99 protein-coding genes and 2 tRNA genes (2 of these 101 only partly in view) are annotated in these 115,343 nt (G+C 64.6%); 44 read left to right on the top strand and 57 right to left on the bottom strand.

The features are described 5' to 3' along the window. The 7 genes from xdhC to EYF70_RS23500 form a co-directional block, all read left to right on the top strand. A protein-coding gene (gene xdhC, locus EYF70_RS23530) for a xanthine dehydrogenase accessory protein XdhC (protein WP_131147559.1) crosses the window boundary here: on the top strand, nt 1–254 show its final stretch. Its footprint begins 751 nt before the window's first position; only the last 254 of its 1,005 coding nucleotides appear in the window; the start codon falls outside the window, past its left edge; its stop codon occupies nt 252–254. Between the two features lies 1 nt (nt 255). Further along, a complete protein-coding gene (gene guaD / locus EYF70_RS23525; RefSeq protein ID WP_131147558.1) occupies nt 256–1,566 on the top strand; it encodes a guanine deaminase in 1,311 nt (436 codons plus the stop codon). A gap of 26 nt (nt 1,567–1,592) precedes the next feature. Further along, nucleotides 1,593–3,074 carry an adenosine deaminase family protein gene (locus EYF70_RS23520; protein WP_131147557.1) on the top strand — a complete coding sequence of 494 codons (1,482 nt, stop codon included), beginning with the start codon at nt 1,593–1,595 and terminating at the stop codon, nt 3,072–3,074. A 577-nt stretch (nt 3,075–3,651) separates the two neighbouring features. Further along, nucleotides 3,652–7,065: a TonB-dependent receptor gene (locus EYF70_RS23515; protein WP_131147556.1), complete on the top strand. Its 3,414-nt coding sequence runs from the start codon at nt 3,652–3,654 to the stop codon at nt 7,063–7,065. A gap of 144 nt (nt 7,066–7,209) precedes the next feature. Further along, nucleotides 7,210–8,895 carry a bifunctional metallophosphatase/5'-nucleotidase gene (locus EYF70_RS23510; protein ID WP_131147555.1) on the top strand — a complete coding sequence of 562 codons (1,686 nt, stop codon included), beginning with the start codon at nt 7,210–7,212 and terminating at the stop codon, nt 8,893–8,895. 10 nt (nt 8,896–8,905) lie between these two features. Next, on the top strand, nt 8,906–10,126 hold the full coding sequence (locus tag EYF70_RS23505) for a phospholipase D-like domain-containing protein (RefSeq protein WP_131149305.1): 1,221 nt from the start codon (nt 8,906–8,908) through the stop codon (nt 10,124–10,126). Beyond that, nucleotides 10,123–11,187, top strand: coding sequence for a S1/P1 nuclease (locus EYF70_RS23500; protein WP_131147554.1), 1,065 nt, complete (start codon nt 10,123–10,125; stop codon nt 11,185–11,187). Before EYF70_RS23505 ends, EYF70_RS23500 begins: the two co-directional genes overlap by 4 nt. Nucleotides 11,188–11,281: 94 nt before the next feature. On the opposite strand, the gene EYF70_RS23495 is transcribed toward EYF70_RS23500, so the two are convergent. After that, entirely contained in the window at nt 11,282–12,037 is a 756-nt protein-coding gene (locus EYF70_RS23495; RefSeq protein ID WP_131147553.1) for a DeoR/GlpR family DNA-binding transcription regulator, read from the bottom strand. A gap of 72 nt (nt 12,038–12,109) precedes the next feature. Here EYF70_RS23495 and EYF70_RS23490 point away from each other — a divergent pair, with 72 nt between their 5' ends. Continuing rightward, entirely contained in the window at nt 12,110–12,709 is a 600-nt protein-coding gene (locus EYF70_RS23490) for an NUDIX domain-containing protein (RefSeq protein ID WP_131147552.1), read from the top strand. A gap of 217 nt (nt 12,710–12,926) precedes the next feature. On the opposite strand, the gene EYF70_RS23485 is transcribed toward EYF70_RS23490, so the two are convergent. From EYF70_RS23485 to EYF70_RS23470, 4 genes are all read right to left on the bottom strand, one after another. Then, a complete protein-coding gene (locus EYF70_RS23485) occupies nt 12,927–13,898 on the bottom strand; it encodes an ABC transporter permease (RefSeq protein WP_131147551.1) in 972 nt (323 codons plus the stop codon). Next, complete coding sequence (locus tag EYF70_RS23480) at nt 13,895–14,974, bottom strand: ABC transporter permease (RefSeq protein ID WP_131147550.1); 1,080 nt, start codon at nt 14,972–14,974, stop codon at nt 13,895–13,897. Before EYF70_RS23480 ends, EYF70_RS23485 begins: the two co-directional genes overlap by 4 nt. Beyond that, complete coding sequence (locus EYF70_RS23475; RefSeq protein ID WP_131147549.1) at nt 14,971–16,497, bottom strand: ABC transporter ATP-binding protein; 1,527 nt, start codon at nt 16,495–16,497, stop codon at nt 14,971–14,973. The genes EYF70_RS23480 and EYF70_RS23475 overlap by 4 nt, the downstream gene beginning before the upstream one ends. A gap of 93 nt (nt 16,498–16,590) precedes the next feature. Continuing rightward, nucleotides 16,591–17,586 carry a BMP family lipoprotein gene (locus EYF70_RS23470; RefSeq protein WP_131147548.1) on the bottom strand — a complete coding sequence of 332 codons (996 nt, stop codon included), beginning with the start codon at nt 17,584–17,586 and terminating at the stop codon, nt 16,591–16,593. Between EYF70_RS23470 and EYF70_RS23465 the strand changes: the two genes are divergently transcribed. Next, complete coding sequence (locus EYF70_RS23465) at nt 17,585–17,908, top strand: hypothetical protein (protein WP_131147547.1); 324 nt, start codon at nt 17,585–17,587, stop codon at nt 17,906–17,908. The two genes, EYF70_RS23470 and EYF70_RS23465, sit on opposite strands and share 2 nt — an antisense overlap. Before the next feature lie 172 nt (nt 17,909–18,080). After that, a complete protein-coding gene (locus EYF70_RS23460; RefSeq protein ID WP_131147546.1) occupies nt 18,081–20,324 on the top strand; it encodes a TonB-dependent receptor in 2,244 nt (747 codons plus the stop codon). 419 nt (nt 20,325–20,743) lie between these two features. Here EYF70_RS23460 and EYF70_RS23455 read toward each other — a convergent pair whose 3' ends face one another. Genes EYF70_RS23455 through EYF70_RS23445 form a run of 3 tightly spaced genes read right to left on the bottom strand, consistent with a single transcriptional unit; the run spans nt 20,744 to nt 23,766 of the window. After that, nucleotides 20,744–21,646: a LysR family transcriptional regulator gene (locus tag EYF70_RS23455; protein WP_131147545.1), complete on the bottom strand. Its 903-nt coding sequence runs from the start codon at nt 21,644–21,646 to the stop codon at nt 20,744–20,746. Between the two features lie 21 nt (nt 21,647–21,667). Next, nucleotides 21,668–22,588 (bottom strand): pseudouridine-5'-phosphate glycosidase, encoded by a 921-nt coding sequence (locus EYF70_RS23450; protein ID WP_131149304.1) that lies wholly within the window; start codon nt 22,586–22,588, stop codon nt 21,668–21,670. 17 nt (nt 22,589–22,605) lie between these two features. Next, entirely contained in the window at nt 22,606–23,766 is a 1,161-nt protein-coding gene (locus EYF70_RS23445) for a carbohydrate kinase (protein WP_131147544.1), read from the bottom strand. A 277-nt stretch (nt 23,767–24,043) separates the two neighbouring features. Between EYF70_RS23445 and xapA the strand changes: the two genes are divergently transcribed. The 7 genes from xapA (at nt 24,044) to EYF70_RS23410 (ending at nt 32,717) form a co-directional block, all read left to right on the top strand. Continuing rightward, on the top strand, nt 24,044–24,874 hold the full coding sequence (xapA, locus tag EYF70_RS23440) for a xanthosine phosphorylase (RefSeq protein WP_131147543.1): 831 nt from the start codon (nt 24,044–24,046) through the stop codon (nt 24,872–24,874). Nucleotides 24,875–24,928: 54 nt separating this feature from the next. Beyond that, nucleotides 24,929–26,122 (top strand): phosphopentomutase, encoded by a 1,194-nt coding sequence (locus tag EYF70_RS23435; protein ID WP_131147542.1) that lies wholly within the window; start codon nt 24,929–24,931, stop codon nt 26,120–26,122. Then, nucleotides 26,119–27,087, top strand: coding sequence for a deoxyribose-phosphate aldolase (gene deoC / locus EYF70_RS23430; protein ID WP_131147541.1), 969 nt, complete (start codon nt 26,119–26,121; stop codon nt 27,085–27,087). The genes EYF70_RS23435 and deoC overlap by 4 nt, the downstream gene beginning before the upstream one ends. Before the next feature lie 17 nt (nt 27,088–27,104). Beyond that, complete coding sequence (locus EYF70_RS23425; RefSeq protein WP_371861664.1) at nt 27,105–29,510, top strand: aldehyde dehydrogenase family protein; 2,406 nt, start codon at nt 27,105–27,107, stop codon at nt 29,508–29,510. A gap of 87 nt (nt 29,511–29,597) precedes the next feature. After that, nucleotides 29,598–30,962, top strand: a complete 1,365-nt coding sequence (gene deoA / locus EYF70_RS23420) for a thymidine phosphorylase (RefSeq protein ID WP_131147540.1) — start codon at nt 29,598–29,600, stop codon at nt 30,960–30,962. A 128-nt stretch (nt 30,963–31,090) separates the two neighbouring features. Further along, entirely contained in the window at nt 31,091–31,498 is a 408-nt protein-coding gene (locus EYF70_RS23415; RefSeq protein ID WP_131147539.1) for a cytidine deaminase, read from the top strand. Nucleotides 31,499–31,502: 4 nt separating this feature from the next. Further along, nucleotides 31,503–32,717: a nucleoside deaminase gene (locus EYF70_RS23410; RefSeq protein ID WP_131147538.1), complete on the top strand. Its 1,215-nt coding sequence runs from the start codon at nt 31,503–31,505 to the stop codon at nt 32,715–32,717. Between the two features lie 6 nt (nt 32,718–32,723). Here the strand turns inward: EYF70_RS23410 and EYF70_RS23405 are convergent, their stop codons facing one another. From EYF70_RS23405 to EYF70_RS23390, 4 genes are all read right to left on the bottom strand, one after another. Beyond that, the gene (locus EYF70_RS23405) at nt 32,724–33,182 is read right to left on the bottom strand and encodes a VOC family protein (protein ID WP_131147537.1); all 459 of its coding nucleotides are present in this window, start codon (nt 33,180–33,182) and stop codon (nt 32,724–32,726) included. A 134-nt stretch (nt 33,183–33,316) separates the two neighbouring features. Then, on the bottom strand, nt 33,317–34,090 hold the full coding sequence (locus EYF70_RS23400) for a LytR/AlgR family response regulator transcription factor (RefSeq protein WP_131147536.1): 774 nt from the start codon (nt 34,088–34,090) through the stop codon (nt 33,317–33,319). A gap of 10 nt (nt 34,091–34,100) precedes the next feature. Beyond that, complete coding sequence (locus EYF70_RS23395; protein WP_131147535.1) at nt 34,101–35,012, bottom strand: sensor histidine kinase; 912 nt, start codon at nt 35,010–35,012, stop codon at nt 34,101–34,103. A gap of 19 nt (nt 35,013–35,031) precedes the next feature. Then, nucleotides 35,032–35,307, bottom strand: a complete 276-nt coding sequence (locus EYF70_RS23390; RefSeq protein ID WP_131147534.1) for a hypothetical protein — start codon at nt 35,305–35,307, stop codon at nt 35,032–35,034. 251 nt (nt 35,308–35,558) lie between these two features. On the opposite strand from EYF70_RS23390, the gene EYF70_RS23385 reads away from it, so the two are divergent. Continuing rightward, the gene (locus tag EYF70_RS23385) at nt 35,559–36,773 is read left to right on the top strand and encodes a choice-of-anchor A family protein (protein ID WP_131149302.1); all 1,215 of its coding nucleotides are present in this window, start codon (nt 35,559–35,561) and stop codon (nt 36,771–36,773) included. A 31-nt stretch (nt 36,774–36,804) separates the two neighbouring features. Here the strand turns inward: EYF70_RS23385 and EYF70_RS23380 are convergent, their stop codons facing one another. Continuing rightward, a complete protein-coding gene (locus tag EYF70_RS23380) occupies nt 36,805–37,422 on the bottom strand; it encodes a TetR/AcrR family transcriptional regulator (RefSeq protein ID WP_131147533.1) in 618 nt (205 codons plus the stop codon). A 149-nt stretch (nt 37,423–37,571) separates the two neighbouring features. Then, a complete protein-coding gene (locus EYF70_RS23375; RefSeq protein WP_131147532.1) occupies nt 37,572–39,056 on the bottom strand; it encodes an aminotransferase-like domain-containing protein in 1,485 nt (494 codons plus the stop codon). A 228-nt stretch (nt 39,057–39,284) separates the two neighbouring features. On the opposite strand from EYF70_RS23375, the gene aptA reads away from it, so the two are divergent. From aptA to EYF70_RS23335, 8 genes are all read left to right on the top strand, one after another. Continuing rightward, entirely contained in the window at nt 39,285–40,577 is a 1,293-nt protein-coding gene (aptA, locus tag EYF70_RS23370; protein WP_131149301.1) for an omega-aminotransferase AptA, read from the top strand. Between the two features lie 241 nt (nt 40,578–40,818). Next, nucleotides 40,819–41,934 (top strand): alanine dehydrogenase, encoded by a 1,116-nt coding sequence (ald, locus tag EYF70_RS23365; RefSeq protein ID WP_131147531.1) that lies wholly within the window; start codon nt 40,819–40,821, stop codon nt 41,932–41,934. A 57-nt stretch (nt 41,935–41,991) separates the two neighbouring features. Continuing rightward, the gene (locus EYF70_RS23360) at nt 41,992–43,494 is read left to right on the top strand and encodes a CoA-acylating methylmalonate-semialdehyde dehydrogenase (RefSeq protein WP_131147530.1); all 1,503 of its coding nucleotides are present in this window, start codon (nt 41,992–41,994) and stop codon (nt 43,492–43,494) included. Between the two features lie 188 nt (nt 43,495–43,682). Next, nucleotides 43,683–45,050 (top strand): NAD(P)-dependent oxidoreductase, encoded by a 1,368-nt coding sequence (locus tag EYF70_RS23355; protein WP_131147529.1) that lies wholly within the window; start codon nt 43,683–43,685, stop codon nt 45,048–45,050. Continuing rightward, nucleotides 45,050–46,348: an NAD-dependent dihydropyrimidine dehydrogenase subunit PreA gene (gene preA / locus EYF70_RS23350; protein ID WP_131147528.1), complete on the top strand. Its 1,299-nt coding sequence runs from the start codon at nt 45,050–45,052 to the stop codon at nt 46,346–46,348. The genes EYF70_RS23355 and preA overlap by 1 nt, the downstream gene beginning before the upstream one ends. A gap of 153 nt (nt 46,349–46,501) precedes the next feature. Next, nucleotides 46,502–47,995: an NCS1 family nucleobase:cation symporter-1 gene (locus EYF70_RS23345; protein WP_131147527.1), complete on the top strand. Its 1,494-nt coding sequence runs from the start codon at nt 46,502–46,504 to the stop codon at nt 47,993–47,995. After that, nucleotides 47,992–49,386 carry a dihydropyrimidinase gene (gene hydA / locus EYF70_RS23340; RefSeq protein ID WP_131147526.1) on the top strand — a complete coding sequence of 465 codons (1,395 nt, stop codon included), beginning with the start codon at nt 47,992–47,994 and terminating at the stop codon, nt 49,384–49,386. Before EYF70_RS23345 ends, hydA begins: the two co-directional genes overlap by 4 nt. An 11-nt stretch (nt 49,387–49,397) precedes the next feature. Further along, nucleotides 49,398–50,672: a Zn-dependent hydrolase gene (locus EYF70_RS23335; RefSeq protein WP_503826278.1), complete on the top strand. Its 1,275-nt coding sequence runs from the start codon at nt 49,398–49,400 to the stop codon at nt 50,670–50,672. Here EYF70_RS23335 and EYF70_RS23330 read toward each other — a convergent pair. Next, complete coding sequence (locus EYF70_RS23330; RefSeq protein WP_131147525.1) at nt 50,669–51,313, bottom strand: CatA-like O-acetyltransferase; 645 nt, start codon at nt 51,311–51,313, stop codon at nt 50,669–50,671. The genes EYF70_RS23335 and EYF70_RS23330 overlap by 4 nt on opposite strands. A gap of 11 nt (nt 51,314–51,324) precedes the next feature. Continuing rightward, nucleotides 51,325–52,254, bottom strand: coding sequence for a LysR substrate-binding domain-containing protein (locus EYF70_RS23325; protein ID WP_131147524.1), 930 nt, complete (start codon nt 52,252–52,254; stop codon nt 51,325–51,327). Between the two features lie 85 nt (nt 52,255–52,339). Here EYF70_RS23325 and EYF70_RS23320 point away from each other — a divergent pair, with 85 nt between their 5' ends. Beyond that, a complete protein-coding gene (locus EYF70_RS23320; RefSeq protein WP_131147523.1) occupies nt 52,340–53,065 on the top strand; it encodes a sulfite exporter TauE/SafE family protein in 726 nt (241 codons plus the stop codon). Between the two features lie 182 nt (nt 53,066–53,247). On the opposite strand, the gene EYF70_RS23315 is transcribed toward EYF70_RS23320, so the two are convergent. The 6 genes from EYF70_RS23315 to EYF70_RS23290 form a co-directional block, all read right to left on the bottom strand. Next, on the bottom strand, nt 53,248–54,219 hold the full coding sequence (locus EYF70_RS23315; RefSeq protein WP_131147522.1) for a L,D-transpeptidase: 972 nt from the start codon (nt 54,217–54,219) through the stop codon (nt 53,248–53,250). An 11-nt stretch (nt 54,220–54,230) separates the two neighbouring features. Further along, on the bottom strand, nt 54,231–54,698 hold the full coding sequence (locus EYF70_RS23310) for a hypothetical protein (protein WP_131147521.1): 468 nt from the start codon (nt 54,696–54,698) through the stop codon (nt 54,231–54,233). Then, a complete protein-coding gene (locus tag EYF70_RS23305) occupies nt 54,695–55,894 on the bottom strand; it encodes an acetate/propionate family kinase (RefSeq protein ID WP_131147520.1) in 1,200 nt (399 codons plus the stop codon). Before EYF70_RS23305 ends, EYF70_RS23310 begins: the two co-directional genes overlap by 4 nt. Before the next feature lies 1 nt (nt 55,895). Next, entirely contained in the window at nt 55,896–56,846 is a 951-nt protein-coding gene (locus EYF70_RS23300; protein WP_131147519.1) for a phosphate acetyltransferase, read from the bottom strand. A 171-nt stretch (nt 56,847–57,017) separates the two neighbouring features. Further along, nucleotides 57,018–57,494 (bottom strand): META domain-containing protein, encoded by a 477-nt coding sequence (locus tag EYF70_RS23295; protein ID WP_165497781.1) that lies wholly within the window; start codon nt 57,492–57,494, stop codon nt 57,018–57,020. A 67-nt stretch (nt 57,495–57,561) separates the two neighbouring features. Continuing rightward, the gene (locus EYF70_RS23290) at nt 57,562–58,503 is read right to left on the bottom strand and encodes a LysR substrate-binding domain-containing protein (protein ID WP_131147517.1); all 942 of its coding nucleotides are present in this window, start codon (nt 58,501–58,503) and stop codon (nt 57,562–57,564) included. A gap of 128 nt (nt 58,504–58,631) precedes the next feature. Between EYF70_RS23290 and EYF70_RS23285 the strand changes: the two genes are divergently transcribed. Next, on the top strand, nt 58,632–59,861 hold the full coding sequence (locus EYF70_RS23285) for a urate hydroxylase PuuD (protein WP_131147516.1): 1,230 nt from the start codon (nt 58,632–58,634) through the stop codon (nt 59,859–59,861). Nucleotides 59,862–59,952: 91 nt separating this feature from the next. Continuing rightward, nucleotides 59,953–61,296 carry a hypothetical protein gene (locus EYF70_RS23280; protein WP_131147515.1) on the top strand — a complete coding sequence of 448 codons (1,344 nt, stop codon included), beginning with the start codon at nt 59,953–59,955 and terminating at the stop codon, nt 61,294–61,296. Between the two features lie 87 nt (nt 61,297–61,383). On the opposite strand, the gene EYF70_RS23275 is transcribed toward EYF70_RS23280, so the two are convergent. The 7 genes from EYF70_RS23275 to EYF70_RS23245 all read right to left on the bottom strand — a co-directional run bounded on the left by EYF70_RS23275 (nt 61,384) and on the right by EYF70_RS23245 (nt 69,601). After that, complete coding sequence (locus tag EYF70_RS23275; RefSeq protein WP_131147514.1) at nt 61,384–62,916, bottom strand: response regulator; 1,533 nt, start codon at nt 62,914–62,916, stop codon at nt 61,384–61,386. Then, entirely contained in the window at nt 62,913–64,682 is a 1,770-nt protein-coding gene (locus tag EYF70_RS23270) for an ATP-binding protein (protein ID WP_131147513.1), read from the bottom strand. Before EYF70_RS23270 ends, EYF70_RS23275 begins: the two co-directional genes overlap by 4 nt. Before the next feature lie 40 nt (nt 64,683–64,722). Next, nucleotides 64,723–65,781: an ATP-binding SpoIIE family protein phosphatase gene (locus EYF70_RS23265; RefSeq protein WP_131147512.1), complete on the bottom strand. Its 1,059-nt coding sequence runs from the start codon at nt 65,779–65,781 to the stop codon at nt 64,723–64,725. Beyond that, nucleotides 65,766–66,182 (bottom strand): ATP-binding protein, encoded by a 417-nt coding sequence (locus EYF70_RS23260; RefSeq protein ID WP_229420526.1) that lies wholly within the window; start codon nt 66,180–66,182, stop codon nt 65,766–65,768. The genes EYF70_RS23265 and EYF70_RS23260 overlap by 16 nt, the downstream gene beginning before the upstream one ends. 15 nt (nt 66,183–66,197) lie before the next feature. Continuing rightward, nucleotides 66,198–66,554, bottom strand: coding sequence for an STAS domain-containing protein (locus EYF70_RS23255; protein ID WP_131147511.1), 357 nt, complete (start codon nt 66,552–66,554; stop codon nt 66,198–66,200). Between the two features lie 7 nt (nt 66,555–66,561). Then, on the bottom strand, nt 66,562–67,428 hold the full coding sequence (locus tag EYF70_RS23250; RefSeq protein WP_131147510.1) for an STAS domain-containing protein: 867 nt from the start codon (nt 67,426–67,428) through the stop codon (nt 66,562–66,564). A 397-nt stretch (nt 67,429–67,825) separates the two neighbouring features. Then, complete coding sequence (locus EYF70_RS23245) at nt 67,826–69,601, bottom strand: glycoside hydrolase family 2 protein (protein WP_131147509.1); 1,776 nt, start codon at nt 69,599–69,601, stop codon at nt 67,826–67,828. Nucleotides 69,602–69,943: 342 nt separating this feature from the next. Between EYF70_RS23245 and EYF70_RS23240 the strand changes: the two genes are divergently transcribed. Continuing rightward, on the top strand, nt 69,944–70,711 hold the full coding sequence (locus EYF70_RS23240; protein ID WP_131147508.1) for a helix-turn-helix transcriptional regulator: 768 nt from the start codon (nt 69,944–69,946) through the stop codon (nt 70,709–70,711). Here EYF70_RS23240 and EYF70_RS23235 read toward each other — a convergent pair. From EYF70_RS23235 to EYF70_RS23220, 4 genes are all read right to left on the bottom strand, one after another. Further along, nucleotides 70,671–71,024 carry a helix-turn-helix domain-containing protein gene (locus tag EYF70_RS23235; protein ID WP_131147507.1) on the bottom strand — a complete coding sequence of 118 codons (354 nt, stop codon included), beginning with the start codon at nt 71,022–71,024 and terminating at the stop codon, nt 70,671–70,673. The two genes, EYF70_RS23240 and EYF70_RS23235, sit on opposite strands and share 41 nt — an antisense overlap. Nucleotides 71,025–71,099: 75 nt before the next feature. After that, on the bottom strand, nt 71,100–71,681 hold the full coding sequence (locus tag EYF70_RS23230; RefSeq protein ID WP_131147506.1) for an acyl-homoserine-lactone synthase: 582 nt from the start codon (nt 71,679–71,681) through the stop codon (nt 71,100–71,102). A gap of 480 nt (nt 71,682–72,161) precedes the next feature. Continuing rightward, a complete protein-coding gene (locus tag EYF70_RS23225) occupies nt 72,162–72,977 on the bottom strand; it encodes a 4'-phosphopantetheinyl transferase family protein (RefSeq protein ID WP_165497780.1) in 816 nt (271 codons plus the stop codon). A 169-nt stretch (nt 72,978–73,146) separates the two neighbouring features. Then, nucleotides 73,147–73,533 (bottom strand): hypothetical protein, encoded by a 387-nt coding sequence (locus tag EYF70_RS23220; RefSeq protein WP_131147504.1) that lies wholly within the window; start codon nt 73,531–73,533, stop codon nt 73,147–73,149. 391 nt (nt 73,534–73,924) lie between these two features. Between EYF70_RS23220 and EYF70_RS23215 the strand changes: the two genes are divergently transcribed. After that, nucleotides 73,925–75,691, top strand: a complete 1,767-nt coding sequence (locus EYF70_RS23215; protein WP_229420525.1) for a glycoside hydrolase family 9 protein — start codon at nt 73,925–73,927, stop codon at nt 75,689–75,691. Nucleotides 75,692–75,922: 231 nt separating this feature from the next. Here EYF70_RS23215 and EYF70_RS23210 read toward each other — a convergent pair whose 3' ends face one another. Together EYF70_RS23210 and EYF70_RS23205 are read right to left on the bottom strand one after the other, a co-directional pair. Then, the gene (locus EYF70_RS23210; protein WP_218943717.1) at nt 75,923–78,151 is read right to left on the bottom strand and encodes a TonB-dependent siderophore receptor; all 2,229 of its coding nucleotides are present in this window, start codon (nt 78,149–78,151) and stop codon (nt 75,923–75,925) included. A 193-nt stretch (nt 78,152–78,344) separates the two neighbouring features. Further along, nucleotides 78,345–80,024: an AMP-binding protein gene (locus tag EYF70_RS23205; RefSeq protein ID WP_131147503.1), complete on the bottom strand. Its 1,680-nt coding sequence runs from the start codon at nt 80,022–80,024 to the stop codon at nt 78,345–78,347. A 124-nt stretch (nt 80,025–80,148) separates the two neighbouring features. Here EYF70_RS23205 and EYF70_RS23200 point away from each other — a divergent pair, with 124 nt between their 5' ends. The 4 genes from EYF70_RS23200 (at nt 80,149) to EYF70_RS23185 (ending at nt 84,925) form a co-directional block, all read left to right on the top strand. Beyond that, nucleotides 80,149–80,688, top strand: a complete 540-nt coding sequence (locus EYF70_RS23200) for a gamma carbonic anhydrase family protein (protein ID WP_131147502.1) — start codon at nt 80,149–80,151, stop codon at nt 80,686–80,688. 436 nt (nt 80,689–81,124) lie between these two features. Beyond that, a complete protein-coding gene (locus EYF70_RS23195) occupies nt 81,125–82,876 on the top strand; it encodes an ABC transporter ATP-binding protein/permease (protein ID WP_165497779.1) in 1,752 nt (583 codons plus the stop codon). A 173-nt stretch (nt 82,877–83,049) separates the two neighbouring features. Next, nucleotides 83,050–84,348: an MFS transporter gene (locus tag EYF70_RS23190; RefSeq protein ID WP_131147501.1), complete on the top strand. Its 1,299-nt coding sequence runs from the start codon at nt 83,050–83,052 to the stop codon at nt 84,346–84,348. 85 nt (nt 84,349–84,433) lie between these two features. Beyond that, on the top strand, nt 84,434–84,925 hold the full coding sequence (locus EYF70_RS23185) for a putative quinol monooxygenase (RefSeq protein ID WP_229420524.1): 492 nt from the start codon (nt 84,434–84,436) through the stop codon (nt 84,923–84,925). Nucleotides 84,926–84,946: 21 nt separating this feature from the next. On the opposite strand, the gene EYF70_RS23180 is transcribed toward EYF70_RS23185, so the two are convergent. The 7 genes from EYF70_RS23180 to EYF70_RS31180 all read right to left on the bottom strand — a co-directional run bounded on the left by EYF70_RS23180 (nt 84,947) and on the right by EYF70_RS31180 (nt 91,294). Beyond that, on the bottom strand, nt 84,947–85,534 hold the full coding sequence (locus EYF70_RS23180; protein WP_131147500.1) for a flavin reductase family protein: 588 nt from the start codon (nt 85,532–85,534) through the stop codon (nt 84,947–84,949). A 37-nt stretch (nt 85,535–85,571) separates the two neighbouring features. After that, the gene (locus tag EYF70_RS23175; RefSeq protein WP_218943716.1) at nt 85,572–86,840 is read right to left on the bottom strand and encodes an MFS transporter; all 1,269 of its coding nucleotides are present in this window, start codon (nt 86,838–86,840) and stop codon (nt 85,572–85,574) included. Between the two features lie 75 nt (nt 86,841–86,915). After that, nucleotides 86,916–88,388: an aldehyde dehydrogenase family protein gene (locus tag EYF70_RS23170; RefSeq protein ID WP_131147499.1), complete on the bottom strand. Its 1,473-nt coding sequence runs from the start codon at nt 88,386–88,388 to the stop codon at nt 86,916–86,918. A gap of 137 nt (nt 88,389–88,525) precedes the next feature. Continuing rightward, nucleotides 88,526–89,131, bottom strand: a complete 606-nt coding sequence (locus tag EYF70_RS23165) for a TetR/AcrR family transcriptional regulator (protein ID WP_131147498.1) — start codon at nt 89,129–89,131, stop codon at nt 88,526–88,528. A 63-nt stretch (nt 89,132–89,194) separates the two neighbouring features. Further along, the gene (locus EYF70_RS23160) at nt 89,195–89,953 is read right to left on the bottom strand and encodes an alpha/beta fold hydrolase (protein ID WP_131147497.1); all 759 of its coding nucleotides are present in this window, start codon (nt 89,951–89,953) and stop codon (nt 89,195–89,197) included. A gap of 121 nt (nt 89,954–90,074) precedes the next feature. Further along, nucleotides 90,075–90,755, bottom strand: a complete 681-nt coding sequence (locus tag EYF70_RS23155) for a type 1 glutamine amidotransferase domain-containing protein (protein WP_131147496.1) — start codon at nt 90,753–90,755, stop codon at nt 90,075–90,077. Between the two features lie 421 nt (nt 90,756–91,176). Beyond that, a tRNA-OTHER gene (locus EYF70_RS31180) sits at nt 91,177–91,294 on the bottom strand. Nucleotides 91,295–91,608: 314 nt separating this feature from the next. Between EYF70_RS31180 and EYF70_RS23150 the strand changes: the two genes are divergently transcribed. The 3 genes from EYF70_RS23150 to EYF70_RS31745 all read left to right on the top strand — a co-directional run bounded on the left by EYF70_RS23150 (nt 91,609) and on the right by EYF70_RS31745 (nt 94,488). Continuing rightward, on the top strand, nt 91,609–92,319 hold the full coding sequence (locus tag EYF70_RS23150) for a hypothetical protein (RefSeq protein WP_131147495.1): 711 nt from the start codon (nt 91,609–91,611) through the stop codon (nt 92,317–92,319). A gap of 94 nt (nt 92,320–92,413) precedes the next feature. Then, nucleotides 92,414–93,688, top strand: a complete 1,275-nt coding sequence (locus EYF70_RS23145) for a hypothetical protein (protein WP_131147494.1) — start codon at nt 92,414–92,416, stop codon at nt 93,686–93,688. A 278-nt stretch (nt 93,689–93,966) separates the two neighbouring features. Then, nucleotides 93,967–94,488, top strand: a complete 522-nt coding sequence (locus EYF70_RS31745; protein ID WP_229420523.1) for an SIR2 family protein — start codon at nt 93,967–93,969, stop codon at nt 94,486–94,488. A 296-nt stretch (nt 94,489–94,784) separates the two neighbouring features. Here EYF70_RS31745 and EYF70_RS23135 read toward each other — a convergent pair whose 3' ends face one another. The 3 genes from EYF70_RS23135 to EYF70_RS23125 form a co-directional block, all read right to left on the bottom strand. Next, nucleotides 94,785–95,918, bottom strand: coding sequence for a hypothetical protein (locus EYF70_RS23135; protein WP_131147493.1), 1,134 nt, complete (start codon nt 95,916–95,918; stop codon nt 94,785–94,787). 552 nt (nt 95,919–96,470) lie between these two features. Beyond that, the gene (locus tag EYF70_RS23130; protein ID WP_131147492.1) at nt 96,471–96,776 is read right to left on the bottom strand and encodes a hypothetical protein; all 306 of its coding nucleotides are present in this window, start codon (nt 96,774–96,776) and stop codon (nt 96,471–96,473) included. A 144-nt stretch (nt 96,777–96,920) separates the two neighbouring features. Continuing rightward, nucleotides 96,921–96,997: transfer RNA gene (locus EYF70_RS23125), tRNA-Pro, on the bottom strand. 221 nt (nt 96,998–97,218) lie between these two features. Between EYF70_RS23125 and arsC the strand changes: the two genes are divergently transcribed. Continuing rightward, complete coding sequence (arsC, locus tag EYF70_RS23120) at nt 97,219–97,566, top strand: arsenate reductase (glutaredoxin) (protein ID WP_131147491.1); 348 nt, start codon at nt 97,219–97,221, stop codon at nt 97,564–97,566. Nucleotides 97,567–97,617: 51 nt separating this feature from the next. Here arsC and EYF70_RS23115 read toward each other — a convergent pair whose 3' ends face one another. The 4 genes from EYF70_RS23115 to ispB form a co-directional block, all read right to left on the bottom strand. Beyond that, nucleotides 97,618–98,841 (bottom strand): BT3233 family polysaccharide utilization protein, encoded by a 1,224-nt coding sequence (locus tag EYF70_RS23115; RefSeq protein ID WP_131147490.1) that lies wholly within the window; start codon nt 98,839–98,841, stop codon nt 97,618–97,620. Between the two features lie 9 nt (nt 98,842–98,850). Continuing rightward, nucleotides 98,851–100,254 carry a glycoside hydrolase family 88/105 protein gene (locus EYF70_RS23110; protein ID WP_131147489.1) on the bottom strand — a complete coding sequence of 468 codons (1,404 nt, stop codon included), beginning with the start codon at nt 100,252–100,254 and terminating at the stop codon, nt 98,851–98,853. A 390-nt stretch (nt 100,255–100,644) separates the two neighbouring features. Further along, on the bottom strand, nt 100,645–101,340 hold the full coding sequence (locus EYF70_RS23105) for a FadR/GntR family transcriptional regulator (protein ID WP_131147488.1): 696 nt from the start codon (nt 101,338–101,340) through the stop codon (nt 100,645–100,647). Between the two features lie 152 nt (nt 101,341–101,492). Further along, nucleotides 101,493–102,422 carry an octaprenyl diphosphate synthase gene (gene ispB / locus EYF70_RS23100; protein ID WP_229420948.1) on the bottom strand — a complete coding sequence of 310 codons (930 nt, stop codon included), beginning with the start codon at nt 102,420–102,422 and terminating at the stop codon, nt 101,493–101,495. A 275-nt stretch (nt 102,423–102,697) separates the two neighbouring features. On the opposite strand from ispB, the gene rplU reads away from it, so the two are divergent. From rplU to proB, 4 genes are all read left to right on the top strand, one after another. Next, a complete protein-coding gene (gene rplU / locus EYF70_RS23095; RefSeq protein ID WP_107144413.1) occupies nt 102,698–103,009 on the top strand; it encodes a 50S ribosomal protein L21 in 312 nt (103 codons plus the stop codon). Between the two features lie 37 nt (nt 103,010–103,046). Then, nucleotides 103,047–103,310 (top strand): 50S ribosomal protein L27, encoded by a 264-nt coding sequence (rpmA, locus tag EYF70_RS23090; RefSeq protein WP_130185981.1) that lies wholly within the window; start codon nt 103,047–103,049, stop codon nt 103,308–103,310. A gap of 116 nt (nt 103,311–103,426) precedes the next feature. Further along, nucleotides 103,427–104,536, top strand: coding sequence for a GTPase ObgE (gene obgE, locus EYF70_RS23085; RefSeq protein WP_131147486.1), 1,110 nt, complete (start codon nt 103,427–103,429; stop codon nt 104,534–104,536). 200 nt (nt 104,537–104,736) lie between these two features. Continuing rightward, nucleotides 104,737–105,870, top strand: coding sequence for a glutamate 5-kinase (gene proB / locus EYF70_RS23080; protein WP_131147485.1), 1,134 nt, complete (start codon nt 104,737–104,739; stop codon nt 105,868–105,870). Nucleotides 105,871–106,191: 321 nt separating this feature from the next. Here proB and nth read toward each other — a convergent pair whose 3' ends face one another. After that, nucleotides 106,192–106,839 carry an endonuclease III gene (nth, locus tag EYF70_RS23075; RefSeq protein WP_131147484.1) on the bottom strand — a complete coding sequence of 216 codons (648 nt, stop codon included), beginning with the start codon at nt 106,837–106,839 and terminating at the stop codon, nt 106,192–106,194. Beyond that, on the bottom strand, nt 106,836–107,540 hold the full coding sequence (gene rsxB / locus EYF70_RS23070) for an electron transport complex subunit RsxB (protein ID WP_131147483.1): 705 nt from the start codon (nt 107,538–107,540) through the stop codon (nt 106,836–106,838). Before rsxB ends, nth begins: the two co-directional genes overlap by 4 nt. Nucleotides 107,541–107,711: 171 nt before the next feature. Here rsxB and EYF70_RS23065 point away from each other — a divergent pair, with 171 nt between their 5' ends. Next, nucleotides 107,712–108,566, top strand: coding sequence for a substrate-binding periplasmic protein (locus EYF70_RS23065; protein WP_229420522.1), 855 nt, complete (start codon nt 107,712–107,714; stop codon nt 108,564–108,566). Between the two features lie 97 nt (nt 108,567–108,663). On the opposite strand, the gene EYF70_RS23060 is transcribed toward EYF70_RS23065, so the two are convergent. From EYF70_RS23060 to EYF70_RS23035, 6 genes are all read right to left on the bottom strand, one after another. Beyond that, nucleotides 108,664–110,033 (bottom strand): IS3 family transposase gene (locus EYF70_RS23060; protein ID WP_131144256.1). Its coding sequence is split into 2 segments (ribosomal slippage): nt 108,664–109,562 and nt 109,562–110,033, totalling 1,371 coding nucleotides; the frame shifts between segments, so codons are not numbered across the junction. Between the two features lie 391 nt (nt 110,034–110,424). Then, nucleotides 110,425–111,648: a polyhydroxyalkanoate depolymerase gene (locus tag EYF70_RS23055; RefSeq protein ID WP_131147482.1), complete on the bottom strand. Its 1,224-nt coding sequence runs from the start codon at nt 111,646–111,648 to the stop codon at nt 110,425–110,427. A 255-nt stretch (nt 111,649–111,903) separates the two neighbouring features. Next, on the bottom strand, nt 111,904–112,971 hold the full coding sequence (locus EYF70_RS23050; protein WP_131147481.1) for an NAD(P)/FAD-dependent oxidoreductase: 1,068 nt from the start codon (nt 112,969–112,971) through the stop codon (nt 111,904–111,906). Between the two features lie 128 nt (nt 112,972–113,099). Then, nucleotides 113,100–113,423, bottom strand: coding sequence for a ferredoxin FdxA (gene fdxA / locus EYF70_RS23045; RefSeq protein ID WP_131147480.1), 324 nt, complete (start codon nt 113,421–113,423; stop codon nt 113,100–113,102). A 198-nt stretch (nt 113,424–113,621) separates the two neighbouring features. Further along, nucleotides 113,622–113,909: a protealysin inhibitor emfourin gene (locus tag EYF70_RS23040; RefSeq protein ID WP_131147479.1), complete on the bottom strand. Its 288-nt coding sequence runs from the start codon at nt 113,907–113,909 to the stop codon at nt 113,622–113,624. A gap of 222 nt (nt 113,910–114,131) precedes the next feature. After that, nucleotides 114,132–115,343, bottom strand: the 3' portion of a protein-coding gene (locus EYF70_RS23035; protein WP_229420521.1) for a gluzincin family metallopeptidase. 267 nt of this gene lie beyond the right edge of the window; only the last 1,212 of its 1,479 coding nucleotides appear in the window; the start codon falls outside the window, past its right edge; it ends in the stop codon at nt 114,132–114,134.

Genomic DNA, 115,343 nt, shown 5'->3' with positions numbered 1-115,343 from the left:
GCGACAGCGTGGGCTGGTTCGGCCTGATCGGCTCGAAAACCAAACGGGTGCTGTTCGAACGCCGGCTGCTGGCGCGCGGCTTGCCGGCGGAGCGCATCGATGCGATGGTCTGCCCGATCGGCGTGCCCGGCATTACCGACAAGGCACCCGCCGCCATCGCCGTCTCCGTGGCGGCGCAATTACTGATGACCTGGGAAGCGCAGGCGCACGCGGCCGCCGCGATGCCGCGCCAACCCGCCCTGCAAGAGAACTGACATGCAAACCTCCTCGAACGTGCAAGCCTACCGCGCCGGCCTGCTGACCTTCCATGCCGACCCCGCCTTCAGCGAGCGCGCCCATTCCTGGTACGAGGATGGCTTGCTGATCGTTGCCGATGGCAAGATCCAGGCCGCCGGCGACTGGGACAAGCTGCGCGACACGCTGCCGCCCGATACGCCGGTGACGGATTACCGTGGCAAGATCATTACGGCCGGCTTCATCGACGCCCACATCCACTACCCGCAGACGGACATGATCGCCTCGCCGGCGCCGGGCCTGCTGCCATGGCTGGAGCAGTACACGTTCCCGACCGAGCGCGCGTTCGCCGACCCGGCCCACGCGGCCGGCGTCGCGGAGTTTTTCCTGGATGAGCTGATGCGTGTGGGCACCACCACGGCGCTGGTGTATTGCACCGTGCACCCGCAATCGGTGGACGCGTTCTTCACCGCCAGCGAAGCGCGCGGCCTGCGCATGATCGCCGGCAAGGTGATGATGGACCGCCACTGCCCGGACTTCCTGTGCGACACGGCCGAGCGGGGCGCCCTCGAGTCGGAAGAGCTGATCGGGCGCTGGCATAATCGCGGCCGCTCGCAGTACGCGATCACGCCCCGTTTCGCGCCCACCTCCACCGAGGCGCAGATGGAACTGGCCGGCGCGCTGGCAAGGAAGTACCCGGACACCTACCTGCAGACGCACGTGTCGGAAAACGAGGATGAGTGCAGGTGGGTGCAGCAGCTGTATCCGAACGCGCGCAGCTACCTCGACGTATACGACCACTACGGCATGCTGCGCCCGCGCGCCGTGTTCGGCCACTGCATCTGGCTCGATGGCGAAGACCGTGCCCGCATGGCGGAAACGAAATCGGCCGCCGCCGTGTGTCCCACATCGAACCTGTTCCTGGGCAGCGGCCTGTTCGATTTCGAGGAAGCCGACAAGGCCGGCATGCTGATGGCGCTGGCCACGGACGTCGGCGCGGGCACGTCGTTCTCGATGTTGCAAACGATGAATGAAGCCTATAAAGTAGCGCGCTTGAAAGGCAGCTACCTGCCCGCGCTGCGCATGTTTTATTTGTCGACGCTGGGCGCCGCCCGCAGCCTGCACCTGGACGGCACGATCGGCAGCCTGGCCGCCGGCAACGAGGCCGATTTCATCGTGCTCGATCCGCAGGCCACGCCGTTGCTGGCGCGCCGCACGGCCCGCACGGAAAGCCTCGAGGAGATGCTGTTCGCGCTGGCCCTGCTGGGCGACGACCGCGTGATCGCGGCCACGTACTCGGCCGGCAAGCGGGTGCACCAGCGGGAGAGCTGACTTTCTCACCTTCACGAGAGAGTCCCATGCAAACAGCAGTCAACACCCGTCGCATCCTCGCCGCCGCCCTTGCCGCGGCCTTCGCCTTTGGCGCGCAGGCAAAAGGCGGCAACGAAGACATCGTCAAGCGCCATTTCGCCACGCTGGTCGCCAGCCCGGCGAAAACGGCGGAACTGACGATGTTCATGACGATGATGCCGAAGGGCGGCGACCTGCACCACCATTACTCCGGCGCGATCTATGCCGAGCAGTACCTGGAGTGGGTGGACCGGCAGGGTTACTGCGTCAACAAGACCAGTTTCAGGATCACCAGCGACAAGGCGGCCGTGGAAGCGGAACGCGCCAAGCCCAACGGCCTGCGCACCTGCGTCTCCGGCGCCGACCTGGTGGCCGACAACGACACCTACCGCAAGCTGCTGCAAAAGTGGTCGACCCTGGACTTCCACAACCATTCGGCCGACCAGGCGCCGCCGGACCAGACCTTCTTCGACACCTTCGGCTACTTCGGCCCGGTGGCATCGACCAATACCAATGAAGGCCTGCGCACGCTGAAGCAGCGCGCGATCGCCGAGAACCTGGCGTACATCGAGACCATCTTCGAGCTGGCGCCGATGACGCCGGACGAGGCGTTCGACAAACTGTTCACCACGCCGAACCTGCCACCGGCGCAGCTCGAAGCGTACATGACGCATTTTGCGACCGTGCTGGAAAACATTCCTTCCTTCCAGCGTGGCATCACCGACTACATCGCCAACGTGGAAAAGAGCGCCGCCGGCATCGACGACGAGCGCTTCACCATGCGCTACCAGCCCTACGTGCTGCGCTTCCTGTCGCCATCGGCGGTGTTTTCGCAGATGCTGGCCAGCTTCAAGCTGGCGCAGGCCAGTCCGCTGATCGTCGGCGTCAACATCGTCGGCCAGGAAAGCCTGCACGTGTCCATGCGCGACTACAGCCTGCACATGCAGATGTTCCGCTTCCTGAAGGCGAAGTACCCGGACGTGAAGACGGCACTGCATGCCGGCGAATTGCGCCTGGGGATCGTGCCGCCGGAAGGGCTGACGTTCCACATCGGCGAAGCGGTCAATGTCGCCGGCGCCAACCGGATCGGCCACGGCATCGACATCGCGCACGAACGCAATGCGCTGGCGCTGATGAAGACGATGCGCGAGCGCCGCATCCCCGTCGAGGTCAACCTCACCAGCAACGAGTTCATCCTGGGCGTGAAGAACGAGGAACATCCGGTCGAGCTGTACCGCCGCTATGGCGTGCCGTTCGTACTCTCCACGGACGATGCCGGCGTCACCCGCCACAGCCTGTCGAACGAATACGTGCTGTTCGCCACGCGCTACAAGACCGATTACGCGGAGGTGAAGAAACTGTCGTACGACAGCATCCGCTATGCCTTCCTGGCCGACAACGACCGCAAGCGGCTGCTGAAGCAGCTCGATGAACGGTTTGCCAGGTTCGAGGCGGAAGTTGCCGGCGCGCTGCCGGCTGGCAAGCAATAGGGTTGTTGACTGGACGGCGCCGTGATGGCGCCGACTTTCTTTTAACTCCCTGCAACTTCTTTTTTTTGTTGGCGATCCCGGCTGCAATGGCCGGGATTGGCCCCGAACCATCGGCGATCTTGATTGTTTTGCTTTCAATCCTGCCAACTCTGTGGCCTTTGCGCTACATTTTTGTAGTACCCAAGCACCGTTTTTATTATTTCTAAATGAAATAATTTCACGCAATCGTGCCGCACTTATAATCCCGGCGTCAGCCATCCCCGAGAGTAAACATCACGTTTAACGAGAGATACCCACCCGATTTATTTCGCGTGCGTATAAATCCACTTGTTAAATCGAATTTGTCACCGTTTTGACGCTCATGCATAGTTGATCGGAAGCTATGTCATTTTAGCTGCGAGCCGGTCACGCAGGTGTCATGAAACTGTCATGTCAATGTCACGGCCATGAAATCGTGACCAGCTAAGCTCTCGGGTCGGCTAAGCAGCTTGCAACACAAAGTAAAGCGTGGCGGTCGTTGTGATCCACCAGATCCGCAGCGAACCGCCAATAAATTCGTCCATTTTGGGGTTAAACAATGATGAATCACCAACGGCTCCGGCTTACGCAGATCGCGCTGAGCCTGTCTATCGCACTGGCCGCCATCCCGGCCGCCGCGCAGAACACGACCTCCGCCATCGGCGGTCGTATCTCGGGCGCGGACGGCAATCCGGCCTCCGGCGCACAGGTCACGATCCTTCACGTAGAGTCCGGTTCCGTCAGCAACGTGACCACCGATGCCGAGGGCCGCTATGTAGCCCGCGGCCTGCGCGTGGGCGGTCCCTACACCATCACGATCACCAAGAACGGCGTGACCGAGAAGCGTGAAGGCGTGTTCATCGCCCTGGCGGAAACGGCCAGCGTGGACGCGCAGCTGGGCCAGGCGATGCAGACCGTGACCGTTACCGGCAGCAATGTGCGCAACGATCGTTTCTCGAAGACGACGATGGGTACCGGCACCAATATCGGCCCGCAGGAACTGGCGATCCAGGCATCGATCCAGCGCAACCTGCAGGACTACGCGCGTGCCGACCCCCGCGTGTCCCAGACCGACAAGGAACGCGGCGAAATTTCCGTGGCCGGCCAGAACAGCCGCTACAACTCGCTGACCATCGACGGCGTGGCCGTGTCGGACACGTTCGGCCTGGAAGCTTCCGGCTCCCCGACCGCGAAGCAGCCGATCTCGATCGAGGCGATCCAGTCCGTGCAGGTCAACGTCGCCAACTACGACGTCACGCAGAAGGGCTACACGGGCGGCAACATCAACGCCGTGACCAAGTCCGGCACCAACACCGTCAAGGGCAGCGTCTACTACGTCTTCCGTAACGACAAGACCGCCGGCGAGCGCTTCAACGCCACCGACGGCACCTACTACGATCCGGCCAAGTTCAAGGAAACGACCAAGGGTGCGACGGTCGGCGGCCCGCTGATCAAGGACAAGCTGTTCATCTTCGCCAACTACGAGAAGCTGGAATCGACCCGCGCGGCGCCGAGCTACGGCGTGGCCGGCAGCCAGATGACCAACGTGGGCGTGACCCAGGAAGCCATCGACCAGGCGCAGCAGATCGCCCAGAGCCGCTACGGCATCGACATCGGCACGTCCCAGGTTCCCGGCGGCACGATGCTGTCCGTCACCGACAAGCTGCTGAAAGTGGACTGGAACATCAGCGACGACCACCGCGCCATGTTCCGCTGGTCCAAGACCGAGCAGAGCGAGCCGTTCTTCGCCGGCCTGACCTCCACCGGCATCTCGCTGAACTCGCAGTGGTACCAGCAGAACAAGGTCATCGAGACCAAGGTCGCGCAGCTGACCTCGGACTGGTCGCCGACGTTCTCCACCGAGATCAAACTGTCGACCCGCGACTATGACAGCGTGCCCACCGTGAACGCGATGCTGCCGACCGTGGCCCTGCGCTTCTCCGGCCCGCTGCCGGCCGGTGCACCGGCCAGCCTGGGTACCGGCAACCGCTTCATCAACTTCGGTACCGACAGCAGCCGCCAGCGCAACGTGCTGGGCACGAAGACGGATGACGTCTACGTGGGCGGCAACCTGCAGCTGGGCGACCATGAAGTGAAATTCGGCGCCGATTACCAGAAGAACGAGATCTACAACGCGTTCCTGCAGAACGTCTATGGCAACTACACGTTTGCCTGCCAGACGGGCCTGGCCTACGAGTTCCTGGGCGGCTCGACGCTGAACAACGAAAACGGCGCATGCGGTACCGTCAGCAATGTGCAGCAAGCCGTGCTGGAAAACTTCCGCCGCGGCCGTCCGCTGTCCTATACGTACCAGGTCGCCAATGCCGGCTACTCGCTGGAAGATGCCGTGGCCCGCTTCACGATGAAGAACACGGGCGTGTTCGTGCAGGACACCTGGACCGTGACCCCGAACCTGACGGTGATGGCCGGCGTGCGCCTGGACAAGATCGACGTGCCTGAGCGTCCGTTGTCGAATGCCGCCTTGGCAGCCGCGCCTGGCCCGGTTGTCGGCGGCCGCGTCACCGGCGGTTTCGGTATCAACAACACCAACACGCTGGATGGCCAGAAGCTGTGGCAGCCGCGCGTGGGCTTCAACTACAACTTCGACACCGCCCGTCGCACGCAGATCCGCGGTGGCGCCGGCCTGTTCCAGGGCGCCGCGATGAGCGTGTGGCTGGGTAACCCGTTCCAGAATGCCGGCGTGGCCACGTCGACGGTTGGCTGCGGAATCAGCGGTTTCGAGAACTGCGCGACGGGGGGGGGTACGTTCAGTGCCGACATCAACAGCCAACCGCGCTTCCCGGGTACGCCGTCGGCCGCCTCGGTGGACGTGCTGGCCGCCGGCCTGCGCCAGCCGGCCGTATGGAAGATGAACCTGGCCGTCGACCACGAACTGCCGTGGTACGGCATCACCGTGGGCGCGGAATTCCTCAAGACGAATGCGCGTGACGCAATCTTCTACCGTAACCTGAACACTGGTGCGGCGACCCGGACCGGTTCCGATGGCCGTGAGCTGTATTACACGGACCTTGGCTTCGATAAAAAGTGCTGGGATGCCAGCGGCAACAGCATCGTAACCGGTGATTGCAACGGCTCGCGTGCGCGCTCCCTGTCGAACCGCAGCTTCAACAACGTGCTGGTCGCCACCAACACGAAGAAGGGTGGCAGCAACGTCGCCACGCTGCAACTGAGCCGCCCGATGAGCGCCGGCTGGGCATGGAACGCCGCCTACACGTACACGGAGTCGAAGGAAGTCTCGCCGCTGACGTCGTCCACGTCGAACTCGAACTGGTCGGGCCGTGCCGTGTTCAACCCGAACGAGGAAGTGGAAGCCAATTCCAGCTACCTGGTGAAGGACCGCATCAGTGCCTCGCTCAGTTTCCAGAAGCGCTTCTTCGGCACCTACCGCACCACCTTCGGCACGTTCTACGAAGGCCGTTCGGGCAAGCCGTACAGCTGGACGTTCAACAACGACGCCAACGGCGACGGCCTGGCTGGCAACGACCTGATGTACATCCCGACCGCATTCGGTTCCGGCGAAGTCATCTTCCGCGGCGACTCGCCAACCAGCCACGCCAACGAGGAACGCTTCTGGGCAATCGTCGACCAGTACCGTGGCCTGCGCAACTCGACCGGCGACGTCGTGAAGCGCAACAACAGCTTCTCGAACTGGACCAACAACTTCGACGTGCGCGTGTCGCAGGAAATCCCGGGCCTGTGGCAGGGCCACAAGGGCGTGTTCACGCTGGACATCCTGAACTTCGGCAACCTGCTGAACAAGAAGTGGGGCCGCATCAACGAGGTGGCATTCCAGTCCAACGGCGCGCAAGCCCGTTCCTTCGTGGACGTGGTCGGCATCGAAGGCGGCAAGTACATCTACGCGATGCGCGACAAGGTGGAAGACCTGACCGTGCGCCAGGAAAAGGGCGAATCGCAGTGGGCCCTGCAAGCCACCGTCAAGTACGAATTCTAAGATTCGTGCCAGTCTAGCCTGACCCGAAGGCCGGCATCCGCCGGCCTTTTTTTCGTCTGTAACACAAGGTATCAACCTGCCGGCGGCGCTGTTTTCGCATGCCGGCCGCCGGTACAATACACGCTCACGTATCTCATCCTTTCCATGAAATCCTCACTGCATACTCTCGCCCTGGCGGCTGCGCTGACCGCGCTCGCCGGGTGCGCCACGCCGCCGGCCGACCGGGCGCCCGCGGAGATCAACCTGGTCGCCATCAACGACCTGCATGGCAACCTGGAAGCCACCAAATTCACGTACACCGGCGTGGCCGACAAGGCGCCGCGCACCGTGATGGCGGGCGGCATCGACACCATCGCCGGCGCCCTGCAGCAATGGCGCCGCGAAGACAGCGAGCTGCTGCTGGTCGGCGCGGGCGACATGGTGGGGGCCAGCCCGGCGCTGTCGGCCATGTGGGCGGATGAACCGACCATCGCGGCGCTGGACATGCTGGGCCTGGCCGTCACCTCGGCCGGCAACCATGAATTCGACGGCGGCCGCAAGGAACTGCTGCGCCAGCAGCACGGCGGCTGTGATTCGCCACGGCCGGACAAGGCCTGCCAGTTCGACGCAGCGTATGGCGGCGCGAAATTCGGCTACCTGGCCGCCAACGTCGTCGAGGCGGACAGCGGCAAGACCATCCTGCCGGCCTACCGCATCCTCGAAGCGAAGGGTGTCAAGATCGCCTTCATCGGCGCCGTGCTGAAGGGCACCGCCGACGTGGTGGTCGCTTCCGGCATCGCCGGCCTGCGCTTCCTCGACGAAGCCGAGGCCGTCAACCGCCTGCTGCCGGAACTGCGCGCGCAGGGCGTGGGCGCGTTCGTGTTGCTGGTCCACGAGGGTGGGCGCACCGTCACGCCGTTCGACCAGCAGTATTGCGACAACCTGGAGGGCGACCTGGTGCCGATCGTGAAGCGGCTCGATCCGGCCGTGAAGCTCGTGATCAGCGGGCACTCGCACAAGGGTTACCTGTGCCGGGTCGGCGATACCGTCGTTACGCAGGCGCAGATGGGCGGGCACATGCTGTCGCGCATCAAGCTGATGGTGGACCGCCAGAGCGGCAAGATCGTCGACGTCGATGCGCGCAACGTCGTCATCGAGCAGGGCGCCTATCCGGCCGAGCCGAAGGTGGCGGCCTACCTGGCCAGCGTGCGCGAGCGTAGCAACCGCGAACTGGCCAAGCCGGTCGCACGCATCGCGGTGCCCACCGTTTCTCGCTCCGGCGATGGCGCCGATGAATCGGCGCTCGGCAACCTGGTTGCCGATGCCACGCTGATGGCCGCGCTGCCGTATGGTGCGCAGGTGGCGTTCATGAACCGGGACGGCATTCGCCAGCACCTGGAAGCGGGCCCCGGCAACGTCGTGTCGAAAGGCCAGGCGCTGGCCACGCTGCCGTTCGGGAATACGCTGGTGGTGATGGACCTCACCGGGGCGCAGCTGCGCACGCTGCTCGAACAGCAATGGGTGGCGGACAAGGTGCAGGTGCGTGGCCTGCTGCAGGTATCCGAAGGGTTCACCTACCGCTATCGGCTGGATGCCAATGGCAAGGCGACCGTATCGGATGTCACGCTGAACGGCGCGCCGCTGGACGATGGCGCCACCTATCGCGTGGCCGTCAACAATTTCCTGGCAGGCGGCAACGACGCATTCCCGATGTTCGCCAAGGGTACCAACCGCGCCGAGACGGGCATCCGCGACATCGATTCGCTGACCGCCTTCCTGGTGCGCCGCGAACAGGAGGGCAAGCCGGCCGGCCTGCCGCCCGCGCAGCCGCGCATCCGCCGCATCCAATAAGGAGCCGATGATGAAACGACTGATGTTATCCGGTTTGCTGTTGCTGCCGTTCTGCAGCGCCCACGCCGACTTCCGCATTCCCGGCTTCGAACTGGTGCAGACCGCGCCGGTGGAAACCACGCTGGCGAACGCCGACCTGCGCGATCCGGTTACCGTCTGGTGCGAGCTGTTCGACAATGCCAGGAGCGACATCGCGATCGGCCAGTTCTACGCCGCTAGCAAGCCCGGGGCGCCGTTCGAGAAGGTGATCGACCGGCTGGCCGCGGCCGGCAAGCGTGGCGTGAAGATCCGCTTCCTGCTCGACAAGAAAGGCATCGGCCTGTCCGATGCCGCCACGCTGGAGCGGCTGCGCGCGATCCCGAACCTGGAAATGCGCATCCTCGATTTCAGCCGGCTCACCGGCAACGGCATCATCCACGCCAAGTACGTGATCGCCGACGGCAAGCGGGCCTTCGTCGGCAGCCAGAACTTCGACTGGCGCGCGTTCACGCACATCCACGAGACCGGGCTGCTGGTCGACGATGCCGCGATCGTCACGCAGGTCGGCGCGATCTTCGAACAGGACTGGAACGCGCAGGCGCAACTGGCGCAGGGCCGCGCGGTGGCGCCGCTGCAGCAAAAGTCGGCGACGGCCACCGTGCCGGACCGGCCTTCCTACCTGCTGGCCAGCCCGGCGGCCTACAACCCGCCCGGCGTGGCCGATTCCGAGACCGGGCTGCCGGCGCTGCTGGCCGGCGCGAAGGAAGAGGTGCGCGTGCAGCTGCTCGACTATGCGCCGCTGTCGTATGGCCCGAACGGCACCCGCCCGTACTACGCGGTGGTGGACAACGCCGTGCGCGCGGCCGCCAACCGCGGCGTGAAGGTGAAGCTGATGGTGTCGAACTGGAACCTGGAGCATGCCACGCTGCCGTACCTGAAAAGCCTGGCCGTGCTGCCGAACGTGGAAATCCGCGTCGTTACCCTGCCGAAGGCGTCCACCGGCTTCATCCCGTTTGCCCGCGTGATCCATTCGAAGACCATGGTCATCGACGGCAAGCTGGCATGGGTCGGCACCAGCAACTGGGCCGGCGGCTATTTCGACCTGTCGCGCAACCTGGAAATCGTGATGCGCAACGAGCAGATGGCGCGGCGGCTGGCGGCGCTGCAGGAACAGGTGTGGAGCTCGCCGTACGCCGAACCGCTCGACATCAACAAGAACTACCCGAAACCTCAGAAAGCTTCCGAACAATGAAACGACTCGCATGCATGCTGGCGCTGGCCGGCGTCTTCGCCACCACCGCGCCGTCGAGCGCCCTGGCATGGGGTAACGATGGCCACCGCGCGGTGGGCGCCATCGCCGCCAAGCTGCTCAAGGGCAGCGTCGCCGAACAGCGCATCGCCGCGCTGCTGCTGCCGGGCGAAACGCTGGAATCGATCGCCGTCTGGGCCGATTGCGTGAAGGGCACCTGGTGCGGCCCGCAAACGCCGGAAATGCAGGCCTACGTGGCCGCCAATCCGAAGCACTCCGAGTACCACTACACGGACGTGCCGTTCCAGCTGGGCGCCTACCACGACCACGCGCCCGGCACGTTCGACGACGATATCGTGCACACGCTGAAGTCGGCGATCCTCGTCTTGCAGGGCAAGGACACGCCGGCGACCAACCCGCACAAGTTCACCCCGCGCCAGGCGCTGCTGATCGTGGCCCACCTGGCCGGCGACATCCACCAGCCGCTGCACGTGGGCGCCGCCTTCGTCAGCAAGGATGGCCGCTTCGTGGTGCCGAAGACGCACGCCGAGATCGACGAACTGAACATCTTCGATTCGCGCGGCGGCAACAACCTGCTGCTGGACGATGCGTTTATCGCGTCGATCGGCAACAAGCACATTCCGCCCGGCGCTCCGGAGAAGTCGGGCGCCAGCGCGGCGAAGACCAAGCCGTTCCACTCGTACTGGGACACCACCGTGGTCGACTACGCGTTCCGCCGCTCCACCACGCGCACGCCGGAACAGTTCGCGCAATACGCCATCGACCGGAAGCCGGCGGTGCCCGTCAACAGCGGCGACGCAGCCACCTGGCCCTACCAGTGGGCCAACGATTCGCTGGCCGTCTCCAAGCTGGCGCACATGGACGTCACGCTGGGCGCCGCCACCACGCAAACGTCGAAAAGCAGCGGCACCAGCTACCAGGTGTGGGCCTTGAACGTGCCGGACGACTATCCGGTGCCATCCTCCGCGCTGGCGCGCCAGCAGCTGATCAAGGGCGGCTACAACCTGGCCGCGCTGCTGAAGGAAATCTGGCCGGAGGCATAGTCGCCGGCGCAGGCTCCGCAGGTGTCGGACATTTTTTCCGGGCGCACTATCCGGAAAAAGTGTGCGACGCCGGTTCTCGCTCGCTTTCGGCCTGTCACGCCAGCGTCACCTCGATCCCCATCTCCCGATAAGGCGCCAGCAGCGCCTCGTCCACCCCGCGGTTGACGACGATGTGGTCCACGGTCGCCAGCGGCGCGATCTGGAACGGCGCCGCGGTCCCCAGCTTTTCCGGCGATGCCAGCACCACCGTGCGCTGCGCATGCGCCGACAGCGCGCGCTTCATCGCCGCCTCGTCGAAATCCCCCGTCGTGATGCCGGCTTGCGGGTCCAGGCTGCACACGCCCATGAAGAACAGGTCGGCGCGGAACTGGCTGACGGCTTCCACCGCCGCGGCGCCCATCGCCACGATCGAGTGCTTGAACAGGCGCCCGCCGATGATGATCACGTCGATGTACTCGTGCCCGACCAGTTCCACCGCCACCGACGGACTGTGCGTGATCACCGTCGCGCGCAGGTCGCGGGGCAGGGCGCGCGCCAGCTGCACGGCGGTGGTGCCGCCATCGATGAACACAACCTGGCCCGGCGCGATCATCGCCGCGGCCGCGCGGGCGATGGCCGGCTTGGCATCCGTCGACAACTTCTCGCGCACAGCGAAATTGCCCTGGGCGGGCGAGGCGGGCAGGGCGCCGCCGTGCACGCGCTGCAGCAGGCCTTCCTTGGCCAGCTCGCGCAGGTCGCGGCGGATCGTGTCTTCCGACAGCCCCAGCGATTCGCTCAGGGTCTTGGCGACGATTTGTCCTTCTTCCTTCAGGAGGCGCAGCAGCAGCTCCTTGCGCTGGCGGGTCAGCATTGCACGATTTTCCTTGAAATTGCACGAGATCGCATGATAGCCTAAAAAAGACCTGTTACCAATGGAGCGATCATGCACGTACGTATCCGCGAAGTCCGGACCCTGGCCAACGACTGGTACTTGCTGAAGAAAACCACGTTCGACTATCGCCGGCGCGACGGCAGCTGGCAGACCATGTCGCGCGAAACCTACGACCGCGGGCATGGCGCCGTGATCCTGCTGTACAACCTGGCGCGCCGCACGGTGGTGCTGGTGCGGCAATTCCGCTTTCCCGCCTATGGCTATGGCGGCAGCCACGACGGCTACCTGATCGAAGCCCCCGCCGGCCTGCTCGACGCGGCATCACCCGAGGAACGCATCCGCGCCGAAGCGGCCGAGGAAACCGGCTTCCACGTCGAGCACGTGCAGCGCGTGTTCGACGCCTTCATGAGCCCCGGCTCCGTCACCGAGCGCCTGCATTTCTTCGTCGCCGAATACGACGCCACCCACCGCGCCGACAGTGGCGGCGGCGTGGCAGACGAAGGGGAGGACATCGAAGTGCTGGAACTGGACATCGACGCCGCCCTCGCCATGATCGCCGACGGCCGCATCGAAGACGGCAAGACCATCATGCTCCTCCAGCACGCCGCGCTGAACCTGTTTCCCAACACCGGGGGTGGAGCGAGGGTTTAGCGGAGCATGCTCCGCTCTCGCGCAACGGTACAGGCATGCATGCCTGTACTCCTTCCTGACCCCGATCCAATAAATGTTTCCAAAAACCGGGGTCTGACCCCGGTTCCAGGAAATGTTTCCCAAAAATGGGGACAGTCCCCCGGGTTTTTACAACAGTGCGGGAAGAAAAAAAGCCTGCGGAGTGCGCAGGCTTTCGGGGGCGGGAGAAGGCGGGTGGCTACCGCGACTTCACGAACGGCACGCCAATGGCCTTCGGTGCCACCGACTTGGCCATCAGCCCCGCCAGCACGATCACGGTGACGACATACGGCACCATCTGGATCAGCGCGCCCGGGATGCGGCCCACGACCGGCAGGTCGACGCCTTCGAGCTGGATCTGCACGGCGCCGAAGAAGCCGAACATCAGGCAGCCGAGGAAGGTATAGAACGGCCGCCAGTTGCCGAACACCATGGCGGTCAGCGCCAGGTAGCCGGCGCCGGCCGACATGTCGCGCAGGAAGAAGCCGCTCTGCACGATCGCCAGGTAGGCGCCGGAGAACGAGCACAGGATGCCGGCGATCAGCATCGCCGCGTAGCGGGTGCGTTCGACGGAAACGCCGGCCGCGTCGGCGGCGTGCGGATTCTCGCCGCAGGCGCGCAGGCGCAGGCCGAAGCGCGTGTGGTACAGCACCCAGTGCACCAGCGGCACCAGCGCGAACGCCAGGTAGACGAGCGCCGTGTGGCCGCCCAGCAGCTGCGTCCAGATCCAGCCCAGCACGGGAACGTCCGCCACGGCGGCGCTGCCCGGCAGCACGATCTCCGACAGGCGCGCCTCGCCCAGGTCCGGCGTGCGGCCGCCCTGCTGGAAGAAGTACTGCGCCACCACGAACGTCAGGCCGCTCATCGTGATGTTGATGGCGATGCCGGCCACCAGCTGGTTGCCCTTCTGCGTGATGGCGATGCAGCCTTGCAGCAGCGCCACCGCGACGGAAACGCCCATGCCGGCCAGGATGCCGTACCACGGATTCTGCGTGGCGAAGGCCACCGCGGCGGACACGAATGCCGACGCGAGGATCTTGCCTTCGAGTCCGATGTCGACGACGCCGGAGCGTTCGGCGAACAGGCCGGCCATCGCCGCGAATATCAGCACCGGCGCATTGCGCACGGTGGACACGACGATGCTGCCCAGGTGGAGATCTTCAAAGCTCATGCTTGTTTCCCTTTGATCAGTTTAATCAGCGCGGGGGCGTACAGGTATTCCATCGCACCGCAGAACAGGATGATCAGGCCCTGGATCAGGATCACCATCTCCGGCGGGATGTTCGGTTTTTCCAGCGAGAGGTCGAAGCCGCCCTGCGTGAGGGCGCCGAACAGCACGGCCGACAGGAAGATGCCCACCGGGTGCTGGCGGCCCATCAGCGCGATGGCGATGCCGATGAAGCCCGCGCCGCCGACGAAGTTCAGCGACAGGTAGTGGGTGGAACCCATGATCGAGTTGACGGCGCCCAGGCCGGCCAGCGCGCCCGAGATCAGCATCGTCGCGATGATCATTGCCGAGATCTTCACGCCGGCGTAGTGCGCGGCGTGCTGGTTCAGGCCCGTGGCGCGCAGCTTGTAGCCCCACGAGGAGCGCGACACCATCACGCCATACACGGCCAGCGCGATGATCGCCAGGAAGAAGCTGATGTTCAGCGGCGTATCGCCCAGCACCGGCAGCCAGTCCGACAGGCGCGGCAGCTCGGCGGCCGGGGCGAACACGCGGCTGGCCGTGTTCTGCTCGCCCGGCGGGATCAGGTACTTGACGATCACGAAGTTCATCAGCGACGCGGCAATGAAGTTGAACATGATCGTGGTGACCACCACGTGGCTGCCCCGTTTCGCCTGCAGGTAGCCGGGAATGAAGGCCCACAGCGCGCCGAACAGCGCGGCGCCCACCATGCCAGCTGGGATCAGCAGGAACCAGGGCAGGCTGGCGTCGAAGGCCAGCATGGCGATGGTCAGGCCCAGGCCGCCCAGGTACATCTGGCCTTCGGCGCCGATATTGAACAGGCCCGCCTGCATCGCCACCGACACCGCCAGGCCGGTGAACACGAAGGTCGACGCATAGAACAGCGTGTACGCCAGGCCTTCCGGATTGACGACGGCGCTGTTGATCAGGATCTGCATCGATTCGACGGGGTCTTCGCCGAGCAGGTGGATCACCAGCGCGGTGACGAGCAGCGCGGACAGCAGGTTCAGGAGAGGCAGGACGATGCCGGTTGCCCAGCGTGGCAGATCGTTGTTCATGACTTGTGCATCCCCCCCATCAGCAGGCCGATGCGGGTGGTATCGAATTCGTTGACCGGCATTTCGCCGGTGATGCGGCCGCCGCACATCACGAGGATGCGGTCGGCCAGCGCGCGTACTTCTTCCAGCTCCACGGAGACCAGCAGGATCGCCACGCCGGCATCGCGCAGCGCCAGCAGCTGCGTATGGATCGCCTCGATGGTGCCGATATCCACGCCGCGGGTGGGCTGGCCCACCAGCATCAGCTTCGGTTTCGCCAGCACTTCGCGGGCGATGACGACCTTCTGCTGGTTCCCGCCGCTCAATAAACCGATGCGCAGGTCCGGGTTGGGCGGACGCACGTCGAACTCCTTCAGCAGGCCGGCGCAGCGCTCGGCGATGTGCTTGAAGTCGAACAGCCCCCAGCGGCCCTTGATGTGGTCCTGGTAGCCGAAGAAGGTGTTGTGCATCACGCTGAAATTCTTCACCACGCCATCGCGCAGGCGGTCTTCCGGCACGTGTGCGATGCCCAGGTCGCGGAACTTGCGCGGCAGGCCGTCGGCATCGTGGCGCTTGTACGGCAGGGGCTTGCCCTCGAAGTCGGCGTGGCCGCCGGTGGGCAGCCGCATGCCGGACAGGATTTCCATCAGCTCGCTCTGGCCATTGCCGGACACGCCGGCGATCGCGACGATCTCGCCGGCGCGCAGCGTGAAATTGATGTCCTCCAGCAGCGAGACGCCGGCGCTGTCCTTCAGCTGCAGGCCCTTCACTTCCAGCACCGGCGCACCCGGCTGGTACGGCGCGCGCGGCAGGTTGTTCTCGATCGGCCGGCCGACCATCATGTTGGCCAGCGCTTCCTTCGACGTCCCGGCGGTCTGCACCGCGCCCACCACGCGCCCGGCACGCATCACGGTCACGGTATCCGTGATATCCATGATTTCCTGCAGCTTGTGGGTGATCAGGATGATCGTCTTGCCCTGTTCCTTGAACAGCCTGAGGATCTCGAACAGCGACTCGGTTTCCTGCGCGGTCAGCACGGCGGTCGGCTCGTCCAGGATCAGGATGTTGGCGCTGCGGTAGATCTGCTTGAGGATTTCCACGCGCTGCTGGGCGCCCACGGACAGGTCGTGGATCGTCGCCAGCGGGTCGACATCGAGCCGGTAGCGCGCACAGATCTCGCGCAGTTTCTTCTCGGCCTCGGCGCGGTGGGAGGCGAGGCGGAAGCCGCCTTCGGTGCCCAGCATCACGTTATCGAGCACGGTCATGTTATCGACCAGCATGAAGTGCTGGTGCACCATGCCGATGCCGAGGCGGATCGCTTCCTGGCTGGAGCGGATCTGGCATTCCCGGCCATCGAGCAGGATGGTGCCGCCGTCGGCATGGTAATAGCCGTACAGGATGCTCATCAGCGTGGACTTGCCGGCGCCGTTCTCGCCCACCAGGCCATGGATGGCACCCTTGGCGATCGCGAAGCTCACATCCGTGTTCGCCTTCACGGCGCCGAAATGCTTGGAGATGCCGCGGAATTCAACAGCTGGCTGCATAGGAGTTTTCAGGTCGTGTTTTACTGAAAAACGCGCCGCGGGGAGACCCCGGCGGCGCGTTTTCGCATGTCTGTTTTCTGTGGTGCTGGCGTATCAGGCCGGGCAGGCAGCGCCCGAGCGGATGTCGATGACCTTGGTCTTGCCGTCGATGATGTCCTTGCGAACACCCAGCACGCGCTTCTCGATCTCCGGCGTGACCAGCTTGCGGTTGTTGGCATCGAGTGCCCAGTCCACGCCGCCTTCCTTGATGCCCTTGGCGGTGACGCCCGCCTTCCAGGTGCCGTTCTTCATCTGCATGAAGCTGTCGTACACGGCATTGTCCACGCGCTTGACCATCGAGGTCAGCATCGTGCCCGGATACAGGTGGTTCTGGTTCGAGTCGACGCCGATCGCCAGCTTGCCTTTTTCCTTGGCCATCTGCAGCGTGCCCATGCCGGAACCGCCGGCCACGGCGAACACCACGTCCACGCCGCGTTCGAATTGCGAGCGGGCCAGTTCGCCACCCTTGGCCGGATCGTTCCAGGCGGCGGCGGTGGTGCCGACCATGTTCTGCACGACTTCGGATTTCTTGTCGACGGATTTCGCGCCTTGCGCGTAGCCGCAGGCAAAGGTGCGGATCAGCGGGATGTCGATGCCGCCGATGAAGCCCAGCTTCTTCGACTTCGACGCCATGGCCGCGGCCACGCCGACCAGGTAGGAACCTTCTTCTTCCTTGAACGTGATCGAATTCACGTTATTGCCCTGTGCCACGCCGTCGATCAGCACGAAACGCACGTTGGGGAATTCCTTGGCCACTTTCTGCACGGCCTGCGTCTGGGCGAAGCCGATCGACGCGATCATGTCGAGTTTCTTGCGCGCCAGGCCACGCAGCACCTGCTCGGCCTGGGTATCGGAAGACGCCTGCACTTCGATGAAATTGATACCGGTTTCTTTCTTGAAGCGCGAAGCACCTTCGAAAGCGGATTGATTGAACGACTTGTCGAACTTGCCGCCCGCGTCATAGACGACGCCAAGTTTTGGGTTGGCAGCAAATGCGCTCGCCGAAACCGCAACTGCGGCGATCATCATGGAAAGTTGTTTGATTTTCATGAAAATGCTCCTGGAAGTCCGCTATTGTATAGTTTTTGTGAGCAAAACACGTATCCCGCTGAGGCAGGGACAGGTGAAAGCCGCATGTTTAGAGGTTTTGCTCGGCAATTGCGAAACCGCCACATTTTCCATTCCTTGCATTTTCTTCCACGGTTTTTATCCCCTGTTGGAATCCAACAACATCCTGGGGCTGCTGGTGGCAATCCCCTCTGCAGCCCGACAAGCCCCGCCGCCGTTGTTTTCGCTCCACTTCTGGCGTCGCGAAAGTGCCCCCGAAATGATCGCTTCCTCTGGGGCCGCCAAGCGGCCGGAGCCGGGCTGACCGCACACTATTGCATGTCGATCATATGTATGACAAATACCTTTTTTCTACAAGATTTATATTGAAAACATCTCAATAAGCTTGTTGTGACCGCCAGTTTCGATCGTGTAGGATCGGCAAACATTGGTCATCCGCCATGGTCTAAAACTTAACAACAAGGAATTGGCTCCCCATGAAACTTACCCATCGGACCCTGATGGCGCTGGCAATCGCCGCCGCCTTCCCCTTCGCCTCCGCCCAGGACACCCAGGCAACGGGCGCAAGCGCCGAAACCACCCAGCCGGGCCAGCTGGAAACCGTGATCGTGACGGCCCAGCGCCGCGCCGAGAACATCAAGGACGTGCCGATGTCGATCGCCACCGTGAAGGGTGAGAAGCTCGACGTGCTCACCTCCGGCGGCCAGGATATCCGCTTCCTGTCCGGCCGCTCGCCGTCGGTCAGCATCGAATCCGACTACGGCCGCACCTTCCCGCGCTTCTACATCCGCGGCCTGGGCAATACCGACTTCGACCTGAACGCGTCGCAGCCGGTGGGCCTGGTGATGGACGACATCGTGCAGGAAAACCCGATGCTGAAAGGCTTCCCGGTGTTCGACGTGGACCAGGTGGAAGTGCTGCGCGGTCCGCAGGGCACGCTGTTCGGCCGTAATTCCCCGGCCGGCGTGATCAAGTTCGATTCGGCCAAGCCCGTGTTCAAGCAGGAAGGCTACCTGGCCGCCGGCTTCGGCAAGGACCGCGTGCGCAATGTGGATGGTGCGTACAACCTTCCCGTCAGCGACACGGTGGCGATCCGCTTCGCCGGTTCGTCGCAGCACCGCGGCGACCGCGTGCACAACGAGCGGGCCACCGGCACGCGCGACTTCGAAGGCTACAAGGACAATGCAGCGCGGCTGCAGGTACTGGTCAAGCCGTCGGCGAACTTCTCGGCCCTGTTCAATGTGCACGGTCGCGACATGGACGGCACCGCCACGCTGTTCCGCGCCAACATCCTGAAGGCGGGCACCAATGAACTGGTTGACGGCTTCGACTACGACCGCTATCCGACCGATGGCATCAACGAACAGCACCTGAAGAACAAGGGCGGCAATGTCAGGCTGCGCTGGGATCTGCCGGGGGTGACGCTGCATTCGATCACCGGCTATGAAAAGCTGGAGTTCTACAGCCGCGCCGACGTCGACGGCGGCTATGGCGCGGTGTACGCCCCGCCGTATGGCCCTGGCTTCATCCCGTTCATCGTTGAAACGGCGGACCTGATCCCCGACCACAAGCAGATTTCGCAGGAGTTCCGCGCCGAGTCGACCGGCAGCGGCCCGCTGCAGTGGATCGCCGGCCTGTTCTACTTCAAGGAAGACATCACGATCGACAGTATCGCCTTCGATACGCTCTCGCCGGGCAACCCGCAGGTGCCGAACTACGCGACGCAGACGCAGAACGCCAAGTCGTGGGCGGTGTTCGGCTCCGTCAACTACGCGGTGAGCGAGCGGCTGAAACTGCGCGGCGGGCTGCGCTACACGAGCGACAAGAAGGACTTCGTGGCGCAGCGCATCGAAACCACCGGCCGCTCGTACCTGCCGCTGTCCGACGATTCCAGCAATGTCAGCTGGGATGCCTCCGGCACCTATGTGCTGAACCGGGACACCAACGTGTTCGCCCGCGTGGCGACGGGCTACCGGGCGCCGTCGATGCAGGGCCGCCTGTTCGACCTGGGCAGCAAGCCGTCGATGGCCGGCGCCGAGAAGGTGCTGTCGGTCGAGGCGGGGGTGAAGCAGGACCTGTTCGACCGCCGCGCGCGCATGTCGGCCACCGTGTTCCATTACCGCGTGAAGGACAAGCAGCTGACCGCCGGCAGCGGTTCCGTCAACATGAACCAGCTGCTGAACGCCGACAAGGCGACCGGGCAGGGCGTGGAACTGGACCTGCAGGCCAACCTGTCGCAGAACTTCTCCGCCACGTTCGGCACCAGCTACAACGATACCGAGATCAAGGACAGCAGCCTGTTCGTGCTGCCTTGCGGCAGCGGCTGCACGGTGACGAACCCGGTCTCGTTCGTGGGCGGCACCCGCGTCGCGCTCATCGACGGCAACCCGCTGCCGCGCGCACCGAAGTGGCAGCACAACTTCACGCTGAAGTACGCCGCCCCGGTGGCGAACGGCGAAGTGTATGCCTTCACCGACTGGTCGTACCGCTCGTCGTATAACTTCTTCCTGTACGAAGCCGTCGAGTACAAGGCCAAGGACCTGCTGGAAGGCGGCCTGCGCGTCGGCTACAAGTGGGGCGACGGCAAGTACGACCTGGCGCTGTACGGCCGCAACATCACCGACGAAGTGCAGTCGGTGGGCGCGATCGACTTCAACAACCTGACCGGCATCCTGAACGAACCGCGCACGTATGGCGTGCAGTTCAAGGTGAATTTTTGAGGTAGCCGCCTTGCGCGCTCGATCTAGCGATTAGCGGTTGAGCAGCAGGGGTCTGTCCCCGGTAAGTGTAAGCAGTAGTGCTTGCCATTTGCTCCGTTAGGGGACTGACCCCGGTTTTGCCAGCGTATCAGCAACGTCGGCAAAAACCGGGGTCAGTCCCCTCGGTCATTGCCGGCAACCGGGTTTGGCACGACCGACTGGCGGGGACAGACCCCTGAGACGCTAGCGTTCTTCGCAACCTCACATCAATCGCCGGGATAAGCCCACCCCAAGTGCAAATACCGGGGTCAGACCCGTTGGGTCTGACCCCAGCCCTTCGCTGTTGGGGTAAAAGCATGCGCTACTGACATGCGGCATCAAGGCTTAACATCGGTTCCGGAAAATCAGTTTATTCCAGCCAAGCCACACACAAGGCAGTCTCACCGCTCCGCTGGCCGCAGAATATTCAGGAACGCCCTGACCACCGGCGCATCGTCGGTGGTGGTGTATGTGATGTACAGGTTGGCCGACGGCGGGTTGGTGCGGATCGGCAGGAACACCACGCCGGGCCAGCCGATCCGGCTGGTGGTCTCCGGCATCAGCGTGACGCCGAGCCCGGCGCCGACCATGGCCAGCAGGGTTTGCGGCTCGTTGGCTTCCTGGAAGATGGCCGGTTCGAAGCCGGCATCCACGCAGCACTGGATCAGGTAGCGCGGAAACGCGGATTTATCCAGCGCCAGGGTCAGCATCGGCTCGTCGGCGATGTCGACCAGTTCGATGGCATCCCTTTTCGCCAGCGGGTGGTGTTCGTTGACAGCCACGCACACGTTCTCGCGAAAGCACAGTTCCTGGCGCAGGCTGTCGTTGCGCAGGTCGCTTTCGTCGAGCTTCGGTTCGCGCCAGAAGCCCACGTCGATCTGCTTGGCGCGCAGCGCCTCGTACTGCACGGTGGGGCCGAGTTCGTGGATGGTCCACGTCACGCGCGGGTACTTGCCCTGGAACTCCTCCAGCAGGCTCGGGATCGGCCCCCACATCGCCGAGCCGACGATGCCCACGCGCAGCCGGCCCACTTCGCCGCGGTCGATCTGGCGCACGGTGTCGATCGTCATCCGCATCTTCGCCAGCAGTTCGGCCGCCTCGTTCATCAGCGCGCGGCCAGCCACCGTCAGCTCGAAGCTGCGCGTGGTGCGGGCAAACAGCTTCACCCCCAGCTCCGCTTCCAGCTTCATGATCTGCTGCGACAGCGGCGGCTGCGAGATGTGCAGCCGCTCGGCCGCACGGGAAAAGCTCTTTTCCTCGGCCACGGCCAGGAAGTACTTCAGTTGCTTCAGGTCGATCGACATGGCGGCTGTCCGGTCGGGCGGTCAGGTGACCGGGTGCTCGAGCAGGGCGCGGGCCAGTGCCGCGCCCACGCGGGCATTGTTCTTCACCAGCGCGATATTGGTGGCCAGGCTGCGGCCCGAGGTCAGCGTCTTGATGCGGGCCAGCAGGAAGGGCGTGACCTTCTTGCCGGTCACGCCGTTTTCTTCCGCTTCCTGCAAGGCCTGCAGGGTGATGCCGTCGATCTCCTCCTTCGGCATCGCAGCGCTTTCCGGCACCGGGGCGGCCACCACCACGCCGCCGTTCAGGCCCAGCGCCCACTTGGTGCGGATGAACGAGGCCTGTTCGGCCGGCGTGTCGAGGCGGAAGTCGGCGTGGTAGCCGCTTTCGCGCGTGAAGAATGCCGGGAACCCTTCCTGGCCCACGCTCACCACCGGCACGCCCTGCGTTTCCAGGTATTCCAGCGTGAGGCCGATATCGAGGATCGACTTCACGCCGGCGCACACCACGGCCACGTTGGTCTGCGCCAGTTCCTGCAGGTCGGCCGAGATGTCGAAGCTGGTTTCGGCGCCGCGGTGCACGCCGCCGATGCCGCCGGTGACGAACACGGAAATGCCGGCCAGCTGCGCGCAGATCATCGTTGCCGCCACCGTGGTGGCGCCCAGCTTGTTCTGCGACAGCACGTAGGCCAGGTCGCGGCGGCTGACCTTCAGCGCTTCCGGCGAGTTGCCCAGCAATTCCAGCTGTTCCGGCGTCAGGCCGATGCAGATCTTGCCGCCGATGATGGCGATGGTGGCCGGCACGGCGCCGCCGTCGCGGATGATCTGTTCCACTTCGCGGGCCGTCTGCACGTTCTGCGGGTACGGCATGCCATGCGAGATGATGGTCGATTCGAGGGCCACGACCGGCACGCCGCTGGCCCGTGCGTTGGCCACTTCGGGCGAGAAGGAGAGGTATTGGTGCATGGTCATTGCTGTTCCGTTCAGTCTTTGTCGTTCAGTAGGGGCGCGCTGAACAGTTCAGCTGTCAGCGCGGGGGAGACGGTATGGGGGCTCTGCACGGTCAGCGCGGCGGCGCGCAGGCCGCGGGCACACGCTTCGGCCAGGTCCGTGCCGCCCTGGGCCAGCGTCCAGCAGGCCGCCGCGGAAAAGGCGTCGCCCGCGCCCGTCACGTCGACCACGTCCACGTCGTGGGCCGGCAGCCAGTGGAGGTCGTCTACCGCCTTGGCGACCGCCTTGGCGACCGCCGTGTTGTCCGCGGTATCGCCTGCTGCCGTGTGCCCGGCCGTGTAGTACACGCCGGCCGCGCCGCAGGTGACGATGACATCTTGCGCGCCCTCGGCCCGCACCGCGCGGCATGCATCGCGCACCGCGGCCTCGGTAGGCAGCGGGCGGCCAGCGCGCGCTTCCAGTTCGCCGCGGTTCAGGATCAGCAGGCGCAGGCCGGCCAGGTCGCGCGGCAGCCGCGCCATCTTGGGCTGCGACACGGCCACGATCGCCAGCGGGATGCCGTCGCGGCGTGCCTCGTCGAGCAGCAGCGCGACGGTGTCGTGCGGCAGGTTCAGGTCCGCGATGACGAACGACGCCGCGCTGCGTTGCGCCTGGCGGCTGGCGAGGAAAGCTGGCGTCAGCTGTTCATACAGGCCCATGTCGGCCAGCGCCACGGCCATTTCGCCGCCGGCATCCAGCACGGCCGTATAGGTGCCCGTCGCAACGCCCGGCAGCACCGGCGTGCCGGTCATGTCGATGCCGCACTCCCGGGCGTGCGCCCGCAGGGCCTGGCCGGCGCTATCATCGCCCAGGGCCGTCAGCAGCGCGCAGGGCGTGCCCAGGCGGGCCAGGTTCTCGGCGATATTGCGGGCCACGCCGCCGAAGGTCTCGGCGGCGGTGGCCGGGTTCGAGGTGCCCATGCGCAGCGGCTCGGTGGTGCGCAGCTTGCGATCGAGGTTGGCCGCGCCCACGCACAGCACCGAGCGTTCGCGCGGCAGCACGTAGGCACGGCCCACCAGGCGGCGCTCGCGGATCAGGCTTGCCACGTGCCCGGCCACGGCAGAGCGCGACAGGCCCAGGGCCTGGGCCATCTCCTGCTGGGAAATGAACGGATTGGCACGGATCAGGCCGTAGAGTTGTTCTTTCTTGCTCATTTCATGGCGCGGGGCGCGTTGGCAGGCACTGTGGTTTACTTGGTTGATACGGACTAGGACATTTGTCGGTAATCGTAAACAACTGTTTGTTCGCTGTCAAACGGCTATAATAATGGGTAATTTATATGCGGCGAATATAAATGGCAAAGAAAATAGGTATTTGTCATACATATAGCCGGTGATGCATAGTGTCGCTGCCCCGGACCGCCACGAGCATCCCGGTGGCCGAGCCAGCCTCTTCATCCGCAAAACAGCGAGAACCAACAGCGAGAACTCCATGTCGAACAATTCCCCCTTCCAGGCCGCGGCCATCGTACGTTCCCGCGTGCCGGCCGGCTTTGCCCCGCGCGCCGCGCTGATCCTCGGTTCCGGCCTCGGTGTGCTGGCCGACCAGATGACGGATGTCGTCACGATCGGCTTCGACGAGCTGCCGGGCTTCCCGATCAGCACCGTGCACGGCCACGCGGGCCAGATGGTGCTGGGCAAGCTGGCCGGCGTGCCGGTGGTGTGCCTGAAGGGGCGCGGCCATTTCTACGAGGGCTATGGCCTGGGCGTGATGACGAGTGCCGTGCGCACGCTGAAGCTGCTGGGCTGCGAATTCGTGTTCGTCACCAATGCCGCCGGTTCGCTGCGTGCGGAGGTGGATGCCGGTTCGCTGGTGGCGCTGAACGACCACATCAACTTCCTGCCCGGTTCGCCGATGATCGGCCCGAACGACGAACGCTTCGGCCCGCGCTTCTTCAGCATGGCCAACGCCTACGACGCCGACCTGCGCAAGCAGCTGCAGGATACCGCCGCCGCGCAGAACATCACGCTGCACGAAGGCGTGTACATCGCCTACTCGGGCCCGAGTTTCGAGACGCCGGCCGAGATCCGCGCCTTCACGCGCCTCGGCGCGGACGTCGTCGGCATGTCGGTGGTGCCGGAAGTGGTGCCGGCCCGTCACTGCGGCCTGAAGGTGATCGGCGTGTCCGTCGTCACCAACCTGGCCGAAGGCCTGTCGCCGTTCCCGCTGTCCCATGAACAGACGCTGAAATACGCGGCCGTGGGCGCCGAAAGCCTGGTGAAACTGATCCAGGCGTTCTTTGCGAACCTCGCAAAGGCTTAAAGCAACAAGCAGGGCGGCTTCGGCCGCCCTTGAATTTTCTTGACCGGATAAACCATGTCACGCGCATTCATCCTCCTGCTCGATTCCTTCGGCCTCGGCGCCACGCCGGACGCCGACAAGTACGGCGATGCCGCCACCAACACCTTCGGCCACATCGCCAAATGGGCAGCCGAACAAGGCAAGCCGATGTCCCTTCCCGCACTGGAACAGCTGGGCCTCGCCGCCGCCGCGCATGCCGCCTGCGGCACCTGGGCTGCCGGCTTCAACCAGCGCGAAGGCTTCAGTGCCGCCTACGGCGCCGCCCGCGAGCAATCGACCGGCAAGGATACGCAAAGCGGCCATTGGGAAATCGCCGGCGTGCCGGTGCTGTTCGACTGGGGCTACTTCCCGAAGACGGTGCCGTCGTTCCCCAAGGAGCTGACGGACCGGCTGCAGGAACTGACCGGCGTGCCGGGCTTCCTGGGCAACTGCCATGCCTCGGGCACCACGATCATCGCCGACCTGGGCGACGAGCACGTGGCTACCGGCAAGCCGATCCTGTACACCTCCGCCGACTCCGTGCTGCAGATCGCCGCGCACGAGGAACACTTCGGGCTGGAGCGCCTGTACGACATGTGCGAGAAGGCCTATGAGCTGGTCAAGCCGTACAACATCGGCCGCGTGATCGCGCGCCCGTTCCTGGGCAGCGCCGGCAGCTACAAGCGCACCGCCAACCGCCACGACTACGCGGTGCCGCCGTCGGCGCCCACGCTGCTGGACCACGTGAAGGATGCCGGCGGCGAAGTGATCGCGCTCGGCAAGATCAGCGACATCTACGCGGGGCAGGGCGTCTCGCGGGTGGTGAAGGGGCCGGATAACATGGCCCTGTTCGACCGCCTGCTGGAAGTGGAAGAGCAGGCCGGCGACAAGTCGCTGACGTTCGTGAACTTCGTCGACTTCGACATGCATTTCGGCCACCGCCGCGACGTGCAGGGTTATTCGCAGGCCCTGCACGAACTGGATGCGCGCCTGCCCGAATTCATCGGCAAGCTGAAGGAAGGCGACCTGGTCGTGATCACCGCCGACCATGGCTGCGACCCCACGTCGCCGGGTTCCGACCACACGCGCGAGCATATCCCGATGATCTTCTTCGGCCCCGGCGTGGCCGGCCGCGCGCTCGGCATCTCGGAAACGTTCTCCGACATCGGCCAGACCATCGCGCACCACCTCGGCGTGAAACCCCTTTCCAACGGAACCAACCTCTTATGAGTAACACCGCGAGCAATGACTTCAAGCGCAACGAGGCCACCGGCCTCGACCTGGGCTGGCTGAATCACATCCACGTCAACAAGGCGGCCGCCGAGCGCCGCGCCGCGTCGCTGGCGAACCGCCGCACGGTGAAGAAGGAATACCAGGCCGCGTGGCTGGTCAAGGCGATCGAGCTGATCGACCTGACCACCCTGTCCGGCGACGATACGCCTGGCCGCGTGGAGCGCCTGTGCATGAAGGCGCTGCGCCCGCTGCGCACCGACCTGGTCGAAGCATTAGGCCTGCAGGAACGTAACCTGAAGACGGGCGCGGTCTGCGTGTACCACGAGATGATCCGCCATGCGGACAAGGTGCTGCAGGGACGCTTGCCGATCGCCGCCGTGTCCACCGGCTTCCCGGCCGGCCTGACGAGCATGGAAACCAAGGTGCGCGAGATCGAACTGTCGGTGGCCGACGGCGCGCAGGAAATCGACATCGTCATCACCCGCCAGCACGTGCTGACCGGGAACTGGCAGGCGCTGTACGACGAGATGGTGGCTTACCGCCAGGCCTGCGGCGAAGCGCACGTGAAGGCGATCCTGGCCACGGGCGACCTGGTCACGCTGGAAAACGTGGCGAAGGCTTCGTGGGTGTGCATGATGGCCGGCGCGGACTTCATCAAGACGTCCACCGGCAAGGAAGGCGTGAACGCCACGATTCCGGTCTCGCTGGTGATGGTGCGGGCGATCCGCGAATACTACGAGCGCACCGGCTTCAAGGTCGGCTACAAGCCGGCGGGCGGCGTGTCGACAGCCAAGGCCGCGCTGCAATACATGACGGTGATGAAGGAAGAACTGGGCAACGAATGGCTGGAGCCGCACCTGTTCCGCATCGGCGCATCGAGCCTGCTGACCGACATCGAACGGCAGCTGGAACACCACGTCACCGGCCACTACTCCGCGGCCCACCGCCACGCGCAACCTTGAGCTTTAAGACAATCGCCATGCCAACTATCAACGAGATCCTCAACACCATGGAATACGGCCCCGCCCCCGAGAGCCAGAAAGAAGCGCAAGCGTGGCTGGACCAGCATGGCCGCAAGTTCGGGCTGTTCATCGATAACCAGTGGTCCGACAGCGGCGAGCTGTTCGCCTCCACCAATCCCGCCGACGGCAAGCCGCTGGCCGACCTGACGCAGGCCAGCGCCGACGACGTCGATCGCGCCGTGGCCGCCGCGCGCCGCGCGCAGCCGGCGTGGGCCGCGCTGGGTGGCCATGGCCGCGCGAAGATCCTGTACGCGATCGCGCGCCTGATGCAGAAGCATGCGCGCCTGTTCGCCGTGCTGGAAACGCTGGATAACGGCAAGACCATCCGCGAAACGCGCGACGCCGACCTGCCGCTGGTCGCGCGCCACTTCTACCACCATGCCGGCTGGGCACAGCTGCTCGACGAAGAGTTCCCGAACCACCGCCCGGTGGGCGTGGTGGGCCAGATCGTGCCGTGGAACTTCCCGCTGCTGATGCTGGCGTGGAAGATCGCGCCGGCGCTGGCGGCCGGTAACACGGTCGTGTTCAAGCCGGCCGAGTTCACGCCGCTGACCGCGCTGCTGTTCGCCGAGATCTGCGTGCAGGCCGGCGTGCCGGCCGGTGTCGTCAACATCGTCACCGGCGATGGCCGCACCGGCGAAGCCATCGTGAAACACGAAGGCATCGACAAGCTGGCCTTCACCGGCTCCACCGAAGTAGGTCGCCTGATCCGCGAGGCCACCGCCGGCACCGGCAAGAAACTGTCGCTGGAACTGGGCGGCAAGTCGCCGTACATCGTGTTCGACGATGCCGACATCGACGCGGCCGTGGAAGGCCTGGTCGATTCGATCTGGTTCAACCAGGGGCAGGTCTGCTGCGCCGGTTCGCGCCTGCTGGTGCAGGAATCGGTGGAAGAGCGCTTCCTGAAGAAGCTGAAGGCGCGCATGGACAACCTGCGCCTCGGTTCGCCGCTGGACAAGTCGATGGACATCGGCGCGCTGGTCGACCCGATCCAGCGCCAGCGCATCCATGGCCTGGTGGAAGCGGCGCGTGCCGAAGGCTGCGAGATTTACCAGCCGTCCGCCTGCGAGATCCCGGCCGATGGGTCGTGGTTCCCGCCCACGCTGATCACCGGCGCATCGACGTCGGCCGCGGTGGCGCAGGCCGAGATCTTCGGCCCGGTGCTGGTGGCGATGAGCTTCCGCACTCCGGCCGAAGCCGTGCAGCTGGCGAACAACACCGTGTACGGCCTGGCCGCGTGCGTGTGGTCCGAGAACATCAGCCTGGCGCTGGACGTGGCACCGCAGATCAAGGCTGGCGTGGTGTGGATCAATACCGCCAACCAGTTCGACGCCGCGTGCGGCTTCGGCGGCTACAAGGAATCGGGCTATGGCCGCGAGGGCGGCCGCGAAGGCCTGTACGAATACCTGGTGCCGGTGAGCGAGGATGCTCGCCCGGCCTTGCCGCCGGTCGCGAAGGTATCGTCGAACGCATCGCCGAAGGCCGCCGCGCCGGCCAGCGATCCTTTCGCCATCGACCGCACGGCCAAGCTGTACATCGGCGGCAAGCAGGCCCGCCCGGACGGCGCCTACAGCCGCGCGATCCATGGTGCCGATGGCGCCTTCCTGGGCGATATCGGCGAGGGCAGCCGCAAGGACATCCGCAATGCCGTCGAAGCGGCGCACAAGGCCGCCGGCTGGACCAAGGCCACCGCGCACAACCGCGCCCAGGTGCTGTATTACATCGCCGAGAACCTGGCCGCCCGCGGCCGCGAATTCGCCGACCGCATCGCCGCGCAGACCGGTTCGCAGGGTGGTGCCGATTCGGCCGAAAAAGAAGTGCAGGCATCGATCGAGCGCCTGTTCTACTGGGCCGCGTGGGCCGACAAGTACGACGGCGCCGCGCACCAGCCGCCGATGCACGGCATCACGGTGGCGCTGAACGAGGCGATCGGCGTGATCGGCATCGTCTGCCCGAACGAGAACCCGCTGCTGGGCTTCATCTCGCTGGTGGCGCCCGCCATCGCCGTGGGCAACCGCGTGGTGGCCGTGCCTTCCGAGGCGCATCCGCTGTCGGCCACGGACCTGTACCAGGTGTTCGATACGTCGGACCTGCCGGGCGGCGTGGTGAACATCGTCACCGGCAGCGCCGATGAACTGGCACGCACGCTGGCCACGCACGCCGATATCGATGCCGTCTGGCGCCACGACGGCTCGGCCGAGGGCTGCGCCGAAGTGGAGCGGCTGTCGGCCGGGTCGCTGAAGCGCACCTGGACCGGCGGCGCCAAGGGGCGCGACTGGTTCAGCGTGCAGCAGGCGGCCGGGCGCACCGTGCTGCAGCATGTGACCCAAGTGAAAAATATCTGGATTCCTTACGGGGTCTGATAGCGTCCCAGATTCGTACGCTTACCCCAAGGGCGTGAATCTGGGGTCAGACCCGCCGGGTCTGACCCCGGCCTCTGCCTCTGGGGTATGCAAAGCCTGCGACACGCAGACTTCAAAGAAAGAAAACACCATGTACCTCCCCAGGAAATCATCCGCAAGAAGCGCGACAAGGGCACCCTCACCGCCGACGAGATCAACTTCTTCGTCAAGGGCATCACCACCGGTGAAACCACCGAAGGCCAGATCGCCGCGCTGGCGATGGCGGTCTACTTCAACGACATGACGATGGACGAACGCGTGGCCTTCACGCTGGCCATGCGCGATTCCGGCGATGTGCTGGAATGGAAGTCCCTGGACCTGCCCGGCCCGGTGATGGACAAGCATTCGACCGGCGGCGTGGGCGACCTGGTGTCGCTGCTGCTGGGCCCCATGATCGCGGCGTGCGGCGGCTTCGTGCCGATGATCTCGGGCCGCGGCCTGGGCCACACCGGCGGCACGCTGGACAAGTTCGATTCGATCCCCGGCTACACGACGGTGCCGGACAATGCGCTGTTCCGCAAGGTGGTGAAGGAAGTCGGCGTGGCCATCATCGGCCAGACGGCTTCGCTGGCACCGGCCGACAAGCGCTTCTACGGCATCCGCGACGTGACCGGCACGGTGGAATCGGTGGCGATGATCACCGGCTCGATCCTGTCGAAGAAGCTGGCGGCCGGGCTGGACGTGCTGGCGATGGACGTGAAGGCCGGCAGCGGCGCGTTCATGCCCACCTACGAAAAATCGGTGGAGCTGGCCGAGTCGATCGTCAGTGTCGGCAACGGCGCCGGCACGCTGACTTCCGCACTGCTCACGGACATGAACGAATCGCTGGCGCCTGCCGCGGGCAACGCCGTCGAAGTACGCTGCGCGATCGACTACCTGACCGGCAAGTCGCGCCCGGCGCGCCTGCACGAAGTCACGCTGGCGCTGTGCGCCGAGATGCTGGTGCTGGGCAAGCTGGCCGCCGATGAAACCGAAGCGCGCGCGAAACTGCAGGCATCGCTCGACTCCGGCGAAGCCGCCGACCGCTTTGCCCGCATGGTCGCCGCGCTGGGCGGTCCGGCCGACCTGATGCAAAACCCGGACAAGTACCTGGACAAGGCGCCCATCATCGTGCCGGTCCCGGCGCTGCAATCGGGCTATGCCGCCGCCACGAACTGCCGCGCCATCGGCCTGGCCGTCGTCGCGCTGGGCGGTGGCCGCACCCGGCCGCAGGACACGATCGACTTCGCCGTCGGCCTGACCGAACTGGCCGAACTGGGCCAGCGCATCGAAGCCGGCCAGCCGCTGGCCTACGTTCACGCCCGCACCGAAGCGGCCGCCCAGCGCGCCATCGCCGACGTGCAAGCCGCCTACACGATCGCCGGCACGGCCCCCGCCGCCAACCCGATCGTCTACCGCACCATCCGCCCATAAAAGTTGCCAGGAAAATGGGGACGTACCCCATTTTTCAGGAAACATTTCTCATAACCGGGGTCAGACCCCGGTTTTAGGAAATATTGCTCGAAAACGGGGTCAGACCCCGATTTTAGGAAACATTGCTGATGAATACTGACCAGTTGATCGAGGAAGCCAAGGCGGCGCGGTTGAAGGCGTATACGCCGTACTCCAACTTCAAGGTGGGGGCGGCCCTGCTGGCCCGTGACGGCAAGGTGTTCCATGGCTGCAACGTGGAAAACGCGTCGTATGGCCTGTGCAACTGCGCCGAGCGCACGGCGTTCTTCAGCGCCCTCGCGCACGGCTACCAGCCGGGCGATTTCGACAGGCTGGTGGTGGTCGGCGAGACTGAAGGCCCGATCGCCCCGTGCGGTGCCTGCCGCCAGGTGATCCTGGAACTGGGCGGCAACGAGCTGCCCGTCGTGCTGACCAACCTGAAAGGGGATGTGCTGGAGACCACCGCCGCCGAACAGTTGCCGAACGCATTCGGCAGCTGGGACCTGAAGCGCCGGTAAGCCCGTGAAGAAGACGATCGACGTCCAGGCAGCCGTCACCATCGCCTCGCTCGAGGCGATCGCGGCGAAAACGCAGGGTACGTTCGGCGTGGGCGGCGTGATGCTCGACGGCTTCGGCAACGTGCTGCAGGCGGTCCACAACCAGGTGATCCGCGATGGCCTGATCTGGGATCCGACCGCGCACGGCGAGCGCCAGCTGGTCGACTGGTATTTCGCGGAGAAGGGCAGGGGCCGGGCGCTGCCGCCGCCGCACGAGATCACGGTCGTCACCTCGCTCGACCCGTGCTGCATGTGCGCGGGCGCGCTGCTGGCCGCGGGTTTCAACGTGGTGGTTGCCGCCAACGACACCAATGCCGGCATCAATCACGATGGCGGCGGCACCTTCGCCGCGCTGCCCGAAACGCTCCGTGCGCAGGCGCGCGAGACCTTTGCCTACCCGGCCGTGCTGGGTTCATCGTCCTATGCGCGGGGTGCGGCGGGCGCAGCGCCGCCGCCGTTCTTCATCGGCAAGACGATCGCCGAACCCACGCAGGCGCTGTGCTCGCTGGTGTTCGAGGCGACCACGGAAGCGGTGATGAACCTGTTCGACAACGACCCGCCACGCACCGGCCTGCTCGATCCCGCCACGCTGCCGGACGACCACGCGATCGTGCGCGCACTGAAGCGTGCCTGCCCGGATGCGCTGACCTACCGCGCCACGCCACGCCGGCCCGATGCGGGACTGGCCCCGTACCTGCGGCATGCGATGGAGCGCGACCTGGCCCAGGGCGGCAGCGGCAATGCGGCGGTGCTGCTGGACGCGTTCGGCAACCTGCTGCTGTGCTGCCATGGGCGGCGCACGCAATCCGGCATCCGCACCGCGTTCATGGAATGCACGCGCGCCTACGCGCAGTTGCGCTACAAGCTGATGGCGGGAGCCGATGCGGCGCGCCAGGAGGAAGTGCGGCGCTATCTCGGCCACCCGAAGGATGGCACCTTCGTGCTGGCCGTGGGGCCGGACGACGGCGCGCTCAGCTTCATGGAACTGGGGGCCTACGGCTCGACGATGGAAGGCGCGCTGCCGCCGGATAACCCGACGCAGTTCCAGTACGTGCGCCCGGGCATGCCGCCGGCGGCGCTCGAGGAACTGTGCGGCAAATTGCCACCGCTGTACCGCGACCTGATCGGGATCAAGCCGGTACAGGTGGCGGATGGCGAACTGGTCGACGCGTTGCGCTGACGGGGTTCAGCGCGGCCGTTCGGCCTCGGCCCACGGATCGTAGGTGCCGATGCTCCACACGTGGCCTTCGGGGTCGCGGCAGGTAAAGCCGCGGCCGCCATAGTCTTCGTCCTGCAGCGGCAGCACGACTTCGCCGCCGGCATCCATCACGCGCTCGTGTACCCGGTCCGCATCGTTGACGGTGAGGTAGGCGCTCTGGGTGACGAACCGGCCGGTTTCCGACGGCTGCTTCAGCAGGCGGCCATAGTCGGTATCGAATACCGATCCCAGCATGATCATGCCGTTGCCATAGGAAAGCTGGGCATGGGCAACGGTGCCGTCTTCATTGCGCACCACGAGGGTGGCTTCGAATCCCAGTGTGCTGCACAGCCATTCGATGGCGGCGGGGGCATCGCGGTAACGCAGGCAAGGCATGATGGTGGCGCGCGTGTGCTTGGGTATCGTGGTATCCCGGTTCGTCGTCATTGCGCTTCTCCCTGTTCTGTTGCGGGTTCCTGGTTGGCGAAACCCCAATATAGACCAGCGCACAAGGCACGGCAAGCAAAGTCAGGTACGACCGGCGGGCCCCGCGTGCGACGCATGAGCCGCCGCACGACCGCCTACATTTGCTGGAATAAATGGGTGTTGCCGCGACTGACTTCGAGCTGTTCCGGGCAGTTCTTCACGCGGACCATCTGCCGCCCGCGCAGGTCGCGGGTGACTTCCGCGATCGCATCCACGCGCACCAGCGTGGAGCGGTGGATGCGCCAGAATTCATCCGGATCGAGCTCGTCCGCCAGTTCCTTCAGCGTCTTGCGGATCAGGACTTCGCCCTGCGCCGTCTGCACCCGGGTGTACTTTTCATCGGCCTGGAAGAACAGGATCTCGCGCGTGCTGATCATGCGCAGGCTGCTGCCCACCTGGGCCTGGATCCAGTGCAGGTAATCGCGCTTGCCGCCGCGGCCGGGCTCGCCGCCGCCGCGCCCGTCGAGCAGCCGCGACAACTGCGCCGCGATATCGTGCGGCCGCTGCCCGATGCGTTCCTTCAGCCGCGCGCACGTGGTCTTCAGCCGCTCGCCGCCCACCGGCTTCAGCAGGTAGTCCAGCGCGCCCTGTTCGAACGCCTCGATCGCATACTGGTCGTAGGCGGTGACGAACACGATGTGGCACCGGTTGAACAGCATGCGCGCCGCTTCGATGCCGGACGGCCCGGGCATGCGGATGTCGAGGAATACCACGTCCGGCTGGTGCTGCCCGGCCAGCGCGATCGCTTCCACGCCATTGGCCGCCTCGGCCGTGATGGCCAGTTCCGGCCAGCATTCGCGCAGCCGGGTGCGCAGCATGTCGCGCATCGGTTCTTCATCGTCCGCGATCAGGGCGGTGGGCGCCTTCATTGCAGCCTTCTCATGGGGATTTTTCCGCGAAGATGTCCGGCGCGAACGGTACCCGGATGGCGGCCCGGCATCCGCCCTCGGGCGGGGTTTCGATCTGCAGTTCGGCGCGCGTGCCGTACATCAGCTTCAGGCGCTCGCGCACGTTGGCCAGGCCGATGCCGTCGCCGCCGAAGCAGGAAAAGCCCACCCCGTCATCCTGCACGTCCACCTGCAGCATGGTGCCGGTGGCGGCGGCGCGGATATCGATCCGGCCGCCTTCGATCTTCGGCTCCAGCCCGTGCTTGATGGCATTCTCGATGAGGATCTGCAGCATCATCGGCGGAAACGTGGCGCTCTCCAGTTCGGGCGGCACGTCGATCGACACGGCCAGCCGCGCCTTCATGCGCGCCTGCATGATCGCCAGGTAGGAGCGCGACAGCGCGATCTGCCGGCCCAGCGTGCCATTGCCGCGCGAGCGCATCTGCGGCAAGGTCGAGCGCAGGTAGTCGATCAGGTGCTGGTGGATGCGCGCCGCCTGCGGCGGATCGGTTTCGATCAGCTGGCCGATCAGGGCCAGCGTGTTGAACAGGAAATGCGGTTCCACCTGGGCCTGCAGCGCGGCCATGCGCGCTTCCACCAGCCGGCGTTCCAGTTCTTCGGTGCCGGCCTGTTCGGAAGCGCGGCGCGCCTCGATCTCGGCCTTGCGCTTGCCGCCCGCCAGCACCTTCAGGCCCAGCGAAATGAAGATGAATGCCACCACCTGCTCGGGGTGGATCACCGGCGTGCAGGCCAGCAGCGTCGCCAGCACCCAGGTCACCACGAGCTGGCGCATCGGCACCTGGGCCAGCCAGTCGAAGAATTGCCACCACAGCGAGCTGGCGGTTTCGCCCAGTTCGCGCACGAATCCCATGGCGCCGCGGGCGCCGCTTGCCGCTGTCTTCATCGCTTGCCTGGTTGTCCGCTCATTGGCCGTTCTGGTGGGCGGGGTCGCGGTGGCGCGGCCGGTAGTGCTGCTTGCCGCCCAGTGCGCCCGCCACCAGCTTGACGAGCAGGAACAGCACGAACAGGGTCAGCGCCAGCGGCAGCACGGTGATCAGCAGCGCCAGCATCACGCACACCGCCAGCAGGCTCGGCCAAGGCATGCGGTCCAGGCGGCGCATCGCGTGCCGCACGATCCGCACGGTCGCGTCATACGCTTCGCGCAAGGTTTCCGTACAAGTCTTGTTGATGGTTTTCATTGCAAGCCTCCAGGTATCGATGCCTGCACTGTAGTGCGGCGGGCTGCGCGGTGGAACGGCGATCCGACGAACGGGCGGTTTCGCGGGACGATTTGCGACAGCGGCCGATGAATGGGCGCAAAAAGCAACACGAATGCTCATACGAAACGACCGAAACTCACCCGATCGCTTGACCGGCCGCAAGAAATGGACCTGTCCGTGGTATCCTATATGTAATAAATATTGCAATTAGAGAACATCAAGGAATAACCATGCTACGCACCAGTCTCACTGCCGCCATCCTGTCCGCAGCGTTCGGCACCCAGGTGGCCGCCGCCGCCGAGCCGCTGACGGCCACGCAGGTGCTGAACCAGATGAATGCCGTCTCGCTGACGACCATCACGGCCACCTCGGGCGGCCATGTGCACGGCCGCACCTGGGCCGCGGGCAGCGTCACCGGCGGCGAATACGGCAACCAGCTCGGCAAGGCGCCGGCATCGGACTATGCCGGCCTGACCGCGGCCAGCGTGAAGGGCGCCACGGATGCCTGGGGCAACACCAGCCGGGTCACGGTCAACCGCGGCGGCGTGGTCACCAGCGGTTCGCTCAACGGCGTGACCGTCAACGAGGGCACCAGCGTGGTGGGTGGCGATGTTGCCAATTCCACGCTGAACCGGGCCTCGCAGGTGGCCGGCAGCGCAGCGAATTCCACCTTCAACGGCGGCGCGACCATCGGCGGCAGCCTGGCCAACTCGAACGTCAACGGCGGCGCCTGGGTGGGCGGCAGCGCATCGAACTCGAACATCAACGGCGGCGCCACGGTGCTCGGCGCGGTGGCGAACACGAACACCAATGGCGGCGCGTTCAAGGGCTTGACGGCGGACTTCGCCACCGCCAGCGCGGCGGCCACGTCGACCGATTTCGCCGGCGTGCTGGGCGGCCTGTCGAACACGCTGGCGCAACTGAAGTCGACCGGCAGCACCGTCGACATCAGCGGCTCGAAGGCCACGTTCACCGCGCAGCTGGATGGCAACGGCGTGGCGGTGTTCGACCTGACGGGCATCGACGACACGCTGTTCGCCCTGAACGAATTCCAGTTCAACCTGAACGGCGCCAGCACGGTGATCATGAACACGGACATCACCGGCGCTTCGATCCACGCCAACTTCCTCGGCGGCAGTGCACAGGGGATCGGCAGCCAGGTGATCTGGAATTTCTACGATGCCACCAACCTCACCATCGCCACCCAGTTCGGCGGTGCCGTGCTGGCCACCGATGCACTGGTGACCAACACGCGCGACATCGAAGGCGGCCTGTTCGCCAGGGCGCTGGACCTGCAGGCGCAGGTGCACGTGCAGCCGTTCACCGGCAATGTCGATGCGCTGTCGCCGGTGCCGGAGCCGAGCACCGTCGCCATGGTCATGGCGGGCCTGGCCGTGCTGGGTGTGGGCGGCCTGCGCCGCCGCGAGGAAAGCTTCCGCGCCTGATATTCGCGGCCCGGTTCAGGCGCGGCCCGCTTCAGGCGCCGCGCGCCTGGACCAGCGCCAGCACGAGGCCCACGATGGTATCCTCGGCTTCCTGGTAATCCTTCTTCAGCAACTGGCGCCGGTCCAGCACCAGCGCCATCTGCGCGGCGAAGTCCGCGTAGGACTGCGTCATCGCCCAGATCGCGAACAGCAGGTGGGTGGCGTTCACGGGCGCGATGCGCCCGGCGGCGATCCACCGCTCGAACACGTCGATATCGCGCCTGAGCACCGGCACCACGCGTTCCCTGATCTGCCCGCCGTACAACCTGGCCCCGCCGATCACTTCCATCGCATACACGCGCGATGCGTATGGCTGCTCCTGCGAGAAGCGCAGCTTGGCCTGCACGTAGGCGCGCAGCACATCGGCCGGCGCATCGTCCTCGGCGGCCCGCGCAAGGCTGGACATGCGTTCCAGCCAGTCGTCGAGCACATCGTCCAGCACGCGGCGGTACAGCTCCTGCTTGGTGGGGAAGTAGTACATCAGGTTCTGCTTCGACAGCCCGGCGCCTTCCGCGATCGCCGCCACCGACGCGCCTTCGTAGCCGCACTCCGCGAACACGCGCACCGCAACCGCGGCGATATCCGCCTCGAGCCGGTCGCGGTTCAGCATGCGCCGCGACGCGGCGGCAGTAGGAGCTTCGTTATGAGCTTCGTTACGGGCTTCACTATGGGCTTCGTTACGGGCTCCGTTACGGGCTTCGCTATGGGCTTCGTTACGGACTTCATTATGGGCTCCGTGATGGGCTCCCTTCTTGCCGTTCATGACAGTCTCCGTGACAGTGGCGCGAATGCCGATTGCAGGAAGGCGCGCAGCACGGGGTCGTGCGCATACGCCACGTTGAAGCGGAACCAGATAGTGGTGCTGGGCCGCAGCAGGAAAAATTCGTCCGGCGACAGCAGGATGCCGGCGCGCAGCGCGGCATCGGCGATGGTGCGGGCGTTGCAGTCCGGCGCCGGCGGCACGTTCCAGCCGGCCGAGACGAACATGCCGCCGCGCGGCCGCGCCACCGGTTCCATGCCCACGTCGGCCAGCGCCTCGATGGTGCGCTCGCGGCCCGCGTCGAGCTGGGCCACCAGCCGGTCGACCATCCTGCGGTAGGCGCGGCCGGTGACCGCGTGGTACACCGCCCGTTCATTGACTTCGGACGTCGTCAGGCCCGTCAGCATCTTCACCCGCACCAGCTCCGGCATCAGCGAGCCGGATGCGCAGATCGACCCCACCCGCAGCACCGGCGACAGCGTCTTGGAAAAACTGCCGACGCGGATCACGCGCCGCAAGCCATCCATCGCCGCCAACGACGCTTCGCCCCTGCCGGCGAGGTCGCGGTAGATGTCATCTTCCACCAGCCAGAAATCGAACTGCTCGGCCAGCGCCAGCAGCCGGTGCGCCTGCGCCTGCGACAGCGAGGTGCCCAGCGGGTTTTGCAGCACGGTGTTGACGAACATGAGCTTGGGCTGCGCCTGGCGGGCCCGCGCGGCCAGCGCCTCCAGGTCCAGGCCATGTTCGCCGCGTGGAATGCCGACCGCGTTGCAGCCGTGGTGGCGGATCAGCGACAGCAGGTTGCTGTAGCCGGGGTCTTCGACGAACACGGTGTCGCCGGGCCGCGTCAGGGTGCGCAGCACCAGGTCGAACGCATGGGTGGCGCCATGGGTCAGCAGCACCTGGTCCGCCTCGGCGGGGAACAGCTCGTCGGTCAGCACGGCCGCCACGTGCTGGCGCAGGGCGGGAAAGCCCAGCGGGTGGCCATAGCCGCGCAGGCGGTTGGCGGGAATGCGCATGGCGTGGCGCACCGCGTCGAGGATGGTGTCCTCGCCATACCACTCGGGCGGCAGCCAGCCGGCGCCCACGGGCAGCGCATCGGCGACGCCGGAGTACAGATCGGAAGTGAGTGCATCGACCGTGGCCGGCCCGGCCACGATGGCCGGCGGCAGCTGCGAGGCGATCTCGTGGCGTGCCACGTAATAGCCGGAACCGCGCCGCGACGACAGCAGGCCCAGGTTGACCAGCCGGTCATAGGCTTCCACGACTGTGAAGGTACTCACGCCATTACACTTCGCGAACTGGCGCACGGAAGGCATCTTCGTGCCGATCCGCAGCTCCTTGCCCGAGATCATCGCCGTCAGCACCGCAACGATCTTGTCGACCAGGCTGCCCTTGCTGGCCCGCTCGATGACGATCGCGGGCCATGCCGCGACGGTCGCTGGTGCCGGCGCTTCCGGCGCGGGAATTCGTCTGCTTGCCATCGGTTGAACTGTAGTGTTTTTAAGACCAGTACGGTTGGAACGCCTTGCCGATTGTGTATATGTGACATAGTGACCGGCGTGTCTATTATTGCATCATCATTTTGCCAACTGGTAAATAATTTTCGGGCCTTCCGGCCCATGGGAGATCGCATGAACCGACCAGAAAATCTATCCGCGCAGCATCCCGCAACTTCCTCCCCGCAGCATCCCGCGCAGTCTCCCGATTCGATGGGCGCCTTCTGGATGCCCTTCACCAATAACCGCGACTTCAAGGCCAGCCCACGGCTGCTGGTTTCCGCCGCCGGCGTGCATTACACGGATATCGACGGGAACCAGGTGCTCGACGGTACCGCGGGCCTGTGGTGCGTGCCGTGCGGCCATGCGCAGCCGAAGATCGTGGCCGCGGTGCGCGAGATGGTGGGCAAGCTGGACTTCGCGCCGACGTTCCAGATGGGCCACCCGACCGCGTTCGAACTGGCCGAGAAGCTGATGGCCTACACGAACCACAAGTTCGGCCACGTGTTCTACACGAACTCCGGTTCGGAAGCGGTGGATACGGCGCTGAAGATGGCGCTGGCCTACCACAGGGCGCGCGGCGAGCCGGCACGCACCCGGCTGATCGGCCGCGAGCGCGGCTACCACGGCGTGGGCTTCGGCGGCATCTCGGTCGGCGGCATCGCCGGCAACCGCAAGCAGTACGGCGCGCTGCTGCCGGGCGTGGACCACCTGCCGCACACGCACAACCTGGAAAAGAACGCCTTTACGCGCGGCGAACCCGAATACGGCGCGCACCTGGCCGATGAACTGGAACGCATCGTCGCGCTGCACGACGCTTCCACCATCGCCGCCGTGATCGTCGAGCCGGTGGCCGGTTCCACCGGCGTGCTGATCCCGCCGAAGGGCTACCTGAAGCGCCTGCGCGAACTGTGCACGAAGCACGGCATCCTGCTGATCTTCGACGAGGTGATCACGGGCTTCGGCCGCATGGCGACGCCGTTCGCATCCGATTATTTCGGCGTCGAGCCAGACATGATGACCACCGCGAAGGGCCTCACCAACGGCACCGTGCCGATGGGCGCCGTGTTCACGAAGGGCTTCGTGTACGACGCGTTCATGGACTCGCCGGCCGGCATCGAACTGTTTCACGGCTATACCTATTCCGGCCATCCGCTGGCCTGCGCCGCTTCGCTGGCCACGCTGGAAGTGTTCGAGGAACAGCGCATCATCGAGCATGCGAAGGGCTTGCAGGATTACTGGGCCGACGCGGTGTACTCGCTGAAGGACCTGCCGCACGTGATCGACCTGCGCTGCATCGGCCTGATCGCCGGCATCGAACTGGCGCCGATCCCCGGCAAGCCCGGCGTGCGCGCCTATACCGCCTTCAAGAAAGCCTTCGCCGACGGCGTACTCATTCGCGTGACCGGCGACATCATCGCGCTGTCGCCGCCGCTGGTGTTCGAGAAGCAGCATATCGACGAGCTGTTCGGCAAGCTGGCGAAGATCCTGAAAGCGCTGGATTGACGCCAGCGGCCGCAAAGCCGGGGTCGGGCACTAATGCTGTTAATTTTCACCCACCCCAAGTGCAAATTCCGGGGTCAGACCCGGCGGGTCTGACCCCAGATCTTCGCTGTTGGGGTGAACTCATGCACTTTCAATGTGTCGCGTAACAGAAAAGGTGTCTGACACTGGTTCTCGACCGCCGCGGGCCAAAAGCAAACGCGTCAAGCATCACCACCCCCCAAAGCCTAAAAGGAGACATACCATGCTCGTAGGCGTACCCAAGGAAATCAAGAACCAGGAATCCCGCGTCGGCCTTACCCCGGCCAGCGTGAAGGAACTGACGCTGCGCGGCCACCCCGTGCTCGTCGAACGCAATGCCGGCGCCGCCATCGGCCTGACCGATGCGATGTACGAAGCTTCCGGTGCGACGATCGTCGCCACCGCCGGCGAGATCTTCGAGCGCGCCGAAATGATCGTCAAGGTCAAGGAACCGCAGCCGCAGGAGTGCGCGATGCTGCGCGAAGGCCAGATCCTCTACACCTACCTGCACCTCGCTCCCGACCCCGCGCAAACCCGGGCGCTGGTCGAATCGGGAGCCGTCTGCATCGCCTATGAAACCATCACCGGCCAGAACGGCGGCCTGCCGCTGCTGGCGCCGATGAGCGAGGTGGCGGGGCGCATGGCCGTGCAGGCCGGCGCCGCGCACCTGGAAAAATCGAAGGGCGGCATGGGCCTGCTGCTGGGCGGCGTGCCCGGCGTGGCGCCCGGGCACGTGGCCATCATCGGCGCCGGCGTGGTCGGCACCAATGCGCTGCAGATCGCCGTGGGCATGGGCGCACGCGTGACGGTGCTCGACAAGAGCGTCGACCGCCTGCGCCAGCTCGACCTCGTGTTCGGCAACCGCGTGCAGACGATGTACTCGAATGCCCACACCATCGAGGAAGCCGTGCTGGGCGCGGACCTCGTGATCGGCGGCGTGCTGGTGCCCGGCGCCGCCGCGCCCAAGCTCGTCACGCGCCAGATGGTGGCGAAGATGAAGCAGGGCGCGGTCGTGGTCGACGTGGCCATCGACCAGGGCGGCTGTTTTGAAACCTCGCACGCTACCACGCACGAACAACCCACCTTCGTCGTCGACGGCGTGGTGCATTACTGCGTCGCGAACATGCCCGGCGCCGTCGCCCGCACCTCCACCTTCGCCCTGAACAACGCCACCATCGGCCATGCGCTGGCACTGGCGGACAAGGGCTGGAAGAAAGCCCTGCAAGCCAACCCGCACCTGAGGAATGGCCTCAACGTCTGCCTCGGCCAGGTCACGTACGAAGCGGTGGCTCGCGACCTGGGCTACGACTACGTGCCGGCCGACACGATCCTGGCGTGACCATTGCAGTCGCAATACCGCGCTGTCCCGACATGACATAACCTGAACGAGACCAAGATGACCGACATGGATACCATCACGCATTACATCAGCGGCGCCAAAGCGGACACGCGCAGCGGCCGCTATGCCGACGTCTACAATCCCGCGCTCGGCGAACCCGTGGCCCGCGTGGCCCTTGGCAGCGCCGACGAAGTCGATGCCGCCGTGCAGGCCGCCCACGCGGCGTTCCCCGCCTGGGCCGATACGCCGCCGCTGGCGCGCGCCCGCGTGCTGGCGAAATACCTGCAACTGTGCCAGCAGCACACCGAGGAATTCGCGGCGATGCTGACGCGCGAGCACGGCAAGACCCTGGCCGATGCGCGCGGCGAAGTGGCGCGCGGCATCGAGGTCGTCGAATTCGCGCTGGGCATTCCACAACTGCTGAAAGGCGAGTTCACCGACCAGATCGCGCGCGGCATCGATGCGTGGTCGATGCGCCAGCCGCTCGGCGTCGTCACCGGCATCACGCCGTTCAACTTCCCCGTGATGGTGCCGATGTGGATGTTCCCGGTGGCGCTCGCATGCGGCAACACCTTCGTGCTCAAGCCATCGGAGCGCGATCCTTCGCCATCGCTGCTGCATGCCGAACTGCTGAAGAAGGCCGGCTTGCCGGACGGCGTGTTCAACGTCGTACAGGGCGACAAGCTGGTGGTCGATGCGCTGCTGGAGCACCCGCACGTGCAGGCCGTGAGCTTCGTCGGCTCGACGCCGATCGCCGAATACATCTACGCGAAAGGCAGCGCGAACGGCAAGCGCGTGCAGGCATTGGGCGGCGCGAAGAACCACATGGTGGTGATGCCCGACGCCGACATGGACATGGCGGTCGACGCACTGATGGGCGCCGCCTACGGTTCGGCCGGCGAACGCTGCATGGCGATTTCCGTCGTCGTGGCGATCGGCGATGCGGGCGATGCACTGGTCGGCGCACTCGAACGGCGCACGGCCGCACTGAAAGTACGCGACGGCATGGCGCACGATGCCGAGATGGGCCCGGTCGTCACGCTGGCCGCCAAGCAGCGCATCGAGCGGCTGATCGGCGAGGGCGTGGAGCAGGGCGCGAAGCTGGTCGTCGACGGCCGCAATTTCAAGGTCGCCGATCGGCCCAACGGCTTCTTCGTCGGCGGTACGCTGTTCGACCACGTCACGCCGGACATGACGATCTACAAGGAAGAAATCTTCGGCCCGGTGCTGTGCGTGATGCGGCTGCCCGACGTGGGCAGCGCCGTGGAGCTCATCAACCGCAATGAATACGGCAACGGCGTGGCCGTGTTCACGCGCGATGGCGGCGTGGCGCGCGAATTCGTGCGGCAGATCCAGGTGGGCATGGTGGGCGTGAACGTGCCGCTGCCGGTGCCGATGGCCTTCAACAGCTTCGGCGGCTGGAAGCGCAGCCTGTTCGGCGATCACCACGCCTACGGTCCGGAAGGCGTGCGCTTCTACACGCGGCACAAGGCCGTGATGCAGCGCTGGCCCAATACCGCCAGCGCTGGCGCGGAATTTGCATTCCCACAGATGAAGTAAGGAAGCGAAGCAATCGATGAAGTAAACAAGGCAAGCGCGCCGATCACGCTGACCGAAACCCCAGGCAGAGACCGGGGTCAGACCCGCCGGGTCTGACCCCAGGTTTTGCGGTTGGGGTGCAATCGAAACCCAACGGTTCGCATGAAGTGAAGTCAGGATCCAACCCAGCCAAGCCAGGAACCAGAACCATGCTCGACTCACTCAACTACATTCCGCACCCCAGCTCCACGAACAGCGAGCTGGCCACCCACTTCACCGACCTCGCCCCGCCGCTGAATGCGCGCCAGGCCGCGATCGAGGCAGCCCGCTGCCTGTACTGCTACGACGCGCCCTGCACGCGCATCTGCCCCTCCGAGATCGACGTGGCCAGCTTCATCCGCAACATCCACGACCGCAACGTCGACGGCGCCGCGCTCGGCATCCTGAAGCAGAACATCTTCGGCGGCAGCTGCGCGCGGGTCTGCCCGACCGAGATCCTGTGCGAAGACGCCTGCGTGCGCAACCACGATGCCGAAGGCCAGCCCGTGAAGATCGCGCTGCTGCAGCGCTACGCCACCGACAACATGAGCTTTACGGACCATCCGTTCCAGCGCGCGAAAGCCACCGGCCGCAAGATCGCCGTGGTCGGCGCCGGCCCGGCGGGCCTGTCGTGCGCGCACCGCCTGGCGATGCTGGGCAACGACGTGGTCGTGTTCGAGGCGCAGGACAAGGCGGGTGGCCTGAACGAATACGGCATCGCGAAGTACAAGCTCACCGACGATTTCGCGCAGCGCGAGGTGGACTTCCTGATGGGCATCGGCGGCATCGAGATCCGCCTGGGCCAGAAGCTGGGCGACAACCTGCACCTGAAAGACCTGCACGCCAACTACGACGCCGTGTTCCTCGGCCTGGGACTGGGCGCCAGCCGGCAACTGGGCCTGACGGGCGAGGACGCGCCGGGCCTGCTGGCCGCGGTCGACTACATCGCCGAGCTGCGCCAGGCCGCCGACCTGTCCGCGCTGCCGGTGCCGAAACGCGCCATCGTGATCGGCGCCGGCAACACGGCGATCGACATGGCGGTACAGATCCAGCGGCTCGGCGCGGAAGAGGTGACGCTGGTGTACCGCCGCGGCTTCGACGCCATGAGCGCCACCCACCACGAGCAGGACATCGCCAAGGCCAATCAGGTGCGCATGCGCACGTGGGCCCAGCCGCAGCAGGTGCTGCTCGATGCCGCCGGCCGCGTGCAGGGCATGCGTTTCGAGAAAACGCGCCTGGAGGGCAACCGCCTCGCTGGCACCGGCGAAACGTTCGAGATCGCCGCCGATGCCATCTTCAAGGCGATCGGCCAGACGATGGACGATGCGGCACTGGCCGATCCGCTGGCCACGCTGCTGAAACGCGACGGCGACCGCATCCACGTCGACGAACACTTCCGCACCGCGCTGCCCGGCATCTACGCCGGCGGCGATTGCGTGGCACCGGGGCAGGACCTGACGGTGCAGGCGGTCCAGCACGGCAAGCTGGCGGCCATGGCGATCCACGCCGAACTTCAATCGAAACTGGAGGCCGCATAATGAGTAACCTCGCTGACCTGTCCATCGACTTCTGCGGCATCAAGTCGCCCAACCCTTTCTGGCTGGCGTCCGCGCCGCCCACCGACAAGGCCTATAACGTCATCCGCGCCTTCGAGGCCGGCTGGGGCGGCGTGGTGTGGAAGACGCTGGGCGAGGATCCACCGGCCGTCAACGTGTCGTCGCGCTACTCGGCCATCTACGGCAAGAACCGCGAAGTCATCGGCTTCAACAACATCGAACTGATCACCGACCGCTCGCTCGACATCAACCTGCGCGAGATCACCGCCGTCAAGGAAGCGTGGCCGGACCGGGCCATCGTCGTGTCGCTGATGCTGCCCTGCGAGGAGCACTACTGGGCCGACATCCTGCCGAAAGTGGAAGCGACCGGCGCTGACGGCATCGAACTCAATTTCGGCTGCCCGCACGGCATGCCCGAGCGGGGCATGGGCGCCGCCGTTGGGCAGGTGCCGGAATATGTCGGCATGGTCACGGCGTGGTGCAAGAAGCACAGCAAGTTGCCGGTGATCGTGAAGCTGACGCCGAACATCACCGACATCCGCCAGCCGGCGCGCGCCGCGAAGAACGGCGGCGCGGACGCGGTCTCCCTGATCAATACCATCAATTCGATCACGTCGATCGACCTGGAGCGCATGGTGGCGCTGCCCACGGTGGGCTCGGCGAGCACGCACGGCGGCTACTGCGGCACGGCCGTGAAACCGATCGCGCTGAACATGGTGGCCGAGATCGCGCGCGATCCGGAAACGCGCGGCCTGCCGATTTCCGGCATCGGCGGCATCAACAACTGGCGCGACGCCGCCGAGTTCATCGCGCTGGGGGCCGGCTGCGTGCAGGTGTGCACGGCGGCGATGCTGCATGGCTTCCGGATCGTCGAGGAAATGAAGGATGGCCTGGCGCGCTGGATGGACAGCCAGGGCTACCGCACGATCGAGGAATTCCGCGGCCGGGCGGTGCCGAACACCACCGACTGGAAATACCTGGACATGAACTTCAAGACCATCGCGCACATCAGCCAGGCCGATTGCATCGGCTGCGGGCGCTGCCACGTGGCCTGCGAGGATACCTCGCACCAGGCCGTCGCCCGGCTGGTCGACGAAGCCACGGGCAAGCGCACCTATGAAGTCATCGACAGCGAATGCGTGGGCTGCAACCTGTGCGAGATCACCTGCCCGGTGCAGGGCTGCATCACCATGCAGCCGCAGCAGACCGGCAAGGCGTACATGAACTGGACGCAGGATCCGCGCAATCCGCGGGCGGAGCAGGTGCCGACGGCGGCTTGAGGCTGCGGCTTCAAAGGGCCGTTACCATAAACCCAGACCCCGAGAGCAAAACCTGGGGTCAGACCCGGCGGGTCTGACCCCTGCATTTGCCGTTGGGTGAAAAAGCTGAGGCAACCACTCAGCAAACAACGATCCAACCCAGGAGAGAGCCCAGTGAACCACGACATCAAAGCCAACCCCCACCTGTGGAACGAAGACCTCGCGCCCACCACCGCCGCCCAGCGAACGTGGCTGTGGTACCACTTCGCGGCGCTCTGGGTCGGCATGGTGATGTGCATTCCCGCCTACACCCTGTCGGCCAGCCTCGTCGAAGGCGGCATGTCGGCGTGGCAGGCGGTGCTCACCGTGTTCCTCGCCAACGCCATCGTGCTGGTGCCGATGCTGGCGATCGGCCATGCCGGCACCAAGTACGGGATTCCCTACGCGGTGCTGGCGCGCGCGTCGTTCGGCACGGATGGCGCCAAGCTGCCGGCGCTGTTGCGCGCCATCGTCGCCTGCGGCTGGTACGGTATCCAGACCTGGTTCGGCGGCAGCATGATCTATACGCTGCTGGGCGTGCTCATGGGAGCGCCGATCGGCGGCGAGAAGATCGGCTGGCTGGGCATTAACGGCGCGCAGCTGCTGTGCTTTCTGGCGTTCTGGGCGATCCAGATGTACTACATCGTCCACGGCATGGATGCGATCCGCAAGCTCGAGACCTACACCGCGCCGCTGAAGATCCTGATCTGCTTCGTGCTGCTGTGGTGGGTGTACGACAAGGCGGGCGGCTTCGGCCCGATGCTGGACAAGCCGTCGCAGTTCGCACCCGGCCAGCCGAAGGAAGGCCAGTTCTGGACCGCCTTCTGGCCATCGCTGACGGCGATGGTGGGCTTCTGGGCCACGCTGGCGCTGAACATTCCCGACTTCACCCGGTTCGCCAAGTCGCAGAAGGACCAGATCGTGGGCCAGTCCATCGGCCTGCCGGTACCGATGGGGCTCCTGGCGGCGCTGGCGGTGATCGTCACGTCGGCCACCGTCGTCCTGTACGGCAAGGCGCTGTGGGACCCGGTCGACCTGGCCGCGCGGATGACCGGCGTGGCCGTGCTGGTCGCGCTGATCGTGCTGCTGGTCGATACCGTCAGCGTGAACCTGGCCGCCAACCTGGTCGGCCCGGCATATGACTTTTCCGCACTCGCGCCGAAGCGTATTTCCTACCGCACCGGTGGCTACATCACGGCCGGCATCGCGCTGGCGATGATGCCGTGGAAGCTGCTGGAAACCACCCAGGGCTACATCTTCACGTGGCTGATCGGCTATTCGGCGCTGCTGGGCCCCATCGCCGGGGTGCTGATCGTCGACTACTACCTGGTGCGCAAGACCGAGCTGGATGTGGCGGAACTGTACCGGGAGCACGGCATCTATTCGTACGGCTCCGGCTGGAACATGGCGGCCGTCATCGCCTTCGTCCTCGGCGTGCTGCCGAACATCCCCGGCTTCCTGAACGCGGCGTTCCCCAGCGCGTTCCCGGATGTCGGCGACACCTTCAAGACCATCTATACCTATGCCTGGTTCGTGGGCATCGCGATCGCGGCTGTCGCCTATGCGGCAATGATGCAGCTGGCCGCGTTCCGTCCCGCCACCCCGGCCCTGAACGGAGACACCAAATGAGCCTGATCATCCGAGGCGGTACCGTCGTCAATGCGGACCGCGCCTTCCGTGCCGATGTGCTGTGCGACGGCGACCGGATCGTCGCCGTCGGCGACAGCCTGGAAGCGCCGGCGGGCGCGCAGGTCATCGACGCATCCGGCCAGTACGTGATGCCGGGCGGGATCGATCCGCACACGCACATGAACCTGCCCTTCATGGGTACCGTGACGGCCGACGATTTCTTTACGGGCACGGCGGCCGGCCTGGCCGGCGGCACCACGACCATCATCGATTTCGTCATCCCGAATCCGCAGCAGCCGCTGCTGGAGGCTTACCACCAGTGGCGCGGCTGGGCCGCGAAGGCGGCCGGCGACTACACCTTCCACGTGGCGATCACCTGGTGGTCCGACCGCGTGCACGAGGAAATGGGCGTGCTGGTGCGCGACCATGGCGTCAACAGCTTCAAGCACTTCATGGCCTACAAGAACGCCATCATGGCGGACGACGAGACCCTGGTGAAAAGCTTCCGCCGCTCCCTGGAGCTGGGCGCGATCCCCACCGTGCACGCGGAGAACGGCGAGCTGGTGTACCAGTTGCAGCGCGACCTGCTGGCCCGCGGCATCACCGGGCCGTCGGCACATCCGCTGTCGCGGCCACCGGCCGTGGAAGCCGAAGCGGCCAACCGCGCGATCGCGATCGCCGGCGTGCTGGAAACGCCGCTGTACATCGTGCACGTATCGTGCAAGGAATCGCTCGATGCGATCACCCGTGCCCGCGCGGCCGGCCAGCGGGTGTATGGCGAAGCGCTGGCGGGGCACCTGATCATCGACGACAGCGTCTACCAGAACCCGGACTTCGACTTCGCCGCCGGGCATGTGATGAGCCCCCCGTTCCGAAGCAAGGAGCACCAGCGCGCGCTGTGGCAGGGCCTGCGCGGCGGTAACCTGCACACCACCGCCACCGACCACTGCACGTTCTGCGCCGAGCAGAAGGCCGCCGGCCGCGACGATTTCACGAAGATCCCGAACGGCTGCGGCGGCGTCGAGGACCGCATGGCGGTGATCTGGGATGAGGGGGTAAACAGTGGCCTGCTGACGCCATCCGAATTCGTCAAGGTCACGTCCGCCAACGCGGCGCAGATCTTCAACATCTATCCACGCAAGGGTGTCGTGCAGGCCGGTGCCGACGCTGACGTCGTCGTCTGGGATCCGGCCGGCACGCGCACGATCTCGGCGAAGACGCAGTTTGCCAAGGGCGGCTTCAACGTGTTCGAGGGCCGCACCGTGAAGGGAATTCCGAGCACCACGGTCGCAGCCGGCAAGGTGGTGTTCCACCGCGGCGAGCTGATGGCCGTGGAAGGCGCAGGCCGGCACGTCGACCGCCCCGCATTCAAACCTGTTTCCGCAAGCTGAAAGGACGCCAGATGAACGACATGACTGAAGCGGTGACGCCTGGAGTATCCGTGGAGGCGCTGCGGATCGATGGCCAGCGCCTGTGGGATGCGCTGATGGAACTGGCGCAGATCGGCGCCACCGAAAAGGGTGGCGTGAAGCGCCTGGCGCTCACGGACCTGGACCGCCAGGGCCGCGACCTTGTCGTCGGCTGGGCGAAGGCCGCGGGCATGACGGTGACCGTCGACCAGATCGGCAACGTGTTCATGCGCCGCGCCGGTACCAACGATTCCTTGCCGCCGGTGATGACCGGCAGCCATATCGACACGCAGCCCACCGGCGGCAAGTTCGACGGCAACTATGGCGTGCTGGCCGGCCTGGAAGTGGTGCGCACGCTGAACGACCACGGTATCCGCACCGAAGCGCCGATCGAGGTGGCCTTCTGGACCAACGAGGAAGGCTCGCGCTTCGTACCCGTGATGATGGGTTCCGGCGTGTTCTGCGGCGCGTTCACGCTGGAACACGCATACGCGGCGAAGGATGTCGACGGCAAGACCGTCGGCGAGGAACTGGAGCGCATCGGCTACAAAGGCACCCAGGTGCCGGGCGACCATCCGATCGGCGCCTACTTCGAGACGCACATCGAGCAGGGCCCGGTGCTGGAAGATGCGGACAAGGAGATCGGCGTGGTACCGGCCGTGATGGGCCTGTCATGGTATGACTGCACCGTGTCCGGCATGGAAGCGCATGCCGGCCCGACGCCGATGCATTTGCGGCGCGACGCGATGCAGGTGGCCGCGCGCATCATTCCCGAGGTGGTGGCGATCGCCAACCGCTATCCACCCTATGGCCGCGGCACGGTCGGCATGATGCAGGTGTTCCCCAACAGCCGCAACGTGATCCCCGGCCAGGTGAAATTCTCGATCGACCTGCGCAACGTGAACGACGAACTGCTGAACACGATGCACGAGGAGATCACCGCCTTCGTCGCGAAGGTGGCCGCGGATTCCGGGCTCGACGTGAAGCTGGAACGGGTGTCGTATTACCCGCCATGCCCGTTCCACCCGGACGTGGTCGGCGCCGTGCGCAGCGCCACCGCGAAGCTGGGCTACCCGACCATGGACGTGGTCTCCGGCGCCGGGCACGACGCGATCTACGCGGCGCGCCTCGCGCCGTCCGGCATGATCTTCGTGCCGTGCAAGGACGGCATCAGCCATAACGAGATCGAGGATGCCCAGCCGGCGCACCTGGAGGCCGGCTGCAACGTGCTGCTGCACGCCATGCTGGAGCGGGCGAAGGTGGTTTAAGTAGGCTCGATGATCGCCGCCAGCTCGGCGGCGATCTGTTCTCCCAGCTGGTGCACGTGGAAGCCATCCACGAAGCCGTGGTGCGCCTGCACCGAGAACGGCAGCACCAGCTGGCCCGGTGCGCCGTCGCGGAACTTGCCCCAGGCGAGCGACGGAATGTCCGGGCAGGCAAGCGCCGCCGTCGGATGCTGGATCGACGTGAAAGCGAGCCAAGGGATGCAGGTCACGAACATCTGGTGTTTCGCCTCGCGCGGTGCGAGTGCCCGGTAGGGTTCGTTGAACTGCACCATGTTCGACGCCGCCTCGCGCGCGGCGCTGCCACGGGCGGCGAATTCCCGCAGATCGTCCGACCACTCGAACATCGCGAAATTCAGGTCGTTGTGCTGGTTGATCACGGTGAAGGAAGGGATCAGGCGGTCGATCTCGAAGACCTCGCCGTCATGGATGCGCCAGCGGAAGTTCTCGATCTTCATCGCCGCACGCAGCACGGCGCATAGCAGCACGTGGAAGGGGGGCAGGCCGTTGGCCTTGCACCAAGGACGGAAGTCGGGCAGCTCCAGCGGGAACGACAGGTTCAGGGCCGGGCTGTCCATGCTGTCGAACATCTCGAAGCGGTCGCGCCGCCGTGCAAAATTTTCCATATCGCGTCTCGTTAACCGGGAGCCGGTATTGTCGCATGGGCCGCCGGCGCATCGGCCAGCGCATCGGCCAATTCCTGCGCATAGCCCGGCAGGTCGGTGTAGCTGCGCGTGCACAGCAGCAGGCGCCGCCGTGTCCATGCATCGGCCAGCCGCACCACCTTGAGGTTGGCCGCGTCACGCGAGCGCACCACGGCCGATTCGGGCAGTACGGCGAGACCGGCGCCGCTGGCCACCATGCGGCAGATCGCATCGAAGCTGCGCACCCGCACGCGGTAGCGCAGCCGCTTGCCCAGCCTGGTCGCCTGTTCGCCGAGGTACATCTGCAGCGCGCTGTCGCCCGCCAGGCCGATGAAGTCGTGTTCTACCGTGGCCGCGAACGGCAGCGCGGCATTGCGACGCAGGCCCTTGCCGAGCGGGTGGGCCGGATGCAGCGCCAGCACCAGCCGGTCTTCGCAGAACAGCCGGGTCTCCAGCCCGCTGCTGTCGACCGAATCGGTGACGATGCCGATATCGGCCAGGCCGTCGCGCATCGCCTGCACGATATCGCTGGACAGGCGTTCCTCGAGATCGACATTGACGTGTGGATGCGCCGCCATGAAGGCGGCCAGCGCATCGGGCAGGAATTCCGTCAGCGCCGACGTATTGCACAGCAGGCGCACGTGGCCTTTCAGGCCGGTGGCGTATTCGCCCAGGTCGGCGCGCATCTTTTCCATCTGCTGCGTGATCAGCCGCGCATGGTGCAGCAGCGTGCGGCCGGCGTCGGTGGGCTCCACGCCACGGCGGCTGCGCTGCAGCAGCGGTACGCCAAGCGCATCCTCCATGCCGCGCACGCGGGCGCTGGCGGAGGCGAGGGCAAGGTGGGCCTGCGCGGCGCCGGCTGTGATGCTGCCGCTTTCCACGACGCGCAGGAACAGTTTCAGGTCGGTCAGGTCGAATCGCATGGGTTCTCCAGCCTTCGTAGAATCCGAAGGCTCGGGCAGTATATTCCACATTTCCGGCACCCCGCAGGAGCGCCATACTGCGGCCATGGAAAATCATCTTTTGTACATCTGCATGGTGTTCGTGCTGGCCGGCATGGTGAAAGGCGTCACCGGCATCGGCTTGCCGACCGTGGCGATGGCCCTGCTGGGCCTCGTGATGCCACCCCTGCAGGCGGCGGCAATCCTGGTCGTGCCTTCGCTTTTGACGAACGTATGGCAGATGCTGGAACGGCGGGGCCTTTACGCGCTATGGCTCCGCCTTCGGCTGATGCTGGTGGGCGTTTGCGCCGGCACGCTGGTCGGCGGCGCGTTCCTGGCAAAGGGCGATGGCCGGGCGGTCCTCGGCGCCGCGCTGCTGCTGTACGCGCTGCTCGGATTGTCGTCGTGGCGCTGGCAGGTGCGTGCCGGGCAGGAGCCGTGGCTGGGACCACTGGTGGGCGCGGCCACTGGCGTGCTGACGGCGGTCACCGGCGTGTTCGTGCTGCCTGCGGTGCCTTACCTGCAGGCGCTCGGGCTGGAGAAGGAAGAACTGGTGCAGGCGATGGGCCTGTCGTTCACGGTGTCGACGCTGGCGCTGGCCGTGATGCTGGCCGGGCACGGCGCCTGGCAACCCGCCGAAGCCGGCATCTCGTTCCTGGCCCAGCTGCCCGCACTCGTCGGCCTTGCGCTGGGCACCCGGCTGCGCGCACGGCTCGAGCCGCAGCTGTTCCGGCGCTGCTTCTTCATCACGCTGCTGCTGCTCGGGGGGCATCTGTCCCTGGCCAGCGGGTGAAAAACGGTGACAGTCACCATTTTTCCGGAAACATTTCCCGAAAATCGGTGACAGGCTCCATTTTTCCCGGAAGATTTCCCAAAAAACGGTGACTGTCACCATTTTTACAGAAACATTTCCCCGAGCATCCGGCCTGCCGCATTGCCAACGCGTCGCGCTGCCCCGCACGAGGTGCCGCGCGCCTACTGCCCGCTCACCACCGCGAGTTGCGTGCCCGTACCGGCTTCAGCCAGCGGGGCGCTGGTGACCAGCAAGGTCGCACCAGGCGCCAGCAGTGCGGTCACGCGGCGGTAGAAATCCGGCGGGATCCGCACCCGGTTGCGGGCCACTTCGTCCACCGGCAGGCCGTCCTCGCCTTCGTGGCCTGCCACGCCCGCGTAGATCCATTGCTGTCCATCCCCGCTGCCGCCGGCAAGCGTCAGGACGTGCGTGGCGTCATCGTCGCGCGGCAGCGTCACGGCGGAGCGGCCGATCGGCACGCCGTTGCGCAGCACGATTGCAGCCTGGTCGGCGCGTGACAAGACGACAGTCACGGGGCCAGCGGGCGATTTCTCCGGCGTCCAGAAATCGCCGGCGCCGCTCATGTCGAGCGTGGAGGGGGCCAGGACTTCGCCACCGCCCGTCGCCACCGGGTGCGCCGAATCGCCCGCGACGACGACCGTCGTGCCGAGCCGGGTAGCCGTGAACAGCTGCCTTGCAAACGCCAGCGGCAGGTGCACGCAACCGTGGCTTTCCGGATAGCCCGGCAGCCCGCCGGCATGCAGCGCCACGCCATCCCAGGTCAGGCGCTGCTGGTAAGGCATCGGTGCATTGTGGTAGGTGCTGGAGCGGTGCCTGGCATCCTTCTGCAGGATCGTGAACACGCCGGTCGGCGTCCGGTATCCCGGCTTGCCACTCGAGATCGTCGTCACGCCGATGCGTACGCCGTTACGGTACACGCTGGCCAGTTGCCTCGACAGGTCCACGTACACCAGCACCGGGCCATTCGGAGCGATGCGCGGCGCCCATACCCACTCGCCGGGCTTCAGGGTGGCCGACTGCCGCGCGAGTTCCACCGCGGACGATACAGTGCGCCCTTGTGCCGAGACCGCTCCGGTGAACAGCAGCGCCGCCATGGCCAGGCAAGTCGCGCTGGCTGGTATCGTGAGCTTCATGCGGTTTTTCGTCACTGCTGCGTTCCCACGGAAAGCGTATAGTTCGCGCGCTCATTGCGGCGCGCCGCGTTGCGCATCAGGTAGACGTTCACCGTGTATTCACCATCCTGTTCCACCTTGCCCCGATAATCGAGCCCGTTGACCGAACCGTTGAACATGGCTTCCTGTGCGCCCGGCGCCGTGATGTTGAAGTAGTTCGACCGTGAGTTCGTCTTCATGCCGACGGCCAGGGCCTGCCCCTGCCGCAGCTGCAACTTGTACTCCGCCGTGTCATAGCCACGGATCTTGCCGCGCAAGGTCTTCGTGCCCGGCGTGCTGGCATCGACCGTGTGCCGCTCGACCTTGTCGGCCGCCGCGGCGCCATGCGGCAGCCATGCCAGCGCGCCGCACACTGCCGCGCCGGCGATCAACAGCTTGGAACGTGTCATCGTGGTCCTCTCGTGGTTCCGGTCGATGGGAAGCGATGCTTCGGCATTCATGCTTCCTCCACCAGCGTAACCGTATGCCGCGCGATCATCAGTTCTTCGTTGGCCGGCACCACCCATGCCTCGACCTTGCTGGCAGCGGAGCTGATGCGGGAGATCTGGTTGGAACTGGCGGCGGCATTGGCAGCCTCGTCCAGCGTGACGCCCAGCCACGCCGCATCGCGGCAGACGGCGGCGCGGATCGCCACGCTGTTTTCGCCGATGCCGCCGGAGAAGACCAGCGCATCGAGACCGCCCAGCGCGGCGGCCAGCGAGCCGAGTTCGCGGCCGATGCGGTAGACCAGCAGGTCGATCGCCAGCCTGGCGCGCGGGTCGTCGCTGGCCTCGAGCGTGCGCATGTCCGCCGACACGCCGGAAACGCCCAGCAGCCCGGATTCCTGGTACAGCAGCCGCTGTACTGCCGGCACGTCCATGCCCAGTTCATCGATAAGGTACAGCACCACGCCGGGATCGAGCGCGCCGCAGCGGGTGCCCATCGGCAGGCCGTCCACGGCGGTGAAGCCCATCGTGCTGGCGACGCTGCGGCCGGCATGCATCGCGCACATGCTGGCGCCGTTGCCCAGGTGGGCGGCCACGACGCGCCCGCCGGCCAGGCCGGGTGCGAAGTCCGGCACGCGGCTGGCAATGTATTCGTACGACAGTCCGTGGAAGCCGTAGCGCCTTATACCGCGCTCCGTGATCGACGGCGGCAGCGCGAAGGCCTGCGCCAGGGCCGGCTGCGCCGTGTGGAATGCGGTGTCGAAGCAGCCCACCTGCGGTACCTGCGGGGCCAGTGCCATCACGGCGCGCACCGGCGCCAGGTTATGCGGCAGGTGCAGCGGCGCGAGGGGGATCAGCTGTTCCAGCTCGTCGAGCACGGCGTCATCCAGCCGCTGCGGGCCACTGTAGCGCGCGCCGCCATGCACGATGCGGTGGCCCACCGCGCGCACCTGCATGCCCTGCAGGTGTTCCGCCGCGTGATCGATCAGGAACCGCATCGCCTGTTCGTGATCGAGCGGAGCATCGTTCCAGGTGTGTTCGCCGACCGGCATGCCGGAGGCATCGAACGCCACGAAGCGAGTTTTGCCGGCGTACAGGTTCTCCACCTTGCCCTTCAGGGCCGGCGCCAGCGCCGCGCCGCGGAACAGGGAAAACTTGATGCTCGACGATCCGGCGTTGATGACCACCACGGCATCGTTCGGGCCTGGCATGTCAGCCGCCCAGGATCTTCGGTTCCGCCATCTTGCGGCGGGCAACCAGCACGGCGACAGCGCACGAGGCCAGCCGCGCGGCCACCGAGTCGGCACGGCTGGTGAGGATCAGCGGCACGCGGGCGCCGAGCACGATGCCGGCCGCCCCGGCGCCGGCCATGAAGGTAAGGCTCTTGGCCAGCATGTTGCCCGCTTCCAGGTCCGGCGCGACCAGCACGTTCGCGCGCCCGGCCACGGGCGATACCAGGTGCTTGATCGCGGCCGCCGCCGGGTCGATGGCGTTGTCCATCGCCAGCGGCCCGTCGAGGATGCCGCCGGTGATCTGGCCGCGGTCGGCCATCTTGCACAGGGCCGCCGCATCGAGCGTCGCGGGCATCTTCGGATTGACCGTCTCCACCGCCGCCAGGATGGCGACCCGCGCTTCGCCGAAACCGAGAATGTGCGCGAGGTCGATCGCGTTCTGCACGATATCGACCTTGTCGGCCAGCGCGGGCACGATGTTGACGGCGGCATCGGTGATGATCAGCGGTTCGCCGTGGCCTGGGATATCCATCACGAAGCAGTGGCTGAGCCGCCGCGCGGTGCGCAGCCCGGTGGTGGCCGAGACGACGGCGCCCATCAGTTCATCGGTGTGCAGGCTGCCCTTCATCAGGGCCTGCGCGCCGCCTTCGCGCACGATCTCCACGGCGCGCGCCGCGGAGGCATGGCTGTGCGGTGTATCGACGAGGGGCAGGGCGGAAATGTCCAGCCCCGCCTCCGCGGCCGCCTGTTCGATCCGGGCACGCGGGCCCACGAGGATCGGCTGGATCAAACCCAGCCGGCTGGCATCGAGCGCCGATTCCAGCGCGTGGGCATCGCAGGGGTGGGCCAGCGCCACGGTGACAGGCGCGCCTTCGCGGGCCGCGTCGATCAGCTTGTCGAAGTACGCATGACCAGTGCCGAGGGCGCTCATCGGACCTCGCTTTGTGCAGCGCAGCTAGGTGCTGCTTGCCCCATCAGCGGGCATTCCATCGACTGGTACATGTGCGCTCCAACGAAGAGTTAGCGCAATCTTAGCCATTATCCGGGCACGATGCCAGCAATTGATTGTGCAGTGCGCAACCCCTCTCCCGCATGGCAGGGATTACGGCGACACGCGTTCCCACGTATAGATGCCGCCGCCACCGGCCAGCTCCAGGTGCAGCCGCCCGCCGTCGATCCGGTAGCTGCGCATCGCTTCGATATCGCCGGGCAGGCGCCCGCCAAGCGGCGACGGGGGACACATCATCCGCGTCGTGGCGAGCGGGCCGAGCATCAGGCTGCCCGACGCGCCACCCGCCGCGCCGGGCGTGGCGCTCCACGTACCGGAACCCTGGTTGCAGTCGACCCGCGCTGACAGCCGGCCATCCGCGCCGAAGCGCAACTGGTACTGATCGGGCCGGGCCGGCCGGACTTCGGCCGTGCCGGTGCCTGCAGCCTGGTAGCCGACGAGCTGCCAGGCGCTGCCGGCCAGTTGCGCCTGGCCTCCGGTGCCCGCAACCCCGGCGCATCCCGTTGCCAGCAGCACGGCGGCGGCGGTGCCGGCCACGTATTGCATGTGACGTCGTTGGACTGTTTTCATGTTCGCTCCTTCTGTCATTGGTATCTTCGCCGGCCAGAACGTGGAAACGGGGGAGGCGCAGAGTTCTCTAGCGGCCCTTCACCAGCGCCTTGGCCGCCGCGGTCACCTGGTCGCGCAGCCACTTGTGCTCGGGCGACTGGTGCACCCGTTCGTGCCACAGCTGGTAGAAGCGCATCGGCGGGAATTTCACGGGGATCGTGAAGATCTTCAGCGGCAGGGTCTTTTCATAGAACTGCACGAACTGGCGGCCGGTCGTGAGCACCAGGTCCGACTGCATCAGCATGTAGGGGATCAGGCCGAAGTAAGCCGATTCCACCGCCACGTTGCGCTGCAGGCCCTGGCGTTCGAGGAAGGCGTCGATCACGCCGACCGAGCCCTGCACCATCTGCGACGGCGCCACGTGCGGCAGCGTCAGGTATTCGTGCAGCGTCATCGCATCCTCGGCGGTGCGCTTGGCGTACGGGCTGGTGGCGTGCATCGCGCACACGATCGGGTCCTCGAACAGTTTCGAGATGTGCAGGTGCTGGGGCGGCTCGTCCCAGTTCGCGATCACCAGGTCCATGTCGCCGTCGGACAGCAGGCGCACATAGTCGACACCGGGGCCCAGGCTGTGGATGATGACGCGGCTCTTCGGCGAGCCGCGCCGCAGCAGCGCCACCACGCTCGGCAGGAACTGGCTGTCCAGGTAATCGGGCGCGGCGATGTTGAAGGTGCGCGCTTCTTCCTGCGGCGCGAAGGGCGTCTTCTTGACGAACAGGTTCTCGGTTTCGTCGAGGATGCGCTTGGCCGGCTTGAGCAGGCTTTCGCCATGCTGGGTGGGCACCATGCCGCGTGCGCCGCGCACCAGCAGCGGATCGCCGGTCAGCTCGCGCAGCTTGCGCAGCGATGCGGAAATAGACGGCTGCGGCTGGTTCAGCTTCAACGCCACGCGCGAAACGTTCTTTTCCACCAGCAGCAGGTACAGGATGCGGATCAGGTGGATGTCGAGATGCTGCGGCAGGGCGGACATGGCGAGGGCTGTGTCTATACGGATACGGATATGTCAAATATACGTGAACTTTCATGCCGGGTGCACCACAATCCTTGTATCGACTGTAAATAGATGCCAGCAGGCCACACTTATTTGCCAAGGACCCCATGGAAGCCATCAGCTACCTTTTCCCCTACGGCCTCGAGTGGCTGAACATGCTCTTGCGCTGGCTGCACGTCATTACCGGCATCGCGTGGATCGGCGCCTCGTTCTACTTTGTCTGGCTGGATAACTCGATCCGGCCGCCGGCACCCGGTTCCGAGCTGGCGAAGAAGGGCGTGATGGGCGAGCTGTGGGCCGTACACGGCGGCGGCTTCTACAACCCGCAAAAATACCTGGTCGCGCCGGCCGAGCTGCCGGAGGAACTGCACTGGTTCAAATGGGAAGCCTATTCCACGTGGCTGTCCGGCTTCGCGCTGCTGACGGTCGCGTACTACTTCAATGCGCAGGCCATGATGATCGACCGGACGGTGGCCGATCTCACCGCATGGCAATCGGTGGGCATCGGCCTCGGCTCGCTGGTGGCGGGCTGGATCGTCTACGACCTGTTGTGCCGCTCCCCGCTGGGCAAGCACGACCTGTGGTTCGGCATCGTGGTGTTCGCGCTGCTGACCGGTGCCGCGTATGCGCTTACGCACCTGCTGTCCGGCCGCGCCGCCTACCTGCACGTGGGCGCGATGATCGGCACCATCATGGTGGCCAACGTGGCGATGCTGATCATTCCGGGCCAGCGCCGGATGGTGGAAGCGATGCGCGCCGGAGGCCGGCCGGATCCGGTGCACGGCATCCGCGCCAAGCAGCGCAGCGTGCACAATAACTACTTCACGCTGCCGGTGCTGTTCATCATGATCAGCAACCACTATGCGATGACGTACCGGCACGAGCACGCGTGGCTGGTGCTGGCGCTGGTCATGGCCGCCGGCGTGTTCATCCGCCACTTCTTCAACCTGCGGCACAAGGGGCGCGTGGCCTGGCGCTACCCCGCCATCGGCATCGCGCTGCTGCTGTTCGTCGCCGTGATGATCGCACCTCCGAAGCCCGCCGCCGTGTCGCGGACAGCCGATCCGGCCGCGCAGTTCGCCCGCATCAAGTCCATCGTCGACCAGCGCTGCGTGTCGTGCCACGCGGCGCGCCCCACCCAGCCCGGCTTCGCCACCGCACCGGCCGGCATCGTGTTCGATACGCCGGAGCAGGTGCGGCAGCAGGCGCTGGCGATCCACAAGCAGGCGGTGGAACTGAAGGCGATGCCGATCGGGAACCTGACGAACATGACGGAAGGGGAGCGGGCGGAAGTGGCCGCGTGGTTTGCAGCAAACGCCATTGATCAGGGCGATTGAATCGGCCTGAAGCATTCCTGAAGTACCTTTGAGCCGTATCAAAAGGGCCTTGCGATGCTAGGTTAGCCTGATTCTTTTTTTGATTGCCATCATGAGAGATCAGAATAATCGGCAAGACTTGCCTGAGACACTCCCGACGACACCCGGCATCCATCGCGCAGCCCCAAGCATCGAATTCTGGAGCAAGGCACTCGGCTTTGCTTATCTGGTGACCTTGACGTTCGGTGGCTTGCTGATGTGTACGTACTTCCTGAGGAACAGTTTCAATCCTGGGGGAATTTCCGCATCCGATGCTTTGGCACTCAGCTTGCTGACATTTGCGTTTTTCGTGACGCTGACGATCTTTGCTGCCTTTGGCGCGATTGGCTGTTACCCGCTGCTTCGTGCTGTGGTCGAAGGATGGCGGCTGTTCACTAGAGGCCGAAGGGCAAATCCTGAGCAGCCGGGTGGCACGATCGCGCTCGATTGGAAGAAAGGGAACAATTTTTATCTCGTGGCTGGCATCGTAATCGATGCAATCATCATTGTTGCCGCGACGGCGGTTCCACTGCTACTCGCCATTCAGTTTGGTTTCATGTTCCTCGCTTTTGGGGTCTTCCCCTGCATTTTGATCTTTGGGAAGCTGGTAGAGGTCTACTCGAGGTATCCCAGGAGGGTGCCGGATAATCCGATTGATCGCTGGTACCAGCGCTTGCCCTACCGGCGCCGCCAGTTGTTCGCTGTTTCATTCATCACTGGTTCTCTGACTCTCATCGCATTCCCGGATTTGCAGGATCTTTCGATGAAGCTGTTTGGCTACCGAAAGGATCGAGTCGATGTGCGAATGAAAAAGGAGGATTTCGATTTTCTGATCGCTCAATCGATGTCGGCGGGCAGGGCCGTAAATGATTGCGAGCCTATCGTGGCCGGAGAATACCTGGTGCGTCGTGTCGACGTCATCTGGCATAAGTTCGGCAGCCAAGCGTTGTTGCGATACCCGGCCGTGCCGATGGGGCAACCGGAGCTCCCGGGCGGCATGAGGGTAGAAATCCCGAACAGCGATTTTAAGCTGGTGCATGCACGACGCGACGGAAGCGCATGCGCAGAGATATGGGACGCCGATCTGTTCGATGGGAAGGACATCAAGCCCACCGTTGGCGCGACCTTGAAGCAAAAGGCCGCATTTCTTGAGAACGCTGCGGAAGGCGCTGGTATTACGCTTACGCTATATGGTACGAACAACGATCTGGATCCCGTATTGCGTGCGACCCAGGCCCAAGGTCTTCGAAAGCAGTTGATCGATACGTTTGGGTTGTCCAAAGTCGATCTGGAAGTCGTGCAGGGTAGGAAAAATCGTCTTAAATGGAACTGCGATAACGTTGCACTAGAAATCAGAGATCGCTGTATGGAAGCCAATTCGCGAGTGGAGATAGCGCTCCATGTCACGGCAAGGTGACATCGAGCGCTTGCTGTGGATTTGGGTGCGGTGCTGCCAATTCTTGTTGCAAGCGCGGCGTTCTCGGGTTTCCCAGCCCGCCGCTCTTTACGTCTTCTTCATGAACGTGCGCACCGTCTCGTTCAGCGTTTCCATGTTGACGGGTTTCGTCAGGTGGTGGTTGAAGCCGGCCGCCATCGCGCCCATCCGGTCCTTTTCCTGGCCATAGCCGGTCAGCGCGATCAGCGCGGTTTTTTCCAGCTCGGGGTAGCCGCGCAATGCCGCCGCCACGTCCACGCCGCTCATGTCGGGCAGGCCGATGTCGAGGAATACCACGTCCGGCCGCAGGCGCAGCGCCGCCTCGATCGCGCTGGCGCCGTCGTGCGCCATGTGCACTTCGTGGCCGGCGAACTGCAGCAGTGCCGCCACGATCTCGGCCGAATCGACATTGTCGTCCACCACCAGGATGCGGTGCACGTCGGCCGGCCGCGCCGGTGCCGCATCGGGCAGGCAATCGGTGTCGTCCGCCGGCGGCGTGCGGGCCTGCGTGGGCAGGCGCACTTCGAACGTGCTGCCATGGCCCTCGCCACCGCTGTGCACATTCACGCTGCCGCCATGCAGGTTGACCAGCGTGCGCACCAGCGACAGGCCGATGCCCAGCCCGTCCTGCACCCGGTCCGGCGAATGGCCGGCCTGCGCGAACAGGTCGAAGATCGTTTCGGCCTGTTCGGGCGAAATGCCGATGCCGTTGTCCGTCACGCGGATCACCGCCTCGCCGCCTTCCAGGCAGGCCGCCAGTGTGATGTGGCCGCCGGGCGCGGTGAACTTGGCGGCGTTGTTCAGCAGGTTGCCCACCACCTGCGTCAGGCGCACGCTGTCGCCATCGACCCAGATATCGTGGTCCGGCAGCTTCACGGTGAGCACGTGCTGGCGCACGGCGATGTTCGGTTCGGCCGTTTCGGCGGCGGCTTTCAGCAGCCCGCACAGTTCCACCTCGGCGCGGCGCAGCGCGATCTTGCCCTGCGAGATGCGCGAAACGTCCAGCAGGTCGTCCACCAGGCGCACCATGTGGTCGGTCTGGCGCAGGATCACGCGGCGCGCGTTCTCCTGCGCCGGCGAGGAATGCGGGTCGAGGCTGCGCAGCAGTTCGACGGCGTTGCGGATCGGTCCCAGCGGGTTGCGCAGCTCGTGGGCCAGGATCGCCAGGAATTCATCCTTGCGGCGGTCCATGTCGCGCAGCTCGCGTTCCACGCGGCCCAGCCGCAGCAAGGCGCGCACGTTGGCGACCAGTTCTTCGGGTTCGATCGGTTCGAACAGGTAGTTGTCGGCGCCGCTGTCGAGCGCGCGCACCTTGTCCGGCGACGACAGGTAGGAGGCCGAGGTCTGCAGCACCAGCACCATCGCCGTCAAGGGGTCCTGCTTCAGCTGGCGGCACACCTCGAAGCCGTTGATGTCGGGCAGCTTGGTATCGAGCAGCACCAGGTCGGGCGCGACCTCGTGGGCCATGCGCAGCGCTTCCGTGCCGCTGCCCGCTTCCAGCACGCGGAAGCCGGCGCGTTGCAGGATGCGCGTCTTCGCATAGCGCGCGGCGTCGGTATCGTCGACGTTCAGGATCACGGGATCGATGGGGAGTGCCTTCATGATGGTCTCTCTTGGTGGCACAGGGCGTGCAACTGCGCCAGCAGTTCGTCGCGTGCGACGGGCTTGCTGAAATAGGCGTCCGCACCCAGTGAAAACGCCTTCTGGCGGTCGGCCACTTCGGAGGCGATGATCACCGGCACCTGCTTGCGGCGTTCGTCGCCCTTGATGCGGGCGAGCCAGTGCCAGCTGTCGCCGCCGTTCAGGTAAAGGTCGAGGATGATGGCGGCCGGCTGCTCCACGGTCCAGGCCTGTTCCGCTTCCCACACGCTGCGCACGGGGATTGCGCGGTACGGCGAGTTGCGGAAATAGCTGCGATACAGCAGCTGGGACGAACGGTCGTCTTCCACCACCAGTACCGGGATGCCGGCGGCATCCGGCGCATCCGGGCGGAACACGTGCGGCTCCGGCATCTCGTCATGCAGCAGCGGGATCACGGCGGAAAACGTGGAGCCGGCACCCGGCGCGCTTTTCAGCGATACCGAGCCGCCCAGCAGGCTTGCCAGCTTGCGGCATAGGGGCAGGCCCAGGCCGGTGCCCTTGACGCGCTGCTGCAGGCGGTTTTCCACCTGCGAGAATTCCTCGAAGATGAGCTGCTGGTGCTCGGGGGCGATGCCGATGCCCGTATCGGCCACGTCGAAGCGCACCGCTTCGCCTTTCGGCAGCAGCGTGGCCGACACGCGCACGTGGCCGGATTCGGTGAACTTCAGTGCGTTCGAGATGAAGTTGCGCAGGATTTGCGACAGCTTCGCTTCGTCCGTCATCATCGTGATCGGCCCTTCCGGCTCGTCGAACAGCAGTTCGACGGTCGAAGACACCAGCAGCGGGCGCAGCATGCCGCGCAGCGCCGAGAACATGTCGGTGACCTCGAACGGCGCGGCGCGCACGTCGATCTTGCCGGCCTCGATCTTGGCCAGGTCGAGCAGGTCGTCCACCAGTTCGGTCAGCGACTCGGCCCCCTTCAGGATGAAGCGCACCTGTTTTTCCTGTTCCGGCGTCAGCTCGCCGTCGACCCGTTCCAGCAGCAGCCGGGTCAGCGCGCGGATCGACGACAGCGGCGTCCTGAACTCGTGGCTCATGTTCGACAGGAAGCGGGTCTTCATCTCGTCGGCGCGGCGCAGGTGGTCGGCCTTCTCGTCGAGCTCCGCGTACAGCGCGACCACGCCGCGGTTGGTGTCCTCCAGCTCGCGGGTCAGCTGCATCAGTTCATCCTGGCGGGACTTAAGCTCCGCCAGCGTGGCCAGCAGCTCCTTGTTCTGCTGCTGCACCTCGGCCACCGAGACGTCCGGCGCCAGCGCCGCGAACTGCGCGCTCATCTCGCCCACGCTGGCCGCCGTCAGCAGCGGCGCATCGTGCGGGAGCAGCTTCTTCAGCGTGACGGTGGTGCCGGTACCCGCCGCGGCATCGGTCGAGGTCTGGATGTCGAACTGGTCCATCAGGCGGCGCGCGCCGACGATACCCATGCCCATGCCGGTGCGCGACTGGTAGCGGCCGGACAGCACCAGGTCCAGGTGCGCGATGCCGGGGCCCTTGTCTTCGATGCGGATCACCAGCAGCTGCGGCGACGTGGTGCCCTCGACGGCGAACTCCACGCGGCCGCTGCCGGCATAGCTGTACACATTGCGCGCCAGTTCCGACACGGCGGTGGCGATGCGTGCCTGGTCCTGCGCGTTGAAGCCGCACAGCGCGGCGATCTGGCGCGCGCGCTGGCGCGAGGCGACCACGTCGAGCTCCTGCTCGATGCGCATGGCGAGGATGCGCACGCTCATGGCCGCGCCTGTGCGAGGGGGGCGGTGGCGAACCGCCGGCTCATGGCCGCCACCCCTGGTGATCGCGCAGCACCAGCACCGTCACGTCATCCCGGCCGCGGCCGAAGTCGCGGTACAGCACCCCGGCCACGAGGGCGGGATGGCAGGCGACTAGGCCCGGATAGTCTTCCAGGCGCCAGCGCGAGTTGATGCCGTCCGAATGCAGCACCAGCAGTGCCGATTCGGTCCATGGCGCGTCGAATTCCTGCACCTTGCGCATGTTGCTGCCCACGATGCCGTTGTGCGACACCAGCTGGCGCCGGTCGTCGCCGGCGATCAGGTGGGCGGCGATGTTGCCCACGCCGGCAAACGTGATGGTCTCGCCCAGCATGTCGATGCGGGCTACGGCCGCGGCGGCGCCGCGGGTAGGGCGCAGCGCCCCGTGCATGTCCTGCAGCAGCGTGCCGGCGGGCAGGGCGGGCTCCCCGGCGATGGTGGTGGCGGCCAGCTCCGAAGCCTGGGCCGCCAGCGGGCCGTGTCCCAGGCCATCGGCCACCATCACCGTGGCCGAGGTGGCATCGTGCGCCAGTGCCCAGCTGTCGCCGGACAGGTCCTCGCCATGCATCGGCAGGCACACGGCGCCCCAATGCAGCGCGGGTGCCGTGCGGGCCGCCTCGGCCGGCGTCACATCGGTGAAACCGCGCGGCCACATGGCCATCATGATGGCGGTGCCGCGGCCTGGCGCGCTGTAGATGTCGAACTCCGCCGCCAGGCGCTGCATGGCACCCAGGCCCACGCCGTAGCTGCCGGCGGTGGAGCGGCCGTCCGCCATGCTGGCGGCCACGTTGGCGATGCCGCCGCCGCTGTCGAGCGCGAGGATTTCCAGGCCGTGCACGCCGCGCTGGAACAATGGGCGCAGCAGGATCTCGCCGTGGCCGGCGTGCTTCAGGATGTTGGTGGCCGCCTCGGTGACGGCGATCGCCACCTCGCCGGCCGCGGTGTCGTCGAAGCCGAGCCGCGTGCACAGTTCGACGGCGGCGCGGCGCACCGCCGCGACCTGGCTGCTGTCCGAGACGGCATGGCAGCGCTGCCGGTGTTCGGCGGCTAGTATGGTTTCCATTTGCAGATTCTGACGGTGGTGCCCTGGCCGGGTGCCGATTCGAGTTCGAATTCGTCGGCCAGGCGCTTGGCGCCGGACAGGCCGAGGCCCATGCCGCCGCCGGTGGTATAGCCATCGGTCAGCGCCCTGGGAATGTCGGGGATGCCGGGACCGTGGTCGATGAAGGTGAGGCCGACGCCCTTGCGGGCGCCGTTCAGCAGCTTCTGCATGTGCGCTTCGCCGCCGCCGCCATAGCGCAGCGTATTGCGGGCCAGTTCGCTGGCGGCCGTGATCATCTTGGTCTGGTCGATCAGCGAAAAGCCGGCCGCGATCATCTGTTCGCGCACGGACTGCCGCAGCCGCACCACGTCCTCGTCGGACCGGACCGGCAGCACCACAGCGTCGACGTCAATATTGCTCAAGGATCGCCTTTCCGGTTAGTCCGCGCTCTGCTTGAGCAGCTGGACGCCTTTTTCGACGTTCAGTGCCGTGCGCACGCCGTGCAGCGTGAGGCCCAGTTCGACCAGCGTGATCGCCACCGCCGGCTGCATGCCGACCAGCACCGTGCGCGCATCGAGGATGCGCGCCATGGCCGCCGTGTTGCTGATCATCCTGCCGATGAACGAATCGACGATGTCCAGCGCCGAGATGTCGATCAGCACGCCGCGTGCGCGATCCTTGACGATGCGCGACGTCAGGTCGTCCTGCAGCGTCATCGCCAGGCGGTCGTGCATGTCGACCTGGATCGTGACCAGCAGCAGGTCGCCCATCTTCAATATGGGAATGCGCTCCATGGCTGCCTCAGTGCGCCGCTTCGGCGCGCACCACGGTGGCGCCCACGCGTTTCAGGGCCACCAGGAAGGCATCGGCCAGCGTGGCCTTGGTGATGACGTCTTCCAGGTTCACGCCCAGGTGCACGATGGTCTGCGCGATCTGCGGGCGGATGCCGCTGATGATGCAGTCGGCGCCCATCAGGCGCGCGGCGGCGACCGTCTTCAGCAGGTGCTGCGCCACCAGGGTATCGACGGTGGGCACGCCGGTGATGTCGATGATGGCGATCGAGGCGCCCGTTTCGATGATCTTCTGCAGCAGGTTTTCCATCACGACCTGGGTGCGCGCGCTGTCCAGCGTGCCGATCAGCGGCAGTGCCAGCACGTCCTTCCATAATTGCACGACCGGGGTCGACAGTTCCAGCAGTTCCTGCTGCTGGCGCATGATCACGCTTTCGCGGCCTTTCTGGTATTCCTCGATCGTGAACAGGCCCATGCGGTCGAACAGCATGCCCGTATCGCTCACCTCGGCGGCCAGCACGGCCGGGTCGGCGGCCAGGCTGGAACGCAGCAGTGCGAACAGCGGCTCCTTCAGCGAGAAGATGAAGCCGGCGGTCTCGGTCGGCGAAAAGCCCTGGCGCACGCGCGCGGCGGACATCTCGGCCAGCAGCTGGCGCACCTCGGCCCAGGCCGGCGCATCGAAATCATAGGCCTGGCCCCGTTCGACGGCACGGGCGACCAGCGTGAGGAAGCGGCCGGCCTGCTGGCGGATCTCGCCTTCTGCCGCCTTGTCACGGCGCACCATGCGGGACAGCATGCCGCCCAGCCAGCCCTCCAGCAATGCCTCCTGGTTGTCGATAAGGATCCTGGCCAGGTGGCCGGTCGTTGCCATGCTCATGCGATCTCCGGAAAAATTTCAAACAAATCAGTGTAGCAGCTCGCCACCGTGCGCAATGATACGATTTGAAACATTTCCATGCCACACGATTCATTATGCGGTGTGGAAAAAATTGCACGGAAACGGCTGAGCTCTGTCAGGGGGGTGAAGCAGGGGTTTCGCGGAGCACCGCTCCGCGCCTGCTGAACGGTGCAGCCTTGCAAGGCTGCATTCCTCAGCCCAGGGGTTTCGCGGAGCACCGCTCCGCGCCTGCTGAACGGTGCAGCCTTGCAAGGCTGCATTCCTCAGCCCAGGGGTTTCGCGGAGCACCGCTCCGCGCCTGCTGAACGGTGCAGCCTTGCAAGGCTGCACTCCTCCAGGCACGCTGACACGAACTCAGCCTTGGAGGCAGGCTGGTTCAGCCGTTCCGGTAGCGCTCCAGCAGCGCGCGGTGGAGGGAGGCGACGAGTTCGGGGTCGATCTTGGGCTGGCGGTCGAACGTCAGCAGGCCGTTCTTTTCGTGTTCGACATCGGTGAACTGCGTGTAGCAGGCGCCGGCCAGGAAGGTGAGGGTGCCCAGGCTTTCGATGAGGTCGCGGTAGCGGGCCAGCAGCTCGTCGCTGGAGCGCACGCTGCCGTAGTAGTCGAACAGCCGGTCGCGCGGCGCCTCGCCTTCCGGCTCGCTGAGGAAGCCGCCCACCTCCGAGAGCACGATCGGCTGGCCGCGGTATTCGCCGCCGGGCAGGAACAGCGGCTTGTCCTTGTACCAGCCTTTCAGCGGCGGCACGCCGGTCCGCTGGGTTTCGGCATAGCGGGCGCACAGCTTGTCGCCGGGCTGCGTGTAGTCGTGGATCGAGCACACGTCGGTGAGGTCGGTGTGTTCCCAGCCGTCGTTGTCGACCACCAGGCGGCCCGGGTCGAGCCGGCGCGTGCGCAGCACGAGTTTCTCGATGAAGGCCTGCTGGCCGGGGTGGCGGTACAGCGCCGGGAAGCCGAAACTTTCCACCAGCGGCACCCAGGCCACGATGCAGGGATGCCCCGCATCGCGCTCCACGGCCCGTTCCCATTCCGACAGCAGCGCTTCTTCGGCGTCCAGCGACCAGCTGCGCGTGTTGGGCATTTCCTCCCACACGAGGAGGCCGAGCCTGTCGCACCAGTACAGCCAGCGCTCGTCCTCGATCTTCTGGTGCTTGCGCACGGCGTTGAAGCCCAGGCGCTTGATCCATTCGGCATCCACGCGCAGCGCGTCCGCCGACGGCGCGGCCAGGTTGGTATCGGGCCAGTAGCCCTGGTCGAGCACCATCAGCAGGAAGGTGCGCTGGCCGTTCAGGTGGAAATGGCCGCCGTGCGCCTCGAAGCGGCGCAGGCCGCAATAGGAGCCGATTTCGTCCAGCACCCGGCCGTCGGCCACCAGCCGCACGCGCAGGTCGTACAGGTAGGGATGGTCGGGTGACCAGGCTTGCGGCGCATCGATCCGCGCATCCAGCGTGGCGGTGGCGAAGCGGGTCTCGGCCTGCGCGAAGGCGACCCGGTTGCCGGTATCGTCGAGCACATCCAGCTCCACGGTCCAGCCGGCCGATGGCGCGTGCAGGTGCACCTCGATCGACAGCCGCCCGTCCGGCTCGGTCTTCAGCCAGCGCAGCGAATCGATGCGCACCGGCGGCACCGGTTCCAGCCACACGGTCTGCCAGATGCCGGTGGTGCACCAGTAATAGATGCGCACCGGCTTGCCGGACGACGACTGCTTGCCGCGCGGCTGGTACATGTCCTGCCGGTCCTCGACTCGCAGCGTGATGCGGTTGGGCCCCTCGACCAGGAAGGGCGCGATATTGAACGAGAACGGCACGTGGCCGCCGCGGTTGCGGCCCGCCAGCCGGCCGTTGATCCACACCTCGGTGCTGTAGTCGACGGCGCCGAAGTGGACCAGCAGGTCCTGTTCGCGCCATGCCGGCGGCACGTCGAAAGTGCGGGCATACCAGACGATTTCATGCACGTCCTGCGTGCCGATGCCGGAACGCTCGCTCTGGTAGGGGAACGGTACCTCGATCGAGCGCGGCAATGCGCGGCCGTCGTGCCAGCCATCGTTGCGGCCCTGGTCGTCATCGTCGAACGCGAATTCCCAGGTGCCGTCGAGGCTGATCCAGTCAGGGCGGGTCAGTTGGGGGCGGGGATGGAGGATGTCGGTCGTGATCATCGCGGCATGGTAGCGCGATACCGGTTTTGACCGACGCACGGATTCAAGCGAGCGCCCCGGGCAGGTCGAAAGGTGACAACGGGGCTGGCGAAGCGATGAAGTGTTGGTGCCGCAGCCGTAATTTTTGCTGCAGTGCGTCAAGGAAAAATAAACCGCCGCTCATGCGGCGGGTTTCGCTTGCGAGGTGGCTACCGGATTGCTCGTATGTATTGCGCCGCAACACAGCACCGGTTTTTGGCGAAGCCGGTGACTGATTGTTAAAATGTTTATGATAAGATATCTTTTTCCCGGCAGCGGAGCCGGCCGGTCGCAGTGAGTTTCCGATCATTCTGGAGGAACGGCATGGATGAGGTGCCTGGCAGTGCCGGCCTGATGCCGGACTTTTTCTCCCCGTACGACGCGCTGATGAACGCGGTGGACGAGCCGGACGCCGTGTTGCGCCTGCAGGCGGCGGCGCGCGAGCTGGGTTTCGACAGCGTGCTGTTTGCCGTGATCGCGCAGCCGAAGGTGAATATCGCCGACGTCTACCTGCGCAGCAATTACCCGAACCAGTGGCGCGAACATTACGACCGCAACAACCTGCGGGCCGCCGATCCCACGGTGGAATACTGCTTCCGTTCCAGTTCGCCGTTCGTGTGGCTGCCGCAGTCGTTCAAGACAGCCGAGCAGCAGGCGCTGTACGAGGAAGCGTCCGCGTTCGGCCTGAAGGTGGGCGTCACGCTGCCGATCCGCGGCGTGGATGGCGAGATCGGCATGCTCACCTGCGTGCGCGACGGCAACCCCGGCCAGGAATTCCTGAAAGACCTGAACCACAACCTCGGTGCCCTGACGCTGCTGCGCGACGTGGCCTTCGATTCACTCCACCAGTACGTTCACGCGGCCGCGCCGCCGCCCGCGGAGAACGTGCCGGTGCTGACGGCACGCGAGCGCGATTGCCTGCAGTGGATGAGCGCCGGCAAGACCGCCTGGGAAATCGGCCGCATCCTGAACATTTCCGAAGCCGGTGTGAACTTCCACATCAGTAACCTGCGCAACAAGTTCGGCGTGAGCCGCCGCAACGACGTCGTCATCAAGGCGATACGGCTGGGCTTGATCGACCTGCCGGGCTGAGCCCGGTGCAGCGGCCGAACTCCGGCGCACGCACCAGTTGCAGGTGATCGTCACCCACGATCCGGAGCAGATACAGGCGGATCAGCAACAGCACCGGCAGCGGGATGGTCCTGCCGCGTTCGAAGCGGCTGCCTTGGGTCTGCGTTACGCCGAAGCGGTGCCAGAATTGCGTCTGGTTTTCATGCATCACATAGCGCAGGTCGCGAATCAGGTCGTGATCATGCTGCGTCATCGTGTACGTTTCCGGCACTTCCGGGTCGAAGTGCGGTGCGGGCATCCATTGGGCGAGGCCAAAGCGATCGATTCTGTTCATGATTACATCCGATATAGTTGACATGCATTGAACCGGGTGCCGGCGAAAAAACATTCTTCCGCCGGCACCGTTATTTCAGTGAACGGTACCGAACAGCGCCGCGCGGGTTTTTTCGCCCAGGTGGATTTCCAGCGCCACCGCACGTTCCACGCCGATTTGCAGCGGAGGACCCATGCGGGTAGTTTCCACCCCGGTATGGCGCAGCAGGCGTTCCATGGCGGTCGTCGTCACGGTCACATATTTACTGATGCCGTTCTGGTCGGCAAAGGTCACGACGCTGCGCATCGCGGCCAGTGCCCGTTCCGCGAAACCGAACTTGGAATCACCCTCCGTCTCGACCGCGAAGCGGCTCAGTTCCCAGATCTTTTCATCGACCGGCGCCGCGGCACCGTGCAGCAGTTCGGGGAAGGTATCCTTCAGCATGTAGGGGCCTTCGGTCGGCATCATGCGCCAGCAGCCGCACACCTTGCTGGCGTCGTCGCGGATCACCATGTAGTGGGGTTCGAGGGCGTCGTAGCCGTCGATTTCCATGCCGCCCAGCACCGGAACTTCCCAGCCCATGCGGTCGCGGAATACCTTGGCACGCAGTACGTGAATATCACGCAGTTCGTTGCGGGAAAACTCGTGACGCTGACCAATTTGAATCATCGAAGCCATGATAAATCTCCCTGTCGGATTATCTCGTTAAGTTTGGACTGTTGATCTGTTGCTGTTATTCGCTACCTTGCTGCGCTGTCTTATTAAATGCAGTTGATGTAGGTACTTTATGCGTCCTGGCTAGACTTAATAACTCCCAGGGCTGCTAGTAGAATCGGCAGGCCATACTGGTAGAACTGATAGGGACAGGAAGTTAATTCGCTGCTAGTGCTTTCATTCTCGAACCGGGGAATATGCGGAGGCCGGCCTGTATTGGCGCGGCAGCGGAAGGGAATTGAGTGCGCTGAATATCAGGCGGGGAATGGTCGGCTGGGGTGGTGGATCAGGGAAGGTACCGGCAGGCAGCGTGCCGTATCAGGGGAAGCGACCGGCAGGCAGCCTGCCGTATCAGGGGAAGCCACCGGCAGGCAGCGTGCCGTATCAGGGGAAGCCACCGGCAGGCAGCGTGCCGGTAACGGACGGTGATTGCCGCGGCGCTCGTCACGTGTCCGCGGCCGTTTCCGGCCACGGCAGCGCGGCACTGCCGTGCAGGTAGCGGAAGCGCACGGGGCGCCCGCGGCGGTAGGCTACGGCGATCTGGCAGTCGCGCATGCGGCGCTGGGCGATGAAGGCGTCCGGGGCCGGGCGATCCGGCAGCGGCACCCGGTCCCGCGCAACGATCACGCCTTCCGGCGTACGCCCGAAGCCGCACGCGGCCAGCGGCCTGGGCATGCCGGCGCCGAGCGCCTTGCGGTAGGCTTCCTTCAGGGTCCACAGTTCCAGGAAACGGGCATGGCGGCGCTCTTCCGGGCATTCGAGCAGCTGCGCCAGGTCGTCCTGGTGGAACAGCCGGTGGGCGATGCGCATGAAGCCGCGGCGCAGCGGTGCCACGGTGGCGACTTCCATGCCCAGCACCGGGTCGCTGCCGATCGCCAGCGCCACGTGCGATGCGCACTGCGCCAGGCTGAAATGCAGTCCTTCATGCTCGGCCAGGCAGGGCCGGCCCCACCGGTCGCGGGTGAAGGCGAGCGCGCGCGGGTCGTCATCGATGTAGGCGCCCAGCACGACGCGCTGCAGTACGCGGCTTTGCAGGTATTGCCACTGCCGTTCGCGCGGGCGGATCGCCTGCCAGCGTGCCAGTTCGCCGAGGGCGAGCAGGGGCAAATACATGTTCGTCCGCATGGCGTCGGCTGGCAGCTCCAGTTCCATCAGGTACACCGCCACGGCATTGCGCGCCGGGAGGTCGCGGGGATCGACCGGCAGCGGCTGCTGTAGCGGCGGTGCCAGGGGGAGCAGTTGCAGGTGCGCGTCGTGCATCGTATGCCTCGTCAGAAGGGCGGCAGGAGCAGGCCGGGCCGGTGGCGCAACGCAGCCAGCCGCCGGGAAGGGCGGCCAGCGGCAGGGCAGGGAGGACATGTTTCGTGGCCGGCGCGCCAGGGCGCGCGCCGGGACCTCCTGTGGGGTACGGGAAGGGCGGTTCCCGGCATTACTGGCAGGCGGCTTGCCGTGCGGAACCTGTCATGCGGTTGCGCAGCACCTGGTGGAACAGTTCGGCTGCCCGCATCGACATGCCGTCCAGGCCCAGCGCATCGCGGATCTGCGCGGCCAGGCCGACCAGGCGTTCGTCGAACGCGGCCACGGCGGTGAATGGCACGGCGGTATGGAGTTGCGCGGCGCGGCTGGCGACTTCCCGCCCTTCGTTCCAGCGCACCACGAAGATTTCATGCTCGCCTTCCAGCGCGCGCAGCGCCGGGCCGTCGCCATGGTCGGCGAACAGCGTGACTTCGAAAGGCAGGCCGTCCAGCAGCGAGCCGCCGTCGACGGAACAATAGGTGCGCGCATCGCCGCGAGCCAGGATCAGCAGATGGTGCAAGGTCATCTCCTTACGTAAGGATGCCCGAAGCCGGCGGGCCATGACCAATGCCGCCCGCGCATCCCTGTTCGTGAATGGTGGTGGGGTGGGCGCCGTACCGGCAACGTTCCCAGTAAAAACCATTAAACCAGAGCTGGCCACGGCGCATTACTAGCAGAGTTGATAGGTAGGCGCCGGCGGCAGGCCGGCCGCGGAGGGCTATCTCATCCTTATCTGATCCCCTGCTGCTTCATGTTGTGCTGCACCGCAAGTTGATCTTGGCGCCAAAGTGCGCCACCATCGCAGGGTGAAAACGTTTTCACCTGCCGGGCCGCTGCACCGCCCACCGGACCACGTGGCGCGGCGTACGGCGCCGGCTGCCGCCCTGGACCATCAGCGAAGGAACAACACATTGAGACACGAGCACCCGCGGTTCACCCCATTGCGCAAGCTGCCGGCCCTGATGGCGCCGCTGGCCTGCCTGGCCCTTGCCGGTACCGCTTCGGCGATGAAGCCTGCCGCCACCACCATCCAGCTCAACCAGCTTGGTTTCCTGCCGGGATCGGCGAAAGTGGCCGTCGTGCCCGATGGCGCGGCGCGCACCTTCGCGATCGTCAAGGCCGGCACCGGCACCGTGGTGCAAAGCGGGACGCTGGCGCCGGCTACGGCCTCGCCCGAATCCGGCGACAAGGTGCGGCTGGCCAGTTTCACGCCGCTGGCCGCGCCGGGCCGCTACCAGGTACGGGTCGCCGGCCTGCCGGATTCCGCGCCGTTCGAGGTCGGCCCGGGTGTCCTGCAAGCGGTGAACGCCGCGTCGATCAAGGCCTTTTACTTCAATCGCACGGCCATCGAGCTGGATGAGCGGCATGCCGGCGTGTTCAAGCGGCCGGCCGGACACGCCGACACGCGCGTGCTGGTCCACGCCTCGGCCGCATCGCCCGCGCGGCCGGCCGGCAGCGCGATCTCGAGCCCGAAAGGCTGGTACGACGCGGGCGACTACAACAAGTACATCGTCAACTCCGGCATCACCACGTACACCCTGCTGGCCGCCTGGGAAGACTTCCCGGCCGTGTTCAAGGCGCAGGACCTGAACATTCCCGAAAGCGGCAATGCCTTGCCGGACCTGCTCGACGAAGCCCTGTGGAACCTGGAATGGATGCTGACCATGCAGGACCCGGCGGACGGTGGCGTGTACCACAAGCTGACCAACCTCCGTTTCGACGGCATGGTGATGCCGCACCAGGCCACGCAGCCCCGCTACGTGGTGCAGAAGACCACCGCCGCGGCGCTCAACTTCGCCGCCGTGATGGCCACCGCCAGCCGCGTGTTCGCGCCTTACGAGCAGCAGGTGCCCGGCATGGCGGCGCGCATGCTGGCCGCCTCGAAGGCCGCGTGGCAGTGGGCCCAGGCGCACCCGCGCGTCTATTACCAGCAGCCGAAGGACGTGGCCACCGGCGAATATGGCGACAAGGATGTCAGCGATGAATTCGGCTGGGCCGCGGCCGAGCTGTTCATCACCACCGGCGACGCCGCCTACTACCGGGCGATGAACGCGCCGGCCCTGCAGGCCAGCGTGCCGTCATGGGCGGAGGTGCGCGGCCTGGCGTGGATGTCGCTGGCGCGGCACCGCGGCAAGCTGGCCGCGGCGGCGGACCAGGCGCTGGTCGCCAGCCGGATCGACCAGCTGTCGGCCAGCCTGGCCGCGGGCTGGAAGGCATCGGCGTATGGCATTCCCATGCGGCCGGCCGACTATGTGTGGGGCAGCAGTGCGGTGGGGCTGAACCAGGCGATGGTGCTGCTGCACGGCTACCGGCTGACGGGCAAGCGCGACTACCTCGACGCGGCCCAGGCGGGGCTGGACTACGTGCTGGGCCGCAATGCGGTCGGCATGTCGTTCGTTACCGGCTTCGGCGCGCGGACGCCGCAGCACCCGCATCACCGGCCATCGGAAGCCGATGGCGTCGCCGCGCCGGTACCGGGCTGGCTGGTCGGCGGGCCGCAGCCCGCGCAGCAGGACGCCAAGGATTGCCCGGCGCCGTATCCGTCGGCGCTGCCGGCCCTGTCGTACCTGGACCACGCCTGCTCCTACGCCAGCAACGAGGTGGCGATCAACTGGAATGCGCCGCTGGTGTACGTGTCGGCCGGGGTGCAGGCGCTGACGCCGGCTGTGGCGAAGTAGGGCGTGTTCCCGGCATCGAAGCCGCGGTGTTGCAGAAAAAGCGGCGACAGGCTCTGATGCCGCTAAGGTAAGCATTGCACAGCATACTCGAAGCGCATGCATTCACCCCAACAGCGAAGGGCCGGGGTCAGACCCGTTGGGTCTGACCCCGGAATTTGCACTTGGGGTGGCTTGTCCAAGCGGCATTTTAGACTGTCCCCGGTGTTGTATTGACACGAGCCCGGCGGTGCGTCAGAAGCGGTAGCGCCCCGTCAGCTGCACCTTGCGCGGGTCGCCGTACGTGTCGACCGAACCCCAGAAGGTGTCGTAGCCGATGCCCCGGTAGTAGCGCTTGTCGAACACGTTGGCCACGTTCAGTTGCACGTCGAGCCGGCTGTTGACGCGCCAGGACGCCATCAGGTCGAGCAGCGCGTAAGCCTCCTGCTCGACTTTCACGAAGCCGCCGCCCACCGGCACGTCGTTCCAGATGCTGCCTTGCCGATAGAGGCTGCCGCCGATGCGCCACCCGTCGGCGCCGGGCAGCTGGTACTGCGTGCTCAGTTTGAACAGCTGCCGGGGCGTATCGGTATCGAATTGCGTGCCGGCCTTGCTGGCATCGCTGTCGCGCACGTACCTCGTGCTGGTGTAGGTGAAGCCGGCGCCGACCTGCCAGCCGGGCGTGATGCTGCCCTGCAGTTCCAGGTCGATGCCCTTGCTGCGCACCAGGCCGGAAGCTTCCGAACAAGAGATGGCGGGGAAGGTAACGCAGCCGCTCTGGTCGGTCAGCAGCTTCGCGCGGTTGGCCTGGTCCACCTGGAACAGGGCGACGCCGGCGTTCAGCGCGCCGCCGAAGTATTCGCCTTTCACGCCGGCTTCGTAGTTCTTGCCCGTGACCGGTTCCAGCATGCGGCCCGAGTTGTCCTGCGCCGTCTGCGGCTGGAACACGTCCGTGAAGCTGGCGTACAGCGTGTGCCGGGCATCGACGTCGTACAGCACGCCCGCATAGCGTGTCACGTTGCGCGGCACCTTGTAGCTGCCGTCGCCCGAACGGTCGTCGTATTCATACCAGTCCAGCCGGCCGCCGAGGATCACCTTCACGCTGTCGGCGGGATTGAGCCGCGTCATCGCATTCACGCCGCGCTCGCGCACCACGTCCGTCGCGATGCCGGTCCGCGAAGGCCGCGGCGCGGCAGTGCTGGAAGGGTGCCAGTTGCGGATATCGATATCGCCGCTGACCAGGCCCAGGTTCTCGTAATTCTGCCTGGCGGTCTTCGTCTCCCGCCCGCTCACGCCCAGTGACACTTCGTGGCGCCGGCCGAACAGCGCCACGGGTCCGCTGGCGAAGGCATCGAACGCGCTGCGGTCCTCGTCGTAGTCGGCGCGGTAGAAACTGTGGGCGAACCGGTTCGGCACGTCGCCGGCCTGCAGGTAGGTGCCGTAGAACGTGGCCTTCTGTTCCGCGCGCGTGGCGGCCAGCCGCACGCTCCAGCCGTTGCCGAGGCGGTGTTCGAGGTCTGCAAACACGGTGGCCAGCTCCTGGTCCTTGCGCTCCCATTCGTTGCTGGGGTTGGTGGAGCGGGGCAGGTTCATGTGCTGTCCGTCCGCCGCCAGCGGCAGGCCGCCCCAGAAGCTGTTGGTGTAGTCGTCCTGGTACGACATGCCGGCGAACAGCGTGGTGCGCGGTCCGAGATCGGCTTCCACCACGCCATACAGCAGGCCGTGGTAGAACTTTTCGGCGGTGCGGAAGGTGCCGCCGTTCTGGTAGGAGCCGACCACGCGGCCACGCACGCCGTCACCGAGCTGGCCGGAGGCATCGATCTCGCCGCGGTAATCGTCCCAGCTGGCAGCGCTGGCCGCCAGTGCCACGCGGGTATCGCGGGTGGGGCGCTTGCGCACCATGTTGATCGCCGCCGACGGGTTGCCGCTGCCGGTCACCAGGCCGGTGGCGCCGCGCACGATTTCCACGCGGTCGAACATGGCGAGGTTGGCCAGCGTGCCGATCCCCCAGCCCTGGTAGTGCGCGGGCAGGCCGTCGTACATCACCTTGTCGATATCGAAGCCGCGCGCGCTGAAGCTGGGCCGGCCGGGACCGTCCGCGCTGCTCAGGTGCAGGCCGGGCGTGTGCTTCACCACGTCCGCCACGCTGGTCATGGCCTGGTCTTCGATGCGCTGGTGCGTGATCACGGTGGTCGATTGCGGCGTTTCGCGGGCGCTCAGGCCCAGCCGCGTGGCCGTGCGCATCTCGCCGGTGGTGTAGGAACCCGTGTCTTCCGTGGCGGTGTCGCGCGCGCCCTGCACGGTGACCGTGGCCAGCGTGGCCTCGGCGGCGCCAGGGCCACTGCCGGGCATGTCGGCGATCGGTGCAGCGGCGCTTTGCGCGTGCGCCAGCGGCGCGGCCAGCATGGCCGATGCGAGGGCCAGCCGGATGGCGTGGCGCAGGGGTGGGACGGCAAATTGGTGCGGCGGGATGGTACGGCTCACGATGGTCACTCCAGTTGGCGTGCGGGGCACGATGGCTGGCGGTGAACCGTGTGGATCGGGCTGGCTTTTTAATGAATTAGATGAGAATGCTTCTCATTATCGAATTGGCAAGGCGGTCCTGTCAATCATCATCGGAACGAGGAGTGTTGCAAGCGCGCCGCCGCCATGCATCGGCGGCGGCCGCGTGCCGGCGTTACTCCGCCAGGCCGAGGTCCGTCGTCACCTGCTGGCGCAGCAGGTATTTCTGGATCTTGCCGGTGACCGTCATCGGGAAGCCGCTCACGAACCGTACATACCGCGGCACCTTGTAGTGGGCGATGCGGCCCTGGCAGAATTCGCGGATCTCGTCTTCATCGGCCACCATGCCGGGCCGGAGCACGATGCAGGCGCACAGCTCTTCGCCGTACTTCCGGTCCGGTACGCCCACGCACTGAACGTCGAGCACCTTGGGATGCCGGTACAGGAATTCCTCGATCTCGCGTGGATAGATGTTCTCGCCGCCCCGGATCACCATGTCCTTGGCACGGCCGACGATCGCCGCGAAGCCCTGCGCGTCGATCACGGCCAGGTCGCCCGTATGCATCCAGCCCGCCGCGTCGATGGCTTCGCGGGTCTTTTCCTCGTCGCCCCAGTAGCCGAGCATGACGGAGTAGCCGCGCGTCAGCAGTTCGCCCTTCACGCCGCGCGGCACGATGCGCCCCGCGGCGTCGACGATCTTCACTTCCAGGTGCGGGTGCACGCGCCCGATGGTCGACACGCGCAGCGGCACCGGATCGTCGACCGAACTCTGGAAGCTGACCGGCGAGGTTTCCGTCATGCCGTAGGCGATGGTGATCTCGGCCAGGTGCATCCGCTCGATCACGCGGCCCATCACCTCGGCGGGGCAGGGCGAACCGGCCATGATGCCGGTGCGCAGGGTCGACAGGTCGTACCGGCCGAAGTCCGGATGGTCGAGGAGGCTGATGAACATGGTCGGCACGCCATGCAGGCCGGTACAGCGCTCGGCCTGCACCGTCTCCAGCACCGCCTTCGGTTCGAAGCTCTCGCCGGGGAATACCATCGTGGCGCCGTGCGTCACGCAGGCCAGGTTGCCGAGCACCATGCCGAAGCAGTGGTACAGCGGCACGGGGATGCACAGCCTGTCGCGGTCCGTGAGCCGCATGGCTTCGCCCACGAAGAAGCCGTTGTTCAGTATGTTGTGGTGCGTGAGCGTGGCGCCCTTCGGCGCGCCGGTGGTGCCCGAGGTGAACTGGATGTTGACCGGCTCGTCGAACTGCAGCGCGGCTTCGATGGCGGCCAGTTCCTCCAAGCGCGCCGCATCGGGTGCCCCGAGCAGGTCGTCGAAGTTGTGCATGCCGGGCGTCCGGCCGGTACCCAGCCTGATCACATGCCGCAGGTGCGGCAAGCTCGCCGAGCGCAGCCTGCCGGGTGTGCTGGCGCGCAGTTCGGGCACCACGTCGCCGACGATCGCCAAATAGTCGCTCGACTTGAACGATGGCGCCAGGATCAGCGCCGTGCACTGCACCTTGCCCAGCACGTATTCGAGTTCGGTGCGCCGGTAGGCGGGGTTGATGTTCACCATGACCAGTCCGGCGCGCGCGGTGGCGAACTGCACCAGCACCCACTCGGCGCAGTTCTGCGACCAGATGCCGACCCGGTCGCCGGGCCGCAGCCCCAGCGCGAGCAGGCCGGCGGCCAGGGCGGTGACGCGGGAATCCAGTTCGGCGTAGCTCCAGCGCACGCCCTGGTGCGGGACGACGAGCGCCTCGTTGCCGCCGTGGCGCGCGGCCACGCCGGCAAGAAAGGAACCGATGGTGTCGCCGATCAGCGGAACGTCGTGCGCTCCGTGTACATAGCTCAGGCTGTGATGCATGTTGTCTCCATGTCGTTGTGGTCTGTGCCGCGTGCGAACATTCTATCCGCCGTGGCGGCACGGGCTTGCCATGGACGCCGGTCGCTGCCACCATGCGCATTTCGAATACCTCAGCGGAACCGCCATGCCACTTTCCAGTTACCTCGACGCCTTTCCAATGCTCGCCGAACGCGTGTACCTGCATCCATCGGCCCAGGTGATCGGCAGCGTGCACGTGGGGGAGGACAGCTCGGTGTGGTGCAACGCGGTGCTGCGGGGCGACGTCAACGAGATCCATATCGGCCGCTGTTCCAACATCCAGGACCTGACGATGGGCCATGTGGCGCACAAGAGCAGCAACAAGCCGCAGGGCGCGCCCCTCGTGGTCGGCGATTACGTCACCGTGGGCCATTCGGTGATCCTGCACGGCTGCCGGATCGGCAACGAGTGCCTGGTCGGCATGGGCAGCATCGTGATGGACGACGCGGTCATCGCCGACCGGGTCATGCTGGGTGCCGGCAGCCTCGTCCCGCCGGGCAAGACGCTGGAGAGCGGTTTCCTGTACATGGGGCGCCCGGCCGAGAAAATCCGGCCATTGACGGATGCCGAGATCGCCTGGCTGCGCTATTCGGCGGAACACTATGTGCGCGTGAAGGACAATTACCTGGGCGCAACGACTCCCTGACAAGCGGACGGCGCGCCAAAGGCGCTGCTGCCCGGAAATGGTAGCGCTCCTATGTCCGTTTCCGCACTGAACGGTTCCATTCCGGCTCGTATGCTGGCGGTACGGCTGAGGAAGCACGTCCGCATCCTCGCCGATGAATGGAACCATCGACATGCGCACGCCCACTCCCGTATCGAAGAATGCCCCGGCCAAGGCCGCGGCGAATGGCGCGAACAATAGCGCAGAACACAGCGCAGAAAACAGCGTAGAAACCAGCGTAAAAACCAGCGCAAAAAGCAGTGCGGTCAATGCTGCGAAAAATGCTGCAAAAAGTGCTGCAAAAACTGCCGCAAAGATCGCTGCGACCCATGCCGCGCTCGACGACACCCCGGCGCCACCGAAACGCACCCGGCGCGCTCCCGCCCTGTCGCTCGCGGCATGGAAACAGTTCCTCAGCGTGGCAAAACCCTACTGGCTGGAAGATAACCGGAAGCAGGCCTGGCTCCTGCTGGTGCTGCTGATCGCCCTGATGCTGGTCGAGACCCAGCTGGCCGTCATGCTGAACACCCAGGCCGGCGAGATGACTTCCGCGCTGGCCGGCAAGAACGGCGGCCGCTTCTGGGACTCGGTGCGCACCTGCCTGATCATCCTGGCGTTCGCGATACCGATCTATGCGTTCTACTACTACATGCGCGACCTCTTCGCCAACCAGTGGCGGCGCTGGCTCACCGGCCGCTTCCTCGATGGCTACCTGAAGCGGCGCAAGTACTACGAGCTGCAGGCCGACGGCGAGATCGACAACCCCGACCAGCGCATCAGCGAGGACATCAACACCTTCACGGGAAAATCCATCCACTTCCTGCTGATCTTCCTCGGCTCGATCATGCAGCTGGTGGCGTTCAGCGCCGTGCTGTGGTCGATCTCGCATGTGCTGGTCGGCGTGCTGGCGGTGTATGCGCTGGTGGGCACCGTCGTGGCCCTGCATGTCTTCGGCACGCCGCTGATCCACCTGAATTTCTGGCAGTTGCGGCGCGAGGCGGACTTCCGCTTCAGCCTGATGCGCCTGCGCGAGAATGCCGAATGTATCGCCTTCTACCGCGGCGAGGCCCAGGAGCGCGCGCACATCGACAGCAAGTTCGACAAGGTGATCAATAATTTTGCCCGGCTGATCAGGAAGCAGCGTTCGCTGAATCTCTTCCAGCGCACGTTCAGCCAGCTCACGCTGGTGCTGCCCTTCGTGATCCTGGCCGAGGGCGTCCTGTCGGGCCGGCTGGAAGTGGGGCGGGCGATCCAGGCGGCGGGCGCGTTCACCGCGGTGCTTGCCGCGGTGGGCATCATCGTCGACAACTTCGAGAGCCTGAGCCGCTTCGTGGCGGGGATCGGCCGCCTGCAGGCGCTGTCCGACCTGGTGCTGCCGAACGACAAGCCGGCAGCCGCTGCCGGCGAGCACCCGCGCATCGAGAAGCGCTCCGGCGAACACCTCGCACTGGAAGCGCTGACGCTGTATCCGCCCCAGTCCGACCGGGTGCTGATCAAGGAACTGTCGCTGGTGCTGAAGCCCGGTGATGCGCTGCTCATCACCGGCGACAGCGGCTGCGGCAAGAGTTCGCTGTTGCGCGCCATCGCCGGGCTGTGGCACACGGGCAGCGGCGTGATCCACCACCCGCCCATGGAAGACTTCTTCTTCCTGCCCCAGCAGCCGTATCTGCAGCACGGCACGCTGCGCAGCCAGCTGATCTACCCGAGTTCGGAGACGAGCCTGGACGACGAGCAACTGCTGGAAATACTGGAGCAGGTCCACCTGCCGCACCTGGCCGAACGGGTTGGCGGCCTGGATGCCGTGCGCGACTGGGAAAAGCTGCTGTCGGTCGGCGAGCAGCAGCGCCTGGCTTTCGGCCGCGTGCTGGTGCACGGCCCCGGCATCGTGATCCTCGACGAAGCCACCAGTGCGCTCGACAGCGCCAACGAAGCCTCGCTGTACGAGCGCCTGCGCGAAGGCGGCACCACCCTGATCAGCATCGCGCACCGCCCCGCGGTACTGCGCCACCATACCCATGTGCTGCGCCTGACGGGGCAGGGCGGCTGGGAAGTGCACGACGCCAGCGGCTACGAGTTCGACGCGCCGGTCGCCAAGGCGATCGCCGGTGCGGCCAGCGTGGCGGCGGTGCAGCCAGTGAAAGGGACCGTGAGCGTGGCGGCGGCGGGGTAGCGAAGCGGCGGAAGGGGGAACGGGCCTGAGGCACGCGAGGGCGGCAAGGGCAGGCGCCCGCCGCGAAGTTTTGTTCACGGCCGTGCCGGTGAACTATACTCGCCGTCATTTTCCCTCACCGACCTTCAGCAGCCGACCTGCCGCCGCCAGCGCGGGCCAGGCTGCCATCCACCATGCCCAACCGCCCGGCCTCCGACACCATTCCACCCCGCATCCGCCGCAGCCAGGCCATTTCGCTCGTGCTGCTGGTGGTGTGCGGCGTCATCAACTACCTGGACCGCGCCACGCTGGCGGTGGCCAACGAATACATCCGCGCCGATCTCGGCCTGACGCTGGGCGAGATGGGCGTGCTGCTGTCGGCGTTCTCGTGGAGCTACGCGCTGTGCCAGCTGCCGGTGGGCATACTGGTCGACAAGGTGGGGCCGCGCTGGCTGCTCGGCATCGGCCTGGTGGTGTGGTCGCTGGCGCAGGCGGCCGGCGGCCTGGCCGCCACGTTCGGCTGGTTCCTGGTGGTGCGGATCGCGCTGGGCATCGGCGAGGCGCCGCAGTTCCCGGCGGCGGCGCGGGTGGTGAGCAACTGGTTCCCGGCACGCTCGCGCGGCACGCCGACGGGGATCTTCAATTCCGCTTCGCCGCTGGGCGTGGCGCTGGCGCCGCTATGCCTGCCACCGCTGATCGCCGCCACGAGCTGGCATTGGGCCTTCTTCGTGACCGGCGCGCTGGGCATCGTGGCGGCGATCGCCTGGATCGGCATCTACCGCGATCCGGTGCGCGACAGCCTGACCGCCGCCGAGCGTGCCTATCTCGAAGTGGACGACGCCGGCCAGCCCGCGCCGCCCGGCGGCCTGGCCACCTGGCGGGCACTGTTCCGCTACCGGGCGACGTGGGGCATGATGCTGGGCTTCTTCGGCTCCGTGTACCTGAACTGGGTGTTCCTGACCTGGCTGCCGGGCTACCTGCGCACCGAGCGCCACATGGACCTGGCGCAGGCCGGCATCGCCGCCTCGATCCCGTTCCTGTGCGGCTTCGCCGGCGCACTGGTCGCCGGCTGGGCTTCCGACCGCGTCGCCCGCATGTCGGCATCGAAGGTGGCCGGCCGCCGCAACGCGGTGGTGGTGGCCACGCTCGGCATGGTGGCCTTCACGATCCCGGCGGCACTGGCCGAGAGCAACGTGGTGGCCGTGGCCTGCATCTCGATCGTGATCTTCCTCGCCAACGCGTCGTCGGCCTGCGCCTGGTCGCTCGCCACGGTGGTGGCGCCGCCGAGCGGCGTGGGATCGCTCGGCGCGCTGCAGAACTTCGGCGGCTTCCTGGGCGGCGCGCTGGCCCCCGTGCTGACCGGCTATATCGCGCAGACCTGGTCGTTCGTGCCGGCGCTGCTGACGGGCGCCGCCATGGCCTTCGCCGGCGCCATGTCGTACCTGTTCCTGGTGGTGCGGCCTATCCCCGAGCTCGAGGCCCAGCTGAAGTAAACTCCGTTGGCCAGGCCGGCCGGCACGGCAAGGTAGCGCCGGCCGTGGCTGGAACGCCCGATGTCACCAACCCGAGGAGGCCAGCATGAACGCCAGAACCACCCGCCCGGTCGAACGCCGGCAATCCCTTGCCTTGTCATGGCCGCAACGGCTGTGGGGACTTCTTGCCGTGCTGGTACCGGCGTGGCTGCTGTTCGCTGCCAGCCTGGCGCATGCGCAGGGGCAGACGCCGGGCCAGGGGCCGGAGATGATGGTGCGGATCTCGGAAATCGAGGTGCACGCGGAACATCTCGCCCAGTACAAGGCGATCCTCGCCGAGGAAGCGGAGGCGTCGGTCAGGCTGGAACCGGGCGTGATCGCCATCTTCCCCATGTTCCAGCGCGACAGCGATACCGAATTCAGGATCCTGGAAATGTATGCGGACCGCCGGGCCTACGAGGCGCACCTGAAGACGCCGCATTTCCTGAAGTACAAGTCGGCGACGCTGCACATGGTGAAATCGCTGAAGCTGGTCGACATGCAGGCGATCGACAGGCCCACCATGAACAGGATGTTCACGAAGATGGGCAGCCGCTAGGCCGCCCGCCCCGGGACGAACTTATTCCGGCGCTGGTTCCCCGGCGCGCATGGCATCGCCGATCGCGTAGAAGAATCCGCCGGCGATGTAGTGCAGGCTGCGCAGGCCGGGATCGGCGCTTTCGAACTGCCAGTGGCCGTCCCTGAACACGCGGGTATCCGACCAGGCGGCTTCGATCTCGCCGATGAACAGGTCGTACGTCGCTTCGTTGCGGGGTTCGTGGAGCACCCGGCATGCCAGCCATGCCGAGCATCCGGCCACGAATGGCAGGTCGAAGCCGGGCATGCCGAACAGCTCCACGCCGCTGCGCGCCAGCTTGTCCGGTTCACTGGCCAGGCTGCGGTGGCCCACCTGGTAGGTGAGGTCGAGCTGCCGCACGGTGGGTACCTGGATCACGAAGCGCCCGCTGTTTTCGACCAGCGCGCGGGTCGCCGCGGCCTTGTCGAGGACGACGGTCAGCTTGGGCGGCGCATAGTCCAGTGCGCAGGCCCACGCCGCCGCCATGACGTTGTCGACACCTTCGTGCCGCGCGGAGACCAGCACGGTCGGTCCATGATTGAGCAGGCGGTAGGCTTTCTCCAGCGGTACCGCCGCGATGTGGTCGTTCATTCAGCTTCCTTTGTGGTTCGATGCGAGTGCCGGCAGTTTAGCGCCCGGCCGCGTTGTCATGGCGACGTGGTTGCAGGAACGGGGTCAGCGCCACCATGGCCACCGCCACCGCGACGAGCAGCCAGAGGGATGATTGGAAGCCGCCGCTGGCATCGCGCAGCTGGCCCACCGCCAGCGGACCGGCCGCGGCGACCGTGTAGCTGACCAGCAGCACGAAGGCATTCCACGCACCGGTTTCCTCGGCATGGCGCGTATTGTCGAGAGGAAGCGTCATCGACAAGGTGAACGAGCCGCCGGTGCCGAAGGCGAGCACCGCCACCACCAGGTACGGCGATACCGAGGGCGCGAGCGCCATGGCCAGGATGCCCGCCAGGGCAATGCCGGCACCGAGCGCCAGCGGCAGCCGGCGGTCCTCGTCGCGGCTCAGGAAGCCGAACACGGGATTGGCCGCCATGAACGAAAGCGTGAACGTGGCCAGCAGCAGGCCCGCATGCGAAGGTGTCCAGCCGGCTTCCACGTACATCGGCGCCAGCCAGGAAATGCAGGCATAGAACACGAAGTTATTGCAGGCGAAGAAGGCGGCGATCAGCCATGCCGTCCGGTTGCGAAAGGGCATGCCGTAGCGCTGCGCCCCCGCCGGCGTGGCCGCCGATGCCGGGCTGCGCCGCGCGACGAACAGCCAGGCCAGCAGCGCGAACAAGCCCGGCAACGCCCACACGCCCGCGGCCCAGCGCCAGCCGCCCGTCCATGCGGCCAGCGTTCCCGTGGCGGCCGCCGACAGCGTGCTGCCCAGCGCCAGCGCGGTCGCATACAGGCTCATGAAAATCGCCACCTGTTTGGGAAACCCGGCCTTCACGAAACCCGCGATCAGGACCCCAGCGATCGCGATGCCGCCACCGATGCCGACGGTCGCCGCGAACAGCAGTGCCACCGAATCGGCGAAGGCGCGCACCAGGGTGGACAAGGTCAGCAGGCCGAGGGCGGCCAGCATGACGCGGTCGCGCCCGAAGCGCCGCGACAGCCATGGCACCGGCGCCGCCAGCAGGCCCATCAGTAATGTCGGGATGGCTGTCAGCAGCGCCGCCTGCGTATGCGACAGGCCGAACTCGCCGATGATGGCGGGCAGCAGCGGGCCGATGGACACGATGCCGGGGCGCAGGGTCAGCGCGACCAGCACCACGCAGGCGATCGCCGCCGCCATCGACAGGGTGGCGCGGCTCGCTGGCGCGGTGCGGCTCGTTACTTCGCCGGCGGCAGGGGGCGCCAACAGGTACGCGCCGATGGGGGAAGTGGATTGGACGGACACGGTATTTTTCTCCTGGCGTGCCCGGTCTGGAGCCCGGGAACGCTGCTTAGTGGTGGATGAAATCGATGGACGGCATCAGGACCGGGATTTGTGGATCAGGACGGTCTTGGGATTGGTGAACAGCTGCCGACCTTCGCTGCCGTGTTCCGTGCCCAGGCCGGACTGCTTGTGGCCGCCGAACGGGATGTCGACGCCCTGGGTATGAATTTCATTGACCCACACCATGCCGGTCTCGAGACGGTTGGCGACGGCGACGGCGGCCCGCGTGTCGCGGCCCCATACGGAACCGCCCAGGCCGTACGGGCTGGCGTTGGCGCGTTCGACCACGTCGTCGATGTCGTCATAGGCGATGATCGGCACGATCGGGGCGAACTGTTCTTCCTGCACGATCATCGAGTCCTCCGGCGGGTTGTCGACCACGGTAACCGGGATGAAATATCCGGGACGGTCCGGGTCCACTTCGCCACCCAGCGCGACCTTGTAGCCCCTGGCCTTGATGTCGTCGAGGAAGGTCCTGACCTTCTCGAACTGCATGCGGTTCTGCACCGGCCCCACGGTGACTTCCGGATCCAGGCCATCGCCCAGTTTCTGCCGGCGCGCATAGGCGACGAAGGCGTCGACGAAGCGCGCGTGATACGAACGGTGCACGTAGAGCCGCTTGATACCCACGCACCACTGGCCGGAGTTGCCCACGGCACCCCAGAACAGCTGGGGAACGATCGATTCCCAGTCGGCATCGGGCATGACGATGGCCGCGTCGTTGCCGCCCAGTTCCAGCGTGACGCGCTTCATCGTCCCCGCCGCCGAGCGGATCACGTGCTTGCCGGTGGCCGTGGAGCCCGTGAAGCTGATCTTGGCGATGTCCGGATGCGCCGTCATGTGCGGCCCCAGTTCATCGTTCCCGGACACCACCGACAGCACGCCCGGCGGCAGGACCGACTGGGCGATCTGGCCGAAGCGCAGCGAGGTCAGCGGCGTGAAGGGCGACGGCTTGATGACCATCGTATTGCCGGTGATGAGCGCCGGCGCAACCTTCCACAAGGCCAGCAGAACGGGGAAATTCCATGGCGTGATGGCGCCGATGACGCCGAGCGGCGTGTGGTGCAGTTCGACGACATGGCTGTCGGTCTCCTCGACGATCTCCACGGGGATGCGGCGCGCGGCGATCTGGCGGATCCAGGAGATGGCCTGGTCGACTTCGGGCTCGGCCATGGTCTTCAGCGGCTTGCCCTGTTCCAGCACGAGCAGGCGGGCCAGTTCGTCGCGGTGCGCGGCGAGGGCGTCGGCGTAGGCTTCCAGGTATTGCTGGCGCCGGTCGTAGCCGATCATGGACCAGGACTTGAACGCGGTCCGGGCGGCGGCGATGGCGTCGTCGAGCTGGGCGATGTTCGCGGCGGGTGCCTGGGCCAGCGGCTTGCCGGTGGCGGGATTGAACACGTCGAAACTGGCCTCGGCCGTTGCGAGCTGGCCACCGATGCTCAGGTAATAGGGGCCGTCGAACAGCGGAGCAGTTTGGGTGGCGGTACGAAGGGAGGTTGCAATGGACATGACGTTCTTTCTTTCATCAGGATCAGTCTGGTTGAATTAGACCGGTCGACTAGTTCATGGGTTTAAAAAAACACTTCGCGGGAAGTGTTGGGACTGGCCCGCCGTCCGGGCCAGCTTATTGGTTGAAACTGGGCAGCTTAGTTATCCAAATGCAGCATCTGGCGCGTGACCGCCATGGCCGAATCGAACGGTGCGGTACCGCGCACGATCTTGACCATGACACTGGCGCCGAGCCACAGCTGGTACAGGCTTTCGGCGATCCGCTTCGGGCTGTCGTCGACCGCCAGCGAACCTTCCGCCACGCCCTGTTCGATGGCATCGGCCAGCTTCGCGATGATCGCCGAGGTTCCCTGGTTCAGTACCGTGCGCATCGCTTCGGACAGGTCGGCCACTTCCGCGGCGAGCTTGACCGCCAGGCACTTGCCCTGGCAATCCAGGAAGGACTGGTTGTCGCGCCACATATCGAAGTAGTCCAGCAGGCGCTTTGCCATGGTCACGCCGGGCTGGCCCATCACGGTGTCGATGTCGGCCAGGTAGTCTTCGAAGTAGCTCGACAGTAATGCCTCGCCGAAGGCATCCTTCGAACCGAAGTAGTGGTAGAAGGAGCCTTTCGGTACCTTTGCTTCCGTCAGGATCTCGTTCAATCCGACGGCCGAGAACCCCTTGCCGGACATGATGCGCTGCCCGACCGCAAGGATATTGTCGCGGACGTCGGACGATTCGTTGGTATGTGCTTTAGCCATGGGGGCACTATACGTCTAAATAGACCAGTCGTCTAGAGTCGGGCCGAAAAAGCGCGATTTGACTCATTTGCCGGCCGCGGCCGCTGCCTGTTCGATCACCCTGGCGACCTGTTCGGGATGCGCGATGAAGGCGACGTGGCTGCCATCGATCTCGACGGTCTTGCTGCCCGCGCGTTTTGCCATCGTGCGTTCCAGCTCAGGACTGACGGTACGGTCGGCCGTGGAAATGATCGCCCAGCTCGGTTTGCTCCGCCATGCCGCCTGCGACACGGGCGTGGTCGCCGCCTGGACTGCCGGCATGACCTGGGAATACGCCATGAACCGGGCGTCGGCCGCCGGCAGGTCCGCCGCGAAATCGGCATGGAAGCGGGCCGGGTCGAAGTACAGGTGCCCATCCGCCGTGGCCTGGATACCTTTGGTGGCCGGCGCGATCCGGTCAGCCAGGTCCTTCAGGCTTTCACCGGCATCGGGCAGGAACGCGGCGACGTACACCAGGCCCGCGACCTTCGGATGGTTGCCCGCTTCCGTGATCACCACGCCGCCATAACTGTGGCCGACCAAGATGCTGTCGCCCTGCCGGGCATCGATCGCCCGCGTCGTTGCTTTCACGTCGTCGGCCAGCGAGGTTTCCGGCTGTTGCACGACGGTGACGTTGAAACCGTCGCGAGTGAGGATGTCGGCCACGCCTTTCCAGCCGGAGCCGTCGGCGAAGAAGCCGTGCACCAGCACGACGTTCTTGACGGGGGCGGGTGCGGCGGCCTGCGCGCCGACGGCGGCGAACGACAGGGCGAGTGCGGTAACGATGCGGTTCAGTTTGTTCATGACTAGGCTCCAGGTAAGTGAGGGATGACGGGATGCTTCAACAACGTGTGTACTTCAGGGGCGGTGCCGGATGCCGGCGCGGCGCTTCCGCTGGGGAAGGGCGCCTCGCCGCATCGGCGCATCAGGCCAGTTGCTCGAGCAGCAGCGCCGCGGCTTCGGCCGACGAGGCCGGGTTCTGGCCGGTGATCAGCAAGCCGTCGCGGACCACGTACGAGCCCCAGTCCGGACCGCTGGAATACACGCCGCCCTTGGCCTTGAGCTCATCCTCGACGAGGAACGGCACCACGTTGGTCAGGCCCACGCCTTCTTCTTCGGTATTGGTGAAGCCGGTCACCTTCTTGCCTTCGACCAGCGGGCGGCCGGCCGGCGTCTTCACGTGGCGCAGCACGCCGGGCGCATGGCAGACCAGGGCGACCGGCTTGGCCGCGGCCAGGAACGATTCGATCAGCGCGATCGAATGGCGGTCTTCCGCCAGGTCCCACAGCGGGCCGTGGCCGCCCGGGTAGAACACGGTGTCGAACTGGCCCTGGTCGACGCTGTCCAGGCGCAGCGTGGAAGCCAGCTGCGCGTTGGCCGCGGCATCGGCTTCGAAGCGGCGCGTCAGGTCGGTCTGGAACGATGGTTCGTTGCTTTTCGGGTCCAGCGGCGGCTGGCCACCCAGCGGCGAAGCCAGCACGACTTCGACGCCGGCATCCTTGAAGGCGTAGTAGGGCGCCGCCAGCTCTTCGAGCCAGAAGCCGGTCTTGCGGCCGGTGTTGCCGAGTTGATCGTGCGAGGTGAGGACCATCAGGACTTTTTTCATGGTGTTGCTCCAAAGTAGGTTTTCGATTAGACCGGTCGTCTTGTAAGTATGCAAGCGCGACAGGTTGGTGTCAATGGTGCGGATCGTTTGTTTCCTGCACCGATGGAGACAAGATAACAGCAAGTAGACCGGTCGTCTAGAATTATTTGAAGTTTTTTATCGGGCGCGGATCGGTGACCGGCAAGAGAAGCAGGTGTCCGGGCGGAGGTGGTGCGAAGCGAGATGAAAAGGCATGAGGAAGCGAGGCAGGAGAGGATGAGCGAGGAAGCAAGGACGCGCTCGTGCGCACTGCGGTTGAGTGCCGTGGATCTTTCGTTCAGCGGGGATGAACCGTGCTCCAGACGCGTTCTTCGAGGTACGAACGGCAAGCACGGCACAAAGCAAAACAGCGAACCAAGTTCGCTGTTTTGCTTGCATTCTGTGGTCGGAGTGAGAGGATTCGAACCTCCGGCCGCTACGTCCCGAATAATGAGTGCGTAATCTTAAAGCTAGAAAGCAAGCGGCTCTTGGCCGACATTACATCAAAGTACTACACTCCGTACTATAGTTTCAGGAAGCGAAGAACTAAAGGAAAGCAGAGCTAACAGAAATTCTTGACCTCTAAATGTATCAAATTTGCAATGCTGGATCTGTGTCGTCACTGTGTCGCCTAAGCCGACACTGCAGAACCTAACCCGACGCTCAAGCCTCGCTACCCGCGACATGACAAAACGACCTCTTGCACACACATTACGTGAGCTTTACACTGCGCCATGATAACCGGAAGTTCCGTCATCCATCGTGAAAAAAGCGCTAAATCATGACGTTTTAGCTGAATATTTAACTTGTTAAATCATTACGGAGGAGAGGGCTGTTGGAGAATAAATGGTGGGAGTACTACGCAGTTCGATATTTTGTGGGTACTATCGTCGGTGCGCTGATTATAGCTTTCCTCCGGGATCATCCCGGCTCAATCTACGTTAGTAAACTCAGCTTGGGAGAAGCGAAGGAGGTTACGTTCTTAGGCGTCGGCCTCGTCGCCGCGCTCGGGTTCGCGTTCTGCTACGTGGCTAGTGCTCCGATCCTCTTAATCCATGCTGCGCGGGCACACATCCGCTGGTCTGAAGTGGCGAATAAATGGCTGCCGTCGAGTACATGTACAGTAGTTGGTATTGCATTAAGTGGCGCTGCAATATGGCAAATTCTTCCCCATTGGATCGCTGCAGTCATAGCATTCGTCATTGGCACGCAGATATCGCTTATATTTCTTGCTTTGTTCACAAAATTTTCTGTGGTCGAATCGTTCTACAGATCCCTAGCTAATGCTAGATCGAAGTCGATGAAACAGAAGGATGAGCCATATTCTCCAGGAGTTGAGTATGTTACTTCCTACAGGCACCTAAGAGAGCACGGAAATGCGTTCGCTATCGTTGTACTCGAAGGAGTCCTAGGTGCGGCTCTGTACCACGTGCCTTCAATCGTATCCGCAATGTACTTCATAGGAATTTGGATTGTGCCGGCGACGTTTGCGTGGCTAATTGGTTCTGTTCTCGAGAGCAGATTTGCGTCGAACCCACTTCCGTAGCGCAGAGTCGATAGCGACCAGCGGTCCGAGCTAGCGGATATTTGTCAATCTCTATACTTTCCACCTTGCCAATAAGAATACAGGAGCATAGAAAATGTTGCCCGAAGTCGTTCATAAAACGTCTGAAGTATACGGCATTAGCCGTGATCTCCCTTTAAACTATATTCCGAGAAAAGCAGTTGATGAACACTTTATTGCGAATTTGACGCGCGATAAACATATCGTGATTTATGGCAGTTCGAAGCAGGGGAAAACGTCTCTCCGAAAGCATTGCCTTCAGGATGATGATTATATTGTCGTCCATTGCTCTAACAAGTGGGCGTTGTCGGATATACACTCAGCGATCCTAAAGCGGGTGGGATTCGAAGTTACACAGTCCAGTACAAAATCGACATCAGGCAAAAACAAAATTATGGCTGCTTTTAAAGCCGCCGTTTTTGGTGTAGGTGTCGAGACCTCTGGAGAGAAAGAGACAACAACGACGGATGCGGTAACTAAAGAGCCGTTGGAGCTTGATCCGGAAGACGTAAACGATATCATTAAAGCGCTCCAAGGCTTTAATCGTTACATTGTTCTTGAAGACTTTCATTACCTTCCAATTGAAACCCAGAAAGATTTTTCGGTTTCGCTTAAGGCGTTTCATGAGCAGTCGAAGCTCTGTTTTATCATTGTCGGCGTTTGGCTTGAAGAGAGCCGATTGACAGTCTATAACGGTGATCTCACCGGCCGCATGGTTTCGGTCAACGCGGATAAATGGTCTCTTCCTGAATTGGAACAGGTGATAGGGGTAGGCGAATGCCTCCTCAACATTGAGTTTACACAAGATTTTAAGAATGTACTTTTAAATAATTGCTTCGAAAGCGTGTACATTATCCAGGAAGCCTGCTTCCGAGCTTGCGAAAGTGTTGGGGTCCACCATACTCAAAGTACCCGTGTGGAAATCGGGGACGGCCTCGACGCAAAGATGATTATTGCGGATGTCGTTGCGCAGCAAACCGGTCGGTACAACTCGTTCATTGTTTTGTTCGCGGCTGGTTTCCAAGAAACTGCATTGCAAATGTATCGGTGGTTGCTTTATCCAGTGTTAACAGCGGACACGGCGAAGTTGGAGAAGGGCCTAAAGTATCGTGAAATGAAAGAAACGATTAGGGCTCATCATCCCCAAGGTGGCGGTTTGAATCCTGGTAACTTAACTCAGGCGCTTCAGTTTGTTGCTTCTCTTCAGGTCAGCAAGGAAATTAAGCCGATTATTTTGGATTATGACCAAACGAACCTGCAACTAAATGTAGTAGATAAAGGATTCCTCATCTGGCTCGACAATCAAGATCGGAATGATCTCCTCGAGCTTGCTGAGTTGCCGCCGCAGTAATAAGTTGGCGGAGTACTGTCCGATCAATGTTTGCCTTGGATTGAAAGTGGCTGTATATAACCAGTCACGTTAAGGCGACACGCTTGTGCTTAGCAGTCCAACTTCTTGTCAGTGTGCAGTATCCATGCCCTCTTTACTACCAATTACGACGAAGTGATTGAACCGCTATTTCCCGACTACGAACGCATAATCGGCCATCAGATACTGCGGAAGGAATACTTGTCGATCGGTAAAATTTTTAGATCCACGGCTGTCGTTCGGTTCCCTCTTCGATTGTCGTGAATCAGCCCGACTATGACCGTTTTGAAGAAGATCACAAGTATTTAAGCGCAAAGCTACTGACTTACTTCATCGAGCACCCGCTGCTTTTTATCGGTTACCGGGCCGAAGACCCCAATATAAAAGCTATTTTGTACGACGTGGATCGCATGGTCCGTGCCGAGTTCCAGTTTGTGCCGAACATCTACATTCTGGAGTGGAATGATAAAATCGATGAGAAATCGTACCCCGCCCGTGATAAGGTGATTTCCGTGGCGCAGGACGTCAACATTCGAATTAAAAGCATTAGTGCCTCGTCATTTGAGTGGGTGTTCAAGGCGTTTGGTCAGGCTGGCAACCTGGAAAGATTAACACGAAGCTGTTGCGAGCTCTCATGGCGCGGTCTGTTGAGCTGGTACGCTCAGACATTCCAAAGAAGCACGTCGAGATTAATTTTGAACAACTCGAACACGCTGTTGAGTCAGGAGAGGCCTTCGCCAAGCTGTTTGGCGTCACCTCGATTTCCAACCCGTCTCAAGTAAACCTCGATTACAAATACGCGCTTACAGGCGTCGTGGACAAGCTCGGCTATAAGACTTGGAACAAAGCCGATGACTTGATCACAATCCTTCGTGATCAGTCTGGCTTCGACATGAGGGCCACTGACAATAAGTATCACATTGCAATAAAGTTGGGGCACTAGTCCACAGGCCTCTCACACCGATACACGGACGCAGCGGTCGATCTATTGCGTAAGGTGCTCAACGGCGACGAATACCAGCTCGACACTGGGACGGTTAACGTGGAAGAGATCGCAGCTACGGCTGCGAAGGTGTAATCACTCGACCGGGATAGGCGGCGCGCCGAACTTGGCGCGCAGTTCCTGCTCTATCGCGACACGTTCTGCCTTTAAATCGATGTACTCTGGCACGTGGACGCCGAATTCTTGCACGGCCTTCAAAGCTTGCCAAGCACGGAAGTCGTGGAATGGATTAAGACCCAGCACATTTCCGAGGTCTTGATTCGAATTTCCAGCAACCTCTGTAATCCTTGAAAAGTCGGAACGGGCTAGGTCTTGATCCCAGTCGCGTACGAACATCAAAAGTGCTGCAAGCGCAAGAACGCTCGAGACAGTAATGCCTTTGTTTGATGTCGCGAACTTTAGGGGCTTATAGTTCTTGACCATGAATTCCGCTAATTGGCAGGTCTTGCGGTATTCCTCTTCAAGCAGTGATGGATCAAAGACTGTTCGGCCCTGCCAGCGGCGAGCAAGAGTTCCCATGCGGTTATACTCCAGCATGAAGGCGTTTCGCTTGTTGTTAAAGGCATCCAAAAATGCTTGGAATTCCGGGTGCCTTAAAATTTGCTCTCTGGCCGCCGCAGCGTGCCATTTAAATTTTGGATTCATGACGATCTCAGCCGTGAGCTCGACACCCTCTACAGTCTTTGCGTAAAATTTTTGGCGATACAGCAAATTCATCCATTTGGGAAAGCGCGGATCGAGGGTGACAACAAACATCGACTGGGTCTTCTTAGTGAAGAACCACTCCCGCATGTCCCGAATCGACTTCTGACTGAACAGCCCTAATTCGATACCGGTACCAACGAGCTCGCGGACCGCCTTCGTAATTGCGGAGTTGGAATCCGAAAAAGCAACGAGATTCTCGGGCACGGTATTTGCCGTTTTCGTGCTATCGAAATCGCAATGTTCCCGATGCTTGGGATTGCTGAAGCGGAAGCAGGCTTGGCGCACTGGGGTCGTGCGCGCCTTCGAATGTGCCTCCTTGACGAGCTCAGCACCTGTCACGAAGCAGCAGGGGCATTGGAGATCCTGCCGCATGAATGCACGCCAAGCCTCTGGGACAGCCTCGACAGTCGCGATGCATTCCCCAAACTCGGTTGAGAGGCGCTTCAGCACCTGCCCAACATCCTCTTCTTTCTGTGCCGATATTGAATAAGCTGTCAGTGGCATCAGATCCCCCCGTCGCAACAGCATGTAGCGTTATTGCTCACTAGCGGACGTCGCAATGCTTGAGTGTACGATGTCGTTGCTCTCCAAGCAAGGACGAGGTTTTGTTATGCGCTTTTAGCTATCTAAGGCGATTCAATGCGCCATACTAAATTGTTGCCCCAGAAACGCCCGAAGCAGGCAAGGCGGAGACTGTCCTTGGCGTCGTAAAACGGCCGCCACGCGACGTTTGACGTTAGGGATGAGGTTGGGGCTTGCTTTTGTACTGGCTCTGCCAAATCGTTGAATTTGACATCTTAGAAAGCGGCCAATGTCGGTTTGCACCGACACTGCCCATATCACAGCGAGTTGCATGCTCGGTTAGGCGTTCAAGTCGGGTCTACTGCCTGCTTGGCTTTGCGCTTTATTGTTCGTGCTACTAAGGCAGCGGGCGCGGCCGCTTTCCCTGCCGGTGCCGCCGCGACCGTTAAGGTACCGTCAACAAGACTCAGTGCAGGCCCTGCGGTGTCTGGGGTATTGAGATGTAAGGTCGGGACGTGTGCCTTTACCTTTGGGTTACGCCGGTCGACTGAAGCGCGTGCATTGCGTGAGTGCCTTGCCAGTCGCCTGGGCGTGCAGAATCCGGTTATAGGTCGCCTTTGCGAACTCGACCGCTTCCTGCTTGTCGGTGGTTTCTGTGCTGAGCTTGATCGTTTTGCCGTTTTCAAAACACCTGACTTGCCAGAACGGGCTTGCTTCGATTCGGTAGATTTTGAGCTTGTCTGGATACCCGCGTACAGACGTTAGGCTGTCCGGTATACGCACAGTGCGCGTTGATTTGCTGGGCTTGAGGGGAGGTGTATATTGAGCTGATTCCGTCACTGTCGCGATTCCGAAAACGCTAGGCCCAGCTATGCCGAAACTAAAGGAAAACGGACGTGGAAACCTAACAAAAGTACTACACAGAATGCTGTAGTAATTTTCGGAAAGCAACAACTTCGTAAGCTGTTGATTTAAATAGAATTTTGGTCGGGGTGAGAGGATTCGAACCTCCGGCCTCTACGTCCCGAACGTAGCGCTCTACCGGGCTAAGCTACACCCCGACTGGTGAGGCATTATTAGACCAGATTTCAGCGCGCCTGGCAACCACCTCGGCAGTAATTTCCCCTGCCGCCACGCCAGCGGGCCTGTGTGCAGTTGGCTTCCGCAGTTGGCTCGGTCACGCAATCGGCTCCTTCATGCAGCAGGCTTCCTCGCGCAGTGGGCCACTTTCCCGGCAGGCTCCGTTAAGATCCTGCCTCGTCAAACATGATCTGGATTTTCCATGGCTATCACCATCTACCACAACAACGCGTGCAGCAATTCGCGTGGCGCACTGGCGCTGATCCGCGAGGCGGGCATCGAGCCCGTGATCATCGACTATGTGAAGAACCCGCCCACGTGCGCCGAGCTGGCGGACCTGATCGCCCGCGCGGGCCTGACCCCACGCGGCGCCATGCGCGACAAGGGAGACGTGTACGAACAGCTGAACCTCGCCGATCCATCGGTGACGGACGACCAACTGCTCGACGCGATGAGCGCGCATCCGGCGCTGATCAACCGGCCGTTCGTGGTGACGGACAAGGGCGTGCGGCTGTGCCGGCCGCCGGCTGTCGTGCACGAGATCCTCTAACGAAAAAGGCCGGCATGAATGCCGGCCCCGGATTCGTTGACCTGCGTGCGCTCAGGGCTGCGTCTGCAGGCCGATCTTGACCGGATTGGCGGCGCGCTTCGCGAAGTCGGCCACGTAGGCTTGCCATTGCGCGGCCGTGGTGATTTCCTTCGCGCCGCTCCATGCCCCGCCCGCGTAATAGCGCAGCGGTTCGCCCGATTTTACCTGCGCGAATACGAGGTTGTTCAGCGCATCGTCGGTGAAGTCCTGCGCGGAAGGCAGGATCACGGCGGTGCCGAACGCGCCCTTGCTGCGCTGCTCGATCCACTGCAGCAGCGTGCCGGTGGACTTATCCCGCTTCACGTCGACCACGCCGTTCTCGCCCTTGTCGGTGGGCGCCTTGTTCAGGCCCACGGCCACCGTCAGCGTGGCCGGGCCCTTGAACTCGAACGTACTGTCGATGCGGTCCAGCTGGTGGCCCGCGTCGACCGTGAAGCGCTTCACTTCGGTGACGGACGTGCCGGCCACGTCCCAGCTGTCGTAGCGCAGTTCGAAGATCGAGCGGATCGGGCCGTTGGCCAGCACCTTCCAGCCCGCGTAGTTGGCCGAGATGTGCAGCGCCTTGCCATCCCACACGCCGGTGCCGCCGGCACCGCGCGACTTGCCGACGTTGTAGAAGTCCATGCCTTCGCCTTCGTCCTTGTGGTAATGGTCATGGCCCTTGTTGTACCAGCGGTCGACGACCGGATACGGCACGCGCTTGAACCACAGGTCCAGGCCGGACGTCTGCAGCACTTCCTTCACGGTGCCCGGCGCCGCCGGCGCCATCAGCGCGGGGCCGTAGGTGCGGTGCGCCAGCTTGTCGTTTTCCCAGCCGAAGTCGTCGAGGCGTTCCTGGATATAGCGCGCCGTCGTCTGCTGCGGGAATACCGGCGCGATCGCGTCGGACTTCTCCACCGTGTACGTGGCGCTCTTCTCGCCGGCCTTGAAGCTGTGCTGGAAGATCAGTTCACCGTAGGCGGCGCCCACGTTGTGCGGATCCTTGGCCTGCGGGGCCACGTTCGTCACCTGGAACGGCACCGCCTTCCCGCCCGCATCCTTCACCACGATGCGCTGGATCAGCGCGCCGGGCAGGGCGGCGTTCACCTCTTTCCACGGCACTGTCACCGTTTCGGATGGGCGGGCACTGTCCAGGTCATGCGACAGCGTTACGCGCAGTGCCGCCGCATTGGCCAGGCCGGCTGCCAGCAGCAGCGCGGACAGGGCCGCCAGTTTGGGGGTATAGCGGGAAGTCATCGTCGTCCTTTACTGGTGTTCGCGGTAGTCGGTCTTGCCGCCATCCTTCGGCTGGTAATGGTAGGTGCGCAGCTTGTACTCGACGCTCACGTTCGGGTTCTTCAGCAGCTTGATCATCTCCGCGCCGGCCAGCAGCACCGGGCCGTAGCCGTGCAGCGCGTGCACGCTGGTCGGGCGGTTGTAGTAATACACCTGGTCCGATGCCAGCGTGGTGCCCACGCAGGTGCCTTCGACCTGGCCCTTGTCGTTGATCTTCGTCGTCAGGCCCACCCAGCCGGCCTGCGCGATCGAGCCGTACGTGGTGGGGCTGATCCAGCCCTGGTTGATCGCGTGGGCGATCACGTAGGTGAACATGGCCGACGCGGACGTCTCCAGGTAGGAGTCGTTACGGTCGATCATCTGGTGCCACAGGCCGGTGCCGGACTGCAGCTCGGAGATGCCCTTGATGGCGCCGCGCAGCTGGTTCAGCACCTTGTCGTAGCCGGGATGGTCTTTCGGCAGCACGTCGAGCAGGTCGCTCATCGCCAGTACCGCCCAGCCGTTCGCGCGCGCCCAGTAGAAGCGCGGCGAGTTCGGCACGTGCTCGTGCCAGCCGTGCGTGAAGATGTTCAGCTGCGGGTTGTACAGGCGCTCGGACATGCCCAGCACATTGGCCACGGCCAGGTCGAAGTACTTGCGCTCACCCGTCATGCGGCCTGCCTCGGCCAGCGCGGGAATGCTCATGTACATGTCATCGCCCCACAGCGAGACGGCTTGCGGGCGCTTGCGCGCCATGGTGCCGTCGGCCAGGCGGAACTGCTTGTTGGCCACCCAGTCGTTGCAGCTGTCGATCATCCACTTCAGGTCCGGGCCGATCTTCGCGGCCTTCGCCCGCATCAGCGCGGCGCACATGGAACCGGTGTCGTCCAGCGAGCGCGGATCGATGAAGCGCGCGAAGCTGTTCTGGCGCTCCAGGTGGAACTTGGCTTCCTGGGCGCGGAAGTAGGGCAGCGTCTGGCCGAAGAAGTCGAAGTGGCGCTTCGTCATCGCGGTGAAGTTCTTGTCGCCCGTGGCTTCGGCCGCGCGCAGCAGGCCGGCATGCACCACGCCCATTTCATAGACCATGATGCCGTAGTCGCCCGCCGCTTCGGCAAAGGCGGCATCCGCCACCGGCGTCTTGAAATCGGTGATCGGCGCGCCGGTCTTCTTGTTGACCACGCGGGTCGGCGTGGCGTGGTCCATGTAGGCGCGGATGCGGTTCAGCTGTTCGGTGATCTCGGCCACCACCGGCATCTTGTACGGCACCGGATACGTGCCCTCGGACACGTCCTTCAGATTCTTGTTGTCCGTGTTGCGGAAGGGGCCTTCGGCATGGGCGGTGCCCAGCAGCGTGCAGCAGGCCAGGGCGGCCAGCAGTTTGGTCGAGTTCTTCACCTTGTCTCCGTCAGGGTTGGCGTGGCTTTTTGGTCAGGCCATTCTAGATTGGTCTGGCCAGTTAAGCAAGGTGGGCGACCACGATGACGGCAGAGAGTTGCAGCCGAGCCCGTGTCATGGTGCCTGACCCTGTGACACGAGCTGAGCTACAGCGCTATGGTTGAGTTCGTGTAATGGTGCCTGACCCCCTGACACGAACTCAGCAAGAGTTACGCTTGTTTTCCGACTGCGCATAGGGCGTAAGTAGTCCGAGCTATGGCCGAGCTCGTGTCACAGTGCCTGACCCCCTGACACGGGCTCGAGCGATAAGTTATAGCCGAGCCCGTGTCATAGTGCCTGACCCCCTGACACGGGCTCGGCAGGAGGCCGAGCGGATTGGTAGGCGGGCTGCTAGCCGCGCGAGAAGGTGCGCGTGACGCGCTCGAGGTGCGAGCGCATGGCGTGGCGGGCGCCGGCGGGGTCGTGCGCGGCGATGGCTTCGAGGATTTTCCGGTGGTCGGGCAGCGTTTGCAGCCGCAGTTCCTCGGTCTGGTAGTGTTCCTTCAGCTTGTGCCACAGTGAGCCGCGGTTGTTCCACAGGTATTCGACCACGCCGACTAGGGCCGTGTTGCCGGTGGCGCGGGCGATGGCCAGGTGGAAGTTGCGGTCGGCCAGTTCGTTGCTGGCGCGGTCTTCGTGGTGCCGTTCCATCTGTTCGACGGCTTTGAGGATCGCGTCGACGGCGGCGCCGGTGGCGGCCTTGGCGGCGATGGCGGCGATCTCGGATTCGATCATGCGGCGCGCGGCCAGCACCTCGAACGGGCCCGGGCCGGTTTCCGGCACGTCCGCCGGCAGCGGCTGCTCGCAGACATAGACGCCGGAACCTCCGCGCACTTCGACGACGCCGCCCAGTTCCAGCGCGATCAGGGCCTCACGCAGCGAAGCCCGGCTGACGGAGAGCCGCGCGGCCAGGTCGCGTTCGGCGGGCAGCCGTGCGCCGGGGGCGATCTTGTCGTCCTGGATCATCTGCTGGACGCGATCGGCAACGACGCGGTAGAGCCGCGGTTCTGCGGTGGGGGTCTCGCCGTTTGCGGAGTTCTTTTTCATGAATGGATTCCCTTGTGGAACGCCGATTATAGTTGTGTTCCAGCCAATGCGTGCAGGGGGCCGCGGCTTATTTGGGGCGCATTCGGGGGTAAATCCGGGGCCGGGTGGAAACGATCACCATCTTGCGTGGCCAGCCCCGGCCGGAGCGGCGTTCAGTGCGTGCGCTCCACGGCGAAACGGGCCAGCTGCAGCAGCGAATCCTTGTAGCGGCTTTCCGGCATGGAGGCCAGCGCCGCGGTGGCGCGGTCGGCCTGCACTTCGGCGGCGCGGCGCGTGTAGTCGAGCGCGCCGCTGCTGGTGATGGCGGCCAGCACGGCATCGAAATGCTGCTCGTCGCCCGTTTCGATGCAGGAACGCACCAGCTGGCGCTGTTCCTCGCTGCCATGTTCCATCAGGTAGATCAGCGGCAGTGTCGGTTTGCCTTCGCGCAGGTCGTCGCCGACGTTCTTGCCGATCTCGCTGGCGTCGCCGGCGTAATCGAGCACGTCGTCGATCAGCTGGAACGCGGTGCCCAGCGAGCGGCCATATTCGCCGGCGGCGGCGATCTGCGCGTCGTTCGCGCCGGCCACCAGCGCACCCAGTTCGGCGGCCGCCTCGAACAGCTTGGCCGTCTTCGAGCGGATCACCTTCAGGTAGCTCTCCTCGCTGACATCCGGGTCGTGCATGTTCAGCAGCTGCAGCACTTCGCCCTCGGCGATCACGTTGGTGGCATCCGACAGGATCCGCATCACGCGCATATTGTCGAGCGAAACCATCATCTGGAACGAACGCGAATACAGGAAGTCGCCCACCAGCACCGAGGCGGCGTTGCCGAACAGCGCATTGGCCGTGGCGCGGCCGCGGCGCAGCGACGATTCGTCGACCACGTCATCGTGCAGCAGCGTGGCGGTGTGGATGAATTCGACCACCGCCGCCAGCTCGTGATGCGCGGCGCCTTCATACTGATAGGCGTTCGCCACCAGCAGCACCAGTACCGGGCGGATCCGCTTGCCGCCGGCGCTGATGATGTATTCAGCGATCTGGTTGACCAGTGCCACCTCGGAATGCAGTCGCTGGCGGATCACGCCGTTGACGGCGTCCATGTCGGCCGCGATGGTGCTGATGATGTGGTTCTGGCTGGTGGGTTGGGTGGACAAGGCGAGCCTGCTGCGGTCGGGTTTGAAGTGCCGCGATTATACGACATGCACGCTTGCCGTTGCCGACATACCACGAGCACGGAGCTTTGTGAATAAGTTTTTGACGTCAATTTGCCTTGCATGTATAATCGTTGGTTCTCTGGCCTCCGCCCAGCTGTTTGCAGTACCGCAGCGGGTCGTCGAGGGAGGGAATTTTCTTAACATTTGATGAGGTTTCAATCATGTACGCGGTCATAAAAACCGGTGGCAAGCAATACAAAGTTGTCGCTGGCGAAAAACTCAAAGTAGAACAGATACCTGCTGACATTGGTTCCGAACTCACCATCGATCAAGTGCTCGCCGTTGGCGCGGGCGACAGCATCAAGTTTGGTGCTCCGCTGGTTGAAGGTGCAAAGGTTCTGGTGAAAGTGGTTTCCCAAGGTCGTCACGACAAGGTCAAGATCTTCAAGATGCGCCGTCGTAAGCACTACCAGAAGCACCAGGGCCATCGCCAGAACTACACCGAAATCCAAATCGTTTCGATCAACGGCTAATCGCTGTTATCTGAATTAGTCAATCAAGGAGCAATAAATGGCACACAAAAAAGGTGGCGGTACTACCCGCAACGGCCGCGATTCCGAATCAAAGCGCCTGGGCGTTAAGGTTTACGGCGGTCAAACGATCAATGCCGGCGGCATCATCATCCGCCAGCGTGGCACCCCGGTTCGCGCCGGCGAAGGCGTGGGCACCGGCAAGGACCACACCCTGTTCGCACTGGTCGACGGCGTGGTCAAGTTCGTGACCAAGGGCGCTGGCAGCAACAAGTTCGTCACCGTCGTTCCGGCTGCTCAGTAATCCAGCCCAAACGGTGATGTAAGGCGCAAGCCTTTGTTATCGAAAGGCTCTGCCATCGGTGGAGCCTTTTTTATTTCCAGGCGCCTGTTTTCGGGCGCTTAGTCAAGGCGGTAATCATGAAGTTCATCGACGAAGCACGTATCGAAGTCATCGCTGGCGACGGCGGCAACGGCTGCGCCTCTTTCCGGCGCGAGAAATTCCGTCCGTTCGGCGGTCCCGATGGCGGCGACGGCGGCAAGGGCGGTTCCATCTGGGCCGTGGCCGACCGTAACATCAACACGCTCGTCGACTACCGCTATTCCAAGATGCACCGCGCGTCGAACGGCGAAGCGGGCCGCGGCTCCGACTGCTATGGCAAGGGCGCGGACGACATCATGCTGCGCATGCCGGTCGGCACGCTGATCATCGACAACGTGACCGGCGAGATCCTCGCCGACATGACCGAACACGGCCAGGTCGAACTGCTCGCCAAGGGCGGCGAGGGCGGCTGGGGCAATATCCACTTCAAGACGTCGACCAATCGCGCGCCGCGCCAGAAGACGGAAGGCAAGGAAGGCGAACGCCGCGACCTGCGCCTGGAACTGAAGGTGCTGGCGGACGTGGGCCTGCTGGGCATGCCGAACGCCGGCAAGTCGACCTTCATCACGGCCGTGTCGAACGCGCGCCCGAAGATCGCCGACTACCCGTTCACCACGCTGCACCCGAACCTGGGCGTGGTGCGTGTGTCGCATGAAAAATCGTTCGTGATCGCCGACATTCCCGGCCTGATCGAAGGCGCCGCCGAAGGCGCCGGCCTGGGCCACCAGTTCCTGCGCCACCTGTCGCGCACGGGCCTGCTGCTGCACATCGTCGACCTGGCGCCGTTCGAGGCGACCGTGGACCCGGTGAAGGAAGCCAAGGCCCTCGTCAAGGAACTGGAAAAGTACGACGAGGCGCTGGTCGACAAGCCGCGCTGGCTGGTGCTGAACAAGCTCGACGTGGTGCCGGAAGCGGAGCGCGCCAAGCGCGTGAAGGACTTCGTCAAGAAGTTCGGCTTCAAGGGCCCCGTGTTCGAGATCTCGGCACTGTCGCGCGAAGGCACGCAGGAACTCGTGACGGCGATCTACCAGTACCTGGAACAGAAGCGCCACGGCGAGCAGCGTGCCGAGGAAACCCAGATGACGGAAGAAGCACGCGGCATCTCCTCGATCGATCCGGACGATCCCCGCTTCAAGGTTCTCGATTGAACACCGGTGACATGAACAAGAGGCCCGTTTAACGGGCCTTTTCCTTATCTCCTTCGGTAAAGAAGGACGTTACCGGTTAAAATTCTCTTTACCTGTTACCTGCACGGTTCGCGATCCGCGAAGCGCGCGGCGTCAGCGGCAAAGCGGGGCGACCGGCCCGGCGACATGCAGTCCACTTCCAACAAGAGATTTGCCGCCCAATGAATTCGCGCACCACACAATCCGTCGTCCAGAAAGCCGGCCGCATCATCGTCAAGGTCGGTTCGTCGCTCGTCACCAACGATGGCCGTGGCCTCGACCAGGCCGCCATCGCCCGTTGGGCCGCGCAGATTTCCGCGCTGCGCGCGCTGGGCAAGCAGGTCGTGCTGGTCAGCTCCGGCGCGATCGCCGAAGGCATGCTGCGCCTGGGCTTCGAGCACCGCCCCACCGATGTCCACGAGTTGCAGGCCTGCGCCGCCGTGGGCCAGATGGGCCTCGCGCAAATCTATGAAACGAGCTTCCGCGCGCATGGCATCGGCACCGCGCAGGTGCTGCTGACACATGCCGACCTGGCCGACCGCGAACGCTACCTGAACGCGCGCTCCACGCTGACCACCCTGCTGTCGCTGGGCGTGGTGCCGATCATCAACGAGAACGACACGGTCGTCACCGACGAGATCAAGTTCGGCGACAACGACACGCTGGGCGCGCTGGTCGCCAACCTGATCGAGGCCGATGTGCTGATCATCCTGACCGACCAGCGCGGCCTGTTCTCGGCGGACCCGCGCAAGGACCCGGCAGCCTTCCTGATCACCAACGGCATCGCCGGCGATGCGCAGCTGGAAGCGATGGCCGGCGGCGCCGGGTCGAGCCTGGGCCGCGGCGGCATGCTGACCAAGATCCTCGCCGCGAAACGCGCCGCCAAGTCCGGCGCGCACACGGTGATCGCCTTCGGCCGCGAGGAAGGCGTGCTGACGCGCCTGGCTTCCGGCGAGGCGATCGGCACCGAACTGCAGGCGCAGACCGGCCACCTCACCGCGCGCAAGCAGTGGATGGCCGATCACCTGCACACGCTGGGCCAGGTCGTCATCGATGCCGGCGCCGTCGAGAAGCTGTCACGCGAAGGCAAGTCGCTGCTGCCGATCGGCGTGCTGGAAGTGCGCGGCGAATTCGGGCGCGGCGCCGTCATCACCTGCATCAGCGAAAAGGGTGTTCCCATCGCCCGCGGCATCACCAACTACACGAGCGGCGAAGCACGGCGCATCCTGCGCAAGCCGTCGGCGGAGATCGAGAGCATCCTCGGCTTCCTCGAAGGTCGGGAGCTGATTCATCGGGATAATCTGGTGCTGCTGTAGGGATGAGCGCTGGTGTCGGACTTCGCTGGCCCGCGGCCAAGGGGTCTGCCGGAGCGCCGTACCGCCCCGCCAGTCGCTGACGGTCGAGCCGCTGGGGTCTGTCCCCGCCAGTCGTTGGCCGAAAGCTTTGTACGCGGCTTCTATCGAGGGGACTGACCCCGGTGTTTGCCGGCGTCATCGCAACACTGGCAAAAACCGGGGTCAGTCCCCTTGATCAACGCTCGCGGTTACGTTCAAGGCAACGACTGTCGGGGACAGACCCCAGTGCTCCACTGCCAACGACTGACGGGACGGTACGGCACTCCGCCATTCCCCTCAAAATCAAACCACCGCCGGTGCCGCCGTCTTCGGCTTGTACTCGCACAGATCCACGATCATGCAATTCCAGCACTGCGGCTTGCGCGCCACGCACGTGTAGCGGCCATGCAGGATCAGCCAGTGGTGGGCATCCTGCAAAAATTCCTTCGGCACGAACTTCAGCAGCTTCTGCTCGACGATGTCCACTGTCTTGCCCGGCGCGAGATTGGTGCGGTTCGCTACCCGGAAGATGTGCGTGTCGACGGCGATCGTCGGCTCGCCGAACGCGGTGTTCAGCACCACGTTGGCGGTCTTGCGGCCCACGCCGGGCAGCGCCTCCAGCGCCTCGCGGTCGCGCGGCACCTCGCCGCCATGCTGCTCGACGAGGATCTTGCAGGTGGCCATCACGTTCTTGGCCTTGGTGTTGAACAGGCCGATGGTCTGGATGTACGGCACCAGTCCGTCGAGGCCCAGGTCGAGGATCGCCTGCGGCGTGTTCGCCACCGGGTACAGCTTGCGGGTCGCCTTGTTGACGCCCACGTCCGTCGCCTGCGCCGACAGCAGCACGGCGATCAGCAGTTCGAACGGGGTCGTGTATTCGAGCTCGGTGGTGGGGTGGGGGGTGGCTTCGCGCAGGCGGCGAAAGATTTCGTGGCGTTTGGCTGCGTTCATTGTTCCGGTTTGTTTTCCTGCGCCGCGGCGGCCCTGGCCGCTTCGGCCTTCAGGCGGGCGCGTTCCATCGCGGCGGCGATGATGGCCCGCTTGCGCTCTTTCTCGGCCAGTTCGGCGGCGTTTTCTGGGGCCAGGTTGTCGACCGCCGCCATCTTGGCCTGGGCCTTGGCAGCCAGCCGCGCATCGTTTTCCTCGCGCTCGCGCTTCAGGCGGGCGATGCGGAAATCGTGGCGGTCGCGCGCGGCGTCCGCGGCGGACTGCGACCAGGCATCCCAGCCGGTGGCCTCGGTCACCGGGTACATCACGATGCAGTCGACCGGGCACGGCTTCACGCACAGGTCGCAACCCGTGCACAGTTCGGGGATGATCGTGTGCATCTGCTTGGCCGCGCCCATGATCGCGTCGACCGGGCATGCCTGGATGCACAGCGTGCAGCCGATGCACAGGGCTTCGTCGATGAAGGCGACGGCACGCGGCCGTTCCAGCCCGTTCTCGAGATTGAGCGGGATGACGGGAAGCCCGGTAACGGCCGACAGCCGCACGACGCCTTCGGCGCCGCCCGGCGGGCACTGGTTGATGCGCGCCTCGCCCGCCGCGATCGCTTCCGCGTACGGCCGGCAGCCGGCATAGCCGCATTTCGTGCACTGCGTCTGCGGCAAGACGTCTTCGATACGGTCGGCAAGGGAAGTCGGTTGGGTCACGATGGCAGCCAGGATGCGCTAACAACAGCAAAGACGCATTATCCTTCATTCGCGCCGCATCGTGCAGCGGGCCGGGACGTGCGCGCAGGCTCCGCTTGGCTTTGCCGCCGCCTTGTGGGAGCATGCGAACATGGAACAAGCAACACCGCCCGTCATGAAAACGATCCGCGCATGAGCGTGCGCCGAGCGCTGGCTCACACCGCGGCCCGGATGCTGGCCGCCGTGCTGGCCTCTGCACGGTCCGCCGCGCCGGGCCGCATGCTGCATTGCGTGCTCGGCGGCGCGGCTGCCGCCGTGTTCACTTCGGCCGCGGCGCAAACGCCCCAGACCATCCGCTTCGCCGCCGAGGAATGGCCGCCGTTCGTCAGCGATGCCTTGCCCGACGACGGCCTGTCCGGCGCGATCCTGCGCGCCACCCTCGACCGCCTCGGCTACACGGCCCGGATCGATTACTTCCCGTGGAAGCGCGCGATGGACCTGGGCTTGAACGACAGCCGCTATGCCGGCTTCCTTGCTGTCTGGCGCACGCCGGAACGGGAAAGGCTGTGCCATTTCTCCAGCCCGGTCGGCAATACCCTGACGGTGCTGGCCTACCTGAGGGACAAGCCCGTGCGCGCCGCCCAGTTGGCCGACCTGCGCGGCACGCGCATCGGCACCGTGGGCGGGTTTGCCAATGGCGAACAGTTCGATGCGCTGGTCCGCCAGGGCCTGCTCGACGTGGAAGAGGGCGTCAACGACGAGACCAATTTGCGCAAGCTGCTGGCGCGGCGCTATCCGGCCATCCTGATCGAGCGGCGCGTGCTGCGCCACCTGCTGACCACGCGCTTCCCCGCGGCAGAGCGGGGCCGCATCGCCCTCAACGAGCGCCTGTTCAGGGAGCGGCCGGTGCATGTGTGCTTCAAGCGCACGCAGGCGGGGCTGGTGCAGCAGCGGGCCTTCAACGACGCGGCGAAGACGGTCGATTTCGGCCAGGTGGAAAAGGACTACTGGCGCAGGATCGGCGAGGTGGGCGTGGCGGGGGACTGACGCGGAGGCAAAGCGGCGCAAGCAAAAAAACGGTGACAGTCACCATTAAAAAAATGGTGACTGTGAAGTGACCCCAGGAAGTTGGACGGTTTGTTAGCTATGCTACTTGGAGCTGAGTTCTGTACTGCACAGGACTCAGCCCGTTCAACCTAAGCTTGATGCGCTTGTGATTGTAGTAGCGGATGTACTTCACCAGGCCTTTCTTCAGCTCCTCGATACTGGCAAATTTCTGCAGATGGAAGTACTCAGTCTTGAGTACGGCGAAGAAGCTCTCCATGGCAGCGTTATCGAGGCAATTTCCTTTGCGAGACATGCTCTGCACGACATTTTTATCCTCCAGCGCCTTCCGGTAAGCGGGCTTCCGATAGTGCCATCCCTGGTCTGAGTGAAGGATTGGCTTGTCGTCTTTGCCGAGCTTTCGCAGGGCTTTTTTAACCATGTTGGTAACCAAGCTCAGCACTGGCCGGGTGTTCGTCTCGAAGGCGATGATCTCGCCGTTGCACAGATCCATCACCGGCGAGAGATACAGTTTTTTGCCAGCGACATTGAACTCCGTGACATCAGTTACCCACTTCTCGTGCATGGCCGCAGCTTCAAAATCGCGGTCCAAGAGGTTATCTGCAGCTTCGCCCACTTCGCCTTTGTAAGAACGATACTTCTTCGGCCGCACCAGCGATTTCAAGCCGAGCTCGCTCATCAAACGCTGTACACGTTTGTGGTTAACCTTATGCCCGTCCTTGCGGATCTCAGCGGCCACACGGCGATAGCCATAGCGCCCGTGGTTGCCGTCGAAGACGCCCTGAACACGATTTTTTAAGGCCTCGTCACGATCGCCTAGCTTGGCCACTTGCTGCTGATAGTAGTAAGTGCTGCGCGCCAGGCCTGCTACTTCCAGCAAGCCATCCAAAGGGAAACGCTGCCTCAGTTCAGTGATTACTTTCGCTTTTTGCGCGCTATCGCACGCTGCTGCTTCTCTTCCTGAACCAAGGCATCCAGCTTTTTTAGGTAGGCGTTCTCCATCCGCAAGTAGTTCACTTCTTTGAGAAGCTCTTCAAGGGTCTTGGCCTCTTCATCGAGAGGCGTTTGCGGCGCGGGCGGCTGGGATGTGGGCATTTTCTTCGGTCTCTGGCGCGGTCGGGGACTGAGCGCATCTATACCGCCGCTATGATAGCAGCGCTCCCACTGGCCGATGCTGCCGGTGTGGCGCACGTTGAAAATCACGGCCGTCTCGAAACATGACAACTCATGTTTCCACATGTGCTGCAATATCGACAGCTTGCCCTCAGCGCTGTGCCTATGTTGCTTCTTCTCCAGGCCCCCCACGCCATGAGCGTCGTATAGCCTGACCCACAAATAGACCAGGCTAGGATCCACGCCCATCTCGTTGCCCAGACGAACGCATCCTAACGGGCCGGCCCGATATCGATCGACCACCTCTTGCTTGAACTGCACACTGTATTTCGCCATGAAAAACCCCAAAAGTTGGTGTCCAACTTTTAGGGTTCAGTTCACTGTCACCGTTTTTTTGGAAACATTCCCCCGGGACTTGTGCCTGGAGCCGCACCAGCAGAAGCAGAAAATGGTGACTGTCACCATTTTTTTGAGACAGGCCACCCCAAGTGCAAATTCCGGGGTCAGACCCGCCGGGTCTGACCCCAGTCCTTCGCTGTTGGGGTGAATGCATGCACTTTCAATGTGTCGCGTAACGCGTAACTTAACGGCATTGGTGACTGTCACCATTTTTTTGAAACTTTTCCCCGGAAATCATGCCTGTCGCCAGGCAGCCGCCAGCGTGCGCGGAAGTCGCCGGAGCAAAAAAAAGCCGCCCCGTAGGGCGGCCGGTCTTCGAGGAGACGGATCAGGCGTGCTGCCGGATGAACGAGGTGATCTTCGGGCACACCAGTTCGCGCCAGCGGCGGCCGGAGAAGATGCCGTAGTGGCCGGCCTGCGGCACCACGAAGTCTTCCTGCATGCCGGCCGGGATGCCGCTGCACAGTTCGTGGGCAGCCTGCGTCTGGCCGGCGCCGGAAATGTCGTCCAGCTCGCCTTCGACGGTCAGCAGCGCCACGTTCTTGATGTCCTGCGGGCGCACCAGCTGGCCACCCACTTCCCACGTGCCGTTCGGCAGGCGGTGTTCCTGGAACACGGTCTTGATGGTGTCGAGGTAATACTCGGCCGGCATGTCGAGCACGGCGTTGTATTCGTCGTAGAACTTGCGGTGGCTTTCCGCCGATTCATCGTCGCCGCGCACCAGTTGCATGTAGAACTCGCGGTGCGATTGCGCATGGCGGCCCGGGTTCATCGCGATGAAGCCGGCATGCTGCAGGAAGCCCGGGTAGACCTTGCGGCCGAAGCCCGGATAGTTCGGCGGCACCGGATAGATCACCGTGTTCTCGAACCACGAGAACGGCTTCTCGGTGGCCAGGTTGTTGACGGCGGTCGGCGACTTGCGCGGGTCGATCGGGCCGCCCATCATCGTCATCGTCTTCGGCAGCTTCGGATCGTTGTTGGACGCCATCAGCGAGATCGCGGCCAGTACCGGCACCGTCGGCTGGCACACGGAAATCACGTGCACGTCCGGCCCCAGGTGGCGGATGAAGTCCTGCACGTAGTAGATGTAGTCGTCGAGGTGGAACGGGCCTTCGCTCAGCGGCACCATGCGCGCGTCGGTCCAGTCGGTGATGAACACATCGTGTTCCGGCAGCAGGCCGCGCACGGTGTCGCGCAGCAGCGTGGAATGGTGGCCGGACAGCGGCGCGACCAGCAGTACGGTCGGCTGCTTCAGTGCCTCCCGCGTATCCTTGCGGAAGTGCAGCAGGCGGCAGAATGGCTTGGTGACGGCGGCGTGCTCGATGATCGAGACAGGCTTGCCGTCGACGGTGGTGGTATCGATGCCGAATGGCGGCTTTTCGTAATCCTTGCCCAGGCGGTACAGCAGTTCATAGCCGGCAGCGATACGCTGCGCGAACGGCGTGTGCGCCAGTGGCGACACCGGGTTGCTGAACAGTTTCGAGGACGCTTCGGCCCACTGCATCAGCGGGTTCAGGAAGGTCCGTTGCATCTCATGGAGTTGGTAAAGCATAGGTGTTCCCGGGTCATAATGCGCTGCTGAAATAAGATGCAGCGCGGAAATCATAAGCCCATTATAGGCCGTTTCTTATTAACGTAAAGCATTTTCAAGGTGTTGCGAGAAAGGTGTACAAAAGCAACAAATTAGCCAAAGATGCCTGTAGTTCCTACGATAATAGTGCCGCTGAAACAAAAAAAGCAGCGTTTCCGCTGCTTTTTTGTAGGACAGGTCTGAACACTTGGTCAGACTCATGGTTGCACCCCGGGATCAGTCGAAGACTGGCGATTCGACACCCAGCACTTTGTGGAGTTTTGGCGACGTCGTGGTGTACTGCATGTGGATTTTCTTGTCCGGGAAGATATACGGCGCGGCGCCGAAGGCGGCCAGCGCGGCTTCGTGGAAGCCCGACAGGATCAGTTTCTTCTTGCCCGGATACGTGTTGATGTCGCCCACGGCGAAAATGCCCGGCACGTTCGTTTCGAATTTCTCCGTGGAAGTCACCTTCAGCTGCTTGCGCTCGATGTCCAGGCCCCACTCGGCGATCGGGCCCAGCTTTGGCGACAGGCCGTAGAACACCAGCAGCATGTCCAGCGGCACGCGGCGGGTCACGCCGTCGGCGCCCGTGACGCGCAGTTCGGACAGCTTGCCGTCCTTTTGCTCGATGCCGGACACCTGGCCGATGATCAGCTGCATTTCATAGTCTTCGCACAGCTGCTTCATCTTTGCCACGGAAGCGGGCGCGGCGCGGAAATCCTCGCGGCGGTGCAGCAGCACCACGGACTCGGCCTTGCCGACGAAGTTCAGCGCCCAGTCCAGCGCGGAGTCTCCGCCGCCGCAGATGACCAGGTTCTTGCCTTCGAATTGCGACGGATCCTTGACGCGGTAGAACACCTGCGAACCTTCGAACGCTTCGAGGCCTTCGGTCTTCATCGTGCGCGGCTGGAACGAACCGACGCCGGCGGCGATGAAGATGGTCTTGGTGATGAACTTGGTGCCCAGGCTGGTTTCGACGTCGAAGCGGCCGTCTTCACGCTTGTGCACGACGGTGACTTCCTGGCCCAGGTGGAAGGTGGCGCCGAACGGCTCGATCTGCTTGAGCAAGCCATCGGTCAATTCCTGGCCGGTGCAGGAAGGAATCGCGGGAATATCGTAGATCGGCTTGTCCGGATACAGTTCCACGCACTGGCCACCGACGGCGGCCAGCGAGTCGATCACGTGGGCCTTGATTTCCAGCAGGCCCAGTTCGAAGACCTGGAACAGGCCGACGGGACCGGCGCCGATGATGACGGCATCCGTTTCATGGAAGCCACCTGGAGGGGTGCTGACGATATTCATGACGATTTCTATCCTGTGTATTCAATGGCGGCAGGCGCGCATGACAATGAAAGAATCAATTACAGAGTCAATGACAAAGCCAATAAGCGCGGGCGTGGGCGCGCGGCGCGACTGCCGGGAAACTGCCGTTAGCGGGCCAGCAGGTGGAGTTTTTCCTTGACGTCCTTGAACTGCTCGGCTTCCGGCAGGGCTGCCTTGGTCTTCGTGATCGAAGGCCAGTTGCGGGACAGGTCCGCATTGAGCTTGATGTATTGCTGCTGGTCGGACGGCACATCTTCTTCCGCGAAAATGGCGTTGACCGGGCATTCCGCCACGCACACGGCGCAGTCGATGCATTCGTCGGGGTCAATTGCCAGGAAATTCGGGCCTTCGCGGAAACAATCTACCGGGCAAACATCGACGCAGTCCGTATACCGGCAGGCGATGCAAGATTCGGTGACAACGTGGGTCATAGCAGTCCTATCAATGTTGGTGCGAAGCGGTCGATAACACAATCCCAACTTCAGCAAAGCACTGTATTTTAGGGCAATTCTCCCTTTCTCACAATTCAGGCTTAGACACAATACATATAAGCAAATGCGCCGCGCGCCGTTGCCGGTGCGGGGCGCCAGCGGGTCGCCAGCCGCGTGGATGCCGCCGTGAAAAAGGCGTCAGGCCGCCAGGATACGGTCCAGTAATTCGCGCCAGCGCGCGTTCGCCGGGTTGCCATCCTCGGCGAAACTCACGCTGTGGCGCTCGCCGTCCGCATCGACCGTGATGGTCCAGCGGGGAATGTCGGCGCCGACCGGTTCCTCGGCCGCGCCGCGCGGGTTGGCGAAGAAAGCGCGGGAAGCCAGCTCGGCTTCCAGTGCCTGGCCGGCCGGACTGGTGGCCGTATCGACTTCATGCTGGCGGGTGATGCCGGCGAAGCCGCCGCTGCTGGTAGCGCTGATTTTCATGGGGTTCTCCGGTGAACAGGTGAGGTGCGGACCAGCCGTTGAAGTACGAACCGGCAGTACGAACCGGCAGTACGAACCGGCAGTACGAACCAGCCGTTGAAGTACGAACCGGCAGTACGAACCAGCCGCTGGCCGAACAGAACCGGCCGGTCCGCCGCGGCGGCCAGCGCCGGTGTCCGGCCGCCAACGACCGGCGATCGGCGCCATCGACCGGCAAGCAGGCTACTTGTTCACGGCCCGCTCGCCGCTACCGGCGGATGCCGCGGCGGCATCCTTGTGCTGGTGCCGCGCGGCATACCCCTGGCACCAGCGCGCCAGCGCCTGCCGCTCCGCTTCCAGCACGTCTTCCAGGTCGAAATACTGCGCATTGTTCATGGTACCGCAGCAGGCGCGGCGGTCCTGCATCGCCTGCGGCTGGTCGACGATCGCGGCCGCCAGTGTCGCATGGGGCGGCACGTCGTCCGACAGCGGCGTGTCGGACACGACCACTTCGCGCAGCGTGAAGCGGTTGCGGATGAAGTTGCGGTACTCGACCGGCTTGCCGTCCGCCTCGGCCAGGCGCAGCATGTGGTTCGCCACGTCCGCATAGGTGGCGCCCGCGTCCGGCGCGGCCACCAGCGCGCGCAGCGTCAGGCTGCACAGGTAGCCGCCCACCCGGTGCAGCACGGCGGCGTCGTCTTCCAGCCCAGGCTGGCGTTCGTACGAAAAAATGTCGGCCAGGATATCGTAGACGGCCCCGGTGAACACCTGCGAGATCGCGTGCACCTGGTTGCTCGTTTCCGCCAGCGTCAGGTCGTTGTCGGCGTTGCGCAAGCCATTGCTGCGGCCCAGCGCCAGGCCGAACTGTTCGGCCATGTCGGCCAGGAAGGTCTTGTCGTGCAGGTCGGCCCTGGTCTGCGCGATGACGGCTTCCACCTGGTCCATCTGCGACAGCGCCAGGAAGATCGCGGTCAGGTCGCCGAACGATTCGTGCAGGCCGCCCGTTTGCGGCGGCGCGGAAGACAGGATCCACTTCGGCTTCAGCCCGTCGAGCACGGCGTGGGCCGTTTCATGGGCAACAATGTCGAACGAGCGGCAGGTGAACATGCGCTCCGGCGCGCCGCTGGGAATGAAATGGCCGAATTTCAGGGCCCGTTCGGTGCGGCTGTAGTAGGCGTTCATCACATCCGGCAAGCCGTGTGGAAAAACCTGCAGCGGCGCCGTGTTGTTGCCGCTGTTCCAGGCCCACGGCAGCAGGGCGCCGCTGTCGTCCGCCGCCAGCACGCGCTGGTACATCGTCAGCGTCTGGCGCACCACCGTGAAGGTGTGCACGGCATCGAACTGTTCGGTGTCCGGCGGCACGATGAAATCGCCGAACGCGTTCGGGCTGACCGGCGCGATGCCGGGCTGGCCGGACGTGATGCGGGCATCGCGCGGACCTTCCAGGATCACGCC

The organism is Pseudoduganella albidiflava, assembly GCF_004322755.1.
GTDB lineage: Bacteria > Pseudomonadota > Gammaproteobacteria > Burkholderiales > Burkholderiaceae_D > Rugamonas > Rugamonas albidiflava.
This window is presented reverse-complemented; position numbering and strand designations above follow the sequence as displayed.

Coding starts and splice junctions, on each gene's coding strand:
- guaD (WP_131147558.1), top strand. CDS start 256: ATGCAAACCTCCTCGAACGTGCAAGCCTACCGCGCCGGCCTGCTGACC.
- EYF70_RS23520 (WP_131147557.1), top strand. CDS start 1,593: ATGCAAACAGCAGTCAACACCCGTCGCATCCTCGCCGCCGCCCTTGCC.
- EYF70_RS23515 (WP_131147556.1), top strand. CDS start 3,652: ATGATGAATCACCAACGGCTCCGGCTTACGCAGATCGCGCTGAGCCTG.
- EYF70_RS23510 (WP_131147555.1), top strand. CDS start 7,210: ATGAAATCCTCACTGCATACTCTCGCCCTGGCGGCTGCGCTGACCGCG.
- EYF70_RS23505 (WP_131149305.1), top strand. CDS start 8,906: ATGAAACGACTGATGTTATCCGGTTTGCTGTTGCTGCCGTTCTGCAGC.
- EYF70_RS23500 (WP_131147554.1), top strand. CDS start 10,123: ATGAAACGACTCGCATGCATGCTGGCGCTGGCCGGCGTCTTCGCCACC.
- EYF70_RS23495 (WP_131147553.1), bottom strand. CDS start 12,037: ATGCTGACCCGCCAGCGCAAGGAGCTGCTGCTGCGCCTCCTGAAGGAA.
- EYF70_RS23490 (WP_131147552.1), top strand. CDS start 12,110: ATGCACGTACGTATCCGCGAAGTCCGGACCCTGGCCAACGACTGGTAC.
- EYF70_RS23485 (WP_131147551.1), bottom strand. CDS start 13,898: ATGAGCTTTGAAGATCTCCACCTGGGCAGCATCGTCGTGTCCACCGTG.
- EYF70_RS23480 (WP_131147550.1), bottom strand. CDS start 14,974: ATGAACAACGATCTGCCACGCTGGGCAACCGGCATCGTCCTGCCTCTC.
- EYF70_RS23475 (WP_131147549.1), bottom strand. CDS start 16,497: ATGCAGCCAGCTGTTGAATTCCGCGGCATCTCCAAGCATTTCGGCGCC.
- EYF70_RS23465 (WP_131147547.1), top strand. CDS start 17,585: ATGAAAATGCTCCTGGAAGTCCGCTATTGTATAGTTTTTGTGAGCAAA.
- EYF70_RS23470 (WP_131147548.1), bottom strand. CDS start 17,586: ATGAAAATCAAACAACTTTCCATGATGATCGCCGCAGTTGCGGTTTCG.
- EYF70_RS23460 (WP_131147546.1), top strand. CDS start 18,081: ATGAAACTTACCCATCGGACCCTGATGGCGCTGGCAATCGCCGCCGCC.
- EYF70_RS23455 (WP_131147545.1), bottom strand. CDS start 21,646: ATGTCGATCGACCTGAAGCAACTGAAGTACTTCCTGGCCGTGGCCGAG.
- EYF70_RS23450 (WP_131149304.1), bottom strand. CDS start 22,588: ATGCACCAATACCTCTCCTTCTCGCCCGAAGTGGCCAACGCACGGGCC.
- EYF70_RS23445 (WP_131147544.1), bottom strand. CDS start 23,766: ATGAGCAAGAAAGAACAACTCTACGGCCTGATCCGTGCCAATCCGTTC.
- xapA (WP_131147543.1), top strand. CDS start 24,044: ATGTCGAACAATTCCCCCTTCCAGGCCGCGGCCATCGTACGTTCCCGC.
- EYF70_RS23435 (WP_131147542.1), top strand. CDS start 24,929: ATGTCACGCGCATTCATCCTCCTGCTCGATTCCTTCGGCCTCGGCGCC.
- deoC (WP_131147541.1), top strand. CDS start 26,119: ATGAGTAACACCGCGAGCAATGACTTCAAGCGCAACGAGGCCACCGGC.
- EYF70_RS23425 (WP_371861664.1), top strand. CDS start 27,105: ATGCCAACTATCAACGAGATCCTCAACACCATGGAATACGGCCCCGCC.
- deoA (WP_131147540.1), top strand. CDS start 29,598: ATGCAAAGCCTGCGACACGCAGACTTCAAAGAAAGAAAACACCATGTA.
- EYF70_RS23415 (WP_131147539.1), top strand. CDS start 31,091: ATGAATACTGACCAGTTGATCGAGGAAGCCAAGGCGGCGCGGTTGAAG.
- EYF70_RS23405 (WP_131147537.1), bottom strand. CDS start 33,182: ATGACGACGAACCGGGATACCACGATACCCAAGCACACGCGCGCCACC.
- EYF70_RS23400 (WP_131147536.1), bottom strand. CDS start 34,090: ATGAAGGCGCCCACCGCCCTGATCGCGGACGATGAAGAACCGATGCGC.
- EYF70_RS23395 (WP_131147535.1), bottom strand. CDS start 35,012: ATGAAGACAGCGGCAAGCGGCGCCCGCGGCGCCATGGGATTCGTGCGC.
- EYF70_RS23390 (WP_131147534.1), bottom strand. CDS start 35,307: ATGAAAACCATCAACAAGACTTGTACGGAAACCTTGCGCGAAGCGTAT.
- EYF70_RS23385 (WP_131149302.1), top strand. CDS start 35,559: ATGCTACGCACCAGTCTCACTGCCGCCATCCTGTCCGCAGCGTTCGGC.
- EYF70_RS23380 (WP_131147533.1), bottom strand. CDS start 37,422: ATGCTGAACCGCGACCGGCTCGAGGCGGATATCGCCGCGGTTGCGGTG.
- EYF70_RS23375 (WP_131147532.1), bottom strand. CDS start 39,056: ATGGCAAGCAGACGAATTCCCGCGCCGGAAGCGCCGGCACCAGCGACC.
- aptA (WP_131149301.1), top strand. CDS start 39,285: ATGGGCGCCTTCTGGATGCCCTTCACCAATAACCGCGACTTCAAGGCC.
- ald (WP_131147531.1), top strand. CDS start 40,819: ATGCTCGTAGGCGTACCCAAGGAAATCAAGAACCAGGAATCCCGCGTC.
- EYF70_RS23360 (WP_131147530.1), top strand. CDS start 41,992: ATGACCGACATGGATACCATCACGCATTACATCAGCGGCGCCAAAGCG.
- EYF70_RS23355 (WP_131147529.1), top strand. CDS start 43,683: ATGCTCGACTCACTCAACTACATTCCGCACCCCAGCTCCACGAACAGC.
- preA (WP_131147528.1), top strand. CDS start 45,050: ATGAGTAACCTCGCTGACCTGTCCATCGACTTCTGCGGCATCAAGTCG.
- hydA (WP_131147526.1), top strand. CDS start 47,992: ATGAGCCTGATCATCCGAGGCGGTACCGTCGTCAATGCGGACCGCGCC.
- EYF70_RS23335 (WP_503826278.1), top strand. CDS start 49,398: ATGAACGACATGACTGAAGCGGTGACGCCTGGAGTATCCGTGGAGGCG.
- EYF70_RS23330 (WP_131147525.1), bottom strand. CDS start 51,313: ATGGAAAATTTTGCACGGCGGCGCGACCGCTTCGAGATGTTCGACAGC.
- EYF70_RS23325 (WP_131147524.1), bottom strand. CDS start 52,254: ATGCGATTCGACCTGACCGACCTGAAACTGTTCCTGCGCGTCGTGGAA.
- EYF70_RS23320 (WP_131147523.1), top strand. CDS start 52,340: ATGGAAAATCATCTTTTGTACATCTGCATGGTGTTCGTGCTGGCCGGC.
- EYF70_RS23315 (WP_131147522.1), bottom strand. CDS start 54,219: ATGAAGCTCACGATACCAGCCAGCGCGACTTGCCTGGCCATGGCGGCG.
- EYF70_RS23310 (WP_131147521.1), bottom strand. CDS start 54,698: ATGAATGCCGAAGCATCGCTTCCCATCGACCGGAACCACGAGAGGACC.
- EYF70_RS23305 (WP_131147520.1), bottom strand. CDS start 55,894: ATGCCAGGCCCGAACGATGCCGTGGTGGTCATCAACGCCGGATCGTCG.
- EYF70_RS23300 (WP_131147519.1), bottom strand. CDS start 56,846: ATGAGCGCCCTCGGCACTGGTCATGCGTACTTCGACAAGCTGATCGAC.
- EYF70_RS23295 (WP_165497781.1), bottom strand. CDS start 57,494: ATGAAAACAGTCCAACGACGTCACATGCAATACGTGGCCGGCACCGCC.
- EYF70_RS23290 (WP_131147517.1), bottom strand. CDS start 58,503: ATGTCCGCCCTGCCGCAGCATCTCGACATCCACCTGATCCGCATCCTG.
- EYF70_RS23285 (WP_131147516.1), top strand. CDS start 58,632: ATGGAAGCCATCAGCTACCTTTTCCCCTACGGCCTCGAGTGGCTGAAC.
- EYF70_RS23280 (WP_131147515.1), top strand. CDS start 59,953: ATGAGAGATCAGAATAATCGGCAAGACTTGCCTGAGACACTCCCGACG.
- EYF70_RS23275 (WP_131147514.1), bottom strand. CDS start 62,916: ATGAAGGCACTCCCCATCGATCCCGTGATCCTGAACGTCGACGATACC.
- EYF70_RS23270 (WP_131147513.1), bottom strand. CDS start 64,682: ATGAGCGTGCGCATCCTCGCCATGCGCATCGAGCAGGAGCTCGACGTG.
- EYF70_RS23265 (WP_131147512.1), bottom strand. CDS start 65,781: ATGGAAACCATACTAGCCGCCGAACACCGGCAGCGCTGCCATGCCGTC.
- EYF70_RS23255 (WP_131147511.1), bottom strand. CDS start 66,554: ATGGAGCGCATTCCCATATTGAAGATGGGCGACCTGCTGCTGGTCACG.
- EYF70_RS23250 (WP_131147510.1), bottom strand. CDS start 67,428: ATGAGCATGGCAACGACCGGCCACCTGGCCAGGATCCTTATCGACAAC.
- EYF70_RS23245 (WP_131147509.1), bottom strand. CDS start 69,601: ATGATCACGACCGACATCCTCCATCCCCGCCCCCAACTGACCCGCCCT.
- EYF70_RS23240 (WP_131147508.1), top strand. CDS start 69,944: ATGGATGAGGTGCCTGGCAGTGCCGGCCTGATGCCGGACTTTTTCTCC.
- EYF70_RS23235 (WP_131147507.1), bottom strand. CDS start 71,024: ATGAACAGAATCGATCGCTTTGGCCTCGCCCAATGGATGCCCGCACCG.
- EYF70_RS23230 (WP_131147506.1), bottom strand. CDS start 71,681: ATGGCTTCGATGATTCAAATTGGTCAGCGTCACGAGTTTTCCCGCAAC.
- EYF70_RS23225 (WP_165497780.1), bottom strand. CDS start 72,977: ATGCACGACGCGCACCTGCAACTGCTCCCCCTGGCACCGCCGCTACAG.
- EYF70_RS23205 (WP_131147503.1), bottom strand. CDS start 80,024: ATGCATCACAGCCTGAGCTATGTACACGGAGCGCACGACGTTCCGCTG.
- EYF70_RS23200 (WP_131147502.1), top strand. CDS start 80,149: ATGCCACTTTCCAGTTACCTCGACGCCTTTCCAATGCTCGCCGAACGC.
- EYF70_RS23190 (WP_131147501.1), top strand. CDS start 83,050: ATGCCCAACCGCCCGGCCTCCGACACCATTCCACCCCGCATCCGCCGC.
- EYF70_RS23185 (WP_229420524.1), top strand. CDS start 84,434: ATGAACGCCAGAACCACCCGCCCGGTCGAACGCCGGCAATCCCTTGCC.
- EYF70_RS23180 (WP_131147500.1), bottom strand. CDS start 85,534: ATGAACGACCACATCGCGGCGGTACCGCTGGAGAAAGCCTACCGCCTG.
- EYF70_RS23170 (WP_131147499.1), bottom strand. CDS start 88,388: ATGTCCATTGCAACCTCCCTTCGTACCGCCACCCAAACTGCTCCGCTG.
- EYF70_RS23165 (WP_131147498.1), bottom strand. CDS start 89,131: ATGGCTAAAGCACATACCAACGAATCGTCCGACGTCCGCGACAATATC.
- EYF70_RS23160 (WP_131147497.1), bottom strand. CDS start 89,953: ATGAACAAACTGAACCGCATCGTTACCGCACTCGCCCTGTCGTTCGCC.
- EYF70_RS23155 (WP_131147496.1), bottom strand. CDS start 90,755: ATGAAAAAAGTCCTGATGGTCCTCACCTCGCACGATCAACTCGGCAAC.
- EYF70_RS23145 (WP_131147494.1), top strand. CDS start 92,414: ATGTTGCCCGAAGTCGTTCATAAAACGTCTGAAGTATACGGCATTAGC.
- EYF70_RS23135 (WP_131147493.1), bottom strand. CDS start 95,918: ATGCCACTGACAGCTTATTCAATATCGGCACAGAAAGAAGAGGATGTT.
- arsC (WP_131147491.1), top strand. CDS start 97,219: ATGGCTATCACCATCTACCACAACAACGCGTGCAGCAATTCGCGTGGC.
- EYF70_RS23115 (WP_131147490.1), bottom strand. CDS start 98,841: ATGACTTCCCGCTATACCCCCAAACTGGCGGCCCTGTCCGCGCTGCTG.
- EYF70_RS23105 (WP_131147488.1), bottom strand. CDS start 101,340: ATGAAAAAGAACTCCGCAAACGGCGAGACCCCCACCGCAGAACCGCGG.
- ispB (WP_229420948.1), bottom strand. CDS start 102,422: ATGGACGCCGTCAACGGCGTGATCCGCCAGCGACTGCATTCCGAGGTG.
- rplU (WP_107144413.1), top strand. CDS start 102,698: ATGTACGCGGTCATAAAAACCGGTGGCAAGCAATACAAAGTTGTCGCT.
- rpmA (WP_130185981.1), top strand. CDS start 103,047: ATGGCACACAAAAAAGGTGGCGGTACTACCCGCAACGGCCGCGATTCC.
- obgE (WP_131147486.1), top strand. CDS start 103,427: ATGAAGTTCATCGACGAAGCACGTATCGAAGTCATCGCTGGCGACGGC.
- proB (WP_131147485.1), top strand. CDS start 104,737: ATGAATTCGCGCACCACACAATCCGTCGTCCAGAAAGCCGGCCGCATC.
- nth (WP_131147484.1), bottom strand. CDS start 106,839: ATGAACGCAGCCAAACGCCACGAAATCTTTCGCCGCCTGCGCGAAGCC.
- EYF70_RS23065 (WP_229420522.1), top strand. CDS start 107,712: ATGAGCGTGCGCCGAGCGCTGGCTCACACCGCGGCCCGGATGCTGGCC.
- EYF70_RS23055 (WP_131147482.1), bottom strand. CDS start 111,648: ATGCTTTACCAACTCCATGAGATGCAACGGACCTTCCTGAACCCGCTG.
- EYF70_RS23050 (WP_131147481.1), bottom strand. CDS start 112,971: ATGAATATCGTCAGCACCCCTCCAGGTGGCTTCCATGAAACGGATGCC.
- fdxA (WP_131147480.1), bottom strand. CDS start 113,423: ATGACCCACGTTGTCACCGAATCTTGCATCGCCTGCCGGTATACGGAC.
- EYF70_RS23040 (WP_131147479.1), bottom strand. CDS start 113,909: ATGAAAATCAGCGCTACCAGCAGCGGCGGCTTCGCCGGCATCACCCGC.